Source organism: Pseudomonas sp. NFACC13-1 (assembly GCF_900104425.1).
In the GTDB taxonomy this organism is placed as follows: Bacteria; Pseudomonadota; Gammaproteobacteria; order Pseudomonadales; family Pseudomonadaceae; genus Aquipseudomonas; species Aquipseudomonas fluorescens_AA.
Map to the genome: position 1 here is coordinate 1 of NZ_FMXV01000004.1, position 115,343 is coordinate 115,343.

Genomic DNA, 115,343 nt, shown 5'->3' on the forward strand with positions numbered 1-115,343 from the left:
CGGCTACCTCGGCATCCATGCCGAGGTGCCCACTGCGCAATGCCTGCGTTCGGCCAGCGTGGTTAACGGGGCGCCGAGATCAACGTCCTCCGCGAGGCGGCCTGATAGCCGGCCTGGTTTAGGGTGATCGCGTTTCCCCTGTGGGAGCGAGCTTGCTCGCGATGGCGGTGGAACAGCTTGCATGAGCGTTGGATGTGCCGCTGTCTTCGCGAGCAAGCTCGCTCCCACAGTTGGATTCCGGCTAGAAGTACAGCCGCCAGAGACAGGTCGGCTATAAGCTTGCCTTTTCGTTCCAACATTAGGTTTGTGGCAACCGGCAGTTTTTGGGGGTGCTTCGCAACCCAAGGAGATGAGTGCCCCACACATTGCTTCCGCTCGGTGTTAGCGCGGATCGACGATGTCCAACGCCCGGTTCGCCAATAGCTCACTGAGCTCGACCATCTGCTGGATCCCCAGGGCGAAATGCCGACGCGAGCCTTCCAGGTCAAAGGTTAGGTCGCCAAGCATGGCGCTGGCGGAGGCCAGGGTTTCGCTGAGGTTGGCTAGGAGAGTTTCGGTGTCTGCGCTTTCCGCGACAAAGAACAGCTGGCTTGAGGGTTGTGTCTTTTTGGCTTGAGGCTTGGGGTCGAGATAATAATCGAGGGCGCGCTTGGCGGCTTCATCGTGCTTTTGGGAATCGGTTTCGGGGGGATTGGGTGTGGCTTTGAACATGATGCAGCTCCTGTTGTGTAGTGGAACCGCCATTTCCCGTTTCCAGGCGAGAAGGTGGCAGCTATGCGCGGGCTGGAAAACCGGAAGGAGCAAACCCGGCAGACTCGAAAGTCTCCCGCGCACAGCCGCCATAACGCAGAACTGCACACGCAAAAAAAGCGATGCAGTATCTCATGTGGCGCGCTGTTGCATGCTCACTTATCGGGTTTCCAGGCCCGACCGCTGAATTTTCAGCGACGGAAAAAGGTTACCGACAGCCCTTCCCACCCGGCAACCGCCAGGGCTCGTCGGAAAAATCTACTTGAATCAGAAAGTGTGTCCGACCATTCCCACAAAGCTTGGTCGGCTGTCAGACCGCCATCGCCGATCCCTGTGGGAGCCGAGCTTGCTCGCGATAGCGGTGGGTCTGCTTGCATCTATGCTGAATGTACCGCCGCCTTCGCGAGCAGGCTCGCTCCCACAATTGGACTGAGTACACCTGCAAGAGCAGGTCGGCTATCAGGCCGCCTCGCGAGCAAGCTTTGCTCCCACAGGTCCAGCTCAAACAAGTCTGATGGGTGTACACCCCCCGCAAGAGCCAGGCCGGCTATAAGGCCGCCTCGCGGTGGACGTTGATTTCGGCGCCCCGTTAACCACGCTGGCCGAACGCAGGTATTGTGGAGTGGGCATCCCGGCATGGATGCCGGGATAGCCGCGCTGGGCCATGGATGGCCCTTCGCGGCGGGCCCACGGAGCAATGCCTTCGTTCGGGCATGCCGAGCCTAGGCGAGGCACCGAGTGGTGGGGCATAAAGCGTTTTGCTTACTTTTGCGCTTCTCAAAAGTGAGCCGCTGTAAGAGCGGAACCATAAGCCGCCGTTACCGCAGCAATGGATATGTACTCAATCAGACCGCCATCGCGAGCAAGCTCGCTCCCACACAGGTTTTTGGTCGTTTATAAGGTCAGTGTCCACCGCCGATCCCGGTGGGAGCCGAGCTTGCTCGCGATGGCGGTGGGTCTGCTTGCATCTATGCTGAATGTACCGCCGCCTTCGCGAGCAGGCTCGCTCCCACAATTGGACTGAGTACACCTGCAAGAGCAGGTCGGCTATCAGGCCGCCTCGCGAGCAAGCTTTGCTCCCACAGGTCCAGCTCAAACAAGTCTGATGGGTGTACACCCCCCGCAAGAGCCAGGCCGGCTATAAGGCCGCCTCGCGGTGGACGTTGATTTCGGCGCCCCGTTAACCACGCTGGCCGAACGCAGGTATTGTGGAGTGGGCATCCCGGCATGGATGCCGGGATAGCCGCGCTGGGCCATGGATGGCCCTTCGCGGCGGCCCACGGAGCAATGCCGGAGTGAGGGCACACCGAGCCTAGGCGAGGTGCCGAGTGGTGGGGCAAAGACCTTTTGGTTACTTTTGGGGCGTTTGCCAAAAGTGACCCGCTGTAAGAGCGGAACCGTCAGCAGCCGTTACCGCAGAAATGGATATGTACTCAATCAGACCGCCATCGCGAGCAAGCTCGCTCCCACAGTTGGGCCGAACTCAGTACCCGTTGGAGTCATAGTCAGGGGTAAACGCAAACCCAACCACCCGCTCAACCCCCGTCTCCAACCGCCCATCCGGCCAAAGCCGCAACCACCGATACCCCGGCGCCTGCGAGCCCACCGCAAAATCCTCGCTCCCCGGCTCAAACTGAATACAGGTCGAAGGCGAAGCCAACAAACGAACCCCCTCGCGCACCCGATCGACCTCCTGGTGCACATGCCCCCAGAGCACCGCCCGCACCTGTGGAAACCGATCCAACACCGCAAACAAAGCCTCCGGATTACGCAACCCAATCGGCTCCATCCACGCACACCCAATCGAAACAGGATGATGGTGCAGACACACCAGATGATGCCGCTCCGGCGCCTCGCTCAGCGCATTGGCCAACAGAATCAACTGCTCCTCGGCCAAAAATCCCGGCACCGAACCCGGCACGGCCGAGTCCAGCATCGTCACCCGCCAATTGCCGACGTCCACCACCGGATCGAGCAACGAGCTCTTGACCGCCGCCTCGAGCATCATCCGCGGCTCGTCATGGTTACCGGGGATCCACCGCGCCGGCGCATCGATTCGGGCAGTCAACTGCCGAAACGCCGCGTAGGACTCCAGCGTGCCGTCCTGGGACAGATCCCCAGTGGCGAGCATCAGGTCAATGTCCGGCTGCTGCTTGAGCACCAGATCGATGACCGCCCGCAAACTGTCACGGGTATTCATGCCCAGCAACGAGGCATCGGCCTCGGCGAACAAATGGCTATCGGACAGTTGGACCAACAACGCCGCGTCGGCAGTGGTCAAGCTGGATACGCTCGGCAAATCGCTCTCTCCCAGGCGCAATCACGCCGTTGCATGAAGCCGCAATTATGCTGGGGGACGATCGAAAGGGGAAACCCGCGAACCGGAACCGGTTCACAACTACCGAACGACTTCGAACTCGTGGCCCAGCGCCAGGCAATGACTCAGCCACTCGCCCAGGAACAGGTTCAACTGGGCCTTTTCATCCGGCTGGTGCATCGAGGCATTGGGATAAGGATAGATGCCACGAAAGCGTCGTGCATGTTCGGCGCTGACGACTTCGGCCATGCGCGCATCGTGATAGACCTGAACCTCCAGCTGTGGCACCGGCAACCAGGGCAAGCTGTGTTCCTGGCGCACCTGCAAGGTGGTGGTGTAGGGACAGGCCTGCAGCACTTCCAGGGCCAGCACGCCGAGCATCTGGTCGCCGTGGGTCACGGCGATGCGGCGCGGCAACGGGTCGTTGCGCATGTCCGGCAACAAGCGCATCAGGCGGGCGTAGTTGGCCTCGCAGGCGGCCTGCAACCCCACCAGATCGACGCGATAGCGGTCGCGCAGCTTGTTCAGGACCATAGCCCCCTCACTTCATCGCGATTCAAGGCCAGCCATTGCAAGGCAATGATGCTGGCTGCGTTGCAGATACGCCCGTCGCGCACGGCTTGCAAGGCATCTTCGTAGGCCCAGACTTTCACCCGAATGTCCTCGGCTTCTTCCAGAAGGCCATGCAGGCCGCCTGCCCCCGTGCTGTCGCAACGCCCCAAGAACAAATGTACGAATTCATTGCTGCCGCCTGGCGATGGAAAATACCGAGTCATCGGCCAAAGCGCAGCGAAGACAAGCCCAGCTTCCTCCTGCGCTTCGCGATGAGCAACTTCTTCCGGTTGCTCATCCTTGTCGATCAGGCCGGCCACCAGTTCCACCAGCCAGGGGTTGGTGGTCTTGCCAATGGCCCCCACGCGAAACTGCTCGATCAACACCACTTCATCGCGCTGCGGGTCGTAGGGCAGCACGCACACCGCGTCATGACGCACGAACAGTTCACGGCTGATCTCACGGCTCATGCCACCGGCAAACAACTCGTGGCGCAAGACGAGGCGGTCGAGCTTATAGAAACCCTTGAAGCAGGTTTCACGCTTGACGATGTCCACGGTGTTCGGTGTGGCGTTGGCGAAGTCGGTCATGACAATCCTCGTGTGCAATGGATCAATACGAGGTTCCAACCTCGGCTTCGCGCCATCCTAACGCGCCCGTACCCTTTGATGCAGCCCCTTTCCGGTGATCGGGATGGACGGCTGCGCTGAAAATCACTCTAATGAGCTTAGTGGCGAACTGATTGCCTTGCCGACAGTCGAAGCGGGTAACTTTTTGCCTTTCCGTGTTTCATGAAGGACGCCCATGTCGCTTTTCAAAACCGCCTCCGTGGCTGCCATTGCCCTGACCCTGGGCGCTTGCCAAAGCCTGTTCCAACCCAACTATCGCGCACCGCTGGAGACCACCCGCGACGCTTCGGAACAACTGCAACCCGGCTGCGCCAGCGCCGACTGCCCATTGGTGAACATCGATACCCTGCACTTCCCCACCGAGCCTGCCTTGGACGGCATCGTCGAAAAACGCCTGCTGCAAATGACCCGCACCCCGGACGCCCCGGCGGCACCGACGCTGGCGGCCTATCGCGAACAGTTCTTGCGCAACGCCGCACCGCGCAACAGCAGTTATTTGCAGGCCAAGGTACGCGAGCAACATGACGGCCTGGTGATCATCGAATTGTCCAGCTATCTGGACACCGGCGGTGCCCATGGCACGCCAGGGCGTGGCTTCATCAACTATTCGCGCCAGCAGCACAAGGTGCTGACCCTGTCGGACATGCTGCTGCCAGGCCAGGAAGAAGCCTTCTGGAAAGCCGCCCAGGTCGCCCACAACAGTTGGCTGATCAGCACCAAGCTGGATCAGGAGCCCGAGTTCCTGAAACAGTGGTCCTTCCAGAAAACCCCGCACGTGGCGCTGACCTACGGCGGGGTGATCCTCAAGTACGAAGTGAGCACCATCGCGCCGTACGCCCTGGGTCACATCGAACTGAAGATCGCCTATCCCCGCCTCAATGGCATCCTCAAGCCCGAGCTGTTCCCCGGCCGTAGCTGAAAGCCCGACCCAACAGCAGTTGCAGCAACCCTGCCAGAATCAGCGACGGCAGGGTTGCACCGACATCCGGATAGAGGTTGGCCAGCACGTGATAAGTGCTCACCCCACCCAGCCAGGCCAACAGGGCCGGCCAGCGCAACGCGGCTGACACCACTTGGCTGCTGCGTTTGCGCAGGATGAAGTGGTCCACCAGCACCACGCCGAACAGCGGCGCGAACACCGAGCCGATCAGCAGCAGGAAGTTCTGGTATTGCGCCAACGGTGCGAAGCAGGCGATCAAGGTGCAGATGATGCCAATCGCCAAGGCCAGGTGCTCGACCTTCAACCCCGACAGCATGCCACTGGACACTGCCGCCGAGTGGATGTCGGCGAAGGCGTTTTCCGACTCGTCCAGCAGAATCAGCAACAACGGAATGCCCAGCCCGGCACCGGCCAGGGCCAGCAGCAACGCGTTGACTTCACCGCTCGGCGCGAAGGCCAGGGTGTAGGCCACGCCCAGGCTCATCAGCCAGACATTACCGATGAAGAAACCCACGGCCGTGCCGCCGAAGACGTTCCTGGCGCGTTGGCCGAAGCGTGAGTAGTCGGCGATCAGCGGCAACCACGACAGCGGCATCGCAATGGCGATGTCGAACCCCACCGCCAGCGGCATCGAACCATCGCCCGCCTGGGCCCACAGCGCCGCCAGGTCAGCCTTGGCAAACAGGTTCCAGGTCAGCCAGAGGCAGGCCGCCAGCAGTAACCAGATGCCCCATTTGCGCAGGACCTTGCGCACGAAGGTCAACGGCCCGCTCACGGCGAGCAGGGTCGCCAGGGCGCCGAAGAACAGCGTCCACAGCAGCGGGTTCGAACCCAGGCTGCCTTCGCTGAAGGCTCGGGCACCGAGCAGGCTGGCGGCATCGCGCATGACGATGATTTCGAACGAGCCCCAGCCGATCAATTGCAGCAGGTTCAACACCGCCGGCACGCTCGCGCCCTTGCCGCCCAGGCTGAGCTTGAGGGCGGCCATGGCCGACAGACCAGTGTCACTGCCGATCACCCCGACCGCCGCCAGCAGCAGGACGCCCACCAGCGTGCCGAGGAAAATCGCCAGCAACGAACCGCTCAGGCCCAGGCCTGGCGCGAGCAACGCACCGACCTGCAAGACCATCAAACCGATGCCGAGGGAGAACCACAGGGAAAACAGATCGCGGGCGCCGAAGACGCGTTTGTCCAGGGGGACCGCGGCGTCAGGGGAGTAGGTGCTGGGTTGGATGTTCAAGGGTTGTTATCTCAGAGGGATATTGTTGTTCTATCGACCGCTTTCGCGAGCAGGCTCGCTCCCACAGGGGACTTGCGGCGAACACAAGATTTGTGAACGACCGAGATCCCTTGTGGGAGCGAGCCTGCTCGCGATGGCGGCGGTGAAAACACCGCCGACCTCAGCTCACATCACACTTTCTTGTAAAGCTGACTACCTTCCTGCTTGAACCGCTCCGCCTGCTCCGCCAAGCCTTGGGCGACATCGACATCCACCGTTTCAATGCGCTGGTTGGCGGCGTATTCGCGCACTTCCTGGGTGATTTTCATCGAGCAGAACTTCGGCCCGCACATCGAGCAGAAATGCGCCACCTTGGCCGAGTCCTTCGGCAGGGTTTCGTCGTGGTACGAACGGGCAGTGTCCGGGTCCAGGCCGAGGTTGAACTGGTCTTCCCAACGGAACTCGAAACGCGCCTTGCTCAAGGCGTTGTCGCGGATCTGCGCGCCCGGGTGGCCCTTGGCGAGGTCGGCCGCGTGGGCGGCGATCTTGTAGGTGATGATCCCGGTCTTCACGTCATCCTTGTTCGGCAAGCCGAGGTGTTCCTTCGGCGTGACGTAGCAGAGCATGGCACAACCGAACCAGCCGATCATCGCCGCACCGATGCCGGAAGTGATGTGGTCGTAACCCGGCGCGATGTCGGTGGTCAGTGGGCCGAGGGTGTAGAACGGCGCTTCGTCGCAGCACTCGAGCTGCTTGTCCATGTTCTCCTTGATCAACTGCATCGGCACGTGGCCAGGGCCTTCGATCATGCATTGCACGTCGTGCTTCCAGGCGATCTTGGTCAGCTCGCCGAGGGTTTCCAGCTCACCGAACTGCGCTTCGTCGTTGGCGTCGGCAATCGAGCCCGGACGCAGGCCATCGCCCAGCGAGAAGCTGACGTCGTAGGCCTTCATGATTTCGCAGATGTCTTCGAAGTGGGTGTAGAGGAAGTTTTCTTTATGGTGCGCCAGGCACCACTTGGCCATGATCGAACCGCCACGGCTGACGATCCCGGTGACACGCTTGGCAGTCATCGGCACATAGCGCAGCAACACGCCGGCGTGGATGGTGAAGTAGTCGACGCCCTGCTCGGCCTGCTCGATCAGCGTGTCGCGGAACAGCTCCCAGGTCAGGTCTTCGGCCACGCCGCCGACTTTTTCCAGGGCCTGGTAGATCGGCACGGTCCCGATCGGCACCGGCGAGTTGCGGATGATCCACTCGCGGGTTTCATGGATGTGCTTGCCGGTGGACAAGTCCATGACCGTGTCCGAACCCCAGCGGATGCCCCAGGTCAGCTTCGCCACTTCTTCTTCGATGGACGAACCCAGCGCGCTGTTGCCGATGTTGCCGTTGATCTTCACCAGGAAGTTACGGCCGATGATCATCGGTTCCAGTTCGGTGTGGTTGATGTTGGCCGGGATGATCGCGCGGCCACGGGCGATTTCATCGCGCACGAATTCCGGGGTGATGACTTTCGGCACGCTGGCGCCGAAGCTGTGGCCGGCGTGTTGCTGGTCCAGCAGGCCGGCGGCGCGGGCCACTTCCAGCTTCATGTTTTCGCGGATGGCGACGTATTCCATCTCGGCGGTGATGATGCCTTTGCGCGCGTAGTGCATCTGGCTGACGTTGGCGCCGGGCTTGGCCCGACGCGGGTTGTTCACGTGGACGAAGCGCAGCTTGGTCAGCTCGGGGTCGGCCAGGCGTTCCTGGCCGAAGTTGGAACTCAGGCCCGCCAGGCGTTCGGTGTCGCCACGGGCTTCGATCCACGAAGAACGCACGTCGGCCAGGCCTTTGCGCACGTCGATGGTCACGTTCGGGTCGGTGTACGGGCCCGACGTGTCGTACACCACAACCGGCGCGTTGATTTCGCCGCCGAAGTCGGTGGGCGTCACGTCGAGGCTGATTTCACGCATGGGCACACGAATATCCGGGCGGCTGCCCTGGACATAGATTTTTTGCGAGCGGGTAAAGGGCTGGACCGATTGCTCATCGACCTTGGCCGAATCACTGAGGTTGGTCGCGCTTTTTGCTTTTATCGTCATCACGGGCTCTCCAGACACACATCCAGGCAGTGGATTTTTGTCGGAGCGAACCTGTAGCGAATGGACGCACCCAGCACGAAAGTGCGGATGCTGTGCTTGCTGCTCGAGTGCGTTCAATGGTCGAACGACATCCCGGACGAAGCACAAGAGGACTCGCCGGGTGACGAGAAATCTTGTTCCCTACGCAGGCGTTAACCTGATCAGGTTCAACGGGATCCGAAATTATTCGATCTCAGCCTCATAGCAAGGCACCCCGACAAGAACCCGGCCAGTCTAGACACAACCACCACAGAACGCCATCACCCGGGCAAAAGCCGTGATGAATGGCGCATATACAGGATTGTTGCCGTGCGCGGGCGCAACTACACTCGCTACGCCGCGCCTCTTGTGCGCAAACATTCGAGAAGTAGGGATCGCCTCATGCTGCGCAAACTTTCACTGGCCCTCGCCGTGTCTTGTGCGTCCAACGGAATGGCCTGGGCTGCCGAAGCGCCCCTGACCACCAAAACCGATCTGGTGAGCGTCTATCAGGAAGCGGTGGACAATAACGCCGACCTGGCGGCCGCCCGCGCCCAATACGGTGCCCAGAAGGAGGTGGTGCCCCAGGCCCGTGCCGGGTTGCTGCCGAACCTGTCCGGTGGTGCGGAAGTCGCTAATGTACGCACCGATATCGACCAGCCTGCCGCGGTCGCCAACCGCAGCGCCCGCTCCTACCAGGCCACGTTATCCCAACCCTTGTTCCGTGCCGATCGCTGGTTCCAGTTCCAGGCCGCCAAGTCGGTGAATGAACAGGCTGCACTGCAACTGTCGGCCACCGAGCAGAACATGATCCTGCAAAGCGCCGAGAGCTACTTCAACGTGCTGCGCAGCCAGGACAACCTCGCTTCGACCAAGGCCGAGGAAGCCGCGTTCAAGCGCCAGCTCGACCAGTCCAACGAACGCTTCGACGTCGGCCTGTCGGACAAGACCGACGTGCTGCAGTCCCAGGCCAGCTACGACACCGCACGCGCCAACCGGATCCTCGCCCAGCGCCAGGTCGAGGACGCGTTCGAAGCGCTGATCACCCTGACCAACCGCCAGTACAACTCGCTCCAGGGCATCGTCCACACCTTGCCGATCCTGCCGCCGACGCCGAACGACGCCAAGGCCTGGGTCGATACCGCGGCCAAGCAGAACCTCAACCTGCTGGCCAGCAACTACGCGGTCGATGCCGCCGAAGACACTTTGCGCCAGCGCAAGGCCGGGCATGCGCCGACCTTGGACGCCGTGGCGAGATATGAAAAAGGTGACAACGACGCCCTGGGCTTCAGCAACCCGAACGCATTCGGTCGCGCCTACAGCGGCGACGTAGAGCAACGCACGCTGGCCCTGCAATTGAACATACCGATTTTCAGCGGTGGGCTGACCAGTTCCCAAGTGCGCGAGTCCTACTCGCAGCTCACCCAGACCGAACAGCAGCGCGAAGGCCTGCGTCGGCAGGTGGTGGAAAACACCCGTAACCTGCACCGTGCGGTCAACACGGACGTGGAGCAGGTCCAGGCCCGGCGCCAGTCGATCATCTCCAACCAGAGCGCGGTGGAAGCCACGGAAATCGGCTACCAGGTGGGCACCCGCAACATCGTCGACGTGCTCGATGCCCAGCGCCAGCTGTACACCTCGGTGCGCAACTACAACAACGCCCGCTACGACTACATCCTCGACAACCTGCGTCTGAAGCAAGCCGCCGGGACGTTGAGCCCGGCAGACCTGCAGGACCTGTCGCGCTACCTCAAGCCCGACTACAACCCCGACCGCGACTTCCTGCCGCCGGACCTGGCCCAGGCAGCGGCACAACAGTTGCGCTCGCGGCCGGCGCAGTAGGAGCTGTCGAGTGCAACGAGGCTGCGATCTTTTCCAGACACTTGAATCTCAAGCGAAGATCAAAAGATCGCAGCCTTCGGCAGCTCCTACGGGCCAGGCCAGCGATTACCGCCCTGCGAGCAACCGCCCCAACCCCTCCAGCAACCGCTGCAACGCGCCCTGGTTGGTGCGCATCACCTTCAGCCCTGCCTCGGCCATGCGCTGGGCGTCGCGAGGCAGTTCGAGCAGACGCTGCACCGCCAGGGCCAAGCTTTCGGCATCGTCCACTTCCACCAGCGCTCCGGCAGCACGCAGTTGCGCGGCGATTTCGAGGAAGTTGAACAGGTGCGGCCCACTGAGCACCGGTTTCGCCAGGGCTGCCGGTTCGAGCAGGTTGTGCCCACCGTTGGGCACCAGGCTGCCACCGACAAACGCGCTGTCGGCCAATGCGTAGAAAAACAGCAGTTCGCCCATGGTGTCGCCGAGCAGCACCGAAGCCTGGGCGGTAACCGGCTGGCCGCTGGAGCGCCGCACGGTGACCAGGCCTTCGTTTTCACACAACCGGTGCACCGAGTCGAAGCGCTCGGGATGACGCGGCACCAGGATCAGCAACGCATCGGGATAACTGTCGAGCAGCCGACGGTGAGCCGCCAGTACCACTTCGTCTTCACCTTCATGGGTGCTGGCGGCGATCCACACCGGGCGCTCGGTTGCCTGCCACTGGCCGCGCAAGGCGCTGGCGTCTTCGAGCAGTTGCGGGTCGATGGTCAGGTCGAACTTGATGGAGCCGGTGACCTCGACGGTTGCCGCCCGGGCGCCCAACTGGCGAAAACGCTCGGCTTCGGCTTCGGTCTGTACGGCGAACAGGCTCATCTCGGCGAGCATGGGCCGGGTGAGCTTGGGAAAGCGTGCATAACCCCGGGCCGAGCGCTCCGACAACCGCGCGTTGGCCAGGGCCACCGGAATGCCGCGCCTGGCGCATTGGTGAATGTGATTGGGCCACAGCTCGGTTTCCATGATCACCGCCAGGACCGGGCGAACCCGGTCGAGAAAGCGCTTGGCGGCACAGGGCAAGTCGTAAGGCAGGTAACAGTGCTGGATGCGCGGCTCGTTGGCGAACATCGCCTGGATCCGTTCCGACCCGGTGGGCGTCATGCAGGTGACGGTGATGGGCAACTGTGGATAACGTTGCAGCAAGGCGCGGATCATCGGCGCGGCGGCAATGCTCTCGCCCACCGACACCGAATGGACCCAGATTCCCCCCGGCACCAGGGTCGGCAGCCCCCAGGAGAACCGCTCGCCGATGCGCCGGGCATACGCTGGCGCCTTGCGGGCCCGCAACCACAGCCGAATCGCTACCAGTGGCAGCCCCAGATAAAACAACGCGCTATAGAGAGTTCTGTTCATGGCGGCGGAGTTTATCGGTTTTTCAGCCAATCGCCTGCAACTGCACGGCAAAACGTTCCGCCAGCCAACGGGCCGCCGGCCCCAGGGGTTCGTCGCGGCGCCAGACCAGTTCCACCACCAGGGCCGGCGGAGTCCATTCGCTGCTGAGTTCGACCATGTCACCCAGGTACGCCGGGTATTGCACCACATGCCGCGGCAGCCAGGCCCAGCCCAGGCCACTCCTCAGCCATTCGGCCAACACATAGAAACTGTCGGCCCGCCAGACCTGCGGGCTGGCCTGCTCGCTGCCGGGATAGACGCTGGACTGGGTCGCCATCAACAACTGGCGGTGCCGGGCCATTTCCCGGCAGGTCACATAAGCATGGTTCGCCAGGGGATGTCCCCGGCGGCACACCGTGACCATTTCGACGCTGCCCAGTACCCGGCGCTCCAGCGCCTCAGGGATCTGGTCGTGATAGAACAGCAAGCCGAGGTCGGCGCGCCGCTCCACCAGTTTGCGCGCCACGTCGCCCTGGGCGGCGCTGGCCAGTTGCACTTCGAGGGTGGGAAATTGCTCGGCCAGGGCCGCCAGACTGTCGATGACCGGTTGATAGGGCATGGCTTCATCCTGGGCCAGGCGCAGCGACGCTTCCTGCCCGCGCATCAAGGCCTGGGCCCGACCGTTGAGGCGCTCGCACTGGCGCAGCACTTCCCTGGCTTCTTCGAGCAGGGCTTCACCCGCGTCGGTGAGCCTGGGCTGGCGGCCGCTGCTGCGCTCGAACAGGCTCACCCCCAAGTCGTCTTCCAGCATGGCGATCGCACTGCTGATAGCCGATTGCGCCTTGCGCTGGTCCCGGGCCACGGCGGAAAACGAACGTTTCTCGGCGACGCCGACAAACAGCCGCAATTGCTCCAGGTTCCACTGTACGTTCATGGCTCAACCTATCTCCAATACAGATAGGTAATGACTTTACCGCATTTGGGCGATCTCTAGAATGACCCCATCGAAAGACGCAACCGTCAAAGAGGAACTGCCCATGAACGCCTACTACTACCTGGCCATCGCCATCTGCGCCGAAGTGATCGCCACTGTTTCGATGAAAGCGATCAAAGGCCTGAGCACACCCCTGCCCTTGCTGCTAGTCATCGTCGGCTACGGCACTGCGTTCTGGATGCTGACGCTGGTGGTGCGCACCGTACCGGTGGGGGTGGCCTATGCGGTCTGGGCCGGGCTGGGCATCGTCATGGTCAGCGTGGCGGCGTTGTTCATCTACGGGCAGAAACTGGACGTGCCAGCGATGCTGGGGATGGCGTTGATTGTGTTGGGGGTGGTGGTGATCCAGCTGTTCTCCAAGACCGCCGGGCACTGAAAACACACTGATCATTAATTGGAATACCTTGTGGCGAGGGGATTTATCCCCGCTGGGGTGCGAAGCGCCCCCTTTTTCAAGGCAACTGGCATACCGTGCTGTCAGGTTCTGGGGCTGCTGCGCAGCCCAGCGGGGATAAATCCCCTCGCCACAGTTGGACTGACCGTGAACAGGGGGATCAGACGCATCTCATCGAGTCTGTATACTGCGCCCTCGTCTTGAACACTGAGGTCGCTGCATGCCATCCGTTATTTCCACCGACATCCTGATTGTCGGCGCCGGAGTCGCCGGCCTCTGGCTGAACGCGCGCTTGCGCCGCCTGGGGTTTTCAACCGTGCTGGTGGAAAGCGCCAGCCTCGGTGGCGGGCAGAGTGTCAAATCCCAGGGCATCATCCATGGCGGCGCCAAATACGCCTTGCATGGCGCCCTGACCGGGGCCTCGGAAGCCATCGCCGACATGCCGCGCCGCTGGCGCGAAGCCCTGAAGGGTGACGGTGAACTGGACCTGTCCGGCGTGCGCATGCTGTCCGATGCCCATTACCTCTGGTCCCCCGGCACCCTGGCCGGCAACCTCACCAGTTTCTTTGCCAGCAAGGCCGTGCGCGGACGGGTCGACCAGGTCAAGGGCGACCAATTGCCGCCGGCCCTGCAAGACAAGCGCTTCAAGGGCAAGGTCTATCGCCTCGCCGAGCTGGTGGTGGATGTTCCCAGCCTGATCGAGCGCCTGGCGGAACTGGCCGGCGACAGCCTGCTGGCCGGGCAGCACATCGAGCCACTGCGCGAAGCGGGTGAATGGGTCGGACTGAAGGTCGACGACCGTGAGATTCGGGCCCAGCGCATTGTCCTCAGCGCGGGCGCGGGCACCGCTGACCTGCTCAAGGCCCTGGGCCTGGACAAACCGGCCATGCAGACCCGGCCGTTGCACATGGTCCTGGCCAAGGGGCCGGGCCTCAAGCCGCTGTACGCCCATTGCCTGGGCGGCGGGCCGAAGCCACGCGTCACCGTGACCACCCACCCGGCCGCCAATGGCCAATGGGTCTGGTACCTGGGGGGCGACCTCGCCGAAGGCGATGCCATCGCCCGCGAGCCCGCCGAGCAGATCGCCGTCGCGCAGAAAGAACTGGGCCAATTGCTGCCGTGGATCGACCTCAGCACCGCGCAATGGGCCACGTTGCGCGTTGACCGCGCCGAACCGTTGCAGTCGGGCCTGACCCGCCCGGACAACGCCTTCCTCGCCGAGCAGGATCGCCTGTTGGTGGGCTGGCCGACCAAACTGGCCCTGGCCCCGGACTTCGCCGATCGGGTGGTCAACGCGCTGCAACGCGATGGCATCCAGCCCAGTCACCCGGCTCCGCTGCCGGACCTGCCGAAGCCACCCATGGGCGTGCCTGCCTGGGAGCAACTGCTGCCATGAGCCAGGCGACCCTGCATGACCTCTATCGCCCTCTGGGCCATGACGGCCCGCGGGTTTCCCCCTTGGGCCTGGGCACCGTCAAGCTGGGCCGCGACCAGGGCGTCAAATACCCCAACGGCTTTCAGATCCCCGATGACGACGAAGCGCGCATGTTGCTCAAGCTCGCGCGCGACCTGGGTATCAACCTGATCGACACTGCGCCGGCCTATGGTCGTAGCGAAGAACGCCTCGGCCCGCTGCTGCGCGGCCAACGTCACGACTGGGTGATTGTCAGCAAGGTCGGCGAAGAATTCAGTGACGGCCAGTCACGCCACGACTTCAGTGCCGCCCATACCCGACTCTCGGTGGAACGCAGCCTCAAGCGCCTGGAAACCGACTACATCGACCTGGTCCTGGTGCATTCCGACGGCAACGACCTGGCGATCCTCAACGACAGCGAGGTCTACCCGACCCTGGCGGCGCTCAAGCGCGAAGGCAAGATCGGTGGCTTCGGCTTTTCCGGCAAGACCGTCGAGGGCGGCTTGAAGGCCTTGGAGCAAGGCGATTGCGCCATGGTCACCTACAATCTGAACGAACGAAACGAAAAGGCGGTCATTGACTACGCCAACGAGCACGGCAAAGCGATCCTGGTGAAAAAGGCCCTGGCCAGCGGCCACGCCTGCCTGAGCCCCGGGGTAGACCCGGTTCGTGCCAGTTTCGAACTGTTGTTTGAGCATCCTGGAGTCGCCAGTGCTATTGTCGGCACCATCAATCCGCTGCACCTCGCCCATAACGTCGCGACCGTAGCCACGGTTCTGCGTAAACGCTGACGCCGCCCTACGCGGCCTGAAGGAAGGAGCCGACATGCCGCGTACGCTCATCAGAAAGAACCCCAGCAACTTCAAGACCCTGCCCCTGTTCGTCGAAGCGACCCCCGAAGGCCTGACTTACCAGAGTGTCGGGATGCCGCTGAATTTTGCCCAGACCTTGCAGCGCCGCCGCCCTGTCGCAGTGGCCGATGCCGAGCGTTTTTCCCTGGAGCTGGCGAACCTGGGCGTCTCGGTGCGCCTGACCCTGCATTGGCAGAACCGCGACTATTGGGTGCTGGTGCGCCAGCGCCGGCAGGATCGTGGCGACGTGGTGCTCAAGCTGATTTCCGGCTACGTCCCGGCCCACGAACTGAACCTGCCGCTGCTCACCGCCATCAGCGAGATCGCCGAAGAATGCCTGCTGGAAACCCCTGAAGGCTGGCTGGGCGGGCGCTTCAACGACACCTGGCTGCCAGCCCCCTACGCCACGGCCTTGCACTACCGCGAGGCCTTGCCGTTTCGCCTGACGCCCCTGTCGGGCTCGGCCCGCCCGGTGCGCAGCGCCAACCTGCAACTGATCGAACGGCCACGGGCCTACGTGCATCTGCCGACGGCATCGCTGCAATTGATCTATGACTTGCGCCTGGACGTGCCCAAGGAAGCCAAGTCCCTGAGCCTGTTTCACGTCGATGAGCGTCTGGAAGGCGACCAGTTGGTGGCACGCCTGGACCGCAAGCGACCGGACCTGTACCTGATGCCGCTGCAGGATGGGCAACCCTTGCCCGAGCTGTACACCTTGAAAAAGGATCAGCTGTACCCGGCCAGCACCCGGGGACTGTACCTGGCGGAAAGTTTCGCCCGGCAGGACGGCTGGCTGGTGCGTGACGAGCGGATTCGCTGGAAGGACTGGCTGCGCCAGCAAGGGCTGACGCCACCGGGCAAGGAGTCGGGCCTGACCCGGCTCAAGGGCAAGGCCCGGCAGTTGCTCAAGAAGATCGTGCCGCGCAAGGTGGCTCGTTAGGCCTGATGCCCACTTCCTGGCTGGACAATGGGCCCTGTGGGAGCGAGCTCGCTCGCGATTGCGTTGGATCGTTCAGCCTCGATTAGGCTGATATACCGCTATCGCGAGCAAGCTCGCTCCCACAGGTGCTGCGCTTTGCCTGACACATCAGTTGTTGCGGATCTTCTCCACGATCGCCGTCGTCGAGCTGTTTTCCACCAGCCCCAATACCTTCACGGTACCGCCGTAGGCCGAGACGATGTCGGCGCCGACGACCTGGTCGATCCCGTAGTCACCGCCCTTGACCAGCACATCCGGCTTGACCTGGCGCAGCAGGTTTTCCGGCGTGCCCTCGCTGAAGCTGATCACCCAGTCCACCGCGCCCAGGCCGGCCAGGACCGCCATGCGCCGGTCGACGCTGTTGATCGGACGCCCCGGCCCTTTGAGACGGCTCACGGAGGCATCGTCATTGACCGCGACGATCAGGCGATCCCCCTGGGCCCTGGCCTGCTCGAGGTAGGTCACATGGCCAGCGTGCAGGATGTCGAAGCAACCGTTGGTGAAGACGATGCTTTCGTTGTGGGCACGGGCGTCGTCAACGGCCAGCAGCAGTTGCTCCAGGCCCAGCACGCCCCGCTCGGAGCCTTCCTCGCGCTGGATGGCGCGGCGCAGCTCGGGGGCGCTGATAGCCGCCGTGCCGAGCTTGCCGACGACAATGCCCGCCGCCAGGTTAGCCAGGGCGACCGCGTGGGGCAGTTCCTCGCCGGCAGCGATCGCGGCGGCCAACGTGGAAATCACCGTGTCGCCGGCACCCGTCACATCGAACACTTCACGGGCACGGGCCGGCAGGTGCAACGCGGGGTGACCGGGGCGCAGCAAGGTCATGCCGTGCTCGCCACGGGTCACCAGCAAGGCGCCGAGGTCGAGGTCTTGCATCAGTTGCGCGCCTTTGCTCACCAATTCGTGCTCATCGACGCAACCGCCGACGATGGTTTCGAATTCGCTGAGGTTCGGCGTGATCAGGCTGGCGCCACGGTAGATGGAAAAATCCTTGCCCTTGGGATCGGCCAGGACCGGAATGCCACGGGCACGGGCGGCCTGGATCAGCGCCTGGTGATTCTTCAACGCGCCTTTGCCGTAGTCCGACAATACCAGGACCTTGACGCCTTCGAGCAAGTTGTCGACCTCGGCACCGAGGGCCAGGGGGTCGGTGGCGAAAGGTTCTTCGAAATCGATGCGCAGCAGTTGCTGGTGGCGACTCATGACCCGCAGCTTGACGATGGTCGGCTGGTGCGCAACGCGCTGGAATATCGCACGTACGCCTGCGCCCTTGAGGCTGTTGGTCAGGCTGTCGGCGGCCTCGTCGTCGCCGGTCACGCCCACCAGGGAGGCCGGTGCGCCGAGGGCAGCGATGTTCAAGGCAACGTTGGCGGCACCGCCCGGGCGATCCTCGATGTGCTCGACCTTGACCACCGGTACCGGCGCCTCAGGGGAAATCCGTGAGGTACCGCCATGCCAGTAGCGGTCGAGCATGACATCGCCGACCACCAATACAGGGGCTTGATCGAATCGCGGCATGGACAACTTCATGGAGCATCCCACATACAAAATGAACAGGGCCGCGATATTAGCACAGGGTTGGCGAAGGCTTGTCCATGGCTGCAACGCGAAGCCAGGACGTTCGTTCCGTCAGTTTTGCAGCAACGCCGCCAGTCGTGCACAGGCCTGGTCCAGCTCCACCTCGCTGGTATCGATCGCGCAGTCTGGCGCAAGGGGTGCCTCGTAGGGGCTGTCGAGCCCGGTGAAGTTCTTGATCCGCCCGGCGCGGGCCTCGCGGTATAACCCCTTGGGGTCACGCCGGGCGCAGACGTCAAAGGGTGTACTCACATAAACCTCGACGAAGGTGCCCTCGGAAAACAACTGCCTGGCAGCTTCCCGGTCAGCCCGAAACGGGGAGATGGCCGCCACGATGACGATCAGGCCGGCGTCGACCATCAGGTGCGCGACCTCGGCAATGCGGCGAATATTTTCCTGGCGGGACTCGGCATCCATGCCCAGGCCCCGGCACAACCCCTGGCGCAGGTTGTCGCCATCGAGCAGGGAGGTGTGCAAGCCCTGCCGGTTGAGCTGCACTTCCAAGGCATTGGCCAGGGTCGACTTGCCCGCCCCCGACAGTCCCGTCAGCCAGATGCAGCGCGGTCGCTGGGCCTTGATGGCCGCCCGGTCCGCCGGCGTGAGCGCCTGTGCATAAGGACTGATCCGCGCCGGCTGCATCGATACGTTCGACGTTTCATTCATAACCAAGCATCTCGTAGTCACGTTGGTATACCCGCCGCACCAGTCGACGAGTCCGCACTGAGCAAATGTCCCCGACCGGCACCGTGGCACGCTGCCAGCTGTGGTTCACATGGGGTAACCTCGCGCCCCGGTCCAGGTATTCCTGGTAACCGATGAAGTCCATCGCCAGGTGGCCGAAGGAATCGATAAGGAAATCCGTCTGGGCAGCGAAATGCAATTGCCGGGTGATGTTCTCCGGGTGCAGCCATCGCGCGACGAAATCATCGAAGTCGCGGTATTGGCCCATCATTTTCCGCGCCGCCTGGTCGCGCACGCCCAGCGTATTGCCCCGCAGGAAAGCATAGGCTGAATACGCACGCTCCAGCGGATCGCGAACAAAGGCAAATTTGAAAACGGCGGCGTACTGCGGCCCGGACACACCACTATCGCGAGCGAGCTCGCTCCCACATGGGTTCCGAGGTGCATGCAACATGTGTGTCCAACACCGGATGGGAGCGAAGCCGGCCGAGAGAAACCGGCCGGCTCGCTGCCTGGGGTCCGAACTCAGGCGATATTCTGGGCGGGAGCGTCCAGCCCCATGGCATGAAGACGCGCGTAGTAGCCGTTCTGCGCCAAGAGCTCGCCATGGGTCCCTCGTTCGACGATCCGCCCCTGGTCCATCACCAGGATCAGATCGGCCTTTTCGATGGTCGACAGACGGTGGGCGATGACCAGGGTCGTACGGCCTTTCATGACCTGGTCCAGCGCGGCCTGGATATGCCGCTCGGACTCGGTATCCAGCGCCGAGGTGGCCTCGTCGAGGATCAGCAGCGGCGCGTTCTTCAACAATGCCCTGGCAATGGCCAGGCGCTGGCGTTGGCCGCCGGACAACAGCACGCCGTTTTCGCCCACCTCGGTGTCCAGGCCATGGGGCAACTGCTCGATGAAGTCCATCGCATAGGCATCCCGGGCCGCCTTTTCAATGTCGGCCCGTGGCGCACCGGCCAGGTCGCCGTAGGCGATATTGTTGGCCACCGTGTCGTTGAACAGGGTGACATGCTGGGTCACCTGGGCGACATGACGACGCAGGTTACGCAGGCGGTAGTCTTCGATTTCCACGTCATCGAGCAGGATCTGGCCGACCTCATGGTGATAGAAGCGCGGGATGAGGCTCGCCAGGGTCGACTTGCCGCTGCCCGAACGACCCACCAGCGCAATCATCTGCCCCGGTGCCGCGGTGAAGCTGATGTCCTTGAGCACTTCGCGCTCAGCGCCGGGGTAGGTGAAACTCAGGTTGCGCACGTCGAGACGACCGCTGACCCGTTCCTGCTCGACCGTCCCCCCGTCGACCTCCGGCTCGACATCCAGTTGCTCGAAGATGCTCTCGGCACCGGCCACGCCTTTCTGGATGGTGGAGCTGACTTCCGAGAGTTGGCGAATCGGCTTGGGCAGCAGGCCGGCAGCCGTGATGTAGGCCACCAGGTCACCGGCCGTCGCGTCACCGCGCAGGAACAGCACCAGGAACATCAGGGCCGCCATGGCGGTGTAGATCACCAGTTGCAGCATCGGCGTATAGACCGCACCGGTACGCGTCATTCGCAATTGCTTGTCGGTGTTGCCCTGGCTGGCGTTGGTAAAGCGCTGCTCTTCATAGGCCTCGCCGCCGAAGCTGCGCACCACGCGGTAGCCCTGGATGGTCTCGGAGGCAACGTGAGTCACATCGCCCATGGCCACCTGGATCTTTTTGCTCTGCTTGCGGAATTTCTTGCTGGTACTGCTGACCATGACCGCGATCAGCGGCAGGATCGCCAACATCACCAAGGTCAGCTTCCAGTTCATCCACACCAGGTAGGCGAAGAGGAACACCACGGTGAGACCTTCACGGATCACCACCTTGATGGCATCGGTAGCCGCACCGGTGACCATGGTCACGTTGAAGGTGATTCGGGAGATCAGGTGGCCGGAGTTGTGGGTGTCGAAGTAGCGATTGGGCAACACCAGCAACTTCTTGAACAGCTCGACCCGCAGGTCATGCACCAGTCCCAGGGAAACCCTGGCCAAGTAATAGTTGCCCAGGAACGACCCCAGGCCCTGCCAGGCAGCGATCAGAATGATCAGCAGCGGCACCGCCATCAGCAGTTTCAAGTCCTGGAGGTACGGCACGCTGGGAAAGAGCACCGCATCGGGGTTGCTCAAGCCGTCGACGAAATATTTGAGAATCCCGGCCAGCATGGGCTGGGTCGAAGCAAATATCACGAAACCCAGGATGCTCAGCAGAAAAATGCCCGCGTAGGGTTTGACGTATCCCAACAACCGAAAATAGATCTTCAGGCTGGAATCCTGTTCCGCTTTGGGCGGTGCGTCACTCATCGTCGGGCTCACTGGTTAGGAAGAACGCGGAATTTTATCACAGCCACCGACATTGGCCTGCGCCCAGGTCAAAACGCTGGCCAGGCCAATCGGTAGCCAGGTAATGAACCATTCGGCACGGGGGGTTCCGGTCAGGCTCGCGGCATCGAATTGCATCGCCAGGAACGAAAACACCCACATGCCGAGCACGCCCCGGCCCAGCAGGCTTTCCCGGGCCCGCCAGGCTTCGCGCAGCACGGCGAACCAGACAATGCACCACAGCAGCAGCCCCGGCAGCCCGAGTTGAATGGCGACGTGGCTGAACAGGTTGTGGGCATGATCGAACGTGAGGCCGTGGCTGACAACCCGATAGTCAGCCGCCACGCCAAGCCCCCCCCATGGGCGCTCGGCAATCATGTGCAGGCTCGACATGAAAATCTCGGGCCGATAGGAAGCACCGCGCGCCATGACCAACGGCTCGAGCAGCCAGAAGGTCAGCATCGCCAGCACCAGCGCCGTGGCGGCAATCACGCGGGCCCGCTGGTCCCGGCAGTAGATCGGCATGGCCAGTATGCTGAGCAGCAAGGCCAGCGCCGCACCACGGCTCTGGCTCGCCACCACGAAGCTCCCCAACAGCGCCAGGGCCAGCACCCAAAGCACTTGCAGGCCGCGGTGACGCGGTACCCAATGCAACATCCAGATCGCCGCCAGGCCGATCACGTAGCCGCCGAGGATCGGATGGGACAACTCCCCCAACCCTTCCAGGCGCGCATTCCACGGGTTGTTTGCCATGCCGTAGAAACGGACGATAGCCATCAGCGCCGTCAGTGCCAGCCCGAGCCCCCCCCATTGCATGATGCGAATCACCCGTTCGGGCTGGCCGTCGGCGAAAACCGGGAAAAACATCAGGAACACCAGGATGTACAGCAGTCGCTTGGCCTCGCGGGCCGGCTCCGCCGCTTCGGTCCAGAACAGCGTGATCAGCGCCCAGCCCATCAGCGCCAGCAACGCCGCGTAGATCACGCGCTGGGCACGCCATAACTCTGCCAGCCGATGACGGGCCGGCCAGGCGAAGACGATCGCCGGCAGCCAGGCGAATGCAACCAACCCCTGTTGATAAATCTTGTTGGTCGGTGCCAGGGCTATCGCCAGCAAAAACCATAATAAGCCAAAGGCCATCCAGCCCTGTGCCCAACGTGTTGCCTGCATCTAACGCTCCTAAACGGTCTACCAGCCAAGCCGGCATGGTGAAAACAAAAACTTTTGGGCATCATGGCCCGCCACGGCACCGGTTCTTTCAACAAGGTTTCCCTACGATGCAATCCTCACGGCTTCCCCAAGCCGCTTTGAATCAATTGATTGAAGGCGCCAGCATTCTGGAGGCCGACAGCTACGGCCCAAAAGTCTATCTGCTGCAGGATGGGAATATCCTCAAGCTGTTTCGCCGCAAGCGGCTTTTTTCTTCGGCCCTGCTAAGGCCTTATTCAACGCGATTCATCGATAATGCGGCCCGCTTGCAGAAACTCGGCGTACCGACTCTCCAGGTGCTGGCCTTCTACAAACTGCAAAAACCCGGCATGACCGCCGTACTGTATCGACCGCTCCCTGGTAAAACCCTGCGTCAATTATCGAATCAGGAAAATTTCAGCTGGCAGCAGACCCTTCCGGCGCTGGTCGAACTGATCCGCAGCCTGCACGCCAGGGGTATTTATTTTCGCTCGCTGCACCTGGGCAACATCGTCGTCACGCCCGAAAACACACTGGGACTGATCGATGTGGCCGATATGCGCTTCCTGCGCTCGCCACTGCCGCGCTACCTGGCACGTCGCAACCTGCAACATTTCGCTCGTTATATTGCCCGGGAGAACCTGAACGGGAGCTTTCCGATGCAGGCATTGGAAAACGCCTTACTGATGGTCTGAAATCAACTGCCGGGCGGTCTGGCTGAAACTCAACCAGGCCTCGTCTGGTGCCAGTGCCCGGTACTGGGCCAACGCGACGGCCTCGGCCGGCGCCTCGGCGGCCCGCAGGATCGCCTCGCTCCAGCTCCCGTCGTCATTAACCGGCGCGTACCAGCCGGTGTCGCCCAACTGCTCGCGAAAGACCGCGATATCACTCGCCAGCACCGGGATGCCAGCCAGCACCGCCTCTTGAAGAATCAACCCGAGGCCCTCGTCCCTGGATGGGACCAGCACCCAGTCAAACGCCCTGTAGACTGTTGCCGCCTCCTCCAGATGCCCTGTCAGCAAGACCTTGCCGAGCAGGTCTGGCTGCTCGATCCGCGCCTGCAGCGCCTCACGCGTGGGGCCCTCACCGACAATCACCAGGCGCCAGTCGGGATGGTCCGCCGCAGCCCGGCCAAACGCCTCCAGCAGACTGGCGAAGCCCTTTTTATCCACCAGCCGCCCCACCGCTCCAAATACCCGCACGCCTGAGCGCGGCAAGCCCAGCCGGTCACGTGCATCTTCGCGGGGGAGAAGGTCCGCCTGGAACGCCGCCGGATCGAACGCACTACGCAGCGCAATGACCTGGAGACCCAACTCTTCGCGCAGCGACATCGCCAGGGTTTCGGAGACCGCCGCCAGGGCCAGGCGCGAAGCCGGGAACTCACGCAGCAACTTTCGGCCGGCCGGATTGACTCGTGTCGCACCATGAAAAACCACCACCACACGAATCTGCGGCAAATGCTTGAGCACCGGCAGCAAAGTGCGGGCTACGCCGACGCCATCGAGCAACACCACGCGGGCCTGGCTGTCGAGCAACGCCTGGCGGAAACGGCTGTGCATCAGTGGTTTGAGCAGGCGCCAGATGTGCCGGCCCTTGAGGCGGGCCGAGGTCATATTCCACTCGAGTGCCGTCCCCACATCAACCTGGCAGGCAGCCGCCGAGCCCTGCAAGAGCCATGTCTTGACAGGCATCGCTGGTTCCATCCGCGAGAGAATCTGATTATGAACCTTGTGTACCGAAGCGAACGGTGCACCGCCCGCCCACATGACATTGATAATGCTCATCGAGCAGCAAACCTTCTATCGCGGACCGGGACTCATGCTTCGCGGCATTCAGTAGTTGATAAGCCAGCCAATGCAGACTCCAAGCAAGAGGACCAGGGACAGCTTAACTTGCTCGCGGCGCCTGCGACGTGCCTTGCGTTGACGCTCCACGGGGACTTCCACATGAACCCCGAATCCGGTGTGCAAAACAGCATCCCCTTCCAGAGTGACCGCCGTCAAGTTCAGTTGCGCATAGCGAAGGGACAGGGCTTTTTCGCCGCCGAAACCGGCAAAGGGGGCGCAAAGCTGGTACTCCTTCAGCCGTCGCAGCCCCGGGTTGAGAGAAAAGCTTTGCCATTCGGGTTTATCTGAAATCAACGGATAACACGGCACTCCACCGATGACTTCCCGTTCGCCCAGGCGGATATAGGGGCTGTGTACGCACAAGTCATAAACATAGTTGCGCAGCCATACCTGGAGGATCCCGGGCCGCTGCTCCAGGATCGTGCGCGAATCCTCCACGAAGGCCGGGCGATAGAACTCCCAGTCATCCTCGCAATGGAAAATGTAAGTCGTCTTCACCTGCCCGTACGCCAGGTCGATCGAGGCCAACTGCCCAAGCTTCGGCCGATTGACGAAGACCGTGGTGCGGTCTTTCCAATGAGCGGGAACCACGCCATGCACGCCTTCGTCGCCGGCATCTTCGGTAATGAAGACTTCACGAATGGGCGCGGTATTGAAGCGATCGAAACTCTCCAGGGTCCGCTTGAGCAGATCGAGCCGGCCGCAACTGGTTACCACCAGGGTAATGTCACTATCGTCGGAAAACTGCACTGAAATACCATTTAGTCAAACGCCATCTGAACACCGGATGGCTCAACGGTTCGTATCAAACGCCCAGCTTCAGGCGCAATGTCTCCAGCAGACTCAACGGGGCACGAGGCCGCAACGGTGGCTCCAATGCTTCAACGATTTTCTGCCCGATGCGCGCGAAACTGAACTGTTCCAGCGCCAGCTTCTGGCCGTTGTGCGCCACATTGCGCGCCAGCTCGGGGTCGGCGCGCAGCCGGGAAAGCTTTTCCTGGAGTTGCGGGATGTCACGGTACAACACCACGTTATGCATGTCCTGCAACCCCAAGGCCCGCGCTTCGTCGATGCCCTGGTCGAACGCCAGCAGCACACAGCCGCAGGCCATGGCTTCGAAATTCTTGATCATGAACTCGCCCATACCCACGTCGGCACTGACGAAAAAGCGGATACGATTGAGGGTCTCGCAATATTCTTCGCCGGACTTGGTCCGGGTCACGACCAGTGGCTCAACCCGGCCCAGCTCATCCAGCAGCGCCTTGCGACCACTATAGGCAACACTGTTGGTGCTGCCGACGAAGGCCAACTCGATATCCCGTTCACGCCCCTGATCCTGCAATAACGACTGATCGTAGCCCTTGGGCACGAATACCGCATCGAAACCTTCGTCGCGCAGACGTTCGGTCACCATGAAACCGGAACTGATCACCCGCACCCACGGCATGCGACGGTAATGCGCACTGAATTTTCCGGTGTATTTGCACGGAATGTAATTCTGATAGGCATCGTGCTCGAGGATCACCAGGTTGGGGATCGTGCGGATGAAACCGGCCTGACGAATTTCCTGCTTGAAACGCAGGAAAAATATGATCCGGTCATAACGCGATACGTCCACATGGCGGCGGAAATACCCCCGCAGGTTGCGTTGTTCCTTGCTGTCGAGCCAGCGCAGGTCGCACTCGCAATGAGCGGCCACGCCTTCGTAGAGCCGGTCCAGGATGGCCCGCTGTTCTTTCTGCACCAGAAACAGAACTTTCATCGTTTTCCTTGCGGCACCGAACGACTTGATAAATAACCGGAGGCCTGTTTGCGCCGTAGCGCAAAGAAGCCCCGCCTTGGGCCTCTACAGCCGCCAGAACAGTTCATGGCGACGCACAGCCTTGCGAAAAAATTCGTTCTCGCCATAGGCCGAGCCCGTGCGCCCCGCCAGCAGACGCTGGATGCCACGGCGCAAACGACGCTTGAACGGCGCGCGCGGTTGCAGGTCATGCATCATGCCCAACGCCATGGCCTTGTCGCGCTGGCCGGACAACGCCAGCGGCAGGCTGACGGGATGCATCGGCCGGGCCGGGTCGAAATACGGCGGCAACGCAATGCCCGCACCCGCATCACCCATGGGCCAGCGGTCATTGTCGTGCAGGTGATTGGCATAGCCCAACAGCGTGGTCGGTTGCCACTCCAGGCCTTCGAGGGCTTGCAAGACGGCATGATGGGCGCAGAGATGATCGGGGTGCGGATCAAGGGTCGGGTGTGGCAATACAATGACTTCGGGACGCGCCTTGAGCAGCAGCACGCGCAGGTCTGCCAGCAGGTTGTTCCAGGTGGGCGCACCGTCGTCATCGCCGGGCAGGGCGAACGGGTTCAACTGGCGGAACAGCCGGGTATCGCTCAGACCCGCCTCGCGAGAACCCTGGGGCTGGCTCGGCGCGGCTTGCATGGCCGCCAGTTGCAGGCAGAAATACCCCAACTGCACGCAGTGCGCTTCAGGCACGCCGGCCCAGCGGGGTACGGCAATGCTGTCCCAGGCTCGCAAACGGCCCTTGAGTCGCGCGGCTTCGACGCTGTCCAGGCCCATCTTCCGATAATGCCCGGCCTCGATTTCACCCGCTGTCAGCGTCACGATCCAGGCCTCGTCAGCCTGGCTGTACAAACCGTAGGCAGCCAGCTCCGCATCATCGGCATGGGGCGCGATGACCATCACCCGCTGATGCTGCACTGGTGGCGCCGTGAAGGACCACAGCGTCGGCTCGCCCAGCAAACGGCAATGACGCCCGCGCAGGCGCAGCTCGCCCCGGGACAACGCCGGGCCCTGCTCGCTGAGGTTGAGATAGCGCAGGCCATTGACCCCGCGCTCGAAGGTTTGCAGGTCCCTTTCCCCCCCCGACAACTCGACGAGCGGGTCGATGAAACGTCCCAGCCAGGTGCTCTTGATCCGCAGTGCGAGGATCAGCGTCGCGCCATCATCCAGAATCACGCCTTCGTCCAACCGAAGCCGCCCGGCATTCAAATGCACCTTGGGTTGCTGGGTGAACGGCGGGAAGCTGTATTGGTAATCGTCCCGGGGCGAATAGAACAGGTGATCGGCGAACCACGCCTCGTGGGCGATCCAGCCCAGCACCGCCACTACCAGGGGCAGCCACCAGGCCACCCCGACACCCAGCGACACCAACACCACCAGGGCAAACAACAACCCTACGCGCTTGTTGCGACGGTGGCGCTGGAGTAACTGTTGCTTGCGACTCATGGGTGGGTTCATACGGTAAACACCGGCACGGGGTTGCACCAACGGTCCTTGTATTCCCGGTCCGCCCGGCCGAACGAAAAACGCAGCGGCTTGCCGGCGGCACGGGCGTGTTCCCAGGCGCTTTGGGTATTGAGGAAGCTCAACACGCTGCCAGGGCTGAATTCGCGGGTCTGCGGGTCGACACCACCGTTGATGTATTCGACGCTGATCCACTCGGGCGCTTCGACGCGATACACCAGCTGGATCGCAATCGGCGCATCGTTGAGAAAGATCACCGAGCCGATCAGCCATTCGCGCAACAGCTCGATCACCTCGCCCATGCGTTCGGCACCGGTGGCCGCAAAGCCCCAGCGACGCAGGAACAGGTCACAGTAGATCGAAGCCAGCTCGACGCTGGAAAACTCGTCGACCGGCCGCACCACGCCGCCCGCCTCTTCCAGCAAACGCAGTTCACGGCGCTGGTTGTAGCGAAACTTCTTGGACAGCTCTTCCGGCGTGCGGGCCATGGCCAGTTGTTCCTGCTGCAACTTCAAACCGCTGAAGCGCCCCTCGTTGAGGGCCGACAGGTAACGTCCACGATGACGCAACGGCGCTTGCGCATCGGGCGCCGCCGGCAGGATCAGCTCGGCATTGCCCAGGTCGAACAAGCCCTTCTTGCCGCTGCGCTTGAGCACATCCTTGGACAGCGCCAGGTCGCGGCCCCAGGTCGGTATGGCCGCCTTGAGCTCACCGTCCTGCTCGAACGCCAGGTAACGCACGGGAATTCCGGCCAGGGCCGCCAGGCGCTCGACCACCAGGGGATGAGTGGCCACGCTGCCGCCGAAACGCTGCCAGGCCTGGGCATAAATCGACGCATCGACGGCGGTCCAGCCACGCTCGCGCCAGCCTTGGAATCGGTTGAACATCAGGCCCTCGGCGCCAGTTCGGTGACTTGGGGCAAACGCCAGAATGCCTCGCGTACGGCGCGATCCGAAAAACGTTCGCGCAAGCGATCGAGCATCAGCTCGGCGCATTGGCGACGCTGCAGATCGTCCATGGCCGCCAGGTGTTGCAGCCCCTGGGCCATGTGCTCGGCGTCGCCCAGCGGAAACAGGATGCCAACGCCTTCGACCACTTCCTTGGCACCACCACAGGCCGTAGCCAGCAACGGTACCCCGGCGGCCATGGCTTCGAGCAGCACCATGCCGAACGGTTCATGGTCGGAGCTCAGGGCGAACACATCAAAAGCACGGAAATAACGGCGCGCCTCAGGCACCTGGCCGAGGAACAGCACACGATCGGCAATGCCCAGCTCTCGGGTCAGCGCCTTGAGGTCCTGCTCCAGGCGGCCCTTGCCGAGAATGGCCAACTGGCTGTTGACCGGCAGATGCCCCAGCGCCGCGGCAAAGCCGCGCAGCAATGTGGCCTGGTCCTTGTCCGGGTGCAGGCGGCCGACATTGCCGACAATCCAGGTGTCCGTATCCAACCCCAGCGTATGCCGCGCCTCCTCCCGGGAGACCAGGCCGGCCTGGGCGGCATCAAGGTCGATGCGGTTGTAGAGGGTCTGGATCCGGGCAGCCGGCCATTTCGGCAGGCAACGGCGCATGTCGTCACGCACCGCATCGGAGACCCCGAGCAGGCTCAGGCGCTTGCGGTAAACGTGGGCGAACAACCGGCGAGTGCGCCGCTGGTAGTCCCCGAAGGCATGGTGCACGCCAATCACCGGCAAGCGAGTACCCAACAGGGCGATGTAGATCGGCTTGAAGCGATGGGCAATGCAGAAACTGAAATTGCGCGAGGCGGCGATCTTGCGCAGATCGCCGATGGCGCCCAGCTTCAGGCCACGAATGGCACTGGAGCTGTATTCCATGAACAGCACTTCGTCCGAGGCACAGGCGGCAGCGACTTCGGCATCGGCCGCCCCGGTGAGGAACACCGTGGTCACGCGATAGCCAGTGCCCGCGAACAAGCTGGCGTACTGACGGGCGCAGTCCAGGAACGGCCCGTCATAACCGTGGCAGAACTGCAGCACCTGTCGCTCAGCCGAGCGTGTCATAAGCGTCCACGCCGTCTTTGACCACCAAGATGTCTTCCATGATCAGGTACTGCAGGTCGGAACCGAAGAACATGTTCAGCGCATCGGTCGGCGAGCAGATCATCGGTTCGCCACGACGGTTGAGCGAGGTGTTCAGCGACACGCCGTTGCCGGTCAGCACTTCCAGGGCCTTCATCATGTCGTAGTAGCGCGGGTTGTATTCGCGCTTGAGCACCTGGGCCCGGGAGGTGCCGTCTTCATGGACGACTTCCGGCACGCGGGTTTTCCATTCTTCGGCGACTTCGAAGGTGAAGGTCATGAACGGTGCCGGGTGATCGACCTTGATCATCTGCGGCGCAACGGTGTCGAGCATCGACGGGCAGAAAGGCCTCCAGCGCTCGCGGAACTTGATCTGTTCGTTGATCCGATCGGCCACGCCGCTGGCGCTTGGGCATCCGATGATCGAGCGGCCGCCCAAGGCACGCGGGCCAAACTCCATGCGGCCCTGGAACCAGGCCACCGGGTTGCCGTCGACCATGATCCTGGCGATGCGCTCGGGGGTGTTGTCGATCTTGCGCCAGGCAGGCTTGCTCGGATGACGGGCGCACGCGGCGATCACGTCTTCGTTGCTGTAGGCCGGGCCGAGGTAGACGTGTTCCATCTTCTCCACCGGCACGCCACGGGCGTGGGACACATACGCCGCCGCACCCACCGCCGTACCGGCGTCACCGGAAGCCGGTTGCACGAACAGCTCCTTGACGTCGTCACGGGCGATGATCTTCTGGTTCAGCTTGACGTTCAGCGCACAGCCGCCGGCGAAGGCCAGCTTGCCGGTTTCCTTGAGCACGTCGCCCAGGTAGTGGTCGATCATTTGCAGCGCGAGCTTCTCGAACAGCGCCTGCATGCTCGCCGCGTAGTGGATGTACGGCTCGTCGGCGATGTCGCCTTCGCGCTTCGGGCCGAGCCACTCGATCAGCTTCGGCGAGAAGTAGAAGCCCTTGCCCTTCTCTTTATAGCGGCGCAGGCCGATCACGTTGGCGTAGTCGGTATTGATCACCAGCTCGCCGTTTTCGAACGAGGCCAGGCGGGAGAAATCGTACTTGGTGGCATCGCCGTAGGGCGCCATGCCCATGACCTTGAATTCGCCGTCGAGCATTTCAAAACCGAGGAACTCGGTGATCGCGCCGTACAGGCCGCCCAGGGAGTCCGGGTCGAAGAATTCCTTGATCTTGTGGATCTTGCCGTTTTCGCCGTAGCCGAAGAAGGTCGTCGCGTACTCGCCCTTGCCGTCGATGCCCAGGATCGCGGTTTTTTCCTGGAAGCCCGAGCAGTGGTAGGCGCTGGAGGCGTGGGCCAGGTGGTGCTCGACCGGCTCGATCTTGATTTTCTTCGGATCGAAGCCCAGTTGCTCCAGGCACCAGACGATCTTGCGGCGATAGCGCTTGTAGCGACGGTTGCCCATCAGGATCGCGTCGAGGGCCCGGTCCGGGGCGTACCAGTAACGCTTGGCGTAGTGCCAGCGCGCCTCGCCGAACAGGCTGATCGGGGCGAACGGAATCGCCACGACATCGACGTCGGAAGGCTTGATGCCGGCTTGTTCAAGGCAGAACTTCGCCGACTCGTAGGGCATGCGGTTCTTTGCATGTTTATCGCGTACGAAGCGCTCTTCCTCGGCCGCCGCGATCAGCTTGCCGTCTATGTACAGCGCTGCGGAAGGATCATGGCTAAGGGCGCCGGACAGGCCAAGAATCGTCAATGCCACAGGGTCTAGCCTCTTATATCTGCATACGGGCGACAAGCGCCGCGAAAATGGATGTGCCGCGCGCCAGGGGTGCGGGGCAGCTAAAGGGCGGGATTATAGCTTAAAAGCGATCTTAAGCCTCTAGCAGTGAGTGGCGGGTCGCTGTCCGGTGTTAATTGGGAAGGCAGAGCACCGTCCCTGTGGCGAGGGAGCTTGCTCCCTCGCCACAGGACTCTACGAGGCGCTATCGACTGTTTTGGGCAACCGCTGGTCAATCACCCGATACAGCGCACTGTCCTCAGGCCAATTACGCATGAACCGCGCGCGATCCCGGGCGTAGGCCGTGGCGAAGCTGGCCTGGGTGCGGTGCTGGCACATCGAGTCGAGGTCGATCAGCGCCCAGCGGTCATGCTGCCAGAACAGGTTGTGGCCCTTGAAGTCGCCATGGCTGATGCGCTCGCGGATCAGGTCGGCGAACAAGCGATCCAGCGCCAGCAACTCGGCTTCGGGGGCTTCACCGCTCTGCACGTAAGGGCCGAAGCGCTCGATGATGTCCGGCCCCGACAGGTGCTCGGTGACCAGGTAGGCGCCACGGCGCAGCCACAGGAAACGCTTTTCCAGCAAGGCCAATGGCTTGGGCGTGGCAATGCCGAGGAAGGCCAGGCGATGGCCTTCGCGCCACGAATGCCAGGCCCGGCTCGGGCGCCAGAAGCGCTTGAGCCAGTGGGCGAAGTTCTTGATGTTGTAGCGCTTGATCACCAAGGTGCGACCGTTCGCCTCGACTTTACCGACGCTGGCCGCGCCGCCGGTCTTGTACAGATGGCCCTGGTCGAGCAGTGCATCGGCCTGCTCCAGCACCGGCGTCATGGCCGCTTCTTCATCGCGCCGGATCGCCCGCAAGCCGAACGCCCCGCGCTGTACGCTGAACAGGCTGCACTCGCGCCCGACTTTTTCGAGAAAATCCTTCAGGCGCCAGGCCTGCACCTTGTCGATCTGTTTTTGCAGCGCTTCCATGGGCAGCGCGTGTTCGGCGTTGCCCAACAGGTAATACACCAACAGCTCTTCATTGAACGGCTGGAGGGCCTTGGGAAGCTGGGCGAAAAACACCCCCAGGTTTTCCAGGACTTTCTGCCGCGACAACGGTTGCCCCGGGGTTTCGGCGTGGATGCCGGCACCGTCGATCAAGTAGAGCTTGCCGTCGTGGCGCAGCAGATTGTCCAGGTGCAGGTCTTCCTGCCACAGGCCTTTGCCGTGCAGTTGCGCAATGGCACCCAGGGCTTCGGCCAGCACCGCCGTCTGTTCGTCGGCCAGCAAGGGCAGGTGTTCGACCCGTTGCCAGGCATCCCCCAAGCTTTCGGCGCCTTCGAGCAACTCGAACAACAACCAGCCGCCTTCAGCCTCGTTCAAGCCATCGGCGAGCAACAGCGGCGTCGTCAGCCCCTGTTCCGCCAGCAAGCGCACGCCTTGCAGTTCCCGCTGGAAGTGCCGGGCGGCTTTGTTGCCCACCAACAATTTGGCCAGCACCGGCCGACCGCGCCAAATGCCCGCCCCGACATAGCGCTGCCCGGGCAACACCCGCAACAGCGAAAGCAGCTGCAATTGCGCCGGGCCGGCGGCGTCGGCCAGCTCCAGGCTCAATGGCAGGCTGGGGCTGCGGCCGGCAGTCTTCAATTCGGACAAATGCATCAACGGGCTCCCTTGTGGCTGCGCCGGGCGTTCAGGCGCTCCATCCAGCTGTCGACCAGCCCGGCGTCGAGCGGTTGAGCCAAGTAGGCAGACAACAGCTGGCGTACATCGGCCTCACTCCAGATGGACGCGCGCCGCAACAACGGCTCCAGGTCCTTGACCCGATCGCGCTGACCAAACAGCAGCGGTCGAGTCTTTTCCAGGTCGATCAATTGCGCTTGATAACCGTCGTCGGTGGCTTGCAGGAAGATGTGCTTGGGGTAGAAGCAACCGTGCACCTGATGCATGCCATGCAGGCGCCGCGCCAACTGCCCGCAGGCGTCGAGGACGGTGGTGCGCTGCGTCGCCGTCAGGCTCGGCCAGCGTTGCAACAGCGAGTCCAGGTCGTCCCAGCCATCCAGGGCTCGGGTCAGCAGGATCGCCCGCACCTCGCCCTCCACCTTGCGCTGGCCATAGAACACCGCTTGCAGGGCCGGAATCCCCAGCTGCCGATAACGGCTGATGTTGCGAAATTCCCGGGAAAAACTCGGCTCGCCAAAAGGGTGGGACCAGGTCCGGGTCAGGTAATTGCTTTGGCGCTTGAGGTAATAACCCTGCCCGTCCAGCTCCAGCCGGAACACGCTGCTCCAGCCGTCGCCCGAGGTGTTGGGTTCGTCCACCGCATCCAGTTGCCGCGCCCACAAGGCCTCGAAGCTGTCCAGGCCATGGCGTTGCAGCAACGCTCGGTCTTCAGCGGCCAGAAAGTCAGTCATTCACGCCCCTCGAAAAATCTCACCACGTGACGGATGCGTTTCTTGTCGCACGCATCGAGCCGGTCGCGCTGGCGGTATTGCAGGTAAAAACGCAGGCGCTGCGTGGCCGACAAATGGTATTTGGCCACTTTATCCAGGCATGCCAAATCCTTGGTGATGCGGTACTTGAGCCAGAAACCACGCCAGAAATCCCCGTTCGGGCAGTCGATCAGGAACAGCCGCGAGTGATCATCGATCAGCAGGTTGCGCCACTTCAGATCGTTATGGGTGAAGCGGTGGTCGTGCATGGTCCGCGTATAGCCAGCCAGTTGCCGACTGACATGATCGACCCAGGCACGGTCCGCCAGCCGCGAATCGTGACGCTCGGCGAGCGCCGAGAGGTCTTCGGTGCGGGGCAGTTCACGGGTGATCAGCGCGCCACGGGCATAGGTCGCACCGTTTCGCTCCAAGCCCCAGCCCACGACTTCGGCGGTGGGAATACCCCATTTGGCGAAGCGCTTGAGGTTCTGCCATTCGGACTTGACCCGTGGCTTGCCCAGATAGCGTCGCAAACCTTTGCCGGCACCGACGTAGCGCTTGACGTAATAGTTCACGCCGTTGCGCTGCACCCGGATCACCTCCGACAACGGGTCTCGGGTCAAACGCTCCCCTTGCAACGCGAACACCGCTTCAAGGCTGCCAAAATCCTTCGCCAGCTCGACGTATTCCGGTTCCAGATTCCAACCCGACATCAGAGCGCGTCCCCGTACCGCTGCTTGCGGGCATACAGCTTGTTGGCCTTGCCTTCGAGCCAGGCCAGCAACGACGCCTCTTCGGCGAGGATCTGCCGCAGCGGCTGCTGGAAATAGCCCTTGAGAAAACGCAGCTTGTCGCGGCGGGTCAGGCCGATGTCCAGCGCCGAGAAATACAGCGCCGCCAGGTCCTTGTTGCGCCAGCGAGTGGTGATGGCGGGACGGGTCTGGGCGCGGTGCAGGTCGATCACCGAGAGTTTGAAATCCCCAGGGGTCACCGGCTTGTCGGTGTGCAGCAGAAAATGGCAGATGTAGCAGTCACGATGGTTGACGCCGGCGCGGTGCATCATGCCGGTCATGCGCGCCACTTCGGCGATCAGCGCACGCTTGAGCGCCGGTTGCGGCGGCCGCTTGACCCAGTCGATGCTGAAATCTTCGAGGCTGACGGTCGGCGCCAGCTCTTCGGTGATGATGAACGAGTGCTGGTCCGCCGGGTTGCTGCCCTTCTCGCCGTAGGCGACAGCGGTCATGGTCGGCACGCCGGCTTCCTGCAAACGCTGGATAGCCTTCCATTCCTGCCCTGCCCCGAGTACCGGCAGCTTGGCGGTGAACAGGTTCTTGAAGATCTCGCCCCAACCGATGCCACGGTGGATCTTCACGAAAAAGCCGCGACCGTCCACCTCCGTACGCAAGGTGCGCCGGGCTTCCAGTTCACGATAGACCTCGCCCTTGAGCGCTTCGACTTCGGTGAACGCATCGCGCCCGGCCCAAAGGCTCTTGAACGGTTCGGCCAGCATCAACTTCATTGTGCGTGCTCCGCCAATATCACATCGGCCGCGTGCTGCGGCATGCTGTAGAGGTCGGCCGTCTCGGCGAAGGCCAGACCGTTGCGGCTCCAGGCCGCCCGGGCTTCGGCATCGTTCAACATGCGGCCCAGGTATTCGTTGAGCTGGGCTTGTTCGAACGGCTCATCCAGCACCAGGCCACTGTCGGCCTCGGCGATGTAATGGGCGTACCCACACACCGCGCTGACCAGTACCGGCAACCCGGCCACCAGTGCTTCGAGCAGTACGGTGCCGGTGTTCTCGTTGTACGCCGGATGGATCAACAGATCGGCGCCCAGCAGGAAACGCGGGATGTCGCTGCGGCCCTTGAGGAACCGCACGTTGTCGCCCAGCCCCAGCGCGGCGCTCTGCAGTTGGAATACCTTGGGGTCGTCCTGGCCAATTACAAATAGCCGGGTGCGTTTTCGCAGCTCGGCTGGCAACGCGGCCAGGGCCTTGAGGCTGCGATCCACGCCCTTGGTCTTGAACCCGGAGCCAATCTGCACCAGCAGCAGGTCGTCATCGGCCAGCTCGAATTCGGCCCGGAACGCGGCACGGATCTCATCGGCATCGGCGGGCCGCCGCCGATCCTGGGCGATGCCCGGTGGCAGCAGGTGAAAGCGTTCCAGCGGTGTGCCGTAGTGCTTGATGAACAGCGGCTGCTGGACCTCGGAAATCATCAGTACGTCGGTTTTTGCATCCTTGGCGAACACGGCCCGCTCGTACTCGGCGAAATGCCGGTAGCGTCCCCAGCGCCGGTACAGCGAGTTGCGCAGGTTCTGCGCCTTGTCTTCGAAGCAGCCGTCGGCGGCGTAGTACACATCCAGGCCGGGCATTTTGTTGAAGCCGATCAGACGGTCCACCGGGCGCCTGGCCAGGTCGGCCTCCATCCACGCACTGAGTTTCTCGTTGCGGCGATGATTGAACAGCGCCTTGACCGGCGCCACCAGCACCTCGAAGCCGGGCGGCACGTCACCTTCCCAAATCAGCGTGTAGACACGGATCTGGTGACCGCGTCGCTGGCATTCCAGGGCGATGCGCATGAAGTCACGCTGCAGGCCACCGAAGGGGAAGTACTTGTAAAGGACAAAAGCCAATTGCATCAGCGCGGCTCCTCAGCCAATAACGTGCTCAGGTGGCTGGCAACACGCTCGGGGTTCAGACGCGTGAAGCACAGGGGCTGCTCGCGTTTCAGGTCAAACCGCCGGGCATCTTCGGCGGTCGGCGGGTAAGTGCAGTGTTTCTGCATGCACGGCGCGCAAGGGAAATCACTGGCGAGGTGAATCTGGCCCTTGCCATAGGCACCGGTCAGCACCGGATTGGTCGGGCCGAGCAGCGAAATGGTCGGCACGTCCAGGGCCGCGGCCAGGTGCCCGAGGCCGGTGTCCACGGCCACGCAGGCCTGGGCGCCGGCAAGTACCTTGCCCATGCCGCCGAGGTTCAACTTCGGCAGGACCAAGGCGTTGCGCAGCCCGCTGGCGATGCGCTCGGCCCGGGCCTTTTCGGCTGGGTTGCCCCACGGCAGCTTGACGACCACGCCGAACTGCCCCATGCGCTCAGTGAGCTGGCGCCAGTAAAGTTCGGGCCAATGCTTGGACTCCCAGGTGGTGCCGTGCAGGAACACCACGTAGGGATAGGGACGTGGCAACTCCACCAGCCGGTCGACATCGAGGCCGTAGTTACCCAGCGTCTGCGGCAAGTCATACCCCAGCGCCACGGCGAACAGCTGGCGCACGCGCTCGACCGCATGCTGACCACGGGCAACCGCCAGGCGCCGGGAATAAAAGCGCGCCGCCAGGGGTTCACGCGCCGAATGCTTATCCAGACCGGCCACTGGTGCCTTGACGTAACGGGTCAGCCAGGCGCTTTTCAACAGGCCCTGGGCGTCGATCACCAAGTCATATTTTTCGGCGCGCACGCTCTGCTTGAAACGTCGCCATTCGCCGCTCTTGATGGTTTGCCAGAGGTTCTTGCGCCAGCGCCGGATCGCCACCGGGATGACCTTGCCCACGGCCGGGTGCCAGGTGGGGATTTCGGCGAAGCCTTCTTCCACCACCCAATCGAACTTGATGCCCGGAATCGCCCGAGCCGCATCGGTCAGCGCCGGCAGGGTGTGGACCACATCCCCCAGCGAAGAGGTCTTGATCAGCAATACCCGCAAGTTACCGAACCTCCACGGGTGTGCCCTGCAAACGCCCCAGGGCCTCGTTCACCGACGGCGGCATGAGCTGGCGCAGGCAATTGTAATGGCCGAAACGGCAGGTGCGGTCGAAGCACGGGCTGCATTCGATGCCCAGGCGCACGACTTCGACCTGGTCGGCCAGCGGCGGCGTGAAGCCTGGCGAGGTGGAACCGTAGACCGCCACCAAGGGACGGTTAAGGGCTGCGGCCACGTGCATCAGGCCCGAATCGTTGGACACCACCGAATCGGCGCAGGACAGCAGGTCGATGGCCTCGGCCAGGGACGTGTCGCCACTGAGGTTCACCGACTCTTCCCGAAGGCCCGGGATCAACCGCGAGCGGATGTCCTCGCCCACCGGGTGATCTTTTTTCGAGCCGAAAAGCCAGACTTGCCAGCCTTCGCGAATCTTCGCCTCGGCCACCTGGGCGTAATGTTCCGCCGGCCAGCGTTTGGATTCGCCGAACTCGGCCCCTGGACACAGGGCCAGCACCGGACGGTCCAGGCTCAGGCCGAACTTGGCCAGCGCCGCATCGCGGGTCACCGGGTCGATCCGCAGGCTCGGCCGCGGATATGGCTTGGGCAACTCGGCCCCCGGCGCATAGGCCAGGGCCATGAAACGTTCGATCATCAGCGGGTAACGGTCTTTATCCAAGGCGCGCACGTCGTTGAGCAGGCCGTAGCGAAACTCGCCACGCCAACCGGTGCGCTTGGCAATACCGGCGAAGAACGGCACCAGCGCCGATTTCAATGAATTGGGCAACAGGATCGCCTGGTCGTACTGACCGGCCAGGGATTTGCCGATGCGTCGACGGGTCGCCAGCTCCAGCACGCCGTGGCCGAGCGGGAAGCTCAAGGCCTTGCGCACTTCGGGCATGCGTTCCAGGATCGGCCGGCTCCACTCGGGGGCCAGGACATCGATTTCGCACTGCGGATGACGCTGCTTCAGACACTGGAACAGTGTCTGCGCCATTACCATGTCACCGACCCAACTGGGCCCAACGATCAGAATATTCATGTGCTTTCCAAAAACGATGCGGGGAGGCCTACGCCTCCCCGCCTCGAGAATCACTGTGGCTTAGGTCGTTGCCTGTTGCCTTCAATCTACAACACACCGCCAATCTACTGTGGGAGCGAGCTCGCTCGCGATGAGGCCAGCCTATCCAACATCAATGTCGCCTGACATTCCGCTATCGCGAGCAGGCTCGCTCCCACAAGGGTCCTGCATAGGTTTCAAATACCGTGCAGCACCACAAATCCACTGTGGGAGCGAGCTCGCGATGAGGCCAGCCCATTCAACATCAATGTCGCCTGACATTCCGCTATCGCGAGCAAGCTCGCTCCCACAAGGGTCCTGCATAGGTTAAATACCGTGCAGCACCACAAATCCACTGTGGGAGCGAGCTCGCTCGCGATGAGGCCAGTCCATTCAACATCATGTCGCCTGACATTCCGCTATCGCGAGCAAGCTCGCTCCCACATTATTTAAAGCTTCAGCTCAGCCCCAGCTCCCGCCAGATCCGCAATACCTGCCGACGTTCATCCACGAACTGGTCGCCTGCGATCACCCCGGCATCTTTCTGCAAGGCCTGGCGGTGGGCGGCGGAGCGGTAGGCCTTGTAGGCTTCGCGCAACAGCGTGGCATCTTCGGCCGGCATCAACCCGAGCTCTTGCAACCCGTCCAGGATGCGGATGTTATCGGTATAGCGCACCAGCGATGGATGCTCTTGGGACCACGCCAGGGCCGCGTATTGCACCATAAATTCAATATCGACGATACCTCCGGCATCCTGCTTGAGGTCGAAGGGCGCCGTGGCCTCGAAGGCATTCGTCGCGGTCCCGGCGGCGGTGGCCTTGCTGCCAAGGTTGTCGCGCATCTTGGCACGCATCTCGCTGACTTCCTGGCGCAGCGTCGGCAAGTCACGCTTGCGTCCCAGTACCTGGACGCGGACCTTCTCGAACGCTTGGCCCACATCTTGGCTGCCCACCAGCACACGGGCTCGCACCAGCGCCTGATGCTCCCAGGTCCAGGCTTCGTTCTCCTGGTAACGGGCAAACGCCCCGAGGGAGCTGACCAGCAGCCCCGACGCCCCGGAAGGCCGCAGGCGCATGTCCACTTCATACAACTGCCCGGAGTTGGTCTGGGCCGTCAGCAGGTGAATGATCCGCTGACCGAGCCGGGTAAAGAACTGCGCGCCGTCGATGGGTTTCGGACCGTCGGTTTCCGCCTGCGGGTCGCCATCGTGGATGAACACCAGGTCCAGGTCAGAACCATGCCCCAATTCCAGGCCGCCGACTTTCCCATAACCGACAATAATGAAGCCCGGATCGCACAGGCTGCCGTCGGTGCGCAATGGCACGCCGTGCTTGGCGGCCGTCTGGCGCCAGGCCAGGGCCAGCACTTGCTCGAGAATCGCCTCGGCCAGCCAGGTCAGATAGTCGCTGACCTTCATCAGCGGCAGGCTGCCGGCGATTTCCGAAGCCGCCACCCGCAGGCGGTGCGCCAGCTTGAAATGTCGCAACGCCTCCATTTGCTGCTCCAGGTCATCCTCGGGAATGCGTGTCAGGCGCTCACGCAACTCCGCGGCCAACTCCGGCGCCAGGGGTGGCTTGAACAGCCGACCCTCGTTGAGCAACTCATCGAGCAGCAACGGGAAACGGGTGATTTGCTCAGCAATCCACGGGCTCGCCGCGCACAGCGTCAGCAAGCGCCGCAGGGCGCCGGGGTTTTCCGTCAACAACACCAGGTAGGCCGAACGACGGGCCACGGCTTCCACCAAGGGCAGCACTCGCTCCAGCACCAGGTCCGGATCGGCATGCTCCACGGCCTGGGCCAGCAAGCGTGGAATGAACGCATCCAGGCGCTCGCGCCCCAAGCGCTGCATGGCGCGCAATTGCGGGCTGCCGCGCAGGGCGGCCAGGGCCTTGAGGGCTTTGGGCGCATCGGCGAAGCCGCCCTCCTCCAACTGACGGCACGCCGCCCCTTCATCCTGGCTGTCTTCCCACAACGGCAACCATTCGCCGCCCACCACCACTTCGCTTTCGCCGCCCTCGTCTTCATCCGGGTCGGCGATGACCTGGCCGAAATGCCAGGCCACGCGTCCGCGCCAATACATCAACTGCTCATGAAAGGCCGACCAGTCGGCGAACCCCAGCATGAATGCAATGCGTGCCTGATCCTGTGGGCTGTCCGGGAGCATCTGGGTCTGGCGGTCGGCGATGGCCTGGATCGCATGTTCGGTGTAACGCAGGAACTCATAGCCCTCGCGCAGCTCGTCGATCACCTTGGCCGGCAGGTAGCCCTGGCCCTCCAGGGTGCTCAACACTTTGAGCAACGGACGCTGCTGCAAACTCAAGTCCCGACCGCCATGGATCAGTTGGAACGCCTGGGCAATGAACTCCACCTCGCGAATGCCGCCTGAGCCCAGCTTGATGTTGTCGGCCATGCCCTTGCGCCGCACCTCCTGCTGGATCAGTTGCTTCATGGTGCGCAGCGCTTCGATGGCGGAAAAATCCAGGTAACGGCGATAGACGAACGGGCGCAGCATGTCGAGTAACTGGGCACCGGCCACCTGGTCGCCCGCCACCACCCGCGCCTTGATCATGGCGTAGCGCTCCCAGTCGCGCCCCTGATCCTGGTAATACTGCTCCAAGGCATTGAAGCTCAGCACCAGCGCCCCGGCCGAGCCGTAGGGGCGCAGGCGCATGTCGACGCGGAACACGAAGCCGTCGACGGTCATCGGGTCCAGGGCCTTGATCAGGCGCTGGCCAACACGGATGAAGAACTCCTGGTTATCCAGCGGCCGCTTGACGCCCACGGTTTCGCCGCCCTCGGGGTAGGCGAAGATCAGGTCGATGTCCGACGACAGGTTCAGTTCCACGGCACCCAGCTTGCCCATGCCCAGGATGACCATCTGCTGCGGCTCGCCGCTGCGCCGTCCGGTGGGCGTACCGAATTGCTGGCTGAGGCGTTGGTACAACCAGTGGTAAGCCTGGTCGATGCAGGTGTCGGCCATGTCCGAAAGATCGCGACAGGTCTGGACCAGATCGGCCTGACGGTTCAGGTCGCGCCAGATGATCCGTACCTGTTGGCGGGTACGCTGGCGGCGCAGGACGCGGCCCAGTTCGTCTTCGGTTTCGGCGGCCTGCACGGCGGCGGCGATCTGCGCGCGCATTTCACCGGGCGCCAGGCTGCGGTCCAGCTCGCCGCTGCGTACCAGCTCCAGCAGCATCGCCGGGTCACGGACACTCTGCTCGATGACAAAGTCGCTGGCGGCGGCAATACGGTTGAACGCTTCCCAGCGTTGCGGGGTCCAGGCCGACAGCCCCCGATCGTCGTCGAGGGAGGCGACCGCCGCACGGAACGACTGCTCGGCACGACTGACCAATGACTGGAGAATGGCCGGTACCATTTCCGGTATCGGGGCAAGCGAGGGCAGGCTCATGGTCTATCCTTGATCGGCGCGGGAGAAGCTGGATGTAGTGTTTTTCCAGAAGACACTACCTGATCGACTGTCGAACAAAGATGATAAATAGCTGAAAATCTGATTTTATTGGCAGCCGGCATCAAGTTTTTACCTGTTCGAGTTGGCTAAAGACCAACAGTAACGATTATTCTCACAACGAAATGAGGGGCCATACGCCGCTCATGTGTAGTTTCACTACTCGTCTATACATTCGAAAGGCTGAAACGGCCGACGATTTGTAGTAAAACTACACGCCGCCGAAACAACCTTCGGCAATCCAAGAATTTATACCGTCTGCCCACAAGGCCAGTCGCAAACTCAGGCAACCGATTCTGGTAGCCTTTCCGCCCTGGAGCAAGCCATGCAAGACCTCGATCCCGTCGAAACCCAGGAATGGCTGGACGCCCTGGAATCGGTTCTCGACAAAGAAGGCGAAGACCGTGCTCATTATCTGATGACCCGTATGGGCGAACTCGCGACCCGCAGCGGCTCGCAACTGCCCTACGCCATCACCACGCCGTACCGCAACACGATCCCCGTTACCCACGAAGCACGCATGCCTGGCGACCTGTTCATGGAACGCCGCATTCGCTCGCTGGTACGCTGGAACGCGTTGGCCATGGTCATGCGTACCAACCTGAAAGATTCTGACCTGGGCGGTCACATCTCCAGCTTCGCCTCCAGCGCGACGCTGTATGACATCGGCTTCAACTACTTCTTCCAGGCCCCGACCGACGAACACGGTGGCGACCTGATCTACTTCCAGGGTCACGCATCGCCAGGCGTCTACGCCCGTGCGTTCATGGAAGGCCGCATCACCGAAGACCAGATGAACAACTTCCGCCAGGAAGTGGACGGCAACGGCCTGTCCTCGTACCCGCACCCTTGGCTGATGCCGGACTTCTGGCAGTTCCCGACCGTGTCCATGGGTCTGGGCCCGATCCAGGCGATCTACCAGGCGCGCTTCATGAAGTACCTGGAAGCCCGCGGTTTCATCCAGCCAGGCAAGCAGAAAGTCTGGTGCTTCATGGGCGACGGCGAGTGCGACGAGCCGGAATCCCTGGGCGCGATCTCCCTGGCCGGCCGCGAGAAGCTGGACAACCTGATCTTCGTCATCAACTGCAACCTGCAGCGCCTCGACGGCCCGGTTCGCGGCAACGCCAAGATCATCCAGGAACTCGAAGGCGTGTTCCGTGGTGCCCAGTGGAACGTTAACAAAGTCATCTGGGGCCGCTTCTGGGACCCACTGCTGGCCAAGGACGTCGACGGCATCCTGCAACGCCGCATGGACGAAGTCATTGACGGCGAGTACCAGAACTACAAGGCCAAGGACGGCGCGTTCGTCCGCGAGCACTTCTTCAACTCGCCTGAACTCAAGGCCATGGTTGCCGACTTGTCCGACGACGAGATCTGGAAGCTCAACCGCGGCGGCCACGACCCGTACAAGGTCTACGCGGCGTACCACCAGGCGGTCAATCACAAAGAACAGCCGACTGTCATCCTGGCCAAGACCATCAAGGGTTATGGCACCGGTGCCGGCGAAGCGAAGAACACTGCGCACAACACCAAGAAAGTCGATGTCGACAGCCTGAAGCTGTTCCGCGACCGCTTCGACATTCCGGTCAAGGACAGCGAGCTGGAAAACCTGCCGTTCTTCAAGCCCGAAGAAGGCAGCGCCGAAGCCCGTTACCTGGCCGAGCGCCGTGCCGCACTGGGCGGTTTCGTGCCCCAGCGTCGCGCCAAGAGCTTCAGCGTCCCGACCCCGCCACTGGAGACCCTCAAGGCGATCCTGGACGGCTCGGGCGACCGTGAAATCTCCACCACCATGGCCTTCGTGCGAATCCTCGCGCAACTGGTCAAGGACAAGGAAATCGGCCAGCGCATCGTCCCGATCATCCCGGACGAAGCCCGTACCTTCGGTATGGAAGGCATGTTCCGTCAGTTGGGCATCTACTCGTCCGTCGGCCAGCTCTACGAGCCAGTCGATAAAGACCAGGTGATGTTCTACCGCGAAGACAAGAAGGGCCAGATCCTCGAAGAAGGCATCAACGAAGCGGGCGCCATGAGCTCCTTCATTGCCGCCGGTACTTCGTACTCCAGCCACAACCAGCCGATGCTGCCGTTCTACATCTTCTACTCGATGTTCGGCTTCCAGCGCATCGGCGACCTGGCCTGGGCCGCTGGCGACAGCCGTACCCGTGGCTTCCTGATCGGCGGCACCGCCGGCCGCACCACGCTGAACGGTGAAGGCCTGCAGCACGAAGACGGCCACAGCCACATGCTGGCCGGGACCATCCCGAACTGCCGCACCTATGATCCGACCTACGGCTACGAGCTGGCGGTGATCATCCAGGACGGCATGAAGAAGATGACCGAAGAGCAACAGGACGTCTTCTACTACATCACCGTGATGAACGAGTCCTATCAGCAGCCAGCCATGCCGGCCGGTGTCGAGGCAGGCATCGTCAAGGGCATGTACCTGCTCGAGGAAGACACCCGCGAAGCGGCGCACCACGTCCAGTTGATGGGCTCGGGCACCATCCTGCGCGAAGTGCGCGAGGCCGCGAAGATCCTGCGCGAAGAGTTCAACGTCGGCGCCGACGTCTGGAGCGTCACCAGTTTCAACGAACTGCGTCGCGACGGCCTGGCCGTAGAGCGCAGCAACCGCCTGCACCCTGGCCAGAAGCCAAAGCTGAGCTACGTCGAAGAGTGCCTGAACGGCCGCAAAGGTCCGGTCATCGCCTCTACCGACTACATGAAGCTGTTCGCCGAGCAGATCCGCCAGTGGGTTCCTTCCAAGGAATTCAAAGTGCTGGGCACCGACGGTTTCGGCCGTAGCGACAGCCGCAAGAAGCTGCGTCACTTCTTCGAAGTCGACCGTAAGTTCGTTGTGTTGGCAGCCCTGGAAGCCCTGGCTGACCGTGGCGATATCGAACCTAAAGTGGTGGCCGAAGCCATCGCCAAGTTCGGCATCGATCCGGAAAAACGCAACCCACTGGACTGCTGAGGAGAATTTTCGTGAGCGAACTCATTCGCGTACCTGACATCGGCAGCGGTGAAGGTGAAGTAATTGAACTGTTTGTGAAGGTCGGCGACCGTATCGAAGCCGACCAGAGCATCCTGACGCTTGAATCGGACAAGGCGAGCATGGAAGTGCCTGCGCCGAAGGCCGGTGTCATCAAGAGCTTGAAAGTGAAGCTGGGCGACCGCCTGAAAGAAGGCGACGAACTGCTGGAGCTGGAAGTCGAGGGCGCCGCTGCGGCGCCTGAAGCGGCCGCTCCCGCTGCGGCCCCGGCCGCGGCTGAAAAGCCTGCCGCCGCACCAGCTGCCGAAGCGGCTCCCGCTCCGGCAGCCGCCCCTGCCGCGGCCACGGTCCAGGACATTCATGTCCCGGACATTGGTTCGTCGGGCAAGGCCAAGATCATCGAAGTACTGGTCAAGGTCGGCGACACCGTCGAAGCCGACCAGTCGCTGATCACCCTGGAATCCGACAAGGCGAGCATGGAAATCCCGTCGCCGGCCGCCGGTGTGGTGGAAAGCGTCGAGATCAAGCTGGAAGACGAAGTCGGCACCGGCGACCTGATCCTGAAACTGAAAGTGGCGGGTGCCTCGGCACCAGCCGCGCCAGCCCCGGCCGCTGCACCTGCCGCCAAGGCTGAAGCAGCTCCAGCGCCTGCCGCCGCGCCTGCCGCCAAGGCCGAAGCAGCGCCTGCCCCTGTCGCCGCCGCGCCTGCGCCAAGCGGTGCCAAGGTGCACGCCGGCCCGGCGGTGCGTCAGCTGGCCCGTGAATTCGGTGTCGAGCTGTCGGCCGTTGGCCCAAGCGGCCCGCACGGTCGTGTGCTCAAGGAAGACGTGCAAGCCTACGTCAAGGCCATGATGCAGAAGGCCAAGAACGCACCGGCCGAAGGCGCCACCGGCGGCGCGGGCATCCCGCCGATCCCGGCGGTGGACTTCAGCCGCTTCGGTGAAACCGAAGAAGTGGCCATGACTCGCCTGATGCAGATCGGCGCGTCGAGCCTGCACCGCAGCTGGCTGAACATTCCCCACGTGACTCAGTTCGATCAGGCCGACATCACCGAGCTGGAAGCTTTCCGCGTCGCGCAGAAAGCCGTGGCGGAAAAGGCCGGCGTGAAGCTGACCGTGCTGCCACTGTTGCTCAAGGCCTGTGCGCACCTGCTCAAGGAACTGCCGGACTTCAACAGCTCCCTGGCCCCAAGCGGCAAGGCTGTGATCCGCAAGAAATACGTGCACATCGGCTTTGCCGTCGACACCCCGGAAGGCCTGCTGGTACCGGTCATCCGCAACGTCGACCAGAAGAGCTTGCTGCAACTGGCTGGCGAAGCCGCTGCCTTGGCCGAAAAAGCCCGGAACAAGAAGCTCACCGCCGACGACATGCAGGGCGCCTGCTTCACCATCTCCAGCCTCGGCCACATTGGCGGCACCGGCTTCACGCCGATCGTCAACGCGCCGGAAGTGGCGATCCTGGGTGTTTCCAAGGCCACCATCCAGCCGGTCTGGGACGGCAAGGCCTTCCAGCCGAAGCTGATGCTGCCACTGTCGCTGTCCTACGATCACCGTGTGATCAACGGCGCCGCCGCTGCACGCTTCACCAAGCGCTTGAGCGACTTGCTGGGCGACATCCGCACCATCCTGCTGTAACGCCGGGCGGCCCTCCCTTGGGGAGGGCCATTCGGAGCACCGTTTTCCGAGCGCCACGCTCGTACCTCAACCCCGTCCGTTTGGCGGGGCTTTTTTTGCCTGGAATTCAGCCATGTGCATGGATATGGGATGTGGCGGCCTCATCGCGAGCAAGCTCGCTCGCACAGTGGATTTGCGGTGCTCCTGTGGGAGCGAGCTTGCTCGCGATAGCGGTATTTCCTACTCCGCAAGTTTTAAATGACTACACCCCCTGTTAGTCATTGCCCACGACTTGCGCCCCCTTCCCCGTCGATATTTATGGCGCGCCGGGCTTTAGCATCAACACCAGGGCCACTTGATGCTTGCACCCACCGACTAAAACTTCGAATGGATTCGAATATGTTCAAACCTACCGTCGGCCCCATTGTCGGGCACACGACCACTGACCACGCCCGGATATTCCTGCGGGGCGATCACGGCAACAACCGGGTATTCGCCGGTATCCGACACCGGCGCCGAGGAGACACACGCTGGTCAAAAGGGCACTTTGTCCAATTGAAGGCCTACCGCGACATGTCCGACGTGATCGTGTTGAAAGACCTTGAACCCGACACCGCCTACGAATACCAGGCCGGCTGGCTCAGCCCCTTGAGCCCGACCCATACCGTGGAAACCATCCAGGAACTGCCACTGCAATGGCCTCGGCACACCTATTGCTTGCACACGCCGGCCGACAAACCCGATGCGCCACGGGCTTATATCGTGGGCTCGTGTCGCTACTTGCGAATCACCGCCGGTACCCCGCTGTTCCCCAGCCTTGGGGATCGCACCTTTGCCGGCATCAATCGCATCGTCGAACAGGCCGACCCGCCGATCAGCGCGGTGTTGATGACCGGAGACCAAGTTTATCTCGATGACTTGAATATCATCGGCCCGGACCGGACCTATAAGCGCATCCTCCTCAGATACCGAACGGTATTTACCCAGCCGCACATCAGCAAGCTGATGTCTGGCACGCCGACCTACATGATCCTCGACGACCACGAAATCGAAGACAACTGGCCCGCCAGGAAAACCGGCCACGACGACGTCCTGTATGCCAATGCGATGAGCGCCTACGGGCTTTACCAGGCCAGCCATGGGCCCGCCCATGAACTGTCGAGCGACGGAACATTGAACAAGTCGCTGACCCGCTACTGGTACACCTTTGCCCATGGCGATATCCACTGGTTCGTCACCGACAGCCGGACGCAACGCAATCTGTCGGCGGACGATCGGCGCATCCTCGACGCGGACCAGGAACAAGCCCTGCTCGAATGGCTCGTCAGCAGCCCCGCCCGGGTCAAGCTCGTCGTCACCAGCGTGATGTTTTTCCCTGACCGCCAGCGCAATGACGGCGATGCCTGGCAGGCCTTCCCGGAACAACGCCTGCGCCTGCTGGAAACCATCCGCCGCCATCGGATCAAAAACGTGGTATTCATCTCGGGTGACGTCCACGGCTCCATGACCAGCCGCCTGCGTCACACTCAGGATCCTGATTTCGAGGTCAACACCGTCGTTTCCTCGCCGTTCTACAACAGCAAATTGCTGCCTTTTGCAAAAGCCGCGGATTTTATTTTCCACAGGCCCATGGCCCGCACGGACGGCGGTGAGTACCGCTATGAACTGACCAGCGAAGTGGTGAGCCAGGACAACTTCGCCCGCCTGCAGGTCACGGCACAGAGCCTTCACGTTACATTCCACGACCGTAACGGCGAGCCCTTGCAGACACTCGATATCGCGCTGCGATGAACTTCCATGCCCTCTGATCGGCTGGCGACTGGAGAAATCCCTTTGTCGGCCGATAAAAGGTTTATAGCACTTGGCCTTCATCTCTCTTGTCAGCCAGTGCCGCAATGATGCAACCTTGCGCCAATCCGTAATAACGAGGGCGTCAGCCCGGCGCGATCAGCATTTTCGAAGCGAGTTTCCCCATGAAAAGCCAACCCGATGCCGCCAGCCGTATGGCGGCCGAGGTAGTGACGCAGTTACCGGTGCCCGCGCGGCTCGGCATGCTGCGTTTCGAACGGCTGAATGAAGCTAGCTGGGCGCTGTTGTTTCTCGATCCCAATTGCGAGCGACACTTCGGCCTGCCGGCGGTAGAACTGTGCTCGCTGGTCAGCTCGCCCTACGCCAGCCTGATGGAACCCGAAGCGCGCTATCAATTGCACGACGCCATCCAGCAGCAACTGGCCCAGGCCGCGCATTACCAGATTCGCTACACGCTCCACACCGCCAAGGGCCCGATGAATGTGCTGGAGACGGGCGAAGCCTACAGACAGCACAATCGTCATCTGCTGCGCGGTTACCTGCTGGTGGTGGACAATTTGCTGCAAAGCGAACCCTCCCTGCCGGCCCTGGACCTGGAAACCCAGAACTCGCGCCTGCAGATCGCCCTGGAACTGAACCAGCGCGCCCAGCAAGAGCAGCTCCAGCACCTGGACCGGGTACGCGCCCAACAAGACCTCATCCTGCTATTGACCCGCCAACGCTACAGCGCCAACAACTCCCTGCTCGAAGCGGCCGAACTCATCACCCGCAGCGCCTGCGACATCTACCAGATCGACTGCGCCAGTATCTGGAACCTGGACGACGGCAAACTGGTGCCGATTTCCGCCTACAACCGCGCTTCCCAGGAATACTTCCTGCCGGCGGTCATCGACGTCAACGAGTTTCCCGACTACATGGAAGCGCTGCAGACCTGTCGCGCCATCGACGCCCACAATGCGATGCGCGACCCGCGCACCCGGGAAATGGCCGAGAACCTGCGTGCCCGTGACGTCAACGCCATCCTCGACGCCAGCGTGCGCATCGACGGCCAAGTGGTGGGCGTGCTGTGCCTGGAACAAGTGGGGGCCACCCGCGCCTGGCAGTCGGATGAGATCGCCTTCGCCGGGGAACTGGCGGACCAGTTCGCCCAGGTCATCAACAACCACAACCGCCGCACCGCCACCAGCGCCCTGCACCTGTTCCAGCGCGCCGTGGAGCAAAGCGCCAACGCGTTCCTGCTGGTCAATTGCGACGGTGTGGTGGAGTACGTCAACCCAAGCTTCACCGCCATCACCCAGTACACCACCGAGGAAGTCCACGGCCAACGCCTCTCGGAACTGCCGGCCCTGGAGAACCTCAGCGAGTTGCTGTTCGACGCGCCCTCGGCGCTGGCCCAAAGCAACAGTTGGCAGGGCGAGTTCAAGAGCCGGCGCAAGAACCTGGAACCCTACTGGGGCCAGCTGTCGATTTCCAAGGTCTACGGCGACAACCGCGAGCTGACCCACTATATCGGCATCTACGAAGACATCACCCAGACCAAACTGGCCCAGCAGCGCATCGAGCGCCTGGCCTACACCGACAACCTGACCAACCTGGGCAACCGCCCGGCGTTCATTCGCAACCTCGATGAGCGCTTCGCCCGAGACAGCGACTCGCCCATCAGCCTGCTGCTGGTGGACATCGACAACTTCAAGCGCATCAACGACAGCCTCGGTCACCAGACCGGTGACAAGCTGCTGATCAGCCTGGCCCGGCGCCTGCGCAACAGCCTGAGCCCCAGCGGCAGCCTGGCGCGCTTCGCCAGCAACGAGTTCGCCGTGCTGCTGGACGACACGAGCCTGGAAGCCGGGCAGCAGATCGCCAGCCAATTGCTGATGACCCTCGACAAACCGATGTTCGTCGATAACCAGTTGATCAGCGTGACCGGCTCCGTAGGCCTGGCCTGCGCGCCGCTGCACGGCCGTGATCCGCAGACCCTGATGCGCAACGCAGGTCTTGCCCTGCACAAGGCCAAGGCCAACGGCAAGCATCAGGTCCAGGTGTTCACCGAGGCGCTGAATGCCGAGGCCAGCTACAAGCTGTTCGTCGAGAACAACCTGCGTCGCGCCTTGACCCAGAACGAACTGGACGTGTTCTACCAACCCAAGTTGTGCCTGCGCAGCGGCCGGCTGCTGGGCATGGAGGCGCTGCTGCGCTGGAACCATCCGGAAAAGGGCATGATCCGCCCGGACCAGTTCATCAGCGTGGCCGAAGAAACCGGCCTGATCATCCCCATCGGCAAATGGATCGCCCGCCAGGCCTGCCGGATGAGCAAACAGCTGACCGCGGCCGGCCTGGGCAACCTGCAAGTGGCGATCAACCTGTCGCCCAAGCAGTTCTCCGACCCGGACCTGGTCGCCTCCATCGCCAGCATCCTCAAGGAAGAACAACTGCCGGCCCGCCTGCTGGAACTGGAGTTGACCGAAGGCCTGCTGCTGGAGGCCACCGAAGATACCCACTTGCAGCTCGACCAGCTCAAGCGCCTGGGGCTGACCCTGGCCATGGACGACTTTGGCACCGGGTATTCGTCCCTGAGCTACCTGAAAAAATTCCCGATCGACATCATCAAGATCGATCGCAGCTTCATCCATGAGATCCCGGACAACCAGGACGACATGGAAATCACCTCGGCGGTGATCGCCATGGCTCACAACCTGAAACTCAAGGTCGTGGCCGAAGGCATCGAAACCGCCCAGCAATTGGCGTTCCTGCGGCGTCACCGCTGCGACGTCGGCCAGGGCTACCTGTTCGACCGGCCAATCCCCGGCGCGGAGCTGGTCGAAAAGCTCAGGCGCTACCCGCGCGGGCCTCTGGTCTGACAGCTGCGTATAGCTTGCGGCGGCTTTTCTGAGGCACACTGACGGTCTATTTCGCTCAATTCAATCTGACTGAGAGGACTGATAATGGTCTTGCGCTCGGAAATCCTGGTGAATAAAAACGTGCTTCCTACTCAAGAACAAGCCCTGCCTGGCCGTGAAACCCCGATGACCGTGCCGGACAAACACTTCGTCCTCGACGCGCCCCTGCTGGGCCCGTTCGCCATGGACGTGGATTTCGCGATCTTCGGCCTCGGCTGCTTCTGGGGCGCGGAACGCAAGTTCTGGCAGCGCGAAGGCGTGGTCAGTACCGCGGTGGGTTACGCCGGTGGTTTCACACCGAACCCGACGTACGAAGAAGTCTGCTCGGGCCTTACCGGCCACAGCGAAGTGGTGCTGGTGGTCTACGAACCCGCGAAAGTCAGCTACGAACAGCTTCTGAAGATGTTCTGGGAACTGCACAACCCGACCCAGGGCATGCGCCAGGGGAACGACATCGGCACCCAGTACCGTTCGGTGATCTATACCACCAACCCGGCCCAACTGGCGGCGGCCGAACACAGCAAGCAAGTCTTCCAGGCCGAGTTGACCAAGGCCGGCAAAGGCACCATCACCACCGAAATCGAAGAAGCACCGACGTTCTACTTCGCCGAGACCTATCACCAGCAGTACCTGGCGAAGAACCCGGAAGGCTATTGCGGGATTGGCGGGACCGGCGTGACCTGCCCGATCTGACTAAAAACTTGCTCGCGATGACGGTGGGCCTGGGGCGATGATGTTGAATGTGTCGCCGTCATCGCGAGCAAGCTCGCTCCCACAGGTGCGTACACCCTAGAACCCATGTGGGAGCGAGCTTGCTCGCGATAGCGCCCTTCCAGACGCCAGCAAGACATCACTCAGCGATCAACCAATCCATCTGCCACCCGCCCTGGGTCTGCCCCAGCTTTTTCGACAGCCACGGCAGCAGCTCACGCAACTCTTCTTCCAGCCCCCACGGCGGATTGGCTATCGCCAGGCCGGAGCCATTCAGGCTGTTGGGCGTCGCCAGTGGGTGCACCAGCAGCTCCACGCGCAACAGCTTCGGCGCTCCCGTGCCGGCCAGGTCCTGGTAGAAGCGGCGCAACATCCGCTGATCCTTCACCGGGTACCAGATGGCCGCCACCGTCTGGCGCATCCGGCCAACTGCCTCCTTGAGCGAGGCGGCGCAGCGCTGCATCTCGTCAAGCTGCTCGAAGGGCGGATCGATCAGCATCAAGGCACGCTTTTCGGTCACCGGCAGCAACGCCCGCGGCACATGCCAGCCTTCACCCAGGTGCACCGCCACGCGACGGTCGCCTTTCATGTTGTCCTTGAGCAACACGCCGTCTTCAGGGTGCTTTTCGTTGAGCAGCACACGGTCCTGGGGCCGAGTCAGGCGCCGCGCCAGTTCCGGCGAACCCGGGTAGTAGCGCAGTTGCCCGTCCGGGTTCATCTCGTGCAGCACCTTCATGTAATCGGCAGTCAATGGCGGCAGGTCGCCCTCGCCCCACAACCGCGCAATGCCTTCCAGGTACTCACCGGTACGGTTGGCCTGGTCACCCTGCAAGTCGTACAGCCCGATGCCCGCGTGGGTGTCGAGGTAGGCGAAGGGCTGTTCCTTGCGCGACATCAGCGCGATGAGGCGGGTCAAGGTCAGGTGTTTGAACACGTCGGCGTGATTGCCGGCGTGGAAGGCGTGGCGATAATTCATGGCGGCTCCTGCGAAGGGCGACGAGTTTACCTTGAAGCGCGTCGAACGTCAGGGGTTGGCAGCCCGGCGGACACGCCACGATCAGCCCAGCTCCCGCAGCAGGTACGCCTGCAAGGGCGCCTTTGGCGCGACAACCGGCTTCGAACGCTCAAGAAAGTGAGCAATCTTGCGCCGCAGGATGCGATGGTCGACGCGCTCGCACAGAGACGGATGCTCTTGGCCCAGCCACGTGAGCAAGTTATCCACCAGACAATTCGTCGGGGCCTCGGTCATGGCGTCCAGCAGCGCCACCGGCACTTCCCACCAAGGAAACATCCGCGCCGGCCGCTGGACGTTTCCGACTAACTCAACGGATTGACCGTTGATCAGGCAACGATTGATGACCGGCAGGAGTTCCCCGGCATCCACCGCCGTCGATTGCAGGATCGGTCCCATGAAGCGCCCATCCCAAAAACGCAGGAAAACCGGCTTGCCACCCGGCAACAGCACCTGCGTCACCCCACGCAAATGCTCGGCAAGGGATTCCTGGCTGGCACACGACACCGCCAGCCAACCCCAATCGAGCGAGTCGGCGGTCGCTATCCAATCAAGAAACCCACAGTCCGCGCGAACAAGCCCTGCATAGGGCATCACCGCTTCCCACTCGGCGTACGGCGTGTCGGCCCAGATCGCCGTGGGTGTCGCGGCCATCGAACGGCGCCAGGCCGCCAACGCCCCAGCGCTGCTGGCATTGCTGAAAATGGCGAAAAGTTGCTCGGACGCCTGCAACGGATGGTGCTCAAGCCAGGCGCGGGGCGTTTGGCCGCTGTTCATGGGCGCTCCTGTGTGTCGACCGTTTTGTGAAAGACCGATGGCCCTGCGCAGACGCCGTTTCTGCACCGCTCGCACTCCTCGCAGAACGGCGCCGAGCCTTGGAAGCTGAGGATTTGCGCCAGGGAAAGCCGAGGCGCCGGCGCAGCGACCTGCTGCCCGGAGCTGTCCGGCGAACCCGCCACCGCCCCCATGACCGCCATCGGCGCCCCACCGACCTCGATCGGCACGCTGCTGAAAATCCCGCCGGCACCAATGTTGATCCAATGACCGCCAGCCTGGAGGGTCACACTGGCGCCAGCCTCCAGGACCACTTGCTGGCCGGCGCTGACATGAAACTGCCGGCTGGCGTTCAGGACCTGGCCGGTCACGCGAACATGCCGCTCGCCGCCCACCAGCAGATGATCGTCCTGGCGGACTTCAGCCTGGCGCCGGCCATGGGTAACGCGCTGCTCATCGGCCTTGAGCTCGTGCCGTGCCGTACCGGTGACGACGATGCTGCGCTCGTGATCGACCTGCACCCGCTGGTCGTGCAGCACGTGCTGGGTCCAGTTGCGCTGGGCCCGCAGGTAGATTTCCTCGGCCCCCTTGCGGTCCTCGATGCGCAACTCGTTGTAGCCTGCCCCACCGGGACTGCTCTGGCTGCGCCATATACTGCGGGTCTTGTCCGCCGGCAGGTCCAGCGGCACCGGGTTGGCGCCGTTGGGCAGGCAACCCACCACCAATGGCTTGTCCACGTCGCCATTGATGAACCCCACCAAAACTTCCATGCCGACCCGGGGAATCATCACTGCACCATAGTGATCATGGGCCCAACCCGAGGCCACTCGCAGCCAGCAACTGGAATGCTCGTCGCGCTGGCCGTCGCGATCCCAGGCCAGTTGCACCTTGACCCGCCCGAATTCATCGCAATGGATCTCGCTGTCCACCGGCCCGGTCACCACCGCTGACTGATAGCCGTTGGCACGGGGCTTTTCAGGGTGCAGGGACGGCCGAAAAAACACCTCCCACGGCGTGGCGAGAAAGGTGTTTCTGTAGCCCTGGAATTCATCCGGGCCGGCGGAGGCTGTTTCTTCCAGCACCTGGGGTTGGCGGCCATGATGGTCGATATGCGTCAGGAGCCAGAGATCGTTCCACTGCTCCCGGGGGTGGCCCTCGATGCGCATGAAATGCCCGCTGACGAAAGCGCTGTCATCGCTGCTGCCCTGCGCCACGCGATGATCGGCGCCGTGACGCTCAAGGGCACGCCGGGCCAGGCGCTTGCCATCGTCCCGGTCGCAGAACCCTCCGGGGTAGCGATAGTCCTCGAGCGCTGGCAGTTGCCGGTTGTCGAGGTGGGTTTGCAACAACAGGCCGGGCTTGCGGAAGTCGTAGTCGCGCAACGTTACGGCCGTGGCGCGGGTCTGGAGTCGCACCGCCAGCCGCTTGATGGCCGGTGCGTCGGCAGCCATGCCGCTGTCCGCCAGGTACAGCGTCGATTCGGGCAGGCGGGGGAAGCCGGTCTGATCGTCGCCGAACACCAGCAGATGGCCGTCAGGGCGGTGCCGAAAGTGATAGTGGATACCGACTTCGGCACAGATCCGCTCGATGAACGCCAGGTCGCTTTCGGCGTACTGCACACAGTATTCACGCTCGGGATAGTGCCCTGCGAGAATGAACTGGAAGCCCCCCTCCAGGACCCCGTGCTCCTTCAACACCCGGGCGACGATAGCGGGCACGCTCAGATGCTGGAAAATCCGCTGGTTGATGCGGTGGCGCAAGTAGGCCAGGCGCGGCACCAGGCTGATCTGGTAACGGGTCAGGCGTCTGCCTGAATCGCCTTGGGCTACGCTATAGACTTGACCATGCACGCCCCCTCCCCGGCCATCGAACCGCAGGAATGCCTGGCGATGCAGAAGTTCTTCCAGTGCCAGGTCGCAGCGCTCGCTGACCAGTTCCACGTCAAAGCGGTAGGGTTGGCTGATGGTTTCCGTGCCCTTGAACTCAAGCACCCTGAGTTCATTCGGCCCGCTGTCGAGGGTCAGCGTGAAACGCGGTGGATTGGCAGGCGGGAACATCCGATGTGCCTCTGCTGAATGGAGGCGGGCGATTCTGCACGAGCAGTCGGGAACGTGTATGGGAGGTCAGGAAAAACAGATTTGCCCTACATCCAAGAAGCTAAAAGCTGCAAAGCGTGATGCATTTTCCGATAGACATTCGAAGCATCGCAACGCACTCGATCTGGCGGCGGATGGTTCCGGGGGCGGCAATCAGAGATCAGGAACGGCAGGACGCTGTGTTCAGGCTCTATATAACTCGCGAGCCCAGCGGTAGGAGCTGTCGAGCGGAGCGAGGCTGCGGTCTTTCTCCAAACACTTGAGCCTCAAGTGAAAGATCAAAAGATCGCAGGCTTCGCCAGCTCCTACAGAACTCAGCGGGCTCAAAGCCCCACTGAAGATCTTACTGGTTCAGACGAAAATCTTTTTCCGCCGCGTCGAAGCGCTGCAGCATACCCGCGGTAGGCGAGCCCATCTTGCTGACGAGGTAGATGGCCAGGCTGGCGAAGATGAAGCCCGGGATGATTTCGTACAGGCCCAGCAGCGCGAAATGCTTCCAGACGATCACGGTGATCGCCCCCACCAGAATGCCGGCGAGCGCGCCATTGCGGGTCATGTTCTTCCAGATGACGGAGATCAGGACAACCGGGCCGAAGGCAGCACCGAAACCGGCCCAGGCGTAGCTCACCAGACCCAATACGCGGTTTTCCGGGTTAGCGGCCAGGGCAATGGCGACCAAGGCCACCAGCAACACCATGGCGCGACCGACCCAGACCAGTTCCAGCTGGGAAGCGCTCTTGCGCAGGAAGGTCTTGTAGAAGTCTTCGGTCAGGGCGCTGGAGCACACCAGCAACTGGCAGCTCAGGGTACTCATCACCGCCGCCAGGATGGCCGACAGCAGTACACCGGCGACCCATGGGTTGAACAGCAGTTTTGCCAGCTCGATGAACACGCGCTCAGGGTTATCGGTCACAGGACCGGCCACGTCAGGGTGTGCCGAGAAGTACGCGATACCGAAGAAGCCGACGGCCACGGTACCGCCCAGGCACAGGATCATCCAGGTCATGGAGATGCGACGTGCATTGGCGATGGACTTGACCGAATCAGCCGCCATGAAGCGCGCCAGGATATGCGGCTGGCCGAAGTAGCCCAGGCCCCAGCCCATCAGCGAGATGACACCGATGAAGGTGGTGTTCTTGAGCATATCGAACGAAGTAGGGTCTTTCGCCTCGATGGCCAGGAAGGTGGTGTCCACGCCGCCAGTGGCCAGCAGCACGATGATCGGCGTGAGGATCAGCGCGAAGATCATCAGGGTGGCTTGTACGGTGTCGGTCCAGCTCACGGCCAGGAAACCGCCAACGAAGGTGTAGGCGATGGTCGCTGCGGCACCGGCCCACAGCGCGGTCTCGTAGGACATGCCGAAGGTGCTTTCGAACAGACGGGCACCGGCCACGATGCCGGAAGCGCAGTAGATGGTGAAGAACACCAGGATCACCACCGCGGAGATGATCCGCAGCACACCGCTCTTGTCTTCGAAACGGCTGGAGAAGTAATCCGGCAGCGTCAGCGCGTCACCGTTGTGCTCGGTCTGTACCCGCAGGCGACCGGCCACGAACAGCCAGTTCAGGTAGGCACCGACGATCAGGCCGATGGCGATCCAGCTTTCCGACAGGCCAGACATATAGATGGCACCCGGCAAACCCATCAACAACCAGCCGCTCATGTCGGAAGCACCGGCGGACAATGCCGTGACCACGCTGCCCAGGCTGCGACCGCCCAGGATGTAATCGGAAAGGTTATTGGTGGAGCGGTAAGCCATCAGGCCGATCAGGACCATGGCTGCGATGTAGATCACGAAAGTGATCAAGGTGGGATTACTAACACTCATGAGTTACGCCCTGGCTTTGTTTTTATGGTGCGGTGGCAGTTGGCAGCGCCGACAACGCAGACGTTGTAGCGACGATTTGCAATCCCGCGAATTTATGACTGATGTTTCCCCAGGAAAGCCATCAGCCGATGCCCCTCGGCTTGGAGCCGGTTGCACCTTGGCCGCGAATGCTATTCAACAAATCAAATAAGGTGCAACCAGTTTCGCTCGAATAAGTTGCACCTGATCGGTTTTATCGCAAAATCGCCGTTTTTTGCTCCCTTTTAGTGCAGTCCGCAGTGCATCGCTAGAAGCCAAAGCACTAAGCCGGTGCAGGATTGACGGGGTCGTCCTGGCTTCCGGATGAGCTGCCTGTCCTTTCAAGAAAAAAAGGGTTGCACCCGGTTGCACCTCAATCATCGCACAGCTAATCTTGCCGCCAGCTGATGCCACGCCATACGTGGTAAACATGAGGATAAAAATATGGCTACCACCACCCTTGGGGTCAAACTCGATGACCCGACCCGCGAACGCCTCAAGGCGGCCGCAACCTCGATCGATCGCACGCCGCACTGGCTGATCAAGCAGGCAATTTTCAATTACCTGGAAAAACTCGAGGGTGGTGCAACCCTGACCGAGCTGAACGGTTCACCCCGCGCCGACAGCGATGATGCCGGCGACGTACAGGTCGACCACGCTCACCAGTGCTTCCTCGAGTTTGCCGAGAGCATCCTGCCGCAATCGGTCCTGCGCGCCTCCATTACCGCCGCTTACCGTCGTCCTGAGCCGGAAGTGGTGCCGATGCTGATCGAGCAGGCCCGCCTGCCGGTGGAAGTGGCCGAAGCCACCAACAAGCTGGCGGCGTCGATTGCGGAAAAACTGCGTAACCAGAAAAGTGCCGGCGGCCGTGCCGGTATCGTTCAGGGCTTACTGCAGGAATTTTCCCTGTCGTCCCAGGAAGGCGTAGCCCTGATGTGCCTGGCCGAGGCGCTGCTGCGCATCCCGGACAAAGGCACTCGCGATGCGCTGATCCGCGACAAGATCAGCACCGGCAACTGGCAGCCGCACCTGGGCAACAGCCCGTCGCTGTTCGTCAATGCCGCCACTTGGGGCCTGTTGCTGACCGGCAAGCTGGTCGCCACCCATAACGAAACGGGCCTGACCTCCTCCCTGAGCCGCATCATCGGCAAGAGCGGCGAGCCGATGATCCGCAAGGGCGTCGACATGGCCATGCGCCTGATGGGCGAACAGTTCGTCACCGGCGAAACCATCGCCGAGGCCCTGGCCAACGCCAGCAAGTTCGAAGCCAAGGGTTTCCGCTATTCCTACGACATGCTGGGTGAAGCCGCGCTCACCGAACATGACGCCCAGAAGTACCTGGCCTCGTATGAACAAGCCATTCACTCGATCGGCAAAGCATCCCATGGCCGTGGGATTTATGAAGGCCCGGGCATTTCCATCAAGCTCTCGGCCCTGCATCCGCGCTACAGCCGCGCCCAGTACGAGCGCGTCATGGACGAGCTGTACCCGCGCCTGCTGTCGCTGACCCTGCTGGCCAAGCAATACGACATCGGCCTGAACATCGACGCCGAGGAAGCCGACCGCCTCGAACTGTCCCTGGACCTGCTGGAGCGCCTGTGCTTCGAGCCGCAGTTGACCGGCTGGAACGGCATCGGCTTCGTGATCCAGGCCTACCAGAAGCGTTGCCCGTATGTGATCGACTACGTCATCGACCTGGCCCGGCGCAGCCGCCACCGCCTGATGATCCGCCTGGTAAAAGGCGCGTACTGGGACAGCGAGATCAAGCGCGCCCAGGTCGAAGGCCTGGAAGGTTATCCGGTCTACACCCGCAAGGTGTACACCGACGTGTCCTATATCGCCTGCGCGCGCAAGCTGCTGTCGGTGCCGGAAGTCATCTACCCGCAATTCGCCACGCACAACGCCCATACCCTGTCGGCCATTTACCACATCGCCGGTCAAAACTATTACCCGGGCCAGTACGAATTCCAGTGCCTGCACGGCATGGGTGAACCGCTGTACGAACAAGTTGTAGGCAAGGTCTCCGAAGGTAAGCTGAACCGTCCGTGCCGTGTGTACGCCCCGGTCGGCACCCACGAAACACTGCTGGCCTACCTCGTACGTCGCTTGCTGGAAAACGGCGCGAACACCTCGTTCGTCAACCGCATCGCCGACCAGTCGATTTCCATCCAGGAACTGGTGGCCGATCCAGTGGCCAGCATCGAGCAGATGGCAACCCTGGAAGGCGGTTTCGGCCTGCCGCACCCGCGTATTCCGCTGCCGCGCGACCTGTACGGCAGCGACCGCGCCAACTCCAGCGGCATCGACCTGGCCAACGAGCATCGCCTGGCGTCGCTGTCCTGCGCCCTGCTGGCCACCGCCCATAACGACTGGAAAGCCGCGCCGATGCTCGGTTGCGCCGCCAGCGAAGAAACCCCGGCAGCGGTGCTGAACCCGTCCGATCACCGCGATGTGGTCGGCCATGTGCAGGAAGCGACGGTTGCCGACGTCGACAACGCCATCCAGTGCGCCCTCAACGCCGCACCGATCTGGCAGGCCACGCCACCAGCCGAACGCGCCGCGATCCTCGAGCGTGCCGCCGACCTGATGGAAGGCGAGATCCAGCCCCTGATGGGCCTGCTGGCTCGCGAAGCCGGCAAGACCTTCGCCAACGCCATCGCCGAAGTGCGTGAAGCCGTGGACTTCCTGCGCTACTACGCGGTGCAGGCGCGCAACGATTTCACCAACGACGCCCACCGCCCTCTGGGCCCGGTGGTCTGCATCAGCCCGTGGAACTTCCCGCTGGCGATTTTCAGCGGCCAGGTCGCCGCCGCACTGGCCGCCGGCAACCCGGTTCTGGCCAAGCCCGCCGAGCAGACGCCGCTGGTGGCGGCCCAGGCGGTGCGCCTGATGCTCGAAGCCGGCATTCCGGAAGGCGTCCTGCAACTGCTGCCGGGTCGCGGCGAAACCGTCGGCGCCCGCCTGGTGGGTGACGAGCGGGTCAAAGGCGTGATGTTCACCGGCTCCACTGAAGTCGCCCGCCTGCTGCAACGCAACATCGCCGGACGCCTGGACAACCAGGGCCGGCCGATCCCGCTGATCGCCGAGACCGGCGGCCAGAACGCCATGATCGTCGACTCCTCGGCCCTGACCGAGCAAGTGGTCATCGACGTCGTGTCCTCGGCCTTCGACAGTGCCGGCCAGCGTTGCTCGGCCCTGCGGGTCCTGTGCCTGCAGGAAGATTCCGCCGACCGCGTCATCGAAATGCTCAAGGGCGCCATGGCCGAATCGCGCCTCGGCAACCCGGAGCGCCTGTCGGTGGACATCGGCCCGGTGATCGATGCCGAAGCCAAGGCTGGCATCGAGAAACACATCCAGGCCATGCGCGATAAAGGTCGTATCGTCTACCAGATGGCGATCGCCGACAGCGACGAGTGCAAGCGCGGCACCTTCGTGATGCCGACCCTGATCGAGCTGGAAAGCTTCGACGAGCTGCAGCGGGAGATCTTCGGCCCGGTGCTGCACGTGGTGCGCTACAAGCGCAAGGAACTGGGTCAGTTGATCGACCAGATCAACGCCTCCGGCTACGGCCTGACCCTGGGCGTGCACACACGCATCGACGAGACCATCGCCAAGGTCATCGACAACGTCCATGCCGGTAACGTCTACGTCAACCGCAACATTGTCGGCGCCGTGGTCGGTGTACAGCCGTTTGGTGGCGAAGGGCTGTCGGGCACCGGTCCCAAGGCCGGTGGCCCGCTGTATCTGTACCGCCTGCTGTCGACTCGTCCTACCGATGCGATCCAACAGTCCTTCGTGCGCGGCGACGCCTTGGTTGCGCCGGACCTGCGCTTGCGCGATGCCATGAGCAAACCGCTGACCGCCCTGCAAGCCTGGGCCGACAGCCAGAAGCTCGCCGAACTGAGCGCCCTGTGCGTGCAGTTCGCGGCCCAATCGCAAAGCGGCATCACCCGCCAGTTGACCGGCCCGACCGGCGAACGCAACAGCTACGCCATCCTGCCGCGCGAGCACGTGCTGTGCCTGGCCGATGTGGAAGGCGACCTGCTGACGCAACTGGCGGCCGTACTGGCCGTGGGCGGCTCGGCCGTGTGGCCGGAAACCGACACCAGCAAGGCCTTGTTCGCCCGCTTGCCGAAAGAGATTCAGGCACGCATCCAGCGGGTTGCCGACTGGACCAAGGACGATGTGCTGTTCGACGCGGTCCTGCACCACGGCGATTCGGACCAACTGCGCGACGTTTGCCAGCAGGTGGCCAAGCGTGCCGGCGCCATCGTCGGGGTGCATGGTTTGTCCCAGGGCGAGACCAACATTGCGTTGGAGCGTCTGGTGATCGAACGGGCCTTGAGCGTCAACACCGCTGCGGCGGGGGGTAACGCCAGCCTGATGACTATTGGCTAAACCCGCTGTTGACCAGGCACCTGCAAGGGGTGCCTGGTCAACAAAAACCCTGTGGGAGCGAGCTTGCTCGCGATAGCGGTGCTTCAGTCAGAAGAAATGTTGTCGACTGGGACACTGCTATCGCGAGCAAGCTCGCTCCCACATTTTGATTAGTGTCACCCTCACCTCTGCATCACTGTCATCAATCATCCTGTTCAGCCTTTATCAGCACGCCTAGACTCGGCCCATTCCAAAAAAAGGTAGGCCGCCATGTCCGAGACGTTGCTCAGTTCCCGCAATCTGGCTTTCGAGCTGTACGAAGTCCTCGATGCCGAGGGCCTGACCCAGCGCGAGCGGTTTGCTGAACACAATCGCGAAACCTTCGACGCAGCCCTCGGCACGGCCCGCAGCATCGCCGAAAAATTCTTCGCGCCCCACAACCGCAAGAACGATGAAAACGAACCACGCTACGAGAACGGCCAGGCGATCCTGATTCCCGAGGTAAAGCCGGCGGTGGATGCCTTTCTGGAGGCCGGTTTTCTCAATGCCGCGCGCAGCTTCGACGCCGGAGGCATGCAGTTGCCGACGCTGCTGTCCCAGGCTTGCTTCGCACACTTCCAGTCGGCCAATGCCGCATCGACCTCTTACCCGTTCCTGACCATGGGCGCGGCGAACCTGATCGAAAGCTTCGGCAGCGATGAGCAGAAGCAACGCTTCCTGCAACCGATGATCGACGGCCGCTTCTTCGGCACCATGGCCCTGACCGAGCCCCATGCAGGTTCTTCGCTGTCGGATATTCGTACACGAGCAGAGCCTGCGTCCGATGGCACCTATCGACTCAAGGGCAACAAGATCTTCATCTCCGGTGGCGATCATCCGCTGTCGGAAAACATCGTGCACATGGTCCTGGCAAAATTGCCGGACGCGCCGCCGGGCGTGAAGGGCATTTCGCTGTTTATCGTGCCCAAGTTCCTGGTCAACGACGATGGCAGCCTCGGCCCGCGTAACGACGTGCTGCTGGCCGGGCTGTTCCACAAGATGGGCTGGCGCGGCACCACGTCGACCGCGTTGAACTTCGGTGACAACGGCGAATGCGTCGGTTACCTCGTGGGCAAGCCGCATCACGGCCTGAGCTATATGTTCCAGATGATGAACGAGGCGCGTATCGGCGTCGGCATGGGTGCGGTGATGCTGGGTTACGCCGGCTACCTGTATTCCCTTGAATACGCCCGCGAACGTCCGCAGGGCCGGCTGCCCGACAGCAAGGACCCGACCACCGCCCCGGTGGCGATCATCCAGCACGCCGACGTGCGCCGCATGCTGTTGACCCAAAAAGCCTACGTCGAGGGTTCGTTTGACCTGGGCTTGTACGCAGCGCGGCTGTTCGACGACACCACCACCCTGGACAGCGAAGCCGAGCGTCGGCGCGCCCATGAACTGCTGGACCTGCTGACCCCCATCGTCAAATCCTGGCCCTCGGAGTTCTGCCTGAAAGCCAACGAACTGGCGATCCAGATCCTGGGCGGTCACGGCTACACCCGCGAATACCCGGTGGAACAGTATTATCGCGACAACCGCCTGAACCCGATCCATGAAGGCACCCATGGCATCCAGTCCCTGGACCTGCTGGGGCGAAAGCTGGCGCAGAACGGCGGCGCCGGGCTCAAGCAGTTGATCCGCCTGGTGGCCGACACCACTGAACGAGCCCAGGCGCACCCATCATTGACGCCATTACGCCAGCCGCTGGAAGCGTTGGTGGCGCGCCTGCAAACCGTCACCCTGGGCCTGCTGACGGACCTGGCCCAGGGCAAGGTCAACAGCAGTCTCGCCAACTCGGCGCTATACCTGAAGGTGTTTGGCCACATGGTGATCGGCTGGCGCTGGCTGGAACAGGCGATTCGTGCCGAGGAAGGCCTGGCCAGGGGCAATGCCGCAGGCAGCGACTTCTATAAAGGCAAGCTGCAAGCGGCGCGCTACTTCCTGACCTGGGAAGTGCCGGGGTGTCACCATGAGCTGGCGATTCTCGAGGCGCGGGATGATACGTGCCTGGAGATGCGGGATGAGTGGTTCTGATCCAATTCTTGCGGCGCCGCTGAAATCCAATCGCGAGCAGGCTCGCTCCCACAGGGGGTTCCAAGTGAACACGACATCTGCGTTCACCACCGATCCACTGTGGGAGCGAGCTTGCTCGCGATAGCGGTGTTTCAGCCAACACACAGGCAGCTGTGCTGACGCCATCGCGAGCAAGCTCGCTCCCACACAAGCCCCACAGTCAACATTCGTTAACGGTTTCAGGCCTGCTGGATCGTCTTGGCAATCACCTCGACCGTGGCGCTGACTTGCTCTTGGTAACGGTCGAGTTCCGCCTGATGGCTCTTCTGCATTTCGATCTGTTGCGAACACAGGTTCATGGCCGCCAGTACCAGCAGGCGATCGCCGATCAGCGTCGGGTATTTCCTTTTCGTGTCGGCCAGTGCGGCCTTGAGCATCGAAGCGGCGTCCAACAGGGCCTGTTCCTGCCCGGCCGGCGCTTTGATTGAATAGTCTTCTCCCAGGATCGAGATGACCGTCACCCCATCGGCGCCGTGCTTCATGCGCTGACAGGGCCGGCGCTGGCGCGCTCGATCAGGGCCTGGATACGCGCGGCGGTGGCGCCGTGCAGTTCTTCCTGTTCCATCAGGCTCAGTTGCAGGCTTTCGTTTTCATCCTTGGCCCTGGCAAGTTCGGCGCTCAGGGTTTCGTTCAGGCCGGTGAGGTGCAGGTTCTGTTGCACCAGGTCGTTGACCAGTTGCTCCAGTTGGCTGAGGGATGTTTCCAACATATTGATTTCCAGGCTTTTCCAAGGGGCGCGTACGATAAAGAAAAGTCACCGCCGATGCCACGCTTTACCAGCGGCGGTGCTTCGCTGGCGAGTGGTAAAGACTGTGAAGGGGCAGTCTGGTTCCTACCCTTCGTCGCATTCCAGGGTGGTTCTGCGGCAAAAGCAAGGATCCCGTTCAAGACTTCAGTCGTATGACCGATAAGTCAGTTAACACCAGCCACAGTCCCGCACGGACGCGCCTCTCTCGGTACTCTCCATGTCCCTACGTAATATGAACATCGCGCCGCGGGCGTTCCTGGGGTTTGCCCTGATCGGCGCCCTGATGCTGGCCCTTGGCGTGTTTGCCCTGACCCAGATGAGCAAAATCCGCACGTCCGGCGAAAGCATCGCCCAGAACAGCGTACCCAGCATCAAGGCCTTGAATGAGTTCACCCAGCTCACCCTGCGCCTGCGCGTCTTGTCCTATCGCTTACTGGTCAACCGCGAGCCGGACATCCAACAGAAAACCTACGATCTGGTCGAACAACGCAGCCAGCAGATCCGCGCGGCCCAGACCACCTACGAAAAGCTCATCAGCGCTTCGGACGAACGGGCCGCCTACGACCAACTCGTGCAACTGCTCGGGCAGTACCGTCAGCTCGAAGAGCGCATGAAAACCCTGTCGCGAAATAATCAGGTCGATGAACTGCGCACGTTGCTCAACACTGAACTGCTGAGCAATTCAGATGCCATCAATGCCGCAATCGACCACTTGGTGGAGATCAACAACCTGCAAGCCGAGGCGCTCAATAAGGGCGCGGCGCAACAATATTCAGGCGCTTTCAACTGGGTGGTCACCCTGCTGGTCATCGCCACCGGCCTGACCCTGCTGTTCGCCTGGCTGCTGACCAACAGCATCACCAAGCCGATCGCCAACGCGTTGGATGCCGCCGAAGAGATCGCCAAGGGCAACCTGACCCGGCCGATCACCGTTGATGGCAGCGACGAAGCCGGTCGCCTGCTGCGGGCGATGTCGACCATGCAGGAAAAACTGCGCGATACCTTGCAACGGATCTCCGGTTCGGCCACACAGCTGGCGTCGGCGGCCGAAGAGCTCAACGCCGTCACTGACGAAAGCGCCCGGGGCCTGACCCAGCAGAACAACGAAATCGAACAGGCCGCGACAGCGGTCAACGAAATGACCAGCGCCGTGGAAGAGGTCGCACGCAATGCGGTCAGCACGTCGGAAGCGTCGAAACACGCCACCACATCCGCTGGCGACGGCCGCGACCTGGTGCAGGAAACCGTCGGTGCCATCGAACGCATGAGTGCCGACGTACAAAGCACCGCCACGCTGATCGGTAACCTGGCCGATGAGTCCCGCGATATCGGCAAAGTGCTGGACGTGATCCGCGGCCTGGCCGACCAGACCAACCTGCTGGCCCTGAATGCCGCCATCGAAGCCGCCCGTGCCGGTGAGGCCGGCCGTGGTTTTGCCGTGGTGGCCGACGAGGTCCGCGCCCTGGCCCACCGTACCCAGCAGTCGACCAGCGAGATCGAACGCATGATCGGCAGCATCCAGAGCGGCACCGAACACGCCGTGGACTCGATGCGCAACAGCACCGAGCGCGCCGAGTCGACCCTGAACATCGCCCGTGGCGCCGGCCTGTCCCTGGACACCATCAACACGGCCATCGTCGAGATCAACGAACGCAACCTGGTGATCGCCAGCGCCGCCGAGGAACAGGCCCAGGTGGCCCGTGAAGTGGACCGCAACCTGGTGAACATCCGCGACCTGTCGGTGCAATCGGCCACCGGCGCCAACCAGACCAGCGCCGCCAGCGCCGAACTGTCGCGCCTGGCCGTGGACCTGAACAGCATGGTCGGGCGGTTCAGCCTTTAAGGCTCAACCCGCCTTTGTGGCGAGAGCTTGCTGTGGCGAGGGGATTTATCCCCGCTGGGCTGCGAAGCAGCCCCCAACTGTGCTGCCATGCAACCAGAAGGCGAGCGCCTCGCACTCGGACGGGGATAAATCCCCTCGCCACAAGGGCCATGTCCAATCCATTGCTGTGAATCAATAGCACAGGGGCTTGTTCAGCCCCGCCAATCCCAAACCTTTTTTGACAGCATCACATTTCAACAGGTTAGAATCGCTGGCACGCAGACTGCATGGTCAGTCTGTGCCCGCCCCTCAGTTTTCCCGGAGTAACGCCTTTGACTGCAGCGACCATCAACAGCCTGTTCTTGATCGGCGCGTTGCTGGTAGGTGCGAGCATCCTGGTCAGTTCTCTTTCGTCCCGCCTGGGCATCCCGATCCTGGTGATCATCCTGGCAGTGGGCATGGTGGCCGGTGTCGACGGCGCCGGTATTCTTTTCGATAACTACGCCACGGCTTATCTGGTCGGCAACCTCGCCTTGGCCGTCATCCTGCTGGACGGCGGCTTGCGCACGCGAGTCTCGAGTTTCCGCGTGGCGCTGTGGCCGGCGTTGTCGCTGGCCACGGTCGGTGTGTTGATCACCACCGGGCTGACCGGATTGGCGGCGGCCTGGCTGTTCAACCTGAACCTGATCCAGGGCCTGCTGATCGGCGCCATCGTCGGCTCGACCGATGCCGCGGCGGTGTTCTCGCTGCTGGGCGGCAAGGGCCTGAACGAGCGGGTCAGCGCCACCCTCGAGATCGAGTCCGGCAGCAACGACCCCATGGCGGTGTTCCTCACCGTCACCCTGATCGGCATGCTTGCCAGTGGCGAAACCGGCCTGCACTGGAGCCTGCTCGGGCACCTGGTGCGTGAGTTCGGCATCGGCTCGGTACTCGGCCTGGGCGGTGGCTGGCTGATGCTGCAGCTGGTCAATCGCATCAATCTGGCCAACGGTCTCTACCCGATCCTCGTCATCAGTGGCGGCCTGGCCGTGTTCGCCCTGACCAACGCCCTGCACGGCAGCGGTTTCCTGGCGGTGTACCTGTGCGGCCTGGTGATCGGCAACCGCCCGGTGCGCAGCCGCCACGGCATCCTGCACATGCTCGATGGTATGGCCTGGCTGGCCCAGATCGGCATGTTCCTGGTGCTGGGGCTGCTGGTCACGCCCCACGACCTGCTGCCGATCGCCCTGCCGGCCCTGGGCCTGGCGCTGTGGATGATCCTGTTTGCCCGTCCGCTGTCGGTCATGGTGGGCCTGCTGCCGTTCAAGGCGTTCCATGGTCGCGAGAAAGCCTTCATTTCCTGGGTCGGCCTGCGCGGCGCGGTGCCGATCATCCTGGCCGTGTTCCCGTTGATGGCCGGCCTGCCCCACGCCCAGCTCTACTTCAACCTGGCGTTCTTTATCGTGCTGGTCTCGCTGCTGGTGCAGGGCACGAGCCTGCCGTGGGTCGCCAAGTTGCTGCACGTGACCGTCCCGCCCGAACCGCTGCCGATTTCTCGGGCCGCACTGGAAGTGCACGTCACCAGCGAGTGGGAGCTGTTCATTTATCGCCTGGGCGCGGAAAAGTGGTGCATCGGCTCGCCCCTGCGGGACCTGAAAATGCCCGAAGGCACCCGCATCGCCGCCCTGTTTCGTGGCCAGCAACTGCTCCATCCGTCGGGTAGTACGGTGTTGGAAGTCGATGATTTGCTGTGTGTTATCGGCCACGAACACGATTTGCCGGCCCTTGGAAAACTGTTCAGCCAGGCGCCGCAACGGGGCCTGGATCTGCGCTTCTTCGGCGACTTCGTACTCGAAGGAGACGCCCAGCTGGCCGCGGTTGCCGCGCTGTACGGGTTGAAGCTGGACGGCATCGATCCGGACATGTCCCTGGGCCGCTTCATCGCCCAGAAAGTGGGCGGCGCGCCAGTGGTCGGCGACCAGGTGGACTGGAACAACACCCTGTGGACCGTTGCGGCCATGGACGGGAACAAGATCGGCAAAGTGGGCGTCAGATTCCCCGAAGGAAGTCGCCCGGGTCCCGGCTTGTTCCTCTAAACTGCTCCCACTCTCATTTGCTTGACCGGTCTCTATGCCTACCCTGCGCTCCTTTTTCGCCACCGCCCTGCTGGGCCTGAGTCTCTCCATCTGCACGCTGCAAGCCGCTGATCTTCCCACCAGCGCTTCGGTGCAGGCCAGCCTGGACAAGATCGCCGACCGCAAACTGCCGGAAGCCGACCAGAAAGCCCTGCAGGCCGTCTTGCAGAGCACGCTGACCCAGCTCAACAACAAGGCCGACTACGAACAGAAGCTGCAGGCGCTCAAGCAGCAACTGGCCACTGCGCCCAAGCAGAACATCGAGAACCAGCGCGAACTGGCGCGGCTCAAGGGCACCACGGTGGTGCCGGTGGCGCAGCGCTACGCCAACCTGCCGATTCCCCAGCTCGAGCAAATGCTCACGGATCGCTCCACCCAGCAGGGTGATCTGCAAAAAGCCCTGGCCGATGCCAATAGCCTGGTCATCACCGCCCAGACCCGTCCCGAACGGGCCCAGGCGGAAATTTCCAGCAGCCAGACCCGCATCCAGCAGATCAATGCCATCCTCAAGGCCGGCCGCGACGCCGGCAAGACCCTGAGCGGCGAGCAACGCGACCAGCTCAACGCCGAGTTGGCGGCGCTCAATGCACTGATCCCACTGCGCCGCCAGGAACTGGCCGGCAACAGCCAACTGCAGGACCTGGGCAACGGCCAGCACGATCTGCTGATGGAAAAAATCGCCCGCATGGAGCAGGAAATCCAGGACCTGCAGAACCTGATCAACCAGAAGCGCCTGGCCCAATCCCAGGAGACGGTGACCCAGCAATCCATCGAAGCCCAGAAGGCCGGTGGCAGCAGCTTGCTGGCGACCGAAAGCGCGGCCAACCTGAAGCTCTCCGACTACCTGCTCAAAAGCACCGACCGCCTCAACGAGGTCACCCAGCAGAACCTGCAGACCAAGCAACTGCTGGACAGCGTGACCCAGACCGACGCGGCCCTGGACGAGCAGATCAGCGTGCTCAAGGGCAGCCTGCTGCTCTCCAAGATTCTCTACAAGCAGCGCCAGACCTTGCCGCGCCTCAAGCTCGACCAGAACCTGGCCGACCAGATCGCCGACATCCGCCTGTACCAGTTCGAAGTCAGCCAGCAACGTGAGCTACTGAACAACCCCAGCGCCTACGTCGACAGCCTGCTGGCCTCCCAGCCTTCGGAACAAGTCACCCCGCAACTGCGCAAGGCCTTGCTGGAACTGGCCCTGACCCGTGTCGACCTGCTGGAACGGTTGAACCGTGAGTTGAGCGCAGTGCTCAACGAATCGATCACCTTGCAGCTCAACCAGAAACAACTGCTCAGCACCGCCCAGAACCTGCGGGCGACCCTCGAAGAGCAGATGTTCTGGATTCCCAGCAATAAACCGCTGGATTTCGAATGGATGCGTGCCGTACCGACGCGCCTGGAAAAACAGATCGACTCGTTGCCCTGGGCCTCCAGCCTGAGCGAGCTGGCCGATGGCCTGACCCAGCGACCGCTGCTGTTCCTGCCCCTGGCGCTGCTGATCGGTGCGCTGTTGTGGCGACGCAAGCATCTCTATGCTCGTCTGAACAAGGTTCACCAAGACGTTGGCCACTTCAAGCGCGACAGCCAGTGGCACACACCCCAGGCGATCCTGATCAATATCCTGCTGGCCATGCCGGTGGCCCTGGCGCTGACCCTCTGCGGCTATGCCTTGCAGATCGACGCCCGCGGTCAGAACGCCAACCTCGGCGCGGCGTTGCTGCAGATCGGCCAGGCCTGGCTGGTGTTCTACACCGCCTATCGAGTGTTGTCGCCGGGCGGCGTGGCCGAGTTGCATTTCCGCTGGGAGAAACCCCAGGTCGAATTCCTCCAAGGCTGGATCCGCCGGCTCGGGCTGGTGGTGCTGGCGTTGGTGGCCGTGGTGGCCGTGGCCGAGTTGCAACCCGCGACCCTGGCCGATGACGTACTCGGCATGCCGGTGGTGCTGACCTGCTACGCGCTGATGGCGTGGTTGCTCAGCCGCCTGTTGCTCAGCAGCCCGACGCACAGGAACACTTCGCTGTTCCGCAAGGCCGTCGGGGTGCTGTTCACCGCGCTGCCAATCGCGCTGTTCGTGGCGGTGTGCTTTGGCTACTACTACACCGCGCTGAAACTCAGCGACCGCTTGATCAATACCCTGTACCTGCTGATGTTCTGGCTGGTGATCGAGGCGACCTTCGTCCGCGGCCTGTCGGTGGCGGCACGGCGCCTGGCCTACCAGCGCGCCCTGGCCAAGCGCCAGGCGGCCAAGGAAGCCGGCGATGGCGAAGCGGTGGTCGAGGAGCCGACGCTGGACATCGAGAAGGTCAACGAACAGTCCCTGCGCCTGATCCGCCTGGCCCTGCTGGGTGGTTTCATCGCCGCGCTGTATTGGGTCTGGTCGGACCTGATCAGCGTGTTCTCGTACCTGGACAACATCACCCTCTACGAATACACCAGCGGCACCGGCGCCAACATGAGCATGGTGCCCATCAGCATCGGCGACATGCTCGGGGCGCTGATCATCATCGGCATCACCTTCGCCCTGGCGCGAAACCTGCCAGGCCTGCTGGAAGTGTTCGTGCTGTCGAAGCTGAACCTGGCCCAGGGCAGTGCCTATGCCACCACCACGCTGCTGTCCTATGTGATCGCCGGCGTCGGTTTCGTCACCACCCTGTCCACCCTGGGCGTGAGCTGGGACAAACTGCAATGGCTGGTGGCCGCGCTGTCGGTGGGCCTGGGCTTCGGCATGCAGGAGATCTTCGCCAACTTCATCTCCGGGATCATGATCCTGTTCGAGCGCCCGGTGCGCATCGGCGACACCATCACTATCGGCAATCTGTCGGGCACGGTGAGCAAGATCCGCATTCGCGCGACCACCATCACCGACTTCGACCGCAAGGACATCATTGTCCCGAACAAGACGTTCATCACCGGGCAACTGATCAACTGGTCGCTGACCGACACCGTCACCCGGGTAACCCTTAAACTGGGCGTGGACTATGGCTCGGACCTGGACCGGGTGCGTGAGTTGCTGCTCAAAGCGGCCCGCGAGAACCCACGGGTGCTGAAGGAACCGGAACCGATCGTGTACTTCCTGAACTTCGGTGAAAGCACCCTGGACCACGAGTTGCGCATGCACGTACGCGACCTCGGTGACCGTAACCCGGTGCTGGACGAAATCAACCGCTTCATCAATCGGGAATTCAAGAAGGAGCACATCAACATCTCCTTCCGGCAGATGGAAATCTATCTGAAGAACATGCAAGGCCAGGAATACAAATTGGTGCCTGCCGAGCCCGACAAAAAGACCATCACGCCCGTGCCGTCGGCTGTCGCCAGCATCAAGCCGGTGCCTGAGCCGCCGCAAGGCACACTCGACTGATCGCGGGTTGCCTGCGGGCGTCCCGCCGGAGACGGCCATGAAAACGCTGGAAACCCTGACCTTCGATAACCGCTTCGCCCGCCTGGGCGACGGTTTCTCGACCCACGTGCTGCCCGAGCCCATCGACAACCCAAGGCTGGTGGTCGCCAGCCCGGCGGCCATGGCGTTGCTGGACCTGGACCCGGCGCAAGCCCAGGCACCACTATTCGCCGAGATCTTTGGCGGCCACAAGCTCTGGGCCGAAACCGAGCCACGGGCGATGGTGTATTCCGGGCATCAGTTCGGTCACTACAACCCACAACTGGGCGACGGTCGAGGATTGCTGCTGGGCGAGGTGTACAACGAGGCTGGCGAGCACTGGGACCTGCACCTCAAGGGTGCCGGCCAGACGCCGTTCTCACGGATGGGCGACGGGCGCGCGGTGCTGCGCTCCTCGATCCGCGAATTCCTCGCCTCCGAAGCCCTGCACGCCCTCGGCATTCCCACCACCCGGGCCTTGTGCGTGATCGGCTCGGACACCCCGGTGTGGCGGGAAAAGCAGGAGCGCGCCGCCATGGTGCTGCGCCTGGCCCCCAGCCATGTGCGCTTCGGGCATTTCGAATACTTCTACTACACCAAGAAACCCGAACTGCAGGCGGCCCTGGCCGAGCACGTGTTGAACCTGCATTTTGCCGAGTGCCGCGAGCAGCCGGAGCCGTACCTGGCGATGTTCCGCGAAATCGTCGAGCGCAACGCCGAGCTGATTGCCAAATGGCAGGCCTACGGTTTCTGCCATGGCGTGATGAACACCGACAACATGTCGATCCTGGGCATCACCTTCGACTTCGGACCGTTCGCCTTCCTCGACGACTTCGATGCCAACTTCATCTGCAACCACTCCGATGATCAGGGGCGCTATTCCTTCAGCAACCAGGTGCCCATCGGCCAATGGAACCTCAGCGCCCTGGCCCAGGCCCTGACACCCTTCATCAGCGTCGATGCCCTGCGCGAGACCCTCGGGCTGTACTTGCCGCTGTACCAGGCCCATTACCTGGACCTGATGCGCCGCCGCCTCGGCCTGACCCGCGCCGAAGAAGACGACCAGAAACTGGTGGAGCGCTTGCTGCAATTGATGCAGAACAGCGGCGTCGACTACAGCCTGTTCTTCCGCCGACTGGGCGACCAGGCGCCCGAGCAAGCCGTGACCACCCTGCGCGATGACTTCGTCGACCTCAAGGGCTTCGACGCCTGGGGCGAATTGTATGTTGCCCGCGTCAATCGCGAAGGCCCCGTCGATCAAGACCAACGCCGCGCGCGCATGCACGCCGTCAACCCGCTGTACGTGCTGCGCAACTACCTGGCACAGAAAGCCATCGACGCCGCCGAATCAGGCGACTACGAAGAAGTCCGCCGTCTGCACACCGTGCTGAGCAAGCCGTTCGAAGAGCAACCGGGCATGGACAGCTACGCGCAACGTCCGCCGGAGTGGGGCAAGCACCTGGAAATCAGCTGCTCGTCGTAACGCGGCGCCACGGCTGAAATCACCTTCCCGCCCAACACATAACTGTTCGGGGGCATGGTTAACCCTGTGGCGAGGGGATTTATCCCCGCTGGGCTGCGCAGCAGCCCCAAGACAGACAACGCGGTGCAACAGATGAACCGCGTCAGCCGGGTTACGACTGCTGCGCAGCCGAGCGGGGATAAATCCCCTCGCCACAAGCGCCTTGCAAGCACCATGTTTATTTCGATGTAGGACCATTCAGGAGCAGGCTACGCCGCCTTGCGCCGTTGCCTACAACTACGCCAGAATCCGCCGGCTTGTGTGCCTTGGAGTCGGGCTTTATCGTTTCCCCGTCGCTGAAAATCAGCGATCGGGTTTAGCGATCCGACTCAACACAGACGCAACAATGCCCAGTCTCGATTGCAGTCTTTTACATCTGCAACTCGCTTAATGGTGGCTGTGCGTGGGAGACCTTCTGGTCTACCCGGGGTTTCTGTGACCCGGATCGCTAACCTGCGTACAGCCGCCACCTTTACTTGTTTAGCGATAGGTCGTGGTGGCTCAACCAATCACGGAGATTCGCCATGTTCAAAGCAACCCCCAACCCACCCGATCCCGACCCAACCAATACACACTCAAAAGCATTCGACAAAGCCGCCGACCGCATCCTCGACCACTACCTCAAGCCCAAACCCAACAAGCCCGAGGCCGATCCAGGCCAACTGTTCACCGTCGTCAATGGCGCCGACACCGAATCCCTGCTGGCCAACCTCAGCGAAACCCTGGCTTCGGCCAATGCCATGGTCAGCGACCTGGCATTCGACCTGAAAGGCTCCAGGCGGCACGTAGCCATGGGCATTCAGCAGTTGATCGAACTGAGCGGCTTACTGGCGAACCGCGCACTGGACAATGTCGAACCACGCCAGTCGACATAGCGCATCCCCGGCGGCATAGAGCTTACTCCCGCTTGGCCGTAGCAGCTATGTAGGAGCTGTCGAGTGCAACGAGGCTGCGATCTTTCCCAGACACTGGAGTCTCAAGCGAAAGATCAAAAGATCGCAGCCTTCGGCAGCTCCTACAAAACCAAGCGGGAGCAAGCTCCCTCGCCACGATGAGCGTGTCTATCCATCAAATGAAAGTTTCCACCGATACACCGAAGCGCTCGGCCAACCAGCGGATCTGCCTCAAATTGAGCTGACGCTTACCACTCAATACCTCCGATACCACCGACTGGGTACCAACGCCCGGCAAGTCGCTCTGGCTCATGCCATGTTCACGCATCAGGTAACGCAGCGCCTCGACACCGCTCGCCTTGGGCATTGGCCGGTGCTGCTGGTCCCATGCCTCGATCCATTCGCCGATAATATCCACCAGGCTCATGAGAGGATGGGTTTCGTCTTCGCCCACCAACGCCAACAGCTCATCAAGAGCACTCGCCAATCGGTCGTAATCCTCTTCGCTCCTGGGCTTACGCAGCAGGGGCGACACAAACTCCCAATGGGCGGCGACTTGTTCGATCAGTGCACTCATCCCTTTTCCTCCTTCCACTTGCCTCTGTCGTATTCCCGATGGTCAAGCACGCATTTGATATACAGACGCTGTGCTCGGTATCGAATCACCGCAATCAGCCGCAACTTGTTTCCACCGATGTCAAACACATGCAGCGGACCGACCTTATCGGTTGCCGGAAATATGGATTTCATCGCCGCGAAATCAGCCGGGCTATTGCGCTTGATCAGCCGATACCTTTGATCCAACGCATTCGCTGAATGTGGCCATTTCTCCTTGGCCTCCCAAATGCGTTTCTCAGTGATCACATGCATGCAACGTCCTTATCGCATTTTGCTATGGGGAAGTTAAACACAAATCTGGCGCATCGCAAATTGCGATAGCGCCAGTTAGACAAATGGTTAGCTCTTGCTGGTTTCCAGACTAGTCCCAAAAGATTTAGGTCTCGGTAAGAAATGTGAGCAGATATGAGTCCTGCTCACCCCACCTTATCGTTCCCCTGCTCAGGCGTCTCGATCCCCGGCTCTGCCTCTTCAACCCCCTTCTCCTTGGGTTTGGCCGCTGGTTTTTCCTCGGGATAGCCGGGCATGCCGCAGGCGTCTTCGGGGGTCAGCTCGTCCCGGTCGTGGCGGCGGTCGATGGCGTAGGCCGGGGCGGCGTTGGGATCTTCGTCGCGGCCGGCGGTGCCGAGGACGAAGCCGTCGTCATTGGGGTTGTCCACGGCCTGTGGGGTGTCTGGGTCTTGAGGATTGCTCATGGGACCTCCGGGTTGCGAACAAGTACGTTGTGATTTTTTTGAGGGCCTGTTGGGCGTTGAGTGCAACGCACCTGATGAATGGCAGCCTGGGTGGCTAATGCCGGTCAGTTAAGGATCAAACGACACAAAACCTGTGGGAGCGAAGCTTGCTCGCGATGGCGGCAGCCCCGTCAATGGCGTAGTCGACTGCTCACCCCAATCGCGAGCAAGCTTTGCTCCCACGGGCTTGAGGCTTAACTGACTCGCATAAACCAACGGGCCCGGCCCTATGCCATGTCGCTGTGACTGAATTCCTCGGCCAGAAAATCGATCAGCGTACGCACCGACGGCAGCAACCCGCGTCGTGAGGCGAAGATTGCATGGACGATCCCGCACTTGGGCGTCCAGCCCGGCACCAGTTCCACCAGCCGGCCAGCCGCGATGTCTTCACGTACCACCACGGTGGGCAAATGGGCGACGCCGATACCGGCCAGCACGGCGTGCCGCAGGGCCAGCAGGTCGTCGGTGACCATGCGCGGTTCATGGCGGATCAATGCGCGGCTGCCGTCCGGGCCGAACAATTCCCACTGGTATTCCCGCTGCGCCCCACCCCAATGCACGCTCGGCAGGCCGTTGAGGTCCGCCGGCGAAGCGGGTGAAGACAAGCGCTCAAGGTAAGCCGGGCTGCCCACCAGGCATTGGGTGCTGTTGCTCAGCACCTTCATGACCATGTCGGTGTTTTCCAGCGGCGGAAAGCGCACCCGCAAGGCGATGTCGAACCCTTCATGGATCAGATCGACCCGGCGGTTGGTGCTCTCGATGAACAACTCCACCCGGGGATACTTGAGCATGTAGCGGGTCAGCATCGGCCCGACCCAACTATTGAGCAGCGCCGTCGGGCAACTGATACGCACCAGCCCCTGGGGCTCGGAACGGTTGCGCTCGATCACTTCCGCCGCGCTCTCGGCCTCGACCCGCATCGCCAGGCAGCGCTGGTAGTAGGCCTGGCCGATCTCCGTCAGCGTGCAGTGGCGGCTGGTGCGATGGAGCAAGCGCACCCCAAGCCGATCTTCCAACTGGGCGATACGTCGGCTGAGCTTCGACTTGGGCATGTCCAGCGCCCGGCCGGCAGCGGCGAAGCCACGGTGTTCCACGACTTGGGTGAAGTAGTACAGCGTATTGAGGTCTTCGATGATCGTTCTCCAAATAGAACGCTAAGGCGAATTTTTGCAGTCTAGCGCATCAAAGGTGCCAGTTTTAATCTACACCCATCGAAACGCAACACGGATTGACGCCGGAGCGCTTCGACCGGATGAGTCACTGATCAATCGCTACACCGACATTAAAAACCTTGACCACGCCGAAACCTTCGGCAAACAAAACTTAATGAGGGCTACGCCATGACCACTTCCTACAACCGTCTCGACAAAGATAACGCCGCCGTTCTGCTGGTCGATCACCAAGCCGGCCTGCTGTCCCTGGTCCGCGACATCGACCCGGACCGCTTCAAGAACAACGTGCTGGCCCTGGCCGACCTGGCGAAGTACTTCCAACTGCCGACCATCCTCACCACCAGCTTCGAAACCGGCCCCAACGGCCCGTTGATGCCAGAACTCAAGACGCTGTTCCCGGACGCGCCGTACATCGCTCGCCCTGGCCAGATCAACGCCTGGGACAACGACGATTTCGTCAAGGCGATCAAGGCCACCGGCAAGAAGCAACTGATCATCGCCGGCGTGGTCACCGAAGTCTGCGTAGCCTTCCCGGCCCTGTCGGCCCTGGCCGAAGGTTTCGACGTGTTCGTGGTCACCGATGCCTCCGGCACGTTCAACGAACTGACCCGTCAATCGGCCTGGGACCGCATGTCGTCCTCCGGTGCGCAACTGATGACCTGGTTCGGCCTGGCCTGTGAACTGCACCGCGACTGGCGCAACGACGTGGAAGGTCTGGCGACCTTGTTCTCCAACCACATCCCGGACTACCGCAACCTGATGACCAGCTACAACACGTTGACCAACGCCAAGTAACAGCCTCACCGATGTACCCTGTGGGAGCGAGCTTGCTCGCGATAGCGGTCTGACAGTCGATGCAGTATTGACTGATAAACCGCCATCGCGAGCAAGCTCGCTCCCACAGGGTTTTGTGGTGGTTTATGTATAGTGTTCAATCTGTGCCAATGATTTTTCCGGGAGACCGACCTGATGCTGATCCCCTGCCCCCATTGCAACGGGCTCAACCGCATACCCGCCGAGCGCCTGGGCGACCAGCCCAAGTGCGGGCGCTGCAAGGCCCAGGTGTTATTGAGCAAACCGTTCGAACTCAAGCAAGGCGACTACGCCAGCCAGATCAAGGGCGACCTGCCGTTGTTGGTGGACGTCTGGGCCGATTGGTGCGGACCGTGCAAATCCTTCGCCCTGGTGTTCGAACAGGCCGCCGCGCAACTGACGGGCAAATGCCGCTTGGCCAAGCTCGACAGCGAGGCCAACCAGCAACTGTCGGCACAGTTGGGGATCCGCTCGATTCCCAGTCTGATTCTGTTCAAGGAAGGCCGGGAAGTGGCGCGTCAGAGCGGAGCATTGCCGTTGCCGCAATTGATGAGCTGGTTGCGCAGCCAGGGGATTTGATGCTCAGCGGCCTTTGTTGGCCGCACGCAGAAAATCCCCCCAACGCCGCACCAGGTAGTTGTGCTCGTCCATCACCGAGTTCCACACGGCGATATGGCCCATGCGTTGCTCATACGAACCGCCGTCGCGCATTTCGCCGATGTCGATCAGCGGTTCACCATCGCTGCCTGGCAACACTTCCCGGGCCGGTTTGCCGGCGTACCAATAGTCCCATTCGGCATCGCTCAAATGATCACGGCTGCGGGGCGGGTTGCTGATGTAATACCCCTGGCGCGCCATGACCGCGCCGGGCCATCCCGAGAGCCACCAATTAAGGAACGCATAGGCGGCATCCAGCACCGCTCCCCGGGCATGGCGTGACACCGACAACCCACCGAACCAGGCGCGATAACCTTCACGGGGCACGGCAAGGCGGTACTTGATCCCGGCCCGATGCAGGCGCATGAGGGTTGGCGACCAAAGGCTCTCGATGTCGATGGTCGGGCTGAGCATCAGTTGCGCCGCCTGTTCGTCATCCGACCAGAACGCCGCGAAATGACCTTCGCGCTGCTTGCGCACCAACACGTCGGCCAGGCTGTCGATCTCTTCGATGCTGAGATTGCCGATGTCCTTGAACGACGCCAAACCCATGCCCTGTATCGCCAGCGCCGCGTCGATGGCGCCAATCGCCGCGTCGCTTTGCAGCGCGGTACGCCCGCTCCAGGCCGGATCGAGCAGCCAGCCCCAACTCTCGTTGTCACGGGAAAACCCCGTCGGCAAGCGTTCCGGGCGATAGGCAAAGCTGTCGGCGTTGTGGGTCAACGGCAACATGCTGATGTAGTCGCTGACGGTGCTGCCCAGGCTGCCGTCGTGTTGCACGTACAAGCGCTCATTGGGCACGCTGCCGCTGACCGGGCGATCCGTGGCGGACAACCGGCCGCGCTTGGGCAGGTCGTTGATCTCGTGCCACAGCGCGATGCGCCGGGTATCGATGGGCTGGATCGCTCTCGCCGGCCAGACGAAATCAACGTTGTGAAACCACTGGTCGTACAGGTCATAGCTGTCCGGTTGCATCACCGCGATGCGCTGGGCCTGCTCGACACTGTGGACCTGATAGACCAGGCGAATGCCCAGGTCCTGTTCGGCGCGAACCCGCAGGGATTCGAGCAAGGTGACGGAGGTGCCAAGCACCCGCAACGTGATGGGTGAGCCGCTAGGCATCAGGCACTCACCTCAGCCGCCGGGGCGAAGCAACGGGCGAAGACATCGAACGAATGCCGCAACCGCTCCGGGTCCAGGCCCCTGACGATAAATACCAAGCGCGATTGGCGCTCGGCACAGGGCCAGTGGGGCAAGTGTACCGGCGCGTGCAGGCAATGCTGCACACCATGGATGACGACTGGGGCCTGGAGGCTGTTCACGTTGAGCAATCCCTTGACGCGAAGAATGCGTTCGCCGTGGCATCTTAGCAGCATCGACAACCAGACCCCGAAGCCGATCCAGTCCAGCGGCTGATCGAAGGTCAGGCAGCACACCTGGGCATCGCCGTGCGGCGTGGCCTGGCCGTGCGGACGATGCAGTTGCCAACGGGCCACCTCGACTTCAGGCGTGGCGCCACGCAGGCCTTCGCCCAACAATAATTGATCGCCACTGAGCACGTCGTGGGTGTCGAGCAGCGGCACCCCCGGGTTCAACGCTTGCAGCCGCTGACGCAACGCGCTGACAGCCGGCGCAGTGGCCTGATCGGTCTTGCTCAGCAGCAGGCGGTCCGCGGCGGCCACCTGGGCCAGCCACTCGGGATGGATGCGCGCCTGCAACTCGGCGTGACAGGCGTCGACCAGCGTCACCACCAAGCCGACATGGAAGCGTCCGCGCAATTGCACGTCGTTGTTGAGTGTCGCCAGGATCGGTGCCGGATCGGCCAGCCCGGTCGTCTCCAGGATCACCCGTCGAAAGGCCGGGATCTCGCCCCGGTCACGCCGCGCCAGCAGATCGAGCAATGCCTCTTTCAACTCGCCGCGGATGGAACAGCAGACGCATCCACTGGGCAACAGCACCGTGTCCGGCGCCACCTCCTGGACCAACAAGTGATCAATGCCGATATCGCCGAACTCATTGATCAGCAGCGCGGTGTCACCGAGGCTTTCGTCTTGCAGCAGACGGTTGAGCAAGGTGGTCTTGCCACTGCCGAGAAACCCGGTCACGACGTTCAGGGCGATGCTCATGAGGCCGACTCCAAAGACTGGAGCAGGGCCGGATCGAGAGGATCCGCCGCGCGGCCCGCCATCGACTCGGCCAGGCTCCACAGCTGGTCGAGCCCACTGGCCAGTTCCTGCCGCCCGGTAGCGCCCAGCAGCAGATACGCCGTGCCCTGGAAGTCTTCGACCTTGAGCCGTAACGGCGCCAGCACCCGGTTAATCGCTGAAATCCGCCGTAATCGCTCGCGACGACGGGGCAGCCCGTCACCCAGCGGATCGCTCCAATGCACGTCTTCGCCCAATAGACCGCACAAGCCACACATGCTTCAGCACTCCTTCATGGCATGACGTCGCCGGCATTCGGTCCCAGGGTTTGCCCCACGAACAGGTTGCCTCCCGGCTCACTGGCCAGCAGCACGGCGGTGGGCGCCACTTCCGTGGCCAGGCCGAAGCGTCGCAAAGGCAGTTCGGCGGACTTGGCCTGTTTCCAGCTTTCACTGATGCCGGCCACCAGCGGTGTTTCGATCGGCCCGGGGGCGATGGCATTGACCAACACGTTGTCGGCAGCCACTTCCAGGGCCAGCGACTTGGTAAAGCCGATCACCCCGGCCTTGGCCGCCGCGTAGTGGCTGAGCTCGGCCCCGCCTTTGATGCCCAATTGCGAGGCGACGTTGATGATCCGCCCCCATCGCTGCGCCAGCATGTGGGGCAAGGCTCGCTGGCTGGCGATGAACACGCTGGTCAAGTCGACCCGGAGCATGTCGTTCCACATGTCGATGCTCAGCTCGGTACAACGCGCCTGGGTCAGCATGCCGGCGTTGTTGACCAGGATATCGATACCGCCGAACCGCTCGACGCACGCATCGACCCCAGCCTGGGCCCCTTCGACCGTGCCGACATCGGCCACGCACTCGTACACCTCGACCGTCAGCGCGCGACAGTCGTTTGCGGTGGCGGACAAGCGCTCGGCATCGCGATCGGCCAGCACCAGGCGCGCGCCTTGCGCGGCATAAGCCCGCGCGATGGCGGCACCGATGCCGCTGCCGGCGCCGGTGATCACGGCGCGGCGGTTGAACAGTTGTCGCATGGGACAATCCTCCAGATCCAGGGCAAACAGGGATGGCCGTCACTGAAAACAAAACCCGTGACGCCCGGCTTCAATCCGGCCAACGCACCGTGAGGCCGCCGTCGATGATGATGCTCTGGCCCGTCAGGTAGCTGGACTCATCGCCGGTCAGGAACCGCACCAGCGACGCCACCTCATCGGCGCGGCCGACTCGCCCCAGCGGAATCGCCCGGGCCGCCTTGGCCAGGCCTTCGGGGCCGAGGGAGTTTTTGCTGTCCAAGGACTGCGGCGTCTCGATCAGGCCCGGGATCACCGCATTGCAGCGAATGCCCTGCCCAGCCAGCTCCACCGCCAGCGAACGGCATAGCCCTGGCACACCGGCCTTGGCCGCGGCGTAATGAGAATGGTCCTGCCAGCCATACACGCCGCCGGCGATCGAAGAAATCGCCACCAACGCACCGCCCTCGGTCATGTAGCGAACGCTGGCGCGGAAGGTGCGCATCACCCCGGTCAGATCGACATCGAGCATGGCGTTCCAGGCCTCGTCGCTCATTTCCAACAGCGGCGCACGGCGCAGCAGGCCGGCGTTGGCCACCGCGTAATCAAGGCGCCCGAAAGTGCTGAATGCCTGCTCGGCCAGGTTATCCACCGAACGACTGTCGGTGACGTCCAGTGGCAGCATCAGGCATTCGCCACCCAACGCCTCGATCTGCTGGCGGGTGTCTTGCGGGTCGTGGGGGTCCGCCGGCAAGTAGCCCGCGGCCACGGCCACACCGTGACGGGCATACGCCACGGCCAGCGCCTGGCCGATGCCGCTGGCGGCACCGGTAATCAATGCAACTCTACGGGTCATGAGGGGCCTCCTTATTTCACGGTTTCCGGACGGACGTGGCGCGCCGCGAACATCAGCGCACCGGAGAGGAAACAAGGCAGCGCGCCGAAGTACAGCGCCGAGGTCTGCCAGTTGCCACCTGCCGCCAGCACCTGGGTGGCACCGAACCCGGCCACCACCGCGCCGATCGGCCCCATGGCATGGATAATCGCGCCGCCCGTGGCGCGGATGCTGGTGGGGAAACTCTCGCCGATGAAGAACAGCGCCGCCGAATAGGGACCGATCAGGAAGAACAGACCCAGGCTGTAGAGACCGACCACCATCGGCAGGTTGCTCGGCCCGTAGAGCATGCCGGCAAACGACAGCCCGCCCAGCATCCAGCCCAACGCGATGACATTGCGCCGGCCGATCTTGTCGCCCATCCAGCCATGGCTCAGGTAACCGCAGTAGCCCACCAGGTTGGAGAGCACCAGGATGATCAACGAGTTTTCGAAGGAGATATGGTGCACGCTGACGATCACCGTGGTGCCGAGCACGCTGAACACCTGGATCGCCGCCCAATTGAGCAGGATCGCCGCGCCGATCACCAGTGTCGCGCGCCGCGACGTGCCGCGAAAGGCCGACGCGAGGCCGGCCTTGCTGTGTTCCTCATAGTCGACGCCGTAGGTGGATGCCACTGCCTGGGCATCGGCGACCGCGCCGCTTTTGCGCAACTGGCCGATACGCTGGTGAATCTGGAACTGTGGGCTTTCCTTGAGCTTGCGCGCCATGATCGCAATGACGATGGCCGGGATCGCCGCAAAGATAAAACAGCCCTGCCAGCCGACGGTCGGCAGCAACACGGCGGTCAATCCGGCGGCGGTCAGCGCGCCCACCGGCCAGCCACCCTGCACCAGGCTGTAGATGAAGCCACGTCGCTTGGCCAGCCTCGGGTCATCGGAGGCGGCATAAAGCTCGCTCAGGTAGGTGGCATTGACGGTCTCCTCGGCGTAACCCAACCCACCCAGAGAACGGATCAGGATCAACGGCGATTTGCCCCAGGCACCGCCGATGGCCGTCAGCGCCGAACAGATCGCCGCGCCGCTGACGGTGAAGATGATCCCCATGCGCCGGCCCAAGCGGTCCACCAGCGGGCCGATGGCCAACGCCACCACCGCCGTGCCGACCGCCACCCAGGTGGCGATTTCGGCCTGCTCGACTTCGCTCCAATTGAAGTGCCGGCCGATTTCCGGCAACAACGTGCCGAACAGAATGAAGTCGTAGACCGCAAATACCCAGGCAAAAAAAGCGATCCAGGTGGCGAAGCGTACCTGGGCCGAGGTCAATTGCTCGGGTTTCCAACCAGTCAGGTCGAGTTTGTTGTAGATGGACATGAGAACACGCCTCGAATAAATGCCGGATCAGCGGCTGCGGGGGTTGCGGCGAATGAAGTCGTCGGCAATTTCATCGAACGTGACGAAGCGCACGCCGGCATGGCCCTGGATGTGTTCGATCAGGCGCTCCAGCATCAGCAGCACCTGCGGGCGCCCGGAGACGTCGGGGTGGATCGTCATGGTGAACACGGCATGCTCGTGTTCGCGATAGACCCAGTCGAACTGGTCGCGCCACATCTCTTCGAGGTGCCGCGGGTTGACGAAACCGTGGCTGTTGGGCGACTTCTTGATGAACATCATCGGTGGCAGGTCGTCGAGGTACCAATTCGCTGGGATTTCCACCAGATCGGTTTCCTGGCCACGCACCAGCGGTTTCATCCAGGTGTCCGGGTGCTGGCTGTAGTCGATCTTGGTCCAGCTGTCGCCGACGCGAACGTAGTAGGGATGGAAGTCGTTGTGCATCAGGCTGTGGTCGTACTTGATGCCTTTCTTGAGCAGCAGCTCGTTGGTCACTTTGCTGAATTCCCACCAGGGCGCGACATAGCCGGTAGGCCGCTTGCCGGTCACTTGGGTAATCAACTCGATGGATTTATCGAGCACCGCCTCTTCCTGCTGTGGGGTCATCGCGATGGGGTTTTCGTGGCTATAGCCGTGCACGCCGATCTCGTGGCCCGCATCCGCCACGGCTTTCATCTGCTCGGGAAAGGTCTCCAGGGAGTGCCCGGGGATAAACCAGGTGGTGCGCAAACCGTAGCGCTCGAACAACTTGAGCAGCCGCGGCGAGCCGACTTCACCGGCAAACAGGCCGCGGGAAATATCGTCGGGTGAGTCTTCACCGCCGTAGGAGCCGAGCCAGCCCGCCACGGCGTCGACATCGACCCCAAATGCACAAAGAATATCTTTAGCCATGATCGGCCTCCGGTTGTGGTGGTGGTTCAAACATCAATCAGGGATTGGCCAGCGTCGCCTCGACCGAGCGCGCGACTCGCAGGAGCCGGGCATCCTCGCCTTGAGGCACGCTGAGCAGCAGGCCGGTGGGCAGCCCCTGGCTGTCACGGCCGCTGGGCAGGTTGACGCCGGGCATGTCGAGCAAACTGCCGGGCATCGTCAGGCTCAGGGTCGCGAGATTGGTACGGACAAACAGTTCGTCGTCAGTCTCCAAAGGCGCCAGCGGCGGGGCGACATGGGCCACGGTCGGCGTAATCAGCACCGCGCCGTCGAGTTCCTCGACGAGTTGGCGTTGCAAGGTCGATCGCGCGTCGTAAAGCTTGAGCACCTGGCTGGCGGTCATGGGCCGCGCTGCTTCGAGACGCCGGCGTACCCGCGGGTCGAGACGTTCGGCATCGGCGCTGTCGAGCAAGGCCTCATGCAAGGCGAACGCCTCGGCGGCCCCCAGCCAGCCGTGGTCGCGGATCAGCGCGAGGCTGGCCTGGAAAGCCGGCAATGGCCGCATCTCCACCAGCGCCCCAGCGATGCGCAGCGCCTGGACACCGGCCAGCACATTGGCCCGCACCGCGGCCTCGACACGGGCATCCTCCAACACCGCTTGCTCGACCCAGAAACGCTGCCCGGCCAGGCTGCGCACCGGTGGCGCTTGCCGTGGGTCGCGACCCTGAAGCAATTCGTCGATCATCCAGGCGTCACGCACACTGCGAGTCAGCGGGCCGATGCTGTCGATGCTGTGGGCCAGAGGAAATACCCCATCGCGACTGTAACGACGGGAGCTGGCGCGAAACCCCACCAAAGCGTTGAAAGCCGCCGGGATACGGATCGAACCGGCGGTATCGGTGCCCATGGCGATCGGCACGATGCCCGCCGCGACCGCCACCGCCGAGCCGCTGGAGGAGCCGCCGGGGATCCGCGGTTGTGCATCGCTGAACGGGTTGACCGGCGTGCCGAAGTGCGGGTTGAGGCCGAGCCCTGAATAGGCGAACTCGCTGAGGTTGGTCTTGCCCAGGCAGACCATGCCGGCCCGGCTGAGCAGGCTGACACTGGCCGCGTCCAGCAACGCGGGCGGTGCGTTCCGGCGCACCGCCGCTGCCGCGGTGGTGACACTGCCGGCCACATCGAACAGGTCCTTCCAGGCCATCGGCACACCGTCGAAGCCGCTCAACGGTTGCCCGGCACGCCAGCGCGCCGCCGAGGCCTGCGCTTCACGCCGGGCCCGGGCCTCGGTCAACGACACGAACACGTGTTCGGCGCGAGCGGCTTGCTCCAGCGCTTGTTCCAGCACCTGGACCGGATCGGTGCGCCCTGACGCGAAGGCTTCGGCGAGTGCAATGGCATCCAGCGAGGAAAATGGGCTCATGGGCTGCGGCATCCAAAAACGTATCTATTATTAAAATATACATTTTGTATGGAGCAGATTCCGTGCCAGCTACGCTTATACAATCCATAGCTGCCGAACGCCAAAACGCCCAGAGGGGCTGGAACCATCGGCTTAGAGCTGCCTGGATGACTTGGATGAGCGGGACCCTGGCCAACATCCAGATGGCAGGCTTATCTAATGTATATTTTTATAAAAGATACATTTAGGTGCATAAAAGTAACGTTTTGATGGAGCGAGCCCCACGAAAGGGCGCACCAATGTGACCCTCAGTGACACAGGACACTGTGAGAGAATCCCTCCATCGCCGTCATGCCCAGAGGAATCGATGAAAGCAGCGCCAGCCCAAGACCCGCGTACCGCGTCTCGCTACGCAATGATTCATCAGGTATTGCGCGATGCAATCACCGAGGGCACCGCACTGCAGGGCTTGGTATTACTGGAAGCACCGCTGGCGGAGCTGTTCGGCACCAGTCGTGTGCCGGTGCGCAAGGCGCTGGATCTGTTGCACGAGGAGCGGTTGATCAGCCGTTTTGACGGGCGTGGGTACTTGATCAATCCCCTGGGCTTGGACATCGAGCCGCTGCGCCTGCCCTTGAGCCATGTTCACCTTGGCCTGGCGCGTGGCGAAGAACGGGTGGACACGCGACCACTGGGCGAGCGGATCCACGAAGAAATCGGCAGCGCGCTGCTGACCTGTATTACCTTCGGCCACTACCGCCTCGATGAACAAGCCGCCGCCGAGCACTACGGCGTGAGCCGGGCCGTGGTGCGAGAAGCCTTGATGCGCCTGAGGGACCGGGGCTTGCTGGAAAAAGAGCCCTACTCACAGTGGCTGGCCGGCCCGCTCACGGCCCGGGAAGTCACCGAAGATTATGAGTTGCGCGCCTGCCTGGAGCCCGAGGCGCTACGTCAAAGTGCGCCAGGGCTGAGCCGCGAACAACTGCAAGCCATGCTGGAACGGGTAACCCAGGCGCAACAGGCTGAGCATTGCCCGGAAGAGACGATCCAGCGCATCGAGGAAGACCTGCACCAGCACTGCCTCAGCGGCCTGCAGAATCGCAAAATGGCAGCGCTGATTCGCCAGGCCCAAAGCCCGATGATCATCAGCCGGATTTTTTCCCGGCTGCTGGGAATCGGCGCGGACCCCGCCATGCTGGCCGAGCACCGCCTGATCCTGGAACTGTTGCTGCACGGTGCCTTCGACGCCGCCGCGCTGAACCTCAAGGAGCATTTGCAACGCGCCCGGCAACGGATGTTGCAACGCCTCAAGGTGCTATCGGTCGTGCCGGAGCAGGACTTGCCACCCTACCTGAGCAAAATCAGCTGATCGCCCACGGACAGCGACCAGCCCTCAGCTTTCCAGCAATCCATGCAATTCCACGAACTGCTGGGTCAGCTTGTGCCGCGGGTCAAGGTGGATCAGCGGCAGGCTGGCCTGGTGGGATTCGCGCATGCGCACCGAACTGCTCAAGTACACCGGCAATACCGGCAGGCCTTCGGCGATCAGTTCGTCGAGAATCTGCTGCGGCAGGCTGGCACGGGCCTGGAACTGGTTGACCACGATGCCTTCGACTTCCAGGCCTTCGTTATGGTCGTCCTTGAGTTCTTCAATTTCCGCCAGCAGGCCGTACAAGGCCTGACGGGAAAAGCTGTCGCAGTCGAACGGAATCAGCACCCGATCAGCGGCGATCAACGCTGAAACCGCATAGAAATTCAGCGCTGGCGGGGTGTCCAGGTAAATCCGGTCGTAATCCTCCTCCAGCTCTTCGAGCAATTTGCGCAGCTTGTTGATCTTGTGCTTCGCCTCGAGCTTGGGCTGCAGGTCCGTCAGCTCCGCCGTGGCGGTGATCACGTGCAGGTTGTCGAACGGCGTTTCGTAGATATCCACCTTGTTCTTTTTCGAGAAAGGCCCGGACGACAGGGTCTGCTTGAAGAAGTCGGCGATGCCCATGGGGATATCGTCGCCGGTCAGGCCAGTCAGGTATTGAGTGGAATTGGCCTGGGCATCCAGGTCCACCAACAGCGTGCGATAGCCCTCGCTGGCGCTGACTGCCGCCAGATTGCAGGCGATGCTGGACTTGCCCACGCCACCTTTCTGATTGAACACCACACGCCGCATGTCAAAACCTCCGTGTATCAAAGATTCCCGAGTGTAGTAGGCCGCGACACTGCTTAGCTACCTTCTGCGTAGGAGGACTACAGCAACAGTGGCTTTTCCAACGATTCAGACGTCAATCGTGCCCGGATAAAGACAGAAACAACCGACAGACACGCCCGTGACGATCGCGATAATGGTCCAAGCCAGGCATCGAGTGGACCGACTCGTACATTTTGCTGGGCAAAATGTAACCAGTATTTGCTACAAGCCAACCGCACCGGGATAATGCGCGCCACTTGGGTCGCAAGGCCATGCAGGGTAGGACGCGGGTCAAACCACTGAACCGTGACAATAAAAGCCCCGCAGGGGTGGGATGAGTCTTGATCAATTTCAATATCGCCCAATGGCGCGCGTGGGCCCCTGGGCTCGAAAGCGTGGACGACTGGCAGGCCTGGAGCCGACAGCCGGTTGTATTGCCGGCCAGCGATGCCGCCCCCGACGTATCGTTCCTGCCTGCCATGCAGCGTCGTCGCCTCAGCCGCCTGGCGCGGATGGCCTTCAGTGTCGGCTGGCCACTGGCCGAGGGCCAGCCGGGCCTACCGTTGGTCTTTATTTCCCGCCACGGCGAAACCCCGCGCACGTTCGAGATTCTCAAGGACCTGGCGGCCAACCAGCCCTTGTCGCCAACCCAGTTCAGCCTGTCGGTGCACAACGCCGTGATCGGCCTGTGGTCGATCATGCGCGGCGAAACCAGCGAAATGACCGCCCTGGCCGCCACCGGCGACGGCTTGGAGCACGGCGTGCTGGAGGCCGCCGCCTTGTTGAACGAAGGCTCGCCGGCGGTGTTGCTGGTGATCACCGAAGAACAACCGCCGCAGGTCTACGCACCGTGGGTCGATGACGTGCCTTTCCCCTATGCCGTGGGCCTGCTGCTGACGCCCGGCGACGACTGGCGATTGGACCTGTCCGCGCAGGCCGGCCAACGATCCGGCGGCGACTGGCCCCATGCCCTGGACCTGTTGCGTACCCTGCTGAACAACGAAACCACCTGCCAACATGCCTGGAAGAATCGTGTATGGAACTGGCAACGCAACCGGTGACCGGTAAACATCGCGACGCCTATTACTGGCGCCTGGTCGCGACCGCCGCAAGCTTCGCCCTGTTCGGGCTGGGCGGCCTGTGCCTGCGCTTGCTGGTTTTTCCGTTGCTGGCCTGGCTGCCCGGCGATGCCCAGGCCCACCGACAGAGGGCTCGACGCACCGTCGGGCGGTTGTTCCGGTTTTTTATCCGGTTCATGGCCCGTACCGGCGTGCTCACCTACCAGATCGATGGCGCCGAACGGCTCGGGCGCCCCGGGCAGATGATCATTGCCAATCACCCCTCGCTGATCGACGTGGTGTTCCTGATCGGGCTGGTGCCCAACGCCAACTGCGTGGTCAAGCAAAGCCTGTGGGACAACCCCTTTACCCGTGGTCCATTGCGTTCAACCCAGTACATCAGTAATGACGGCAGCATGGACATGCTCGATGCCGCCAGCGATACCCTGCAAGCTGGCCAGACGCTGATCGTGTTTCCCGAAGGAACGCGCACCCAGCCAGGCCAGGTGCCGGCCTTTCATCGGGGGGCCGCGGCCATCGCCCTGCGGGGTGCGAAAATCCTCACGCCCGTCACGATCAAGGTCAACCCCACGACCCTGACCAAAGCCGAACCCTGGTATCGCATCCCCCGGCGCCGCGTGCACTTCAGTTTTCACGTCGGGGCCGATATAGATCCACAGGCGTTCGCCGCGCTCGGCCCGCCGCCCCAGGCTTCGCGCAGGCTCAACGATTTCTTGCATCACTATTTCATCAAGGAGCTCGCCGAAGATGAGCGATCTGCACCGTGACATCAAACAGCTGATCATCGACGCCCTCGGCCTGGAAGACATCGGCATCGACGACATCGGCGACCACCAGCCCCTGTTCGGCGAAGGCCTGGGCCTGGATTCGGTGGATGCCCTGGAGCTAGGCCTGGCGATCCAGAAGGAGTACGGCATCAAGATCGACGCCGACGCCAAGGACACTCGTAACCATTTCAGCAATGTGGCAAGCCTTGCGGCCTTCGTCACTGCAAAACGCCCCTGAGACCGGACCATGCAAACTCGTGACGACATTTTCAACACCCTGCGTGACGCCCTGGTCGAGCTCTTCGAGCTGGACCCGGAGCGCGTGACGCTGGAATCGAACCTGTACCAGGACCTGGAAATCGACAGCATCGATGCGGTTGACCTGATCGACCACATCAAGCGCCAGACCGGCAAGAAAATCGCCGCCGAAGAGTTCAAGTCGGTGCGCACCGTCAATGACGTGGTCGAGGCGGTCTATCGACTGGTTCAACCGGCCGCATGACCCGGCTGATTGGCCTCGGCCTGCTGCTGGCGGGCCTGCTGTACCCCTTTGCGGTGTATTTCGGCATGGAGCATTTCGCCCCGTGGCAGTTCGGGCTGCTGCTGGGTAGCCTGTGGCTGGCCCGGGCGTTGCTAGGCAAGGGCGGTGACGGCAGCCGCTGGATGGCGACCACGGCGATCGTGTTCTGCGTGTTGCTCGCGCTGTTCGACAGCCCGCTCCTGCTGCGTTGGTACCCGGTGCTGATCAGCGGGTTCATGCTTGGGCTGTTCGCCCTGAGCCTGAAATACGGCCCGCCAATGATCGAACGCCTGGCCCGCCTGCGCGAACCGCAGCTGCCGGCCAAGGCGGTGGTCTATACGCGTCAGGTCACGGTGGCCTGGAGTGTGTTTTTCCTGTGTAACGGTTTGCTCGCCGCCGCCCTGACCCTCTGGGCGCCGCTGAGCTGGTGGATGTTGTACACCGGCCTGATTTCCTACGGATTGATGGGGCTGCTGTTTGCCATTGAATGGCTCATACGACAACGGGTAAGAGGCCGCCCATGAATTGGATAACACTTGAGCGGATGTTGCTCAGGGCTCAGCCGGAACGCGCCGTCGCGGTCGCTCCGGCGCTGGATCATTCGCAACTGCGGGACGCGGCGTTGCGCCTGGCGGCCGGCCTGCAAGCCCGGGGCGTACGCCAGGTGGCGGTGCACCTGGAAGATGCAGCCGACCTGGCCATCGCCCTGCTCGGTGCCTGGCACGCCGGCACGCGCGTCCTGCTTCCCGCCGACCTGCAAGCGCAGACACGCCAGCGCTGGGCGTCGGAGGTGGACCTGTGGCTGACCGACCAGCCCGGCGACACCCATCCCGACGACTTGCGACACGCGCCGATGGACGCCGCCGAACTGGACCTCGATCACTGCTGGCTGAGCCTGTGCACCTCCGGCTCCAGCGGCGAGCCCAAGCGCATCGAGAAAACCCTGCGGCAGTTGAGTAACGAAGTCCAGGCCCTGGAACAGCTGTGGGGCGCCGACCTGGGCCCGGCCTGCATGATCGGCAGCGTTGCCACCCAACATATCTACGGATTGCTGTTCCGAGTGCTGTGGCCGCTGTGTGCCGGGCGTCCGTTCGGACGCAGGCAATTGGCGTTCCCCGAAGACCTGCAACGCGCCAGCCGCGAGCAACCGGTGTTCGCCTGGGTCGCCAGCCCGGCGTTGCTCAAGCGCATGGGCGATAACCTCGACTGGCCGGCCCTGAGCAGCGTGCGCCGGGTGTTCTCCTCCGGCGGTGCCTTGCCAGCCGAGGCCGCGCAAAGCTTGCAGCGACGGCTGGGACAATGGCCGACGGAAATTTTCGGCAGCTCGGAAACCGGCGGTATCGCCTGGCGCCAGGGTGACCCATGGTGGCAGCCCTTTGCCGACGTCGAGCTGAGCCAGGACAGCGACGGCGCCTTGCTGATCGCTTCGCCCTACCTGCCCGCCGGGCATGTGGAACACACCGCTGACGCAGCGCGAATCGCCGCAGATGGACGCTTCGAGCTGCTCGGGCGACTGGACCGTATCGTCAAGCTCGAAGAGAAGCGCATCTCCCTGCCCATGCTCGAACAGGCGCTGGTGGCCCATGACTGGGTCAGCGAAGCGCGGCTGGGCGTGGTGCAGGAGAATCGCGCCTCCCTCGGCGCGCTGCTGGTGCTGAGCGAAGCTGGCCTGCGAGCCTTGCGCAACCAGGGTCGGCGGGCCGTGACCGAGGGCCTGCGCCGTCACCTGGGCGAACATTGCGAAACCCTGGCCCTGCCACGGCGCTGGCGCTGGCTGCGGCAGTTGCCGCTCAACGCCCAGGGCAAACTGCCCCAGGCCGAGGTCGAGGCGCTGCTGATGGCGCCACGCCCCAAAGCCCCCGAGGTGTTGGAGCAAGTCGAAACCGACGGTGAGTGGAGCCTGCGCCTGGTCGTGCCGCCTGACCTTGCGTACTTCAGCGGTCACTTCCCCACCGCCCCGGTATTACCCGGCGTGGTGCAGGTCGACTGGGCCTTGAGCATAGGTCGCCAACTGCTGGACCTGCCGCCGCGGTTCGTCGGCATGGAGGTGCTGAAATTCCAGCAACTGGTGCGCCCCGGTGACGACATCCAACTGCACCTGCGCTTCGACCGCGAGCGCGGCAAGCTGTACTTTGCCTACCGCAATGCCACGGCGGCCTGTTCCAGCGGGCGGATTGTGTTGGGGATGGCGAATGATTAATGCTCACACTGCCCTCCTGTGGCGAGGGAGCTTGCTCCCGCTGGGCGGCGTAGGAGCTGAGGAGTGCAACGAGGCTGCGATCTTGTCCCAGACAGTTGAGTCGCAAGTGAAAGATCAACATCAAAAGATCGCAGCCTTCGGCAGCTCCTACAGCGGGAGCAAGCGCCCTCGCCACAAAATGCACCTTAGCCACCGAGACATGCCGCATGCATAACCCCTGCGCCGTCATCCCGGTCTACAACCACGAAACCGCCATCTCGGCGGTGGTCCAGGCGTTGCTCGCCAACGGCCTGCCCTGCGTGCTGGTGGATGACGCCAGCAACCCGGCATGTGCCGCCGTACTGGAACGGCTGGCCGAAGGCGAGCAGGTGCATCTGGTCAGGCTCGCCGTCAACCAGGGCAAGGGCGGCGCGGTGATGACCGGCTTGCGCGAAGCGTCGCGCCTGGGTTTCAGCCACGCCTTGCAGGTGGACGCCGACGGGCAGCACGACCTGGGCGACGTGAAGACCTTCATCGAGCAATCCCGTGCCCACCCGGACGCAGTGATCTGTGGCTATCCGCACTACGACGCCAGCGTGCCGAAAGGTCGCCTCTACGCGCGCTACCTGACCCACGTCATGGTCTGGATCAACAGCCTGTCCCTGCAAATCCGCGACTCGATGTGCGGCTTTCGGGTCTATCCCTTGGCACCGACCCTGGCGCTGATCGACTCGGCCAATATCGGCAAGCGCATGGATTTCGACTCGGACATCCTGGTGCGCCTGGCCTGGCGCAATCAGCCGATGCACTGGCTGCACACCCGGGTCCATTACCCTCGGGACGGCGTTTCGCACTTTCGCCTGTTCCACGACAACGTGCTGATTTCCAGCATGCACACCCGGCTGTTCTTCGGCATGCTGGTGCGCGCGCCCCTGATTCTCTGGCGACGGTGGCGGGCATGAGTCTTCAGGCAGACAAGCAACATTGGGCCGACCGCCAGGAGCGCGGCAGTTTCTGGCTGATGAAACTCACCGCGCTCGCCGCCAAGGTGCTCGGCCGACGCTTGCTGACCCCGGTGCTGTACGGCATCGTCCTGTACTTTTTCATTTTCGGCCGCAGCGCGCGCCAGGCGGCCTGGCAATACCAGCAGCGCCTGGCCGACTGGAGCGCGCGCCCCGAACTGCGCCCGACCCGCTGGCGGGTGTTCGGGCAGTTCATGGCGTTCGCCGACTCCTTGCTCGACAAGCTCGACGTCTGGAACGGCAAGCTGAGCATCGACCAGATCGAAATCGTCGACCCGGCGCTGCTGCGCAATCACCTGCGCGATACCCGCGGGCAGATGCTGGTGGGCGCGCACCTGGGCAACCTGGAGATGTGCCGGGCCCTGGCCGAACTGGGCGAGAAAGTGACCATGAACGTGCTGGTGCACACCAAGCACGCCGAGCAGTTCAACCGTTTGCTGGGCGAGGCCGGTGCCACGCACTTGCGGCTGATCCAGGTCAGTGAGCTGAACCCGGTGATCATGTTGCAACTGAGCGAACGCCTGGAGCGCGGCGAGTGGCTGGCGATTGCCGGCGACCGCGTGCCACTGCACGGCGGACGCAGCGTGATCGTGGACTTCATGGGCCACCCGGCGGCATTCCCCCAAGGCCCCTGGTTGCTGGCCGGCCTGCTGAAATGCCCGGTCAACCTGCTGATGTGCCTAAAGCACGAGGGGCGCTATCGCGTCACGCTCGAACCCTTCGCCGAGACCGTGGTGTGGAAGCGCAACGAGCGCGAACAAGTGATCGCCCATTGGGCCGGCCATTATGCCGAGCGCCTGGCGCAGTACTGCCTCCAGGGGCCCCAACAGTGGTTCAACTTTTACCCTTTCTGGAAGACCGATGACGATGCCCACTCTTGAGCCGGTAACCTTCGGCGAACGCCCCCTGCGCATCGAGGATGTGCTGGCCCTGGCCAACCGTCAGGCCCCGACGCAGTTGCAGGATGACCCGGCGTACCGCCAGCGCATCGCCAAGGGTGCGCAATTCCTCGACTCCTTGCTGGACAAGGAAGGCGTGATCTACGGCGTGACCACCGGCTACGGTGACTCTTGCGTGGTGGCGGTGCCGCTGCACCATGTCGAGGCCCTGCCGCGTCACCTGTACACGTTCCACGGCTGCGGCCTGGGCAAGCTGCTGGACGCCCAGGCCACCCGCGCGGTGCTGGCGGCGCGCTTGCAGTCGCTGTGCCACGGCGTGTCCGGGGTGCGGGTGGAACTGCTGGAGCGGCTCCAGGCCTTTCTCGAACACGACATCCTGCCGCTGATCCCGGAAGAAGGCTCGGTGGGCGCCAGCGGTGACCTGACGCCACTGTCCTATGTGGCGGCCACGTTGTCCGGCGAACGGGAAGTGATGTTCCGCGGCGAGCGGCGCCTGGCCGCCGATGTGCACCGTGAGTTGGGCTGGCCCCCACTGGTGCTGCGGCCCAAGGAGGCCCTGGCGCTGATGAACGGCACCGCTGTGATGACCGGCCTGGCCTGCCTGGCCTTCGCCCGGGCCGACTACTTGCTGCAATTGGCGACCCGTATCACCGCGTTGAACGTCGTTGCCCTGCAAGGCAACCCGGAACATTTCGACGAGCGCCTGTTCGCCGCCAAGCCACATCCAGGGCAAATGCAGGTCGCCGCGTGGCTGCGCAAGGACCTGGCGATCGACGCGCCGACGGCGCCGCTGCATCGCCTGCAGGATCGCTACTCCCTGCGCTGCGCGCCCCATGTACTCGGCGTGCTGGCCGACAGTCTGGGCTGGCTGCGTTCGTTCATCGAGACCGAACTCAACAGCGCCAACGACAATCCGATCATCGACGCCGAAGCCGAACGCGTGCTCCACGGCGGGCATTTCTACGGTGGGCATATCGCCTTCGCCATGGACAGCCTGAAGAACCTGGTGGCCAACGTCGCCGACCTGCTCGACCGACAACTTGCCTTGCTGGTGGACGAGCGCTACAACCACGGCCTGCCGAGCAACCTGTCCGGCGCCAGCGCCGAGCGGGCGATGCTCAACCACGGGTTCAAGGCCGTGCAGATCGGCACCAGCGCCTGGACCGCCGAGGCGCTGAAAAACACCATGCCGGCCAGCGTGTTCTCGCGTTCCACCGAATGTCACAACCAGGACAAGGTGAGCATGGGCACCATCGCCGCCCGGGACGCGATCCGTGTGCTGGAACTGACCGAACAGGTCGCCGCCGCCACGTTGCTGGCGGCCAACCAGGGCGTATGGCTGCGCAGTCGTGCCGAAGACGCGCGGCCGTTGCCGCCGGCCCTGGCCGCCATGCACCAGCAACTGGCGGAGGATTTCGCCCCGGTCATCGAAGACCGCGCCCTGGAAGGCGAATTGCGCGTGTGCCTGCAACGCATTGCCGAACAACATTGGAGGCTGCATGCGTAGCCAAGGCGTTCTGCACGTCGACACCCACATCGTGGTGCCGTTTTTCGACGTCGATTCGATGAACGTGGTCTGGCACGGCCACTACGTCAAATACCTGGAAGTTGCTCGCTGTGCGCTGCTCGACCTGATCGGCCACAACTACAACGACATGCTCGAATCCGGCCATGCCTGGCCGGTCATCGACCTGCAACTGCGCTACGTGCGCAGCGCCGTGTTCGGCCAGGCCCTGACCGTGCGTGCCAGCCTGGTGGAGTGGGAGAACCGGCTGAAGATCAATTACCTGATCAGCGACGCAGCCACCGGCGAGCGCCTGACCCGCGCCAGTTCGGTGCAAGTGGCCGTGGACATCGCCAGCCGCGAAATGCTGCTGGCCTCGCCCCGGGTCTTTGTCGAAGCCGTCGAAAGGAAACTGCCATGAAGCGTTTGTCGATCTGCCTGCTGTTGTGTTGCCTGGCGCCGTTGGCCCAGGCCTTCGACCTGCAGCAATTGAGCGACCAACTGGCCCGTCCGGAGGTGATCCACGGCCAGTTCATCCAGGAAAAACACCTGCGCGCCCTGCCCCAACCCCTCACCAGCAAAGGCCGCTTCGTACTGGCGAAAAACCACGGCCTGCTGTGGCTGCTGCAAACCCCGCTGCAACAGGACTACCGCATCACCGCCCAAGGCATCGCCCGGCGGGACGGCAATGCCTGGCAGATGCTGCCGAACAAGAGCGCCGGCGCCGAGCAGAACCGCCTGTTCCTGGCGGTATTGCAGGGCGACAGCAGTGGCTTGCAACGGGATTTCGAGCTGAGCCTGTCGGGCGAACCGCAGCAGTGGAAACTCACCCTGACCCCGCGCTCGGTGCTGCTCAAGCAGGTCTTCAACCAGATCAACATCGACGGCGGCGAACTGGTCCAGCGCATCGAACTGCTGGAAACCCAGGGCGACAGCACCGTACTGCGCATGCAGGACAGCACCAGCGCACAGCCCTTGAGCGAAGCGGAGCAACATGATTTTGCCGAGTGAACGGATGCTGCCACGGCTGTTCCTGATCCTGCTGCTGGCAGTGCTCGCGCTCGCCGGCTGGCAGTGGCGCAACGGCGCGCCGCTGTCGGCCAATCTCATGGAACTGGTGCCGGGCACGTCGCCCGATGCCCTGGAACTGATCGCCGAACAGCGCATGCAGGAACCGCTCAATCGCGAGGTGCTGGTGCTGGTCGGTCATGCCGATCGCCAGCAAGCCATCGCCCTGGCGCAAACCCTCGGCGAGCAATGGCAGGCCAGCGGTCTGTTCGACAAGGTGCAGTGGACGTTGCAGGCCGACTTGCCGGCGCTGCGTACGCAACTGCTCAACGGGCGGTTGGCGATGCTCTCGGCGGCTGACCGGCAGCAACTGATCGAACAGCCCCAGGCGTTCATCCAACAACGGGTACAGGCCCTGTTCGACCCGTTCAGCGGCTTCAGCCTGGTGCCGAACCAGGACGATTGGCTGGGCCTGACCGGACGCATCCAGAACAGCCAGCCCCAACGCGGCGCGATCAAATTCGACATCGGCAGTGGGGCCCTGATCGCCGATGCCGACGGTAAAAGCTGGGTGATGCTGCGGGCCCGTGCCCAGGGCACCGCCTTCGACATGAACCTGCCGCTGCAAGTGGCCGGGCTGCTGCAACGCAGCCGCGACCAGGCGGGCCAGGCCCAAGGGCAACTGCTGGCGGCCAGCGGCCTGCTGTACGCCGCCAGCGGCCAGCAACAGGCGTCGCGGGAAATCACCTGGGTCGGCGGTGGCGCGACGGTCGGCATCTTACTGCTGCTGTTGCTGGCCTTCCGGCGCCTGCGGGTGTGGCTGGCGTTCGTGCCGGTGCTGGTGGGCATGCTGTTCGGCGCGGTGGCGTGCGTGGCCTTGTTCGGGCGCATGCATGTGATGACCCTGGTATTGGGGTCCAGCCTGATCGGCGTCGCGGTGGATTACCCCTTGCACTACCTGTCCAAGAGCTGGAGCCTCAAGCCATGGCGCAGCTGGCCGGCCTTGCGCCTGACCCTGCCGGGGCTGAGCCTGAGCCTGGCGACCACGTGCATCGGCTACCTGGCCCTGGCCTGGACGCCGTTTCCGGCCCTGACCCAGATCGCGATATTTTCCGCCGCCGGGCTGGTGGGTGCCTACTTGACCGCGGTGTGCCTGTTGCCGGCGCTGCTCAACGGTGCGGATTTGCGTCCGGCCCAGTGGCCGCTGCGGCTGTGCGAAGGCCTGCTCCAGATCCGCCAGGCGTTGTTGGCACGGGTGCCTACGCCAGTGCTGCTGGTGTTGCTGCTGAGCTTCTGCGCGGGCGGCCTCTGGCACCTGACCACGAAAAACGACGTCCGCCAGTGGATCGGCACGCCCCAGCACCTCACCGACGAAGCCCGCGACATCGCGCGCATCACCGGCTTCCAGCCCACCAGCCAGTTCTTCCTGATCCGCGCCGACAATCAGTCTCAACTGCTGGAGCGCCAGACCGCCCTCAACGAACGCCTGGACCAGTTGATCGCCCTGGAAAAACTCCAGGGCTACCTGTCGCTGAACCAACTGGTGAGCCCGCCCGCCGACCAGCAGAAAGTGCGTGAGGCCCTGGCCCGGTTGCCGGCTGTCTGGCAGCCGTTGCTGGACCTGGGCGTGCCGGTCGCCGCGCTGCAAGCGGAACTGGCGCAATTGCAGGCCTTGCCGGTGACCGACATCGATGCCGCGCTGGCCGGCCCCCTGGCCGAGCCGTACCGCACGCTCTGGCTCGGCCCCACCGCCCAAGGCGTCGCCGCCATGATCAGCCTGCAAGGCTTGAACGATGCCGCGCTGCTGCGGGTGCAAGCCGTGGACCTGCCGGGGGTACAACTGGTGGATCGCCTGGGCGACCTGAACCGGGTCTTCGCCGCCACGCAGGTCAGCGCCGCCGAGTTGAAACTGGCCTCCTGCGTGCTGATCGTGCTGGTACTGATCTGGCCGTTCGGGGTCGGTGCGGCCTTGCGCATCGTCGCCCTGCCATTGCTGGCCGCGCTGTGCAGCCTGGCGAGCCTCGGCTGGCTGGGGCAGCCACTGACCCTGTTCAGCTTGTTCGGCCTGCTGCTGGTGACGGCCATCGGCGTCGATTACGCGATTCTGATGCGCGAGCAGATTGGTGGCGCGGCGGTGAGCCTGCTGGGCACTTTCCTGGCAGCGATCACCACCTGGCTGTCGTTCGGCCTGCTGGCGCTTTCCAGCACACCGGCGGTGAGTAATTTCGGCCTGGCGGTGAGCCTGGGACTGGCCTTCAGTTTCATGCTGGCGCCGTGGGCCGGGCGTCACGAACACCCCACACCCGCTCAAGAAGACCCACGATGATTACGGAATTCGAGGAATCCCAATGCCTGTGACTGAAACGGAATATCGCCAGGTCGTCGTCATCGGTGCCGGCCCGTCCGGGGCGATTGCCGCCGCGCTGCTCAAGCGCAAGGGCCACGATGTGCTGGTCATCGAGCGCCAGCATTTCCCACGGTTCTCCATCGGTGAGAGCCTGTTGTCCCACTGCCTGGATTTCGTTGAAGAAGCCGGCATGCTCGACGCGGTGAATGCCGCCGGGTTCCAGCGCAAGAACGGCGCCGCGTTCGCCTGGGGCGAGCGCTACAGCGCCTTCGACTTCGGCGATACCTTCAGCAACGGCAAACCCACCACGTTCCAGGTGCAACGGGCCGACTTCGACAAATTGCTGGCCGACCAGGCCGTCCTGCAAGGCGTGGAGATCCGCTACGGCCAAGCGATTGCCAGTGCCGACTTCACCCTCGCCAAACCACGACTGGGCGTGCAGCGTGAAGACGGCAGCGAGTACTGCGTCGAGGCTGACTTCGTGCTCGATGCCAGCGGCTACGGTCGCGTCCTGCCGCGCCTGCTGGACCTTGAGGCGCCGTCGAACTTCCCGCTGCGCCAGGCGGTGTTCACACACATCGAGGATCGCATCGACGCTCCAGCGTTCGACCGGGAAAAGATCCTCATCACCACCCACCCGAGCCAACGTGACGTGTGGTTCTGGACCATTCCGTTCAGCGGCGGACGCTGCTCGGTGGGCGTGGTCGCGGCGGCGGAACATTTCGCCGGCCGCACCGACGACCTCGATGCCTGCCTGCGCGGTTTCATCGACGAAACCCCGAGCCTGGCCGGCGTACTGCAAAATGCGGAGTGGGATACCCCGGCGCGGACCATCGGCGGCTACTCGGCCAACGTCAAGACTCTGCACGGCCCTGGCTTTGCCCTGTTGGGCAACGCCGCGGAATTCCTCGACCCGGTGTTCTCCTCCGGCGTGACCATTGCCATGCGTTCGGCGAGCATGGCCGCCGATGTACTCCACCGTCAGTTGCAGGGTGAAAGCGTCGATTGGCAAAGCGAGTTTGCCGAGCCGCTCAAGCGTGGCGTCGACACCTTCCGCTGCTATGTCGAGGGCTGGTACGCCGGCACCTTCCAGGACGTGATCTTCTACACCGAAGGCTCGGACGACATCCGACGCATGATCAGTTCGATCCTGGCGGGCTACGCCTGGGATCAGCGCAACCCGTTTGTCAGTGAACCCAAGCGACGCCTGCGCATGCTCTCGGAAATCTGCGCAAGCCCGGCGCCGAGTCAGCAACCATGAGCTACCTGAGCGACAACTACGTCGAAGAAACCCGCTTCGGCTTCTGGTTCCTGCGCAGCCACACCTGGCAGCACCACGTGTTGCGCGTGGCGATCAACGACCTGCGCAGCCTGTTCGGCACCGCGCTGCCGGCCAATCCGGTGCTGCTGGACGCCGGCTGCGGCCAGGGCAAATCATTCCAATACCTGCGCCAAGTGTTCGCGCCACAACACCTGATCGGCGTGGATGCCGACCCTCACAGCCTGGACCTGAGCCGGGAGGAGGCCGCGCGCCAAGGCATGAGCGTGGAACTGATCGGCAGCGACTGCGCGACCTTGGCGGTGCCCGACGCCAGCGTCGACCTGCTGTTCTGCCACCAGACGTTCCATCACCTGGTGGAGCAGGAAAAAGCCCTCGCCGAGTTCTACCGCGTACTCAAGCCCGGCGGCTATCTGATGTTCGCCGAATCCACCGAAGCCTACATCGATACCTGGGTGATCCGCTGGCTGTTCCGCCACCCCATGCACGTGCAGAAAAGTGCCGCGCAGTACCTGCAGATGATCCGCGATCAAGGGTTCCGGTTCGAAGACCGCAACGTCTCCTACCCGTACCTGTGGTGGAGCCGTGCCAAGGATTTCGGCCTGCTGGAGCGCTTTGGCCTGCGCCGGCCCAAGCCATTTGGCGAGCGTGAGGAAACCCTGGTCAATGTGGTGGCGCGCAAGCCTGGCGAAGGGGCTGCCGGATGATCCGTGGCCTGCTGATCGCCTGTGTGTTGCTGCTCAGCGCCTGCGCCAGCCAGGCGCCGCTGCCCGCACGCACGCCGACCCTGGCGTTGCCGATGCAACTGCACATCGAGCGGACCCTGGCCGGCCAACGCCAGGACTGGTTGCTGGTGATCCAGCGCGAAGACACCGGCATCCGTTGGTCGATGATGGACCCGCTGGGCATTCCCGTGGCCCGCCAGCGCCTGGTCGACGGCCAGTGGCAGGCCGACGGTCTGCTGCCACCCAATGCCGAGGCCCGGGAGTTGTTCGCCGCGCTGTTGTTCGCCCTGACCCCCGACGCCGAGCTGTCCGGCAACTATCCGGCGGCCCGGCGACAGGCGTCGCAACGGACCCTCGTTAATCGCTGGCAGGTGCGCTACACGCAGCCTTTGGATTTTGAAATGAGCCTGCCCCAAGGCCCCCGCTACCGCATCACACCGTTGACCGAGAACGCCCCATGACCGCCTACCTGAATGCCCTCGGGGTGATCTGCGCCCTGGGCCGCGACAAGCACACTGTCGCGCGCAACCTGTTTGCCGGCGACTGCTCGGGCGTGCGCAGCGAGGATGGCTGGGTGGCCGAACGGGCCTTGCCGGTCGCCGCGGTACCGGGTGAGCTCGCGCCCATCCCCCCTGCCCTGGCGGCGCAACGCAGCCGCAATAATCAACTGCTGCTGGAAGCGGGTCTGCAGATTCGCGCCGAGATCGACCTGGCCATCCAGACCTACGGTCGCGCTCGCATCGGCATCGTCCTGGGCACCAGCACGTCGGGCATCGATGAGGCCAGCCAGGGCATTGCCCACTATCTGCGCGAGCAGCGCTTCCCCGACGGCTACGACTACCAGCAACAGGAACTCAGCGCGCCGGCCAATTTTCTTTCCGACTGGCTCGGCCTGAGCGGCCCGTCCTACGTGATTTCCACGGCCTGTACCTCCAGCGCCCGCGCCTTGATGAGCGCCCGGCGCCTGTTGGACCTGGGCCTGTGCGATGCGGTGCTGTGCGGCGGCGTGGACAGCCTGTGCACACTGACCCTCAACGGTTTTTCCGCGTTGGAGGCGGTCTCGAACGAACGCTGCAATCCGTTCTCGGTGAACCGCAGCGGCATCAACATCGGCGAAGCGGCGGTGCTGTTTCTCATGAGCAAGACGCCAGGCGAGGGCACACCGATTGCCTTGCTCGGCGACGGCGCCAGTTCCGATGCCCACCATATCTCCGCGCCCGAACCCAGCGGTCGCGGCGCACGCCAGGCCATGGAAAAAGCCCTGCGCTGCGCCGACCTCGACGCCCACCAGATCGACTACCTGAACCTGCATGGCACCGCTACGCAACACAATGACGCCATGGAAAGCCAGGCCGTGGCCGGACTGTTCCCGGCGGGCGTGCCCTGCTCGTCCACCAAGCCCATGACCGGCCATACCCTCGGCGCGGCCGGGGCGCTGGAAGCGGCGTTCTGCTGGCTGGCCCTGAGCACACAGAACACCGCCCAGGCCTTGCCGCCGCACATCTGGGACGGCCAGGCCGATCCTGCCCTGCCAGCGCTCGACTGGGTCACCGCCGACACCCGCCTGAAACCCGCCACTACGCGCCGCCTGATGAGCAATTCATTTGCCTTCGGCGGCAACAACGTCAGCCTGATTATCGGAGACGCCCCATGACTGACTGGCCGCTCGCCGAACTGCTGCCCCATGCCGGCGACATGATCCTCATCGACCGGATCCTGTCGTTCGATGACGAACAGATCCACACCCACGCCACCGTCAAGCCCGGCGGCTTGTTCAACCGCGACGACGGCGCACTGCCGGCCTGGGTCGGCATCGAGCTGATGGCCCAGAGTGTCGCGGCGTTTGCCGGTTGCCACGCCCGCCGACGCGGCGATGCCGTGGAGTTGGGCTTTTTGCTCGGCACCCGCAAGTTCGAATGCAACGTCGACTGCTTTCCCGTCGGCACCGAGCTGAGCATCCATGGCGTGCGCTCCCTGGAAGACGACAACGGCATGGGCGTGTTCGAATGCCACATCCACGCCCCCGGCATCCATGCCACGGCCCGGCTCAATGTCTTCCGTCCGCCCCAGGCTGCCCATTACCTTCATGAACCGTCCGCAACAGGAACCCCGCCATGACTGAATCCGTACTGGTCACCGGCTCCAGCCGTGGCATCGGCCGCGCCATCGCCCTGCGCCTGGCCCAGGCCGGGCACGACATCGTGCTGCACTGCCGCAGCGGCCGCGCCGAGGCCGAGGCGGTCCAGGCACAAATCCAGGCCCTGGGCCGCAACGTCCGGGTGCTGCAATTCGACGTGGCCGACCGCGCCGCCTGCAAGGCCATTCTCGAAGCCGATGTCGAGGCCCACGGCGCCTATTACGGCGTGGTACTCAATGCCGGCCTGACCCGCGATGGCGCCTTCCCGGCCCTGAGCGAAGACGACTGGGATGTGGTGATGCGCACCAACCTCGACGGTTTCTACAACGTGCTGCACCCGGTGATGATGCCGATGATCCGTCGTCGCGCCGCCGGAAGGATCGTCTGCATCACTTCGGTTTCCGGGCTGATCGGTAATCGCGGCCAGGTCAACTACAGTGCTTCGAAGGCCGGTTTGATCGGCGCGGCCAAGGCGTTGGCAATCGAGCTGGGCAAGCGCAAGATCACCGTCAATTGCGTCGCGCCGGGGTTGATCGACACCGCCATGCTCGATGAAAACGTACCCGTGGAAGAACTGATGAAAATGATCCCCGCCCAGCGCATGGGCACTCCGGAAGAAGTGGCCGGCGCGGTGAACTTCCTGATGTCCGCCGAAGCCGGCTACATCACCCGGCAGGTCCTGGCCGTCAACGGAGGCTTGTGCTGATGAAGCGCGTCGTCGTCACCGGCATGGCCGGTATCACCTCCGTGGGCAGCGACTGGGAAACCATCGCCAGCAACTTCGCCGCCAACCGCAGCGGCATCCGGCGCATGGATGAGTGGGACCGCTTCACCGAACTGAACACGCGCCTGGCCGGCCCCATCGACGACTTCCAGGTCCCGGCCCACTGGACCCGCAAGCAATTGCGCAGCATGGGGCGGGTCTCGCGCCTGGCGGTCGCGTCGGCGGAACAGGCCCTGGCCGACGCTGGCCTGCTGGGCGACGAATCGATCAAGGACGGGCGCATGGGCGTGTCCTGCGGTTCATCCACCGGTAGTACCGACGAGATCAAGGCATTCGGCAACATGCTGCTCAACAGCGTGGCCGAAGGCCTGAACGCCAACTCCTATGTGCGCATGATGCCCCACACCACGGCGGCCAACATCAGCATCTTCTTCGGGCTGACCGGACGCCTGATCCCCACTTCCAGTGCCTGCACCAGCGGCAGCCACGGCATCGGCTATGCCTACGAGGCCATCAAGTTCGGGCGCCTGCCGTTGATGCTGGCCGGCGGCGCGGAAGAACTGTGCCCGACCGAAGCGATGGTCTTCGATGCGCTCTACGCCACCAGCCTGAAAAACGATGCGCCGCAAACCAGCCCTCGCCCCTACGACAAAGGCCGCGATGGCCTGGTGATCGGCGAAGGCGCCGGCATGCTCGTGCTCGAGGAACTGGAACACGCCCTGGCCCGTGGCGCACGGATTCATGCCGAGATCGTTGGCTTCGGCAGCAACGCCGACGGCCAGCACGCCACCCGCCCCGAACTGGTCACCATGCGCCGGGCCATGGAACTGGCCCTGGAAGATGCCGGCCTCGAACCCTCGGCCATCGGCTACGTCAATGGCCATGGCACCGCCACCGAACAGGGCGACATCGCCGAAACCCTGGCCACCAGCAGCCTGTTTGGCGAGCACATGCCCATCAGCTCGCAGAAGAGCTTCCTCGGCCACACCCTGGGTGCCTGCGGGGCGCTGGAATCCTGGTTCAGCATCGAAATGCTGAACAGCGACCAGTACGTGCACACCTTCAACCTCGATGAAGTCGATCCCCAGTGTGGCCAGCTCGACTACCTGCGCAGCGAGTTCAGGTCGATGAGCAACGAATACGTGATGAACAACAACTTCGCCTTCGGTGGGGTCAACACCTCGTTGATCTTCCGCCGCTGGCGCTGAATCGGATTCAAAACCCGCTACCCCTACGTCAAGGAGACCATGATGTCGTTGAAGAAAATCGCAGTGACTGCCGCCCTGTTGCTCAGCACCCTGCCAAGCCTCAGCCAGGCCCGTGATACCGCGCTGTTCCTGCCGTTCGACAAGGTTGTCGCCGAAGCCATCCGCACCGGCAAGATCGACGGCAGCGTGAAGTTCTACCTGGCCGGCAACAAACCGGCTGGCAACGTCACCGTGGTCAGCCCCGGCGCCGTGACCAACAAGAAAACCAACGCCTTCAACAAGTCCGATGAAGTGGCCTGCGAATGGGTGCTGCAATCAGCCCTGATCAGCCTGCACCAGGCCGCCAAGAACGCCGGCGCCAACGCCGTCACCAACATCGTCAGCTTCTACAAGAGCAACGAACGCAAAGACCCCACCACCTACGAATGCCACGCCGGCGCGATCATGGCCGGTGTTGCGCTGAAAGGGGATTTGGCGAAGGTGCAATAAAAAGCGCCTTTGGGGGCATTGGAGAAGCCTGGCGAACGATGCCAGGCCATCCCACAGGGTTTGGTGGCGCACCCGGATATCGCGAGCACCACACTTCCACTGTGGAGCGAGCTTGCTCGCGATAGCGATGGGTCAGTACCCGAAATGCTGGCTGTGCTGCCGCCATCGCGAGCAAGCTCGCTCCCACAGGGTTTGGTGACATAGCCGGATATTGCCGGCACCCTGTTTGGAGCCCACCAGCCGTCCGAGAGCCCAGCACGAACCTAGTGGCGAGGGCGCTTGCTCCCGCTGGGCTGCGCAGCAGACCCTCGTTCATTGGATGTCTTGCTTCATCCCATTCGAATGCAGGCGATGAACATCCGCCCGTTTAAGAGCGGGCAGGAAATCCTCCGCCATCGGCACGCCTTCACGCACGATGATCAGGAAACGTTTCTGAAGCGTATTGATGATTTCGTCGCCATTGCTCAAACGACTGCCGACCAGCGCGATATTGCTATTGGCTTCTCCGGCGCCAGTGATGATCCGCGCCGTGCTGCCATCGGCATACACCACCTGGTCGCCTTTCTGCGCGGCGCATACTTTCCAGCCGTTATCCAAGGTGAACGTCAACGAAGATGACACCTGCTGGATCGTTCCGCCGTAACGCGTCTGGCTGCCCTCGGTGGCCACTCGATAAATGGCGATTGGCGGATGCGCTTGGACGAATGTTTTTTGTCGATTGACGAATGCCGCGACTTCTTCACCGTAACCCTCCAGGTGGCCTTGCTCCAAGTACAAGTCATCCAAATGACGGAGAGATTCATGGGAGATTTCGTTGGTGTAGGGAGCATCCAAAGATGAGTGCATTTCCAGGGCCTTATTCATGGGCTTCTGGCTGTGCCCCTTGCCGCTGGGAAGGAGCACTGAGCCGGACGATTCGGAATGATGAATAAGACGACGCAGCACAGGCGAGTGGCAATCCCAACGGCGTGGTACCTGGAACGAATAGGAAGTGTCGCAACTAGAAATGCGCGTTTTCCTACAGCCGAAAGGAGCCTGACGCAACGTCCGCCCCCCGGCCTTTCTTCTGCCGCCCTCAATCGAAGCAGCACTTTTCGCCTGTTGTCGGAACTGTCAGCTCTGACAGTAGCGAAAGTGCCCGGGGTAGCTTCAGGCTTCCAGACGTCGATGCTCAATCAAGCCGTTCGACCTTATGAGCTGTGATTCGTAGCTCATGAAATTAATCTGGCTCCAAACATGGACAAAAAATTGTTGAACACAATCGCCTGGTCGGGCCGCGCAGCCATGTCCCCCAAACACCACGCCACCTCGCCTTCAACGGAACAAAGCAGCGTCGTTGTCGACGGTGCGACATTTACACATGCCTATGCATCCGTGAACGGTATTCGCCTTCACTACCTCATGGGCGGTGACGGCAAGCAACCGGTTCTGCTGGTGCACGGGTTCCCAGGCAGCTGGCGTAGCTGGGAGCCTTTGATGGGTGCATTGGTACGGGCCGGTTTCAGCCCCATCGTTCCTGATTATCGCGGCGCCGGCGAAACGGATATTTCCGTCGATGGCTACGACAAAAAAAGTATGGCGCATGATCTGCACGAACTGATCACCCTCTTGAACATCAAGCAGGTCGATATCATTGGCCATGACATGGGCTTGATCATTGCCTACGCCTACGGGGCGCTTTATCCGCTTGAAACCGGGCGCATTGTATTGATGGATGGATTCATTCCGGGCGTTCCCGGGTGGGAGGTTGCCTATAACGGGGATGCTGCAGCCGGCATTGCCAGCAAATGGCACTTTCGTTTCTTTGGCAAAGCGGCCCTCACCCTGATTCAAGGGCAAGAGAAAACCTACCTGGACATGTTCTTCGATGACTTTGTATTCGCCGGCAACGCTCAAGTCAGTCGTGAGGTGCGACAGGCGCTGGTGCAAGACTACTCCCGGCCGGGACGCATGGAAGCGGCCTTCAAGCTCTATTCAGCCTGGGTAGAACATGACGCGAACGACAACCTGGAATTCTCCAAGAACAAATTGGTTGTCCCACTGCTCACCATCGGCGGGGACCACTCGAGAGGAAAAACCTTGGCCGAACAGGCCTTGTACATTGCGACGCAGCCGCACTCATTGATACTGGTCGATACCGGGCATTGGGTGCTGGAAGAACAAACGCAGGCGACTCGCGAAGCTATCCTGGCATTCTTCACGATCACTCAATGATCCGTCAGCGCCCACGTCATAGCGCTCATTGATGGTGCTTACCCTATCGCCCTTCCCCCCATGCGGTACCTATATACCACCCACCCGAGTTTTTCCTGAATAGGTTGTGCTGCCAACATTCCTCCAGGAAGAAAGCAGTGGAACACACCCCCCTTGCAACATCTCATGACTTGCCGCTCGCCGACAGCGCCGCGCTGGCGGATGCCCCGCTGATCAGCCAGCTCAAGGCGTCGCAGCAACACATGATCCGCCTGAACGACGCCATCCCGCGGCCTTCCAAGGTGATGAGGCAACACCTGGATTATTGGTTCAGGAGAACCTTTCCTGCCTTGGCGGGCAGCATGACGGTACACGAGCTGTCCGTGCGCACGCTGCGAGAAGAGACGATCCCGCCTGCGCAGCGCACAGCCGATGCCCCGGCAACCGGCAAGACGGTGACGGGCACCCTCTTGCTCGAAACGCTTTTGCTGCAAGTCGTCGCCGGCAGGATCGATCCGCGTGCGTTCTTCCGTGACCTGGACAACATCGAGATTGTCACCCGCCAGGACAACACCGCCGCAGCGCCCGCCGTCCTGAACGAGCGCGCCGTGAAAACTGAAATCAAGCGGCTGATCAGCGCCACGCCAGCGCTTTATGCACGATTGCTCACCCGTGCACTGGATGAGTTCTGGAACAAACCGGCCGACTTCAGCCAGGACCGCAACGTCGGCGACTGGCTGGCGGACGAACTCGCCAGGCAACTCAAGGCCCAGGCCGATCTGCATCGGCTGGACACGACATTGAGCCCGCAGATGCATCAGGCGCTGACCGACTATGCGTTGTCGGCGCCGGACGCAGCGTCTCGTGCACAGTTGGCGGAACGGGTCCGACCCGGGGTGTTCAGCCTGGGGATCACCCCCCGCCGGTGGGGCTTCAGCGTACCGGTGTCGGGCGCCGTGGCCTTGTCGCGGTATGACAACACCAGCGATTCGGGACATGCCGTGCTGTACCGCCCGGGCCAGCCGTTGCAACTGTATGACACGCTGGTGGCACTCAAGGCTGGCCTGGCGCAAGACGGCAACGCTGGTGATGAAGTCGATACCGCGCCTGTGGCCGAGCACTTCCTCACTCGCCTGGTCACGGAACTGCGGAAGGAACAGAAAACCGCCGTGTGCGATGCCGTGCTGGACGGTCCCGCGGCGTCGGAAGAAATCAGCGCCTGGATGAACCGGGTCGATGTGGCCGCGGATATCGGCCACAAGCTGGACCTGGCGAACGTCATGGGCGAGCGCGAATTGCGGTTAAACCTCAAGAGACTCAACGACTGGCTGCACGGCAACCCGCACGTTACCGCCAGCGATCGCCTGGCATGGTGGGCGGCGACGCGGGCCCTGCACAAAACCCTGACGGATCTGCCCCCGCCGCCAGACCCGGTGACGCTGGCCACCATGGACGCTCTTCGGGACCGGACCCGTCAGTTGCTCGCCGATGTCATCAAGGCGAAATACCCGCCGGTCGACCCTGAGGACGTGTCCCTGAGCATCAGAAGAACCGTGGTCGATCCCCACGCACCGATGGGGAGCTCGCCGTTTGGTTCCGGGGTCTCGCAAGGCAGCGTGAAGGGAATCGTCGATGACCGTCGCTCCCTGACGCAGTGGGCGATGTCCAACCTGACCCAGGACGAACGCCATGCCTCCCACCCAACCGTGGAAGGGCCGCTGAGCTTCGCGCAAATTGTGGACGTCATTGAAAGGGCGAACATCGGCGCCCGGCTTCCGGCCGAGCTGCAACGCGTGGCCCGGGCACAGCAGGCGCAGTGGATGGCCTTGAAAGCGCAACAGATGCGCGCCCAAGTATGGGCCGCGCATCTTTCGGGAGACTTGCGACACGACCGGGACAATACCGGCTTGAAGCTGGTGCTGGCGGCACTGGACGGCCCGACCGCGACGGCGCGCGACAAGGTCAACGGGCACGAGGTGGTGGTCCGCCAACTGCAATGGGGCGACAGCGTGCTGAAGGAATTGCTGGCGTTTGGGGTGAAGGCGACGGCGAGCCGCCCCTCGTTGACGCTGTACACACCAGGCGCCCCCGACGGCAAGACGTTCAGGGACGTGGATGCGCCAAGCGCGCGGGCGTTGGAAATGACGTTGGCGCACACACTCACTGCCACGCCGGAGATGACCCGCTGGCTCATTTCGCACCTGCCGCTGCTCGAACAGGCCAAGCAACTTGCCAGCATGGTACCGACCTCGGAGGACCTGGCGCTCGAGGAAAAAATCAAGAAAGTCACACAGTCTGTCTTCGCGTGGGCCAAGGACCGGGCACAGGAGGATTTCGCGAAGACCATCGCTTCGCCCATCGTCGAGGGGGATGTGTTCAAAGCGTTGCATGAGACGCAAATCGCCCATGGGATCAAGACGGTGGACATGTTGACGGTGACCCATGCCGAGCGCGACAGCACCTACGCCCAAGAGGGACGCCGCAGCGCCGTCATGCTGCTGACGGGGGCGATGTCGATGTTCCCGGCAGGCCGGCTGGGCGGCCTGCTGGGACGAGCGATCCTGCCGACCATGGCCGGCGGTGCCGCGGTGTCGGCGATAGACGATGAGAACGGCAGCCTGCAGCAATGGACCCTTGATTTTATCGGCGGGCTGGGGAAGTCATCGCCGAGGCGGGGCAGGACTTGATCATGGCCCGCGCCGGACGCCGTCGCAGACAAGCACGCCCGGCGCTATCGGCGCTCCCCGCCATGACGGACCCGGAACTGGAGCCGTACCGGCTCAAAGGGTTCGACGGCCACGGGTTGATCCACGAGGGTCGCCACCGGTACAGGGATGCAAGCGGACAAGGCTACCTGATGCTGGAGAACGGCTATTACAAGACGGCGGTCCAGGCAGGCGAGCAAATCATCTACGCGCCCGACAACCGCTCGAACCAACGGACTGTCATTTGGGAGAATGATCGTTGGCAGGTTGAAGAACGGCAGCGCCTACGCGGAGGCGGCGCGCTCCAGAGCCTGTTAAGACGAGCCCCGCAGACACCGCGAGAGCGCAATTTCAATGCATTGGTGGAAGGGGTGCTGGTCAACAATCGCTACCCCACCCTCGAAGCCGTCAACACGGCAAAGGAGATTTTCCACTCCATGCCCGACGCGCTGCTCGAACGCATACTCGACGAAAGCATGGCCGACATAGGTGCGCTCGACCTCAACGCCTATCTCTCGAAAATAAGGGACCTGACCCAGGGCCGGGGCAACCTCTCTCGGCATCAGGCCGCCCACGACGATCTGCTGGACAAGATGAACACATGGCGAATCGTGACCCTTAGCTATAAAGACATCGAAGCCAACGTGCCTGACGTCGAACTGAGCGAAACACAGAAAATAAAAATATATGACACGATCATTTCACACAAAAACGTGTTCTTTACCGAAGATCGGATCCAGGTGCACACCACCCTCATCACGGACAACCTGACCGGCGCGGTCTTCATGACCTTCACGCCTCATAAGGGCAGGAAAAGAGTGGCCATGGACAAGATATCCAAAGACACCCGGGCCATGTTGCACGCCGTGGAAGCCAAGTTGAATGCCAAGGCCCAGGCGTTATATCCGGGGGACAGGCCGCAAGAGCAGGCCGCCCGAGAAAACTACATGGCTTCGGAAGATTATTACAACGAGATGATCAATGCGCTTCGGGAAGAGAAGCAGCGTCTGCACAAGCCTGGCCTGTTGACGGAAATCAGGAACAATCGCGTGCCTTATCTCATTGTCAACAAAGGCAAGACCCAGCGAAATACCATGCTGCTCACCGGCGAAGACGTTACAAACTTCACCCGTTCGCTCGCAAACTATGAACCCTTCGACATCGAAATCGTTACACAGGCCAAGTCCAACAAAGTGACAGGGACACCCTCACCCACCGTCCCCATGGTTTTACCCGCTCCAGAGCCTGTACCGGATAAATTCCAGACCCGCACCAGCCCATTGGCCGAAACACAGATGTCATACGCCAGCTTTCCCAAGGAGGCTGAAGCCAAGGTCGGGGAAATCCTGACAGATATCCGCGCCGGCAGGATAACCACCAAGCGAATCTATCGGTACTACTGGTACACCATGGCCCAACTGTCCCCCGGCGGTGGCAAAGGCGCATGGCGCGCCGCGTTCGAACGCCAGGGCGACACCTGGATACTCCAGGGTTTTTATGATTACCACGGCAATAAGCCCGCGACGGTCTGGGAAGGCTAGGCCGATCGAATCGAGGTCGAGTGGTTGGGGATCAACAGCCAGTGCCTTGCGTCAATAAATCCACAAACGCCTTCGCCATCGGCGAACGCTGTTCCTTGCGCTGCACCAGCCACACGGCCGAGACCGCCGCCGGATCGAGCAGCGGTCGATAGACCACCCCATCGATGCGCATGCGTTGGTAGGACGCCGGCAATACCGAGACCCCCAGCCCTGCCGCGACCAGGCCGATGATGGTCATGGCCTCACCGGCTTCCTGGGCGAAGTGCGGGCTGAAGCCGGCGTCGCGGGCCAGGCTCAGCAATTGCGCGTAGAGGCCGCTGCCGTAGCTGCGCGGGAAAAACACGAACGGTTCCTGGGCCAACGCCGAGAGGAACAGGCCTTTTTTATCGCCCTGGGCCAGGGGATGCTTGGCGCTGAGCACGGCCACCAGGGGTTCGCGGCTGAGTTCGATTTCCCTCAGGGCGTCGGGCAGCGGCAACGGCCGCATGATACCGACCTCGATCGTCTCATCCAGCAATGCGTCGGCCACTTGGGTGCTGCTCATTTCCCGCAGGTTCAGATGCACTGCGGGAAAACGCTGACGGAACGAGAAAATCGCCTGGGGAATGGTGGAGTTGAACGGCGCCGAGGAGGTGAAGCCAATCTTCAGCTCGCCCAGTTCCCCCAGTTGGGCACGGCGGGCCACGTCGGCGGCCTTGTCGACCTGGACCAACACCCGTCGCGCTTCTTCAAGGAACAGCCGCCCAGCCTCGCTCAATTCGACTCGACGATTGGTGCGCTCGAACAACCGTGCGCCAATCTCCTGTTCCAATGCCTGGATCTGCTGGCTCAACGGCGGCTGGGAGATGCCCAGGGCCAGCGCGGCGCGGCCGAAATGCAGCTCTTCGGCAACGGCAATGAAGTAACGCAAGTGTCGCAGTTCCATGGGTCACCCAATAGGTCGCCAAACATCTTAAACAGGTCGAATAATATATTGGATAGAAACATTAGCCAGCTATATGCTTTTTTCATTGCCTGCCTGATCGTGTCCTTGCGAGGTCCACCGTGAAAACTGCTGTCGTTCCATTGGCCCATGAAATCCCGCCGCGTGCGCAGGACGATGTCGTCGCCGAACTCACGGACATCTACATCGAGAAAAGCACGCCGATGTTCATGCGCACGGTGCTGGCGCTGTTCTGCGGTGGCTTTGCGACCTTTGCCCTGCTGTATTGCGTGCAGCCGATGATGCCGCTGCTGTCCAAGGAATTTTCCATCAACGCGGCGCAGAGCAGCCTGATCCTGTCGGTGGCGACCGGCATGCTCGCCATCGGCCTGTTGATCACTGGCCCGATTTCCGACCGCATCGGCCGCAAATCGGTGATGGTCACGGCGCTGTTCGCCGCGTCGGTGTGCACGATCGCCAGCGCCATGATGCCGACCTGGCAAGGCGTCCTGCTGCTGCGCGCCCTGGTCGGGCTGTCGTTGAGCGGGTTGGCGGCGGTCGCGATGACGTATCTGAGCGAAGAGATTCATCCCAAGCACATCGGCCTGGCGATGGGGCTGTATATCGCGGGCAACGCCATCGGCGGCATGTGCGGGCGCCTGATCACCGGGGTCTTGATCGACTTCGTCAGTTGGCACACCGCGATGCTGGTGATTGGCGGCCTGGCGTTGATCGCGGCGGCGGTGTTCTGGCGGATTCTTCCCGAGTCACGCAACTTCCGTCCCCGTTCGCTGCACCCACGCAGCCTGCTGGAGGGTTTCACCCTGCACTTTCGCGACGCCGGGTTGCCGCTGCTGTTTCTCGAAGCCTTCGTGCTGATGGGCGCCTTCGTGACGCTGTTCAACTACATCGGCTACCGCCTGCTGGCCGAGCCTTATCATCTGGACCAGGCTTTCGTCGGGTTGCTGTCGGTGGTGTACCTGTCGGGCATCTACAGCTCGGCCAAAGTCGGCGCACTGGCGGACAGACTCGGTCGCCGCAAAATGCTCTGGGCGACCATCGCGCTGATGCTGGCCGGCCTCGTGCTGACCATGGCCGCCCCGCTGTGGCTGGTGGTCCTGGGCATGTTGGTGTTCACCTTCGGTTTCTTCGGCGCCCATTCGGTCGCCAGCAGCTGGATCGGCCGCCGCGCCCTCAGGGCCAAGGGCCAGGCTTCGTCGCTTTATCTGTTCAGCTACTACGCCGGATCCAGCGTGGCAGGTACGGCCGGCGGCGTGGCCTGGCACCTGGGCGGTTGGAACGGGATCGGCCTGTTCATCGGTGGCTTGCTGGTGATCGCGTTGTGGGTGGCGGTGAAGCTGGCGAAATTGCCGTTGTTGCCGGGGAATATGTAGGCGCTGTCGAGTGCAACGAGGCTGCGATCTCGTCCCAGACAATTGGGTCCGGAGCGAAAGGAAAGATCGCGGCCTTCGGCAGCTCCTACAGGGCGCAGCCGAGTCATTGGCGCAAAACCACTCGCGCGCCCAACACACCATTCTCCACTTCCAACGTCAGCGACCGCAGCACCGCGCCCTCTCGTTCCTGTTGATCCAACCAATGGAGCAACGCACTCGCGTCACCACTGACGGCGAGTCGCAACGAGTCGCCGTCGACCTCCATTTCCGCCATGTCCAACCCCGCCGCTGTCGCACTTTCATTGACGCGCACCGACAAGGGCCGCGTGGCGACGGTCATATCCCGGGTGGGTTCGGCACGCTGGATCCGGGCGTTCAGTTCGGCCTGTTGTTGATACTGGCGTTCGGCAACCTCCCGTCGTTGCCACGTTGGTTGCCAAATCGCGGTGTAGGCCAGCGCCACCGACAACACCCCGGCAAGCCCCAGCAACAGCCCTTT

The 115,343-nt window shown here is 62.8% G+C and carries 95 protein-coding genes, 1 pseudogene and 1 riboswitch (1 of these 97 running past the window's edge); of the genes and pseudogenes, 46 read left to right on the forward strand and 50 right to left on the reverse strand.

The genetic code is table 11. From position 1 onward, the window contains the following. Positions 1-381 precede the first annotated feature (381 nt). From BLQ55_RS06745 to BLQ55_RS06760, 4 genes are all read right to left on the reverse strand, one after another. Positions 382-711: a DUF6124 family protein gene (locus BLQ55_RS06745; RefSeq protein WP_092205611.1), complete on the reverse strand. Its 330-nt coding sequence runs from the start codon at positions 709-711 to the stop codon at positions 382-384. Positions 712-2,233: 1,522 nt separating this feature from the next. After that, positions 2,234-3,049 (reverse strand): 3',5'-cyclic-AMP phosphodiesterase, encoded by an 816-nt coding sequence (gene cpdA / locus BLQ55_RS06750; protein WP_092253342.1) that lies wholly within the window; start codon positions 3,047-3,049, stop codon positions 2,234-2,236. Between the two features lie 99 nt (positions 3,050-3,148). After that, complete coding sequence (locus BLQ55_RS06755) at positions 3,149-3,601, reverse strand: DUF1249 domain-containing protein (RefSeq protein ID WP_092205313.1); 453 nt, start codon at positions 3,599-3,601, stop codon at positions 3,149-3,151. Next, positions 3,592-4,209 (reverse strand): NUDIX domain-containing protein, encoded by a 618-nt coding sequence (locus BLQ55_RS06760; protein WP_092205312.1) that lies wholly within the window; start codon positions 4,207-4,209, stop codon positions 3,592-3,594. Before BLQ55_RS06760 ends, BLQ55_RS06755 begins: the two co-directional genes overlap by 10 nt. 214 nt (positions 4,210-4,423) lie before the next feature. Between BLQ55_RS06760 and BLQ55_RS06765 the strand changes: the two genes are divergently transcribed. Continuing rightward, positions 4,424-5,167 carry a DUF3298 domain-containing protein gene (locus tag BLQ55_RS06765; RefSeq protein WP_092253031.1) on the forward strand — a complete coding sequence of 248 codons (744 nt, stop codon included), beginning with the start codon at positions 4,424-4,426 and terminating at the stop codon, positions 5,165-5,167. Here BLQ55_RS06765 and cytX read toward each other — a convergent pair. Further along, complete coding sequence (gene cytX, locus BLQ55_RS06770; protein ID WP_092253033.1) at positions 5,136-6,428, reverse strand: putative hydroxymethylpyrimidine transporter CytX; 1,293 nt, start codon at positions 6,426-6,428, stop codon at positions 5,136-5,138. The genes BLQ55_RS06765 and cytX overlap by 32 nt on opposite strands. Before the next feature lie 170 nt (positions 6,429-6,598). Next, the gene (gene thiC / locus BLQ55_RS06775) at positions 6,599-8,488 is read right to left on the reverse strand and encodes a phosphomethylpyrimidine synthase ThiC (RefSeq protein ID WP_092253035.1); all 1,890 of its coding nucleotides are present in this window, start codon (positions 8,486-8,488) and stop codon (positions 6,599-6,601) included. A gap of 160 nt (positions 8,489-8,648) precedes the next feature. After that, a riboswitch (TPP riboswitch) is annotated at positions 8,649-8,754 on the reverse strand. Between the two features lie 154 nt (positions 8,755-8,908). Here thiC and BLQ55_RS06780 point away from each other — a divergent pair. Next, on the forward strand, positions 8,909-10,348 hold the full coding sequence (locus BLQ55_RS06780; protein WP_092253037.1) for a TolC family outer membrane protein: 1,440 nt from the start codon (positions 8,909-8,911) through the stop codon (positions 10,346-10,348). Positions 10,349-10,453: 105 nt separating this feature from the next. On the opposite strand, the gene waaA is transcribed toward BLQ55_RS06780, so the two are convergent. Together waaA and BLQ55_RS06790 are read right to left on the reverse strand one after the other, a co-directional pair. Continuing rightward, positions 10,454-11,734 (reverse strand): lipid IV(A) 3-deoxy-D-manno-octulosonic acid transferase, encoded by a 1,281-nt coding sequence (gene waaA / locus BLQ55_RS06785; protein WP_092253039.1) that lies wholly within the window; start codon positions 11,732-11,734, stop codon positions 10,454-10,456. A 22-nt stretch (positions 11,735-11,756) separates the two neighbouring features. Then, the gene (locus BLQ55_RS06790) at positions 11,757-12,647 is read right to left on the reverse strand and encodes a LysR family transcriptional regulator (protein WP_092205304.1); all 891 of its coding nucleotides are present in this window, start codon (positions 12,645-12,647) and stop codon (positions 11,757-11,759) included. Positions 12,648-12,750: 103 nt separating this feature from the next. On the opposite strand from BLQ55_RS06790, the gene BLQ55_RS06795 reads away from it, so the two are divergent. From BLQ55_RS06795 to BLQ55_RS06810, 4 genes are all read left to right on the forward strand, one after another. Further along, on the forward strand, positions 12,751-13,083 hold the full coding sequence (locus tag BLQ55_RS06795; protein WP_003197153.1) for a DMT family transporter: 333 nt from the start codon (positions 12,751-12,753) through the stop codon (positions 13,081-13,083). A gap of 238 nt (positions 13,084-13,321) precedes the next feature. After that, entirely contained in the window at positions 13,322-14,497 is a 1,176-nt protein-coding gene (locus BLQ55_RS06800; protein ID WP_092253041.1) for an NAD(P)/FAD-dependent oxidoreductase, read from the forward strand. Beyond that, complete coding sequence (locus tag BLQ55_RS06805; RefSeq protein ID WP_092205301.1) at positions 14,494-15,306, forward strand: aldo/keto reductase; 813 nt, start codon at positions 14,494-14,496, stop codon at positions 15,304-15,306. Before BLQ55_RS06800 ends, BLQ55_RS06805 begins: the two co-directional genes overlap by 4 nt. 34 nt (positions 15,307-15,340) lie before the next feature. Beyond that, positions 15,341-16,306: a hypothetical protein gene (locus BLQ55_RS06810; protein WP_014336264.1), complete on the forward strand. Its 966-nt coding sequence runs from the start codon at positions 15,341-15,343 to the stop codon at positions 16,304-16,306. A 147-nt stretch (positions 16,307-16,453) separates the two neighbouring features. Here the strand turns inward: BLQ55_RS06810 and hldE are convergent, their stop codons facing one another. The 5 genes and pseudogenes from hldE to BLQ55_RS06835 form a co-directional block, all read right to left on the reverse strand. Next, positions 16,454-17,875: a bifunctional D-glycero-beta-D-manno-heptose-7-phosphate kinase/D-glycero-beta-D-manno-heptose 1-phosphate adenylyltransferase HldE gene (gene hldE / locus BLQ55_RS06815; protein ID WP_092205300.1), complete on the reverse strand. Its 1,422-nt coding sequence runs from the start codon at positions 17,873-17,875 to the stop codon at positions 16,454-16,456. A gap of 99 nt (positions 17,876-17,974) precedes the next feature. Next, the gene (gene cysC, locus BLQ55_RS06820) at positions 17,975-18,583 is read right to left on the reverse strand and encodes an adenylyl-sulfate kinase (RefSeq protein WP_176814190.1); all 609 of its coding nucleotides are present in this window, start codon (positions 18,581-18,583) and stop codon (positions 17,975-17,977) included. Continuing rightward, positions 18,576-18,989: pseudogene (locus tag BLQ55_RS06825) on the reverse strand (sulfotransferase family 2 domain-containing protein); the annotation flags it as partial. The gene cysC and the pseudogene BLQ55_RS06825, both read right to left, overlap by 8 nt. Before the next feature lie 137 nt (positions 18,990-19,126). Further along, positions 19,127-20,932: a lipid A export permease/ATP-binding protein MsbA gene (gene msbA / locus BLQ55_RS06830; RefSeq protein WP_092205298.1), complete on the reverse strand. Its 1,806-nt coding sequence runs from the start codon at positions 20,930-20,932 to the stop codon at positions 19,127-19,129. 15 nt (positions 20,933-20,947) lie between these two features. Next, positions 20,948-22,120, reverse strand: a complete 1,173-nt coding sequence (locus BLQ55_RS06835) for an O-antigen ligase family protein (RefSeq protein WP_092253045.1) — start codon at positions 22,118-22,120, stop codon at positions 20,948-20,950. Positions 22,121-22,227: 107 nt separating this feature from the next. On the opposite strand from BLQ55_RS06835, the gene BLQ55_RS06840 reads away from it, so the two are divergent. Further along, positions 22,228-22,833, forward strand: a complete 606-nt coding sequence (locus BLQ55_RS06840) for a BUD32 family EKC/KEOPS complex subunit (protein WP_092205296.1) — start codon at positions 22,228-22,230, stop codon at positions 22,831-22,833. Here the strand turns inward: BLQ55_RS06840 and BLQ55_RS06845 are convergent. The 15 genes from BLQ55_RS06845 to glnE form a co-directional block, all read right to left on the reverse strand. Then, on the reverse strand, positions 22,819-23,922 hold the full coding sequence (locus BLQ55_RS06845; protein WP_092253047.1) for a glycosyltransferase: 1,104 nt from the start codon (positions 23,920-23,922) through the stop codon (positions 22,819-22,821). The two genes, BLQ55_RS06840 and BLQ55_RS06845, sit on opposite strands and share 15 nt — an antisense overlap. A gap of 48 nt (positions 23,923-23,970) precedes the next feature. Next, positions 23,971-24,735, reverse strand: a complete 765-nt coding sequence (locus BLQ55_RS06850; protein ID WP_092253049.1) for an LSm family protein — start codon at positions 24,733-24,735, stop codon at positions 23,971-23,973. Positions 24,736-24,790: 55 nt separating this feature from the next. Next, a complete protein-coding gene (locus tag BLQ55_RS06855) occupies positions 24,791-25,747 on the reverse strand; it encodes a glycosyltransferase family protein (protein WP_092253051.1) in 957 nt (318 codons plus the stop codon). Positions 25,748-25,831: 84 nt separating this feature from the next. Beyond that, positions 25,832-27,232, reverse strand: a complete 1,401-nt coding sequence (locus tag BLQ55_RS06860) for a PIG-L deacetylase family protein (protein ID WP_092253053.1) — start codon at positions 27,230-27,232, stop codon at positions 25,832-25,834. Between the two features lie 8 nt (positions 27,233-27,240). Next, on the reverse strand, positions 27,241-28,137 hold the full coding sequence (locus BLQ55_RS06865; protein WP_092253055.1) for an antimicrobial resistance protein Mig-14: 897 nt from the start codon (positions 28,135-28,137) through the stop codon (positions 27,241-27,243). Beyond that, positions 28,137-29,267, reverse strand: a complete 1,131-nt coding sequence (locus BLQ55_RS06870) for a glycosyltransferase (protein ID WP_092253056.1) — start codon at positions 29,265-29,267, stop codon at positions 28,137-28,139. The genes BLQ55_RS06865 and BLQ55_RS06870 overlap by 1 nt, the downstream gene beginning before the upstream one ends. After that, positions 29,251-31,008, reverse strand: a complete 1,758-nt coding sequence (locus tag BLQ55_RS06875) for a carbamoyltransferase family protein (protein WP_092205289.1) — start codon at positions 31,006-31,008, stop codon at positions 29,251-29,253. The genes BLQ55_RS06870 and BLQ55_RS06875 overlap by 17 nt, the downstream gene beginning before the upstream one ends. A 213-nt stretch (positions 31,009-31,221) precedes the next feature. Beyond that, positions 31,222-32,673: a lipopolysaccharide kinase InaA family protein gene (locus tag BLQ55_RS06880; RefSeq protein WP_092253058.1), complete on the reverse strand. Its 1,452-nt coding sequence runs from the start codon at positions 32,671-32,673 to the stop codon at positions 31,222-31,224. Further along, positions 32,673-33,425 (reverse strand): lipopolysaccharide kinase InaA family protein, encoded by a 753-nt coding sequence (locus BLQ55_RS06885; RefSeq protein WP_092253060.1) that lies wholly within the window; start codon positions 33,423-33,425, stop codon positions 32,673-32,675. Before BLQ55_RS06885 ends, BLQ55_RS06880 begins: the two co-directional genes overlap by 1 nt. Next, positions 33,422-34,156, reverse strand: a complete 735-nt coding sequence (locus BLQ55_RS06890) for a lipopolysaccharide kinase InaA family protein (RefSeq protein ID WP_092205286.1) — start codon at positions 34,154-34,156, stop codon at positions 33,422-33,424. The genes BLQ55_RS06885 and BLQ55_RS06890 overlap by 4 nt, the downstream gene beginning before the upstream one ends. After that, a complete protein-coding gene (gene rfaP, locus BLQ55_RS06895) occupies positions 34,156-34,962 on the reverse strand; it encodes a lipopolysaccharide core heptose(I) kinase RfaP (RefSeq protein WP_092253062.1) in 807 nt (268 codons plus the stop codon). Before rfaP ends, BLQ55_RS06890 begins: the two co-directional genes overlap by 1 nt. Beyond that, entirely contained in the window at positions 34,959-36,083 is a 1,125-nt protein-coding gene (locus tag BLQ55_RS06900) for a glycosyltransferase family 4 protein (protein ID WP_092205284.1), read from the reverse strand. The genes rfaP and BLQ55_RS06900 overlap by 4 nt, the downstream gene beginning before the upstream one ends. Beyond that, a complete protein-coding gene (waaC, locus tag BLQ55_RS06905; RefSeq protein ID WP_092205283.1) occupies positions 36,083-37,141 on the reverse strand; it encodes a lipopolysaccharide heptosyltransferase I in 1,059 nt (352 codons plus the stop codon). Before waaC ends, BLQ55_RS06900 begins: the two co-directional genes overlap by 1 nt. A gap of 1 nt (position 37,142) precedes the next feature. After that, positions 37,143-38,177 carry a lipopolysaccharide heptosyltransferase II gene (gene waaF, locus BLQ55_RS06910; RefSeq protein WP_092253064.1) on the reverse strand — a complete coding sequence of 345 codons (1,035 nt, stop codon included), beginning with the start codon at positions 38,175-38,177 and terminating at the stop codon, positions 37,143-37,145. 475 nt (positions 38,178-38,652) lie between these two features. Beyond that, positions 38,653-41,604 carry a bifunctional [glutamate--ammonia ligase]-adenylyl-L-tyrosine phosphorylase/[glutamate--ammonia-ligase] adenylyltransferase gene (gene glnE, locus BLQ55_RS06915; protein WP_092253066.1) on the reverse strand — a complete coding sequence of 984 codons (2,952 nt, stop codon included), beginning with the start codon at positions 41,602-41,604 and terminating at the stop codon, positions 38,653-38,655. A gap of 382 nt (positions 41,605-41,986) precedes the next feature. Between glnE and aceE the strand changes: the two genes are divergently transcribed. The 5 genes from aceE (at position 41,987) to msrA (ending at position 51,662) form a co-directional block, all read left to right on the forward strand. Then, a complete protein-coding gene (aceE, locus tag BLQ55_RS06920; protein ID WP_060739476.1) occupies positions 41,987-44,632 on the forward strand; it encodes a pyruvate dehydrogenase (acetyl-transferring), homodimeric type in 2,646 nt (881 codons plus the stop codon). A gap of 11 nt (positions 44,633-44,643) precedes the next feature. Further along, positions 44,644-46,284 (forward strand): dihydrolipoyllysine-residue acetyltransferase, encoded by a 1,641-nt coding sequence (gene aceF / locus BLQ55_RS06925; protein WP_060739477.1) that lies wholly within the window; start codon positions 44,644-44,646, stop codon positions 46,282-46,284. 378 nt (positions 46,285-46,662) lie between these two features. Further along, positions 46,663-48,054, forward strand: a complete 1,392-nt coding sequence (locus BLQ55_RS06930) for an alkaline phosphatase D family protein (RefSeq protein WP_092253068.1) — start codon at positions 46,663-46,665, stop codon at positions 48,052-48,054. Positions 48,055-48,236: 182 nt separating this feature from the next. Next, the gene (locus BLQ55_RS06935) at positions 48,237-50,930 is read left to right on the forward strand and encodes a putative bifunctional diguanylate cyclase/phosphodiesterase (protein ID WP_092253070.1); all 2,694 of its coding nucleotides are present in this window, start codon (positions 48,237-48,239) and stop codon (positions 50,928-50,930) included. Between the two features lie 84 nt (positions 50,931-51,014). Further along, positions 51,015-51,662 carry a peptide-methionine (S)-S-oxide reductase MsrA gene (msrA, locus tag BLQ55_RS06940; RefSeq protein WP_092253072.1) on the forward strand — a complete coding sequence of 216 codons (648 nt, stop codon included), beginning with the start codon at positions 51,015-51,017 and terminating at the stop codon, positions 51,660-51,662. Positions 51,663-51,819: 157 nt separating this feature from the next. On the opposite strand, the gene BLQ55_RS06945 is transcribed toward msrA, so the two are convergent. The 4 genes from BLQ55_RS06945 to putP form a co-directional block, all read right to left on the reverse strand. Next, entirely contained in the window at positions 51,820-52,656 is an 837-nt protein-coding gene (locus BLQ55_RS06945) for a 23S rRNA (adenine(2030)-N(6))-methyltransferase RlmJ (protein ID WP_092253074.1), read from the reverse strand. Positions 52,657-52,737: 81 nt separating this feature from the next. Continuing rightward, the gene (locus tag BLQ55_RS06950) at positions 52,738-53,469 is read right to left on the reverse strand and encodes a DUF4123 domain-containing protein (RefSeq protein WP_176814191.1); all 732 of its coding nucleotides are present in this window, start codon (positions 53,467-53,469) and stop codon (positions 52,738-52,740) included. Then, positions 53,466-55,523, reverse strand: a complete 2,058-nt coding sequence (locus BLQ55_RS06955) for a type VI secretion system Vgr family protein (protein ID WP_092253076.1) — start codon at positions 55,521-55,523, stop codon at positions 53,466-53,468. Before BLQ55_RS06955 ends, BLQ55_RS06950 begins: the two co-directional genes overlap by 4 nt. A gap of 382 nt (positions 55,524-55,905) precedes the next feature. Next, positions 55,906-57,390: a sodium/proline symporter PutP gene (gene putP, locus BLQ55_RS06960; protein WP_092253078.1), complete on the reverse strand. Its 1,485-nt coding sequence runs from the start codon at positions 57,388-57,390 to the stop codon at positions 55,906-55,908. Between the two features lie 462 nt (positions 57,391-57,852). On the opposite strand from putP, the gene putA reads away from it, so the two are divergent. Together putA and BLQ55_RS06970 are read left to right on the forward strand one after the other, a co-directional pair. Next, positions 57,853-61,806 (forward strand): trifunctional transcriptional regulator/proline dehydrogenase/L-glutamate gamma-semialdehyde dehydrogenase, encoded by a 3,954-nt coding sequence (gene putA / locus BLQ55_RS06965; RefSeq protein ID WP_092203461.1) that lies wholly within the window; start codon positions 57,853-57,855, stop codon positions 61,804-61,806. A 249-nt stretch (positions 61,807-62,055) separates the two neighbouring features. Beyond that, on the forward strand, positions 62,056-63,858 hold the full coding sequence (locus BLQ55_RS06970; RefSeq protein WP_092253080.1) for an acyl-CoA dehydrogenase: 1,803 nt from the start codon (positions 62,056-62,058) through the stop codon (positions 63,856-63,858). A gap of 218 nt (positions 63,859-64,076) precedes the next feature. On the opposite strand, the gene BLQ55_RS06975 is transcribed toward BLQ55_RS06970, so the two are convergent. Both BLQ55_RS06975 and BLQ55_RS06980 read right to left on the reverse strand, forming a co-directional pair. Continuing rightward, positions 64,077-64,379, reverse strand: a complete 303-nt coding sequence (locus tag BLQ55_RS06975) for a cell division protein ZapA (RefSeq protein ID WP_060739489.1) — start codon at positions 64,377-64,379, stop codon at positions 64,077-64,079. Beyond that, positions 64,376-64,606 (reverse strand): hypothetical protein, encoded by a 231-nt coding sequence (locus BLQ55_RS06980; protein WP_053117769.1) that lies wholly within the window; start codon positions 64,604-64,606, stop codon positions 64,376-64,378. The genes BLQ55_RS06975 and BLQ55_RS06980 overlap by 4 nt, the downstream gene beginning before the upstream one ends. A gap of 256 nt (positions 64,607-64,862) precedes the next feature. On the opposite strand from BLQ55_RS06980, the gene BLQ55_RS06985 reads away from it, so the two are divergent. The 5 genes from BLQ55_RS06985 to BLQ55_RS07005 all read left to right on the forward strand — a co-directional run bounded on the left by BLQ55_RS06985 (position 64,863) and on the right by BLQ55_RS07005 (position 74,354). Further along, on the forward strand, positions 64,863-66,488 hold the full coding sequence (locus tag BLQ55_RS06985) for a methyl-accepting chemotaxis protein (RefSeq protein WP_092253082.1): 1,626 nt from the start codon (positions 64,863-64,865) through the stop codon (positions 66,486-66,488). Between the two features lie 311 nt (positions 66,489-66,799). Then, entirely contained in the window at positions 66,800-68,542 is a 1,743-nt protein-coding gene (locus BLQ55_RS06990) for a potassium/proton antiporter (protein ID WP_092203455.1), read from the forward strand. A gap of 34 nt (positions 68,543-68,576) precedes the next feature. Further along, the gene (mscK, locus tag BLQ55_RS06995) at positions 68,577-71,939 is read left to right on the forward strand and encodes a mechanosensitive channel MscK (RefSeq protein WP_092253084.1); all 3,363 of its coding nucleotides are present in this window, start codon (positions 68,577-68,579) and stop codon (positions 71,937-71,939) included. 37 nt (positions 71,940-71,976) lie between these two features. Further along, positions 71,977-73,440 (forward strand): protein adenylyltransferase SelO, encoded by a 1,464-nt coding sequence (gene selO, locus BLQ55_RS07000; protein ID WP_092203451.1) that lies wholly within the window; start codon positions 71,977-71,979, stop codon positions 73,438-73,440. A gap of 563 nt (positions 73,441-74,003) precedes the next feature. Next, positions 74,004-74,354 (forward strand): DUF6124 family protein, encoded by a 351-nt coding sequence (locus BLQ55_RS07005; RefSeq protein ID WP_092253086.1) that lies wholly within the window; start codon positions 74,004-74,006, stop codon positions 74,352-74,354. Between the two features lie 193 nt (positions 74,355-74,547). On the opposite strand, the gene BLQ55_RS07010 is transcribed toward BLQ55_RS07005, so the two are convergent. From BLQ55_RS07010 to BLQ55_RS07025, 4 genes are all read right to left on the reverse strand, one after another. Next, entirely contained in the window at positions 74,548-74,949 is a 402-nt protein-coding gene (locus BLQ55_RS07010) for a helix-turn-helix domain-containing protein (RefSeq protein ID WP_092253088.1), read from the reverse strand. Continuing rightward, complete coding sequence (locus BLQ55_RS07015; protein ID WP_092253090.1) at positions 74,946-75,242, reverse strand: type II toxin-antitoxin system HigB family toxin; 297 nt, start codon at positions 75,240-75,242, stop codon at positions 74,946-74,948. The genes BLQ55_RS07010 and BLQ55_RS07015 overlap by 4 nt, the downstream gene beginning before the upstream one ends. A gap of 164 nt (positions 75,243-75,406) precedes the next feature. Next, positions 75,407-75,685: a hypothetical protein gene (locus BLQ55_RS07020; RefSeq protein ID WP_092253092.1), complete on the reverse strand. Its 279-nt coding sequence runs from the start codon at positions 75,683-75,685 to the stop codon at positions 75,407-75,409. Between the two features lie 266 nt (positions 75,686-75,951). Beyond that, the gene (locus BLQ55_RS07025) at positions 75,952-76,857 is read right to left on the reverse strand and encodes a LysR family transcriptional regulator (protein WP_218130103.1); all 906 of its coding nucleotides are present in this window, start codon (positions 76,855-76,857) and stop codon (positions 75,952-75,954) included. 207 nt (positions 76,858-77,064) lie between these two features. Between BLQ55_RS07025 and ycaC the strand changes: the two genes are divergently transcribed. Together ycaC and trxC are read left to right on the forward strand one after the other, a co-directional pair. Next, positions 77,065-77,691: an isochorismate family cysteine hydrolase YcaC gene (gene ycaC, locus BLQ55_RS07030; RefSeq protein WP_092253094.1), complete on the forward strand. Its 627-nt coding sequence runs from the start codon at positions 77,065-77,067 to the stop codon at positions 77,689-77,691. Positions 77,692-77,865: 174 nt separating this feature from the next. Further along, a complete protein-coding gene (gene trxC, locus BLQ55_RS07035) occupies positions 77,866-78,288 on the forward strand; it encodes a thioredoxin TrxC (protein WP_092253096.1) in 423 nt (140 codons plus the stop codon). A 3-nt stretch (positions 78,289-78,291) separates the two neighbouring features. On the opposite strand, the gene BLQ55_RS07040 is transcribed toward trxC, so the two are convergent. From BLQ55_RS07040 to BLQ55_RS07075, 8 genes are all read right to left on the reverse strand, one after another. Next, entirely contained in the window at positions 78,292-79,488 is a 1,197-nt protein-coding gene (locus BLQ55_RS07040) for an ABC transporter substrate-binding protein (protein WP_092253098.1), read from the reverse strand. Further along, a complete protein-coding gene (locus tag BLQ55_RS07045) occupies positions 79,488-80,492 on the reverse strand; it encodes a CobW family GTP-binding protein (RefSeq protein WP_092253099.1) in 1,005 nt (334 codons plus the stop codon). Before BLQ55_RS07045 ends, BLQ55_RS07040 begins: the two co-directional genes overlap by 1 nt. After that, positions 80,489-80,788: a hypothetical protein gene (locus BLQ55_RS07050; protein ID WP_092203441.1), complete on the reverse strand. Its 300-nt coding sequence runs from the start codon at positions 80,786-80,788 to the stop codon at positions 80,489-80,491. Before BLQ55_RS07050 ends, BLQ55_RS07045 begins: the two co-directional genes overlap by 4 nt. A 14-nt stretch (positions 80,789-80,802) precedes the next feature. Beyond that, positions 80,803-81,552: an SDR family NAD(P)-dependent oxidoreductase gene (locus BLQ55_RS07055; RefSeq protein ID WP_092253100.1), complete on the reverse strand. Its 750-nt coding sequence runs from the start codon at positions 81,550-81,552 to the stop codon at positions 80,803-80,805. Positions 81,553-81,622: 70 nt separating this feature from the next. Beyond that, the gene (locus tag BLQ55_RS07060; RefSeq protein ID WP_092203436.1) at positions 81,623-82,384 is read right to left on the reverse strand and encodes an SDR family NAD(P)-dependent oxidoreductase; all 762 of its coding nucleotides are present in this window, start codon (positions 82,382-82,384) and stop codon (positions 81,623-81,625) included. Positions 82,385-82,395: 11 nt separating this feature from the next. Then, entirely contained in the window at positions 82,396-83,736 is a 1,341-nt protein-coding gene (locus BLQ55_RS07065) for an MFS transporter (protein ID WP_092203434.1), read from the reverse strand. A 27-nt stretch (positions 83,737-83,763) separates the two neighbouring features. Beyond that, positions 83,764-84,645, reverse strand: a complete 882-nt coding sequence (locus BLQ55_RS07070) for a polysaccharide deacetylase family protein (protein WP_060739506.1) — start codon at positions 84,643-84,645, stop codon at positions 83,764-83,766. A gap of 37 nt (positions 84,646-84,682) precedes the next feature. Continuing rightward, on the reverse strand, positions 84,683-86,044 hold the full coding sequence (locus BLQ55_RS07075) for an amidase (RefSeq protein ID WP_092253346.1): 1,362 nt from the start codon (positions 86,042-86,044) through the stop codon (positions 84,683-84,685). 346 nt (positions 86,045-86,390) lie between these two features. Here BLQ55_RS07075 and BLQ55_RS07080 point away from each other — a divergent pair, with 346 nt between their 5' ends. Continuing rightward, entirely contained in the window at positions 86,391-87,392 is a 1,002-nt protein-coding gene (locus tag BLQ55_RS07080) for a GntR family transcriptional regulator (protein ID WP_060739507.1), read from the forward strand. A gap of 24 nt (positions 87,393-87,416) precedes the next feature. Here BLQ55_RS07080 and BLQ55_RS07085 read toward each other — a convergent pair whose 3' ends face one another. After that, positions 87,417-88,184, reverse strand: coding sequence for a ParA family protein (locus tag BLQ55_RS07085; protein WP_063323262.1), 768 nt, complete (start codon positions 88,182-88,184; stop codon positions 87,417-87,419). 359 nt (positions 88,185-88,543) lie between these two features. Between BLQ55_RS07085 and BLQ55_RS07090 the strand changes: the two genes are divergently transcribed. From BLQ55_RS07090 to BLQ55_RS07185, 20 genes are all read left to right on the forward strand, one after another. Beyond that, on the forward strand, positions 88,544-89,263 hold the full coding sequence (locus BLQ55_RS07090; RefSeq protein ID WP_092203430.1) for a beta-ketoacyl synthase chain length factor: 720 nt from the start codon (positions 88,544-88,546) through the stop codon (positions 89,261-89,263). Beyond that, the gene (locus BLQ55_RS07095) at positions 89,239-90,048 is read left to right on the forward strand and encodes a lysophospholipid acyltransferase family protein (protein ID WP_092203428.1); all 810 of its coding nucleotides are present in this window, start codon (positions 89,239-89,241) and stop codon (positions 90,046-90,048) included. Before BLQ55_RS07090 ends, BLQ55_RS07095 begins: the two co-directional genes overlap by 25 nt. Next, positions 90,029-90,286, forward strand: coding sequence for a phosphopantetheine-binding protein (locus tag BLQ55_RS07100; RefSeq protein WP_092253101.1), 258 nt, complete (start codon positions 90,029-90,031; stop codon positions 90,284-90,286). Before BLQ55_RS07095 ends, BLQ55_RS07100 begins: the two co-directional genes overlap by 20 nt. A 9-nt stretch (positions 90,287-90,295) precedes the next feature. After that, positions 90,296-90,550: an acyl carrier protein gene (locus tag BLQ55_RS07105; protein ID WP_030140951.1), complete on the forward strand. Its 255-nt coding sequence runs from the start codon at positions 90,296-90,298 to the stop codon at positions 90,548-90,550. After that, on the forward strand, positions 90,547-91,092 hold the full coding sequence (locus tag BLQ55_RS07110) for a COG4648 family protein (RefSeq protein WP_072407257.1): 546 nt from the start codon (positions 90,547-90,549) through the stop codon (positions 91,090-91,092). Before BLQ55_RS07105 ends, BLQ55_RS07110 begins: the two co-directional genes overlap by 4 nt. Further along, complete coding sequence (locus BLQ55_RS07115) at positions 91,089-92,768, forward strand: ApeI family dehydratase (protein WP_092253102.1); 1,680 nt, start codon at positions 91,089-91,091, stop codon at positions 92,766-92,768. The genes BLQ55_RS07110 and BLQ55_RS07115 overlap by 4 nt, the downstream gene beginning before the upstream one ends. A 206-nt stretch (positions 92,769-92,974) precedes the next feature. Further along, entirely contained in the window at positions 92,975-93,709 is a 735-nt protein-coding gene (locus BLQ55_RS07120; protein ID WP_092253104.1) for a glycosyltransferase family 2 protein, read from the forward strand. Then, a complete protein-coding gene (locus tag BLQ55_RS07125; RefSeq protein ID WP_092203420.1) occupies positions 93,706-94,650 on the forward strand; it encodes an LpxL/LpxP family acyltransferase in 945 nt (314 codons plus the stop codon). Before BLQ55_RS07120 ends, BLQ55_RS07125 begins: the two co-directional genes overlap by 4 nt. After that, positions 94,631-96,175: an HAL/PAL/TAL family ammonia-lyase gene (gene hutH, locus BLQ55_RS07130; RefSeq protein ID WP_092253106.1), complete on the forward strand. Its 1,545-nt coding sequence runs from the start codon at positions 94,631-94,633 to the stop codon at positions 96,173-96,175. Before BLQ55_RS07125 ends, hutH begins: the two co-directional genes overlap by 20 nt. Then, on the forward strand, positions 96,168-96,593 hold the full coding sequence (locus BLQ55_RS07135; RefSeq protein ID WP_060739517.1) for an acyl-CoA thioesterase: 426 nt from the start codon (positions 96,168-96,170) through the stop codon (positions 96,591-96,593). The genes hutH and BLQ55_RS07135 overlap by 8 nt, the downstream gene beginning before the upstream one ends. Continuing rightward, on the forward strand, positions 96,590-97,183 hold the full coding sequence (locus tag BLQ55_RS07140; protein ID WP_092203416.1) for an outer membrane lipoprotein carrier protein LolA: 594 nt from the start codon (positions 96,590-96,592) through the stop codon (positions 97,181-97,183). Before BLQ55_RS07135 ends, BLQ55_RS07140 begins: the two co-directional genes overlap by 4 nt. Beyond that, a complete protein-coding gene (locus BLQ55_RS07145; protein ID WP_092253108.1) occupies positions 97,167-99,506 on the forward strand; it encodes an MMPL family transporter in 2,340 nt (779 codons plus the stop codon). The genes BLQ55_RS07140 and BLQ55_RS07145 overlap by 17 nt, the downstream gene beginning before the upstream one ends. A 22-nt stretch (positions 99,507-99,528) precedes the next feature. Next, the gene (locus BLQ55_RS07150) at positions 99,529-100,788 is read left to right on the forward strand and encodes an NAD(P)/FAD-dependent oxidoreductase (RefSeq protein ID WP_092253110.1); all 1,260 of its coding nucleotides are present in this window, start codon (positions 99,529-99,531) and stop codon (positions 100,786-100,788) included. Continuing rightward, on the forward strand, positions 100,785-101,513 hold the full coding sequence (locus tag BLQ55_RS07155; RefSeq protein ID WP_092253112.1) for a class I SAM-dependent methyltransferase: 729 nt from the start codon (positions 100,785-100,787) through the stop codon (positions 101,511-101,513). The genes BLQ55_RS07150 and BLQ55_RS07155 overlap by 4 nt, the downstream gene beginning before the upstream one ends. Then, positions 101,510-101,992, forward strand: a complete 483-nt coding sequence (locus BLQ55_RS07160) for a DUF3261 domain-containing protein (RefSeq protein WP_092203406.1) — start codon at positions 101,510-101,512, stop codon at positions 101,990-101,992. The genes BLQ55_RS07155 and BLQ55_RS07160 overlap by 4 nt, the downstream gene beginning before the upstream one ends. Beyond that, entirely contained in the window at positions 101,989-103,185 is a 1,197-nt protein-coding gene (locus tag BLQ55_RS07165; RefSeq protein ID WP_092253114.1) for a beta-ketoacyl-[acyl-carrier-protein] synthase family protein, read from the forward strand. The genes BLQ55_RS07160 and BLQ55_RS07165 overlap by 4 nt, the downstream gene beginning before the upstream one ends. Further along, on the forward strand, positions 103,182-103,649 hold the full coding sequence (locus tag BLQ55_RS07170; RefSeq protein ID WP_092203402.1) for a hotdog family protein: 468 nt from the start codon (positions 103,182-103,184) through the stop codon (positions 103,647-103,649). Before BLQ55_RS07165 ends, BLQ55_RS07170 begins: the two co-directional genes overlap by 4 nt. Further along, entirely contained in the window at positions 103,646-104,374 is a 729-nt protein-coding gene (locus BLQ55_RS07175) for a 3-ketoacyl-ACP reductase FabG2 (protein ID WP_072407283.1), read from the forward strand. Before BLQ55_RS07170 ends, BLQ55_RS07175 begins: the two co-directional genes overlap by 4 nt. Beyond that, positions 104,374-105,600 carry a beta-ketoacyl-ACP synthase gene (locus tag BLQ55_RS07180; protein ID WP_092203400.1) on the forward strand — a complete coding sequence of 409 codons (1,227 nt, stop codon included), beginning with the start codon at positions 104,374-104,376 and terminating at the stop codon, positions 105,598-105,600. Before BLQ55_RS07175 ends, BLQ55_RS07180 begins: the two co-directional genes overlap by 1 nt. Positions 105,601-105,642: 42 nt before the next feature. Beyond that, entirely contained in the window at positions 105,643-106,089 is a 447-nt protein-coding gene (locus BLQ55_RS07185; protein WP_003197008.1) for a hypothetical protein, read from the forward strand. A 312-nt stretch (positions 106,090-106,401) separates the two neighbouring features. Here the strand turns inward: BLQ55_RS07185 and BLQ55_RS07190 are convergent, their stop codons facing one another. Next, positions 106,402-106,953, reverse strand: a complete 552-nt coding sequence (locus BLQ55_RS07190; protein ID WP_256326543.1) for a hypothetical protein — start codon at positions 106,951-106,953, stop codon at positions 106,402-106,404. Between the two features lie 372 nt (positions 106,954-107,325). Here BLQ55_RS07190 and BLQ55_RS07195 point away from each other — a divergent pair, with 372 nt between their 5' ends. From BLQ55_RS07195 to BLQ55_RS32430, 3 genes are all read left to right on the forward strand, one after another. Continuing rightward, positions 107,326-108,303 carry an alpha/beta fold hydrolase gene (locus BLQ55_RS07195; protein ID WP_256326544.1) on the forward strand — a complete coding sequence of 326 codons (978 nt, stop codon included), beginning with the start codon at positions 107,326-107,328 and terminating at the stop codon, positions 108,301-108,303. A 137-nt stretch (positions 108,304-108,440) separates the two neighbouring features. Continuing rightward, a complete protein-coding gene (locus tag BLQ55_RS32425) occupies positions 108,441-110,969 on the forward strand; it encodes a dermonecrotic toxin domain-containing protein (RefSeq protein ID WP_256326545.1) in 2,529 nt (842 codons plus the stop codon). A gap of 2 nt (positions 110,970-110,971) precedes the next feature. Continuing rightward, positions 110,972-112,528, forward strand: a complete 1,557-nt coding sequence (locus tag BLQ55_RS32430; protein ID WP_256326546.1) for a hypothetical protein — start codon at positions 110,972-110,974, stop codon at positions 112,526-112,528. A gap of 31 nt (positions 112,529-112,559) precedes the next feature. Here the strand turns inward: BLQ55_RS32430 and BLQ55_RS07205 are convergent, their stop codons facing one another. After that, positions 112,560-113,453 (reverse strand): LysR family transcriptional regulator, encoded by an 894-nt coding sequence (locus tag BLQ55_RS07205; protein WP_092253117.1) that lies wholly within the window; start codon positions 113,451-113,453, stop codon positions 112,560-112,562. Positions 113,454-113,674: 221 nt separating this feature from the next. Here BLQ55_RS07205 and BLQ55_RS07210 point away from each other — a divergent pair, with 221 nt between their 5' ends. Continuing rightward, complete coding sequence (locus tag BLQ55_RS07210; protein WP_371128521.1) at positions 113,675-114,844, forward strand: MFS transporter; 1,170 nt, start codon at positions 113,675-113,677, stop codon at positions 114,842-114,844. Positions 114,845-114,947: 103 nt separating this feature from the next. Here the strand turns inward: BLQ55_RS07210 and gspM are convergent, their stop codons facing one another. Continuing rightward, on the reverse strand, positions 114,948-115,343 hold the 3' portion of the coding sequence (gene gspM / locus BLQ55_RS07215) for a type II secretion system protein GspM (RefSeq protein WP_092253121.1). It continues 60 nt past the right edge of the window; 396 of the gene's 456 nt are visible here — the last part of the coding sequence; the start codon falls outside the window, past its right edge; its stop codon occupies positions 114,948-114,950.

Bases quoted from the DNA above. Each gene is read 5' to 3' on its own strand.
- BLQ55_RS06745 (WP_092205611.1), bottom strand. From the start codon at position 711: ATGTTCAAAGCCACACCCAATCCCCCCGAAACCGATTCCCAAAAGCAC.
- BLQ55_RS06755 (WP_092205313.1), bottom strand. From the start codon at position 3,601: ATGGTCCTGAACAAGCTGCGCGACCGCTATCGCGTCGATCTGGTGGGG.
- BLQ55_RS06760 (WP_092205312.1), bottom strand. From the start codon at position 4,209: ATGACCGACTTCGCCAACGCCACACCGAACACCGTGGACATCGTCAAG.
- BLQ55_RS06765 (WP_092253031.1), top strand. From the start codon at position 4,424: ATGTCGCTTTTCAAAACCGCCTCCGTGGCTGCCATTGCCCTGACCCTG.
- thiC (WP_092253035.1), bottom strand. From the start codon at position 8,488: ATGACGATAAAAGCAAAAAGCGCGACCAACCTCAGTGATTCGGCCAAG.
- BLQ55_RS06780 (WP_092253037.1), top strand. From the start codon at position 8,909: ATGCTGCGCAAACTTTCACTGGCCCTCGCCGTGTCTTGTGCGTCCAAC.
- waaA (WP_092253039.1), bottom strand. From the start codon at position 11,734: ATGAACAGAACTCTCTATAGCGCGTTGTTTTATCTGGGGCTGCCACTG.
- BLQ55_RS06790 (WP_092205304.1), bottom strand. From the start codon at position 12,647: ATGAACGTACAGTGGAACCTGGAGCAATTGCGGCTGTTTGTCGGCGTC.
- BLQ55_RS06795 (WP_003197153.1), top strand. From the start codon at position 12,751: ATGAACGCCTACTACTACCTGGCCATCGCCATCTGCGCCGAAGTGATC.
- BLQ55_RS06800 (WP_092253041.1), top strand. From the start codon at position 13,322: ATGCCATCCGTTATTTCCACCGACATCCTGATTGTCGGCGCCGGAGTC.
- BLQ55_RS06805 (WP_092205301.1), top strand. From the start codon at position 14,494: ATGAGCCAGGCGACCCTGCATGACCTCTATCGCCCTCTGGGCCATGAC.
- BLQ55_RS06810 (WP_014336264.1), top strand. From the start codon at position 15,341: ATGCCGCGTACGCTCATCAGAAAGAACCCCAGCAACTTCAAGACCCTG.
- hldE (WP_092205300.1), bottom strand. From the start codon at position 17,875: ATGAAGTTGTCCATGCCGCGATTCGATCAAGCCCCTGTATTGGTGGTC.
- cysC (WP_176814190.1), bottom strand. From the start codon at position 18,583: ATGAATGAAACGTCGAACGTATCGATGCAGCCGGCGCGGATCAGTCCT.
- msbA (WP_092205298.1), bottom strand. From the start codon at position 20,932: ATGAGTGACGCACCGCCCAAAGCGGAACAGGATTCCAGCCTGAAGATC.
- BLQ55_RS06835 (WP_092253045.1), bottom strand. From the start codon at position 22,120: ATGCAGGCAACACGTTGGGCACAGGGCTGGATGGCCTTTGGCTTATTA.
- BLQ55_RS06840 (WP_092205296.1), top strand. From the start codon at position 22,228: ATGCAATCCTCACGGCTTCCCCAAGCCGCTTTGAATCAATTGATTGAA.
- BLQ55_RS06845 (WP_092253047.1), bottom strand. From the start codon at position 23,922: ATGAGCATTATCAATGTCATGTGGGCGGGCGGTGCACCGTTCGCTTCG.
- BLQ55_RS06855 (WP_092253051.1), bottom strand. From the start codon at position 25,747: ATGAAAGTTCTGTTTCTGGTGCAGAAAGAACAGCGGGCCATCCTGGAC.
- BLQ55_RS06860 (WP_092253053.1), bottom strand. From the start codon at position 27,232: ATGAGTCGCAAGCAACAGTTACTCCAGCGCCACCGTCGCAACAAGCGC.
- BLQ55_RS06865 (WP_092253055.1), bottom strand. From the start codon at position 28,137: ATGTTCAACCGATTCCAAGGCTGGCGCGAGCGTGGCTGGACCGCCGTC.
- BLQ55_RS06870 (WP_092253056.1), bottom strand. From the start codon at position 29,267: ATGACACGCTCGGCTGAGCGACAGGTGCTGCAGTTCTGCCACGGTTAT.
- BLQ55_RS06880 (WP_092253058.1), bottom strand. From the start codon at position 32,673: ATGCATTTGTCCGAATTGAAGACTGCCGGCCGCAGCCCCAGCCTGCCA.
- BLQ55_RS06885 (WP_092253060.1), bottom strand. From the start codon at position 33,425: ATGACTGACTTTCTGGCCGCTGAAGACCGAGCGTTGCTGCAACGCCAT.
- BLQ55_RS06890 (WP_092205286.1), bottom strand. From the start codon at position 34,156: ATGTCGGGTTGGAATCTGGAACCGGAATACGTCGAGCTGGCGAAGGAT.
- rfaP (WP_092253062.1), bottom strand. From the start codon at position 34,962: ATGAAGTTGATGCTGGCCGAACCGTTCAAGAGCCTTTGGGCCGGGCGC.
- BLQ55_RS06900 (WP_092205284.1), bottom strand. From the start codon at position 36,083: ATGCAATTGGCTTTTGTCCTTTACAAGTACTTCCCCTTCGGTGGCCTG.
- waaF (WP_092253064.1), bottom strand. From the start codon at position 38,177: ATGAATATTCTGATCGTTGGGCCCAGTTGGGTCGGTGACATGGTAATG.
- glnE (WP_092253066.1), bottom strand. From the start codon at position 41,604: ATGAGCCTGCCCTCGCTTGCCCCGATACCGGAAATGGTACCGGCCATT.
- aceE (WP_060739476.1), top strand. From the start codon at position 41,987: ATGCAAGACCTCGATCCCGTCGAAACCCAGGAATGGCTGGACGCCCTG.
- BLQ55_RS06930 (WP_092253068.1), top strand. From the start codon at position 46,663: ATGTTCAAACCTACCGTCGGCCCCATTGTCGGGCACACGACCACTGAC.
- BLQ55_RS06935 (WP_092253070.1), top strand. From the start codon at position 48,237: ATGAAAAGCCAACCCGATGCCGCCAGCCGTATGGCGGCCGAGGTAGTG.
- msrA (WP_092253072.1), top strand. From the start codon at position 51,015: ATGGTCTTGCGCTCGGAAATCCTGGTGAATAAAAACGTGCTTCCTACT.
- BLQ55_RS06945 (WP_092253074.1), bottom strand. From the start codon at position 52,656: ATGAATTATCGCCACGCCTTCCACGCCGGCAATCACGCCGACGTGTTC.
- BLQ55_RS06950 (WP_176814191.1), bottom strand. From the start codon at position 53,469: ATGAACAGCGGCCAAACGCCCCGCGCCTGGCTTGAGCACCATCCGTTG.
- BLQ55_RS06955 (WP_092253076.1), bottom strand. From the start codon at position 55,523: ATGTTCCCGCCTGCCAATCCACCGCGTTTCACGCTGACCCTCGACAGC.
- putP (WP_092253078.1), bottom strand. From the start codon at position 57,390: ATGAGTGTTAGTAATCCCACCTTGATCACTTTCGTGATCTACATCGCA.
- putA (WP_092203461.1), top strand. From the start codon at position 57,853: ATGGCTACCACCACCCTTGGGGTCAAACTCGATGACCCGACCCGCGAA.
- BLQ55_RS06970 (WP_092253080.1), top strand. From the start codon at position 62,056: ATGTCCGAGACGTTGCTCAGTTCCCGCAATCTGGCTTTCGAGCTGTAC.
- BLQ55_RS06975 (WP_060739489.1), bottom strand. From the start codon at position 64,379: ATGAAGCACGGCGCCGATGGGGTGACGGTCATCTCGATCCTGGGAGAA.
- BLQ55_RS06980 (WP_053117769.1), bottom strand. From the start codon at position 64,606: ATGTTGGAAACATCCCTCAGCCAACTGGAGCAACTGGTCAACGACCTG.
- BLQ55_RS06985 (WP_092253082.1), top strand. From the start codon at position 64,863: ATGTCCCTACGTAATATGAACATCGCGCCGCGGGCGTTCCTGGGGTTT.
- mscK (WP_092253084.1), top strand. From the start codon at position 68,577: ATGCCTACCCTGCGCTCCTTTTTCGCCACCGCCCTGCTGGGCCTGAGT.
- selO (WP_092203451.1), top strand. From the start codon at position 71,977: ATGAAAACGCTGGAAACCCTGACCTTCGATAACCGCTTCGCCCGCCTG.
- BLQ55_RS07005 (WP_092253086.1), top strand. From the start codon at position 74,004: ATGTTCAAAGCAACCCCCAACCCACCCGATCCCGACCCAACCAATACA.
- BLQ55_RS07010 (WP_092253088.1), bottom strand. From the start codon at position 74,949: ATGAGTGCACTGATCGAACAAGTCGCCGCCCATTGGGAGTTTGTGTCG.
- BLQ55_RS07015 (WP_092253090.1), bottom strand. From the start codon at position 75,242: ATGCATGTGATCACTGAGAAACGCATTTGGGAGGCCAAGGAGAAATGG.
- BLQ55_RS07020 (WP_092253092.1), bottom strand. From the start codon at position 75,685: ATGAGCAATCCTCAAGACCCAGACACCCCACAGGCCGTGGACAACCCC.
- ycaC (WP_092253094.1), top strand. From the start codon at position 77,065: ATGACCACTTCCTACAACCGTCTCGACAAAGATAACGCCGCCGTTCTG.
- trxC (WP_092253096.1), top strand. From the start codon at position 77,866: ATGCTGATCCCCTGCCCCCATTGCAACGGGCTCAACCGCATACCCGCC.
- BLQ55_RS07040 (WP_092253098.1), bottom strand. From the start codon at position 79,488: ATGCCTAGCGGCTCACCCATCACGTTGCGGGTGCTTGGCACCTCCGTC.
- BLQ55_RS07045 (WP_092253099.1), bottom strand. From the start codon at position 80,492: ATGAGCATCGCCCTGAACGTCGTGACCGGGTTTCTCGGCAGTGGCAAG.
- BLQ55_RS07050 (WP_092203441.1), bottom strand. From the start codon at position 80,788: ATGTGTGGCTTGTGCGGTCTATTGGGCGAAGACGTGCATTGGAGCGAT.
- BLQ55_RS07055 (WP_092253100.1), bottom strand. From the start codon at position 81,552: ATGCGACAACTGTTCAACCGCCGCGCCGTGATCACCGGCGCCGGCAGC.
- BLQ55_RS07060 (WP_092203436.1), bottom strand. From the start codon at position 82,384: ATGACCCGTAGAGTTGCATTGATTACCGGTGCCGCCAGCGGCATCGGC.
- BLQ55_RS07065 (WP_092203434.1), bottom strand. From the start codon at position 83,736: ATGTCCATCTACAACAAACTCGACCTGACTGGTTGGAAACCCGAGCAA.
- BLQ55_RS07070 (WP_060739506.1), bottom strand. From the start codon at position 84,645: ATGGCTAAAGATATTCTTTGTGCATTTGGGGTCGATGTCGACGCCGTG.
- BLQ55_RS07075 (WP_092253346.1), bottom strand. From the start codon at position 86,044: ATGAGCCCATTTTCCTCGCTGGATGCCATTGCACTCGCCGAAGCCTTC.
- BLQ55_RS07080 (WP_060739507.1), top strand. From the start codon at position 86,391: ATGAAAGCAGCGCCAGCCCAAGACCCGCGTACCGCGTCTCGCTACGCA.
- BLQ55_RS07085 (WP_063323262.1), bottom strand. From the start codon at position 88,184: ATGCGGCGTGTGGTGTTCAATCAGAAAGGTGGCGTGGGCAAGTCCAGC.
- BLQ55_RS07095 (WP_092203428.1), top strand. From the start codon at position 89,239: ATGGAACTGGCAACGCAACCGGTGACCGGTAAACATCGCGACGCCTAT.
- BLQ55_RS07100 (WP_092253101.1), top strand. From the start codon at position 90,029: ATGAGCGATCTGCACCGTGACATCAAACAGCTGATCATCGACGCCCTC.
- BLQ55_RS07105 (WP_030140951.1), top strand. From the start codon at position 90,296: ATGCAAACTCGTGACGACATTTTCAACACCCTGCGTGACGCCCTGGTC.
- BLQ55_RS07110 (WP_072407257.1), top strand. From the start codon at position 90,547: ATGACCCGGCTGATTGGCCTCGGCCTGCTGCTGGCGGGCCTGCTGTAC.
- BLQ55_RS07115 (WP_092253102.1), top strand. From the start codon at position 91,089: ATGAATTGGATAACACTTGAGCGGATGTTGCTCAGGGCTCAGCCGGAA.
- BLQ55_RS07120 (WP_092253104.1), top strand. From the start codon at position 92,975: ATGCATAACCCCTGCGCCGTCATCCCGGTCTACAACCACGAAACCGCC.
- BLQ55_RS07125 (WP_092203420.1), top strand. From the start codon at position 93,706: ATGAGTCTTCAGGCAGACAAGCAACATTGGGCCGACCGCCAGGAGCGC.
- hutH (WP_092253106.1), top strand. From the start codon at position 94,631: ATGACGATGCCCACTCTTGAGCCGGTAACCTTCGGCGAACGCCCCCTG.
- BLQ55_RS07135 (WP_060739517.1), top strand. From the start codon at position 96,168: ATGCGTAGCCAAGGCGTTCTGCACGTCGACACCCACATCGTGGTGCCG.
- BLQ55_RS07140 (WP_092203416.1), top strand. From the start codon at position 96,590: ATGAAGCGTTTGTCGATCTGCCTGCTGTTGTGTTGCCTGGCGCCGTTG.
- BLQ55_RS07145 (WP_092253108.1), top strand. From the start codon at position 97,167: ATGATTTTGCCGAGTGAACGGATGCTGCCACGGCTGTTCCTGATCCTG.
- BLQ55_RS07150 (WP_092253110.1), top strand. From the start codon at position 99,529: ATGCCTGTGACTGAAACGGAATATCGCCAGGTCGTCGTCATCGGTGCC.
- BLQ55_RS07155 (WP_092253112.1), top strand. From the start codon at position 100,785: ATGAGCTACCTGAGCGACAACTACGTCGAAGAAACCCGCTTCGGCTTC.
- BLQ55_RS07160 (WP_092203406.1), top strand. From the start codon at position 101,510: ATGATCCGTGGCCTGCTGATCGCCTGTGTGTTGCTGCTCAGCGCCTGC.
- BLQ55_RS07165 (WP_092253114.1), top strand. From the start codon at position 101,989: ATGACCGCCTACCTGAATGCCCTCGGGGTGATCTGCGCCCTGGGCCGC.
- BLQ55_RS07170 (WP_092203402.1), top strand. From the start codon at position 103,182: ATGACTGACTGGCCGCTCGCCGAACTGCTGCCCCATGCCGGCGACATG.
- BLQ55_RS07175 (WP_072407283.1), top strand. From the start codon at position 103,646: ATGACTGAATCCGTACTGGTCACCGGCTCCAGCCGTGGCATCGGCCGC.
- BLQ55_RS07180 (WP_092203400.1), top strand. From the start codon at position 104,374: ATGAAGCGCGTCGTCGTCACCGGCATGGCCGGTATCACCTCCGTGGGC.
- BLQ55_RS07185 (WP_003197008.1), top strand. From the start codon at position 105,643: ATGTCGTTGAAGAAAATCGCAGTGACTGCCGCCCTGTTGCTCAGCACC.
- BLQ55_RS07190 (WP_256326543.1), bottom strand. From the start codon at position 106,953: ATGAATAAGGCCCTGGAAATGCACTCATCTTTGGATGCTCCCTACACC.
- BLQ55_RS07195 (WP_256326544.1), top strand. From the start codon at position 107,326: ATGGACAAAAAATTGTTGAACACAATCGCCTGGTCGGGCCGCGCAGCC.
- BLQ55_RS32430 (WP_256326546.1), top strand. From the start codon at position 110,972: ATGGCCCGCGCCGGACGCCGTCGCAGACAAGCACGCCCGGCGCTATCG.
- BLQ55_RS07205 (WP_092253117.1), bottom strand. From the start codon at position 113,453: ATGGAACTGCGACACTTGCGTTACTTCATTGCCGTTGCCGAAGAGCTG.
- BLQ55_RS07210 (WP_371128521.1), top strand. From the start codon at position 113,675: ATGTTCATGCGCACGGTGCTGGCGCTGTTCTGCGGTGGCTTTGCGACC.